This is a genomic window from Natronospira elongata (assembly GCF_034931365.1).
Classification (GTDB): domain Bacteria; phylum Pseudomonadota; class Gammaproteobacteria; order Natronospirales; family Natronospiraceae; genus Natronospira; species Natronospira elongata.
Genome location: NZ_JAYGII010000004.1, coordinates 1 through 114594, shown reverse-complemented (window position 1 = coordinate 114594; position 114594 = coordinate 1). Strand labels below are relative to the sequence as shown.

Here is a 114594-nt window from a genome sequence, read left to right as displayed (position 1 = left end):
AGCCGGGCGCTGAAGCCCACCCGATTCACAGCATAAGCGGGCCGTTACCAGGCGGCCGGGCTCAATCAATTGCAGGGGTTTTCTCTTGGATAGACTGCTAATCAATGGCTGTGGCCCCCTGGAAGGGGAGATACGCATCTCGGGGGCCAAGAACGCGGCCCTGCCCATCCTCTCGGCCACCTTGCTGGCTGATGGGCCCATGACCGTGGGTAATGTCCCGCATCTCCACGATGTGACCACCACCATCGAACTGCTCGGCGGCATGGGGGTTGATGTCACCATTGATGACCGCATGCGGGTTGCGGTGGACCCCCGCCCCACCAGTCGCTTCTACGCGCCTTATGAGATGGTCAAGACCATGCGGGCCTCCATTCTGGTGCTGGGGCCGCTGTTGACCCGTTTTGGTGAGGCCACGGTTTCCCTGCCTGGTGGCTGCGCCATCGGCAGTCGGCCGGTCAACCTGCACATTGAAGGCTTGCGGGCCATGGGTGCCGACATCCGGGTGGAAAACGGCTATATCATTGCCAAGGCTGACCGTTTGCACGGCGCTCGAATCGTACTGGACACGGTGACCGTCACCGGGACCGAGAACCTGATGATGGCAGCCTGTCTGGCCCAGGGTGAAACCGTGATCGAGAATGCCGCCCGGGAACCCGAGGTGGTGGATCTTGCCAACTGCCTGATTCGAATGGGCGCAAAAATCGAGGGAGCCGGCACCGACACCCTGCGGATCACCGGTGTTGATCGCCTTGAGGGCTGTGAGTACAACGTCCTGCCCGACCGCATCGAGACCGGGACCTACCTGGTGGCCGGGGCAATGACGCGAGGGCATGTGCGTCTGCGGGATACCTGCCCGCAGGTGCTGGATGCGGTGCTGGCCAAGTTAGGCGAGGCCGGCGCCCGGATTGATTGTGGCGACGACTGGATCGAGCTGGACATGCAGGGCAAGCGACCCCGCTCGGTGAACATTCACACCGCGCCCTATCCGGCTTTTCCCACCGACATGCAGGCGCAGTTCACCGCCCTGAATTCGGTGGCCGAAGGAACCGGCACCATTACCGAAAACGTATTCGAGAATCGCTTCATGCATGTGCTGGAAATGCAGCGCATGGGCGCGCAAATCCAGCTGGAAGGGCATACCGCCATCATCACGGGCATTGAGCGTCTAACCGGGGCCCCGGTCATGGCAACGGACCTGCGGGCCTCCGCCAGTCTGGTGCTGTCCGGCCTGGTGGCAGATGGCGAGACCATCGTCGAGCGGATCTATCACATTGATCGCGGTTACGAGTGTATTGAGGAAAAGCTCCAGCAGCTGGGTGCCCGGATTCGCCGGGTACCGGATTGAAGGACAGCTACGAGCTACGAGCTACGAGCGGCGAGCTGGCCGCGCCTTGGCCTGGCACCTTGGCCTGGCACCTTGGCCTGGCACCTTGGCCATGATTCAGCCGCTGCAGAGCCGATGGCGGGCTCGTTGTTCGCCGCTCGAAGCTCCTAGCCCTCGCTTACAGCCCCCGAGGCTGATCCATTAACCATTAGCTCTGGCAAGAAGAACTGATCATGAGCAATCAACTCACCATTGCCGTGTCCAAGGGGCGGGTGCTGGAAGACACACTGCCTCTTCTGGAGGCAGCGGGCATTGAGCTGGCCGAGGATCCCAAGGCCAGCCGCCGCTTGATCCTGTCCACGTCCCGGGACGACATTCGCATCCTCCAGGTGCGCACCAGTGATGTGCCGACCTATGTGGAACACGGGGCTGCCCACCTGGGCATCGTCGGCAAGGATGTTCTGCTGGAGCACGATGGTGTGGGGCTCTATGAACCCCTGGATCTGGACCTGGCCCATTGCCGATTGATGGTCGCTCGCCCCGCGGGCAGTGAGCGCCCACGGCGGCGACTGCGCGTGGCAACCAAGTTCATTGCTTCGGCCCGCCGTCATTACGCCCGTCTTGGTCTGCAGGTGGAGTTGATCAAACTTTACGGTTCGGTGGAGCTTGCCCCCCTGGTGGGCTTGGCCGATGAGATCGTGGATTTGGTCGACACCGGCAACACCCTGCGGGCCAATGGCCTGGAAGCCGTGGAAACCGTGGCTGATATCAGTGCCCGGCTGGTGGTCAACAAGGCCGCCATGAAGACCCGCCACTCCCAGATCAGGGGCATCGTGGATGCCATTGCCGCCCGAGTTGCCGAAGGCCGCAAGGGGAGGGTTGGGGCATGAGCCTGATCAATCGACTGGCCAGCGATCAGGCCGATTTCGAGCAGAGACTGTCGGCCTTGCTTGACCGGGGCGATGAACAATCCCGCGACATCGATGCGCGGGTAGCCGAGATTATCGCCCAGGTCCGCGCAAGGGGTGATGCAGCGCTATTGGATTACACCCGAGAGCTGGATCAGATTCGCTGCGGTGAGGTGGCCGAGCTTGAGGTTCCCGCCACCCGCTTGCACGGGGCCCTGGAGGCCCTGGACGGGGAGGCGCGCCAGGCTCTGGAGTTCTCGGCTCAGCGCATTCGTGAGTATGCCGAACGCCAACGGGAAGGAGACTGGCACTACGAGGACGACTACGGCAATCGTCTGGGCCAGCGAGTCACGCCCCTGGATCGGGTGGGTGTCTACGTACCCGGTGGCCGTGCGGCCTATCCCTCCTCGGTGCTGATGAATGTGGTCCCGGCCAGGGTGGCCGGCGTGGGCGAAATCATCATGGTGGTGCCGGCCCCTGGCGGGGTGGTGAGCGATATGGTGCTGGCGGCCGCGGCCCTGGCCGGCGCCGACCGGGTGTTCACCCTTGGCGGCGCCCAGGCGGTCGCGGCCCTGGCTTATGGCACCGATACCGTGCCGCCGGTGGACAAGATTGTGGGTCCAGGTAACGCCTATGTGGCTTCCGCCAAGCGTCAGGTCTTCGGTCAAGTGGGGATCGACAGCATTGCCGGCCCTTCGGAGGTGGCGGTGCTCACTGACGGCAGCCTGGATCCGGAGTGGGCGGCCATGGACCTCTTTGCACAGGCTGAGCACGATGAGATGGCCCAGTCGTTGCTAGTTTGTTCAGACCCGGATTACCTGGATCGGGTTGAGAAGGCCATTGAGGCCCATCTTGATGGCCAGCCGAGAGCCGATATCATCCGTGCTTCGCTGGCGGAGCGGGGTGGCCTGATTCAGTCCCGGGACCTGGCTGATGGTGCCGCCATCATCAACCGTATTGCCCCGGAGCACCTGGAGTTGGCCTTTGCCGATCCCGAGGCGGTGTTGCCCTTGATCCGCCATGCGGGTGCCATCTTCATGGGGCATCACAGCCCCGAGGCCTTTGGCGATTACTGCGCCGGCCCCAACCATGTTCTGCCCACCGCGGGTACCGCACGTTTTTCCTCGCCCCTCGGGGTGCAGGACTTTCAAAAGCGCAGCAGCGTGATTCATTGCTCCGCTCACGGCGGTCGGGCGTTGGTATCGGCCTCCGAAAAGATGGCAGAGATTGAAGGTCTGGCTGCTCATGCCCGTTCTGCCGCCCTGCGTGGCGGAGGGGAGCAGGGGTGAGCGGGCAAGGGGTTCGGGTGCAGGACCTGGTTCGGCCCGAAATCCTCGCGGGCAGTCCCTATCAGGTCGCCGATGCTCGTGGATTGCTCAAGCTCGATGCCATGGAGGCGCCGGCGGGCCTGCCGGCAGGGCTCGAGGCAGACTGGCAGGCGCGGGTCGCCGGGCTGGACTGGCATCGCTATCCCGACAGCCAGGCCAGTGCCCTCAAAGCCGCCCTGCGCGAACAATTCGCCATCGATGACAGGCTTGGCCTGTTGCTGGGCAATGGCTCCGACGAAATCATTCAGATGCTGACCCTGGCGCTGGCCCGGCACGGGGCGAGCCTGATGACACCGGAACCCGGCTTTGCCATCTACAAGGTCGCTGCCCGTAACGCGGGCATGGACTACCATGCTCTGCCGCTGGACGAACAAGATTTCAGTCTGGACCTGGATCGGGCCCTGGCGGAAATGGAGCGGCTTCGCCCTGCCTTGATCTTCATTGCCAACCCCAACAACCCCACCGGCAATGCATTTTCCCCGGATCAGCTCCAGGCGATTGCCGACGCCGCCCCCGGTCTGGTGGTGGTGGATGAGGCCTATTTCCCCCACACCGATATCCACTGTCTCGACCGCGCCGGTCGTCCCGCCAATCTGGCGGTGATGCGGACCCTGTCCAAGGCCGGCATGGCCGGTTTGCGTCTGGGTTGGCTGGTCGCCGATCCGGCCTGGATCGATGCCCTGGAACGGCTGAGGATGCCCTACAATATCAACGTCCTGACCCAGGCAGCCGCCCGGTTTGCCCTGGAGAATGGGGATTGGTGGCGCTCTCAAGCCGAGTTGGTGCGAGAGGAAAGGGCCAGGCTGTATCAGCGCCTGCAAGGCCTGGACGGCGTGCATGTCTGGCCCAGTGAGGCCAACTTCCTGTTGCTGCGGGTAGCCGATGCCCCGACGGTTCATGCTCGCATGAAGGCCGCTGGCGTGCTGGTGAAATGTCTCGACGGCGCTCACCCGGCATTGAGCGGCTGTCTGCGCTTGACCGTGGGTTCGCCTGCCGACAATGAGATCCTATTCGAGGCCCTGGCAGCAGCCATTCGCTAGCATCCGGCCTCAGAGGTTCCTTAGTTCTGCCCCGGTACCTGCCGCTCGGCAATGACGGCGGAAAAATATCGGACTTCCTCGTCGCGGATCACCCGAATCTCGGCGCTGTCACCCGGTTGCAGGCTGGCAACTTTGTTGAGGGCGTCGTAATAGTCCGTCACCTCATTGCCGTTGATGTGGGTGACCACATCCCCGGGGATGATGCCGGCCTCGTGGGCCGGGCTGCCCCGCTGGACATTGGTGACAACCACGCCCACCGGCTCGTCCAGTCCGAAGGATTCGGCCAGCTCCAGGGTCAGGCTCTGGGGGGCGATGCCAAGGTAGCCGCGGATCACGCGACCGTGCTCGATCAGCTGGTTCATCACTCCCTGGGCCAGGCTGACCGGAATGGCGAAACCCACCCCCGAGCCCCCGTTTTCGGAGGAGAGCATGGCGGTGTTGATGCCCACCAGACGGCCCCGGGTGTCCACAAGCGCGCCCCCGGAATTGCCGAAGTTGATGGCCGCGTCGGTCTGGATGAAGTTTTCGAAGGTGGTGATACCCAGCTGACTGCGACCGGTGGCGCTGATGATGCCCTGGGTCACGGCCTGTCCCAGCCCCACCGGATTGCCGATGGCGAGAGCGATGTCACCCACCCGCAGCCGGTCGGAGCGACCAAAGCGGATGACGGGAAGATCCGCTGCCTCGATCCGCAGCAGGGCCAAGTCGGTTTCCGGGTCGGTGCCCACCACCTCGGCGGCCTCAATCCGGCCGTCATGCAGGGCAACGCGGATCTCCTCGGCATCCTCAATAATGTGATTGCTGGTCAGAATATGGCCGTCCGGGGAAACGATCACACCCGAGCCAAGACTGCTCTCCACCCGGTCCCGATGCTCGCCGGGGCGGTCGTCGAAGTAGCGGCGCCAATAATCCGGTATGAACTCGGGGTCGATGTCGTCCAATCGGCGGGCGGTGTGGACGTTCACCACGGAGGGGGCGGATTGCTCCACCGCATCGGCGAAACTGTCCACCTGGCCGTTGCGCTCCAACAGCTCGGGGCGGAAGAAAACGACCACGAAGGCGGCGGCCAGGCCCAGTACTACCGAGCGGACCAGGAAGTCCAACCAGCCTGTGATTCTGCCTGCTGTCTCGCCCATGAGAAGTCGCTTGCTCGGCCTGTGGGGCAAGTAAGGTAGCGTCCCGCCGGGCTGGTGACAAGCGTGGCGTGCCTGGCCGGTGGCGAGGCGTGAGTTGAACTGTGTATAATCCCCGCTTTATGTCGATTCAGCGTGCCCCGCCCGCGTCCGCTCGGTCGCATGGGGTGGCTGGACCGGCCCGACAGCTTGCCGTCAGGGCGTTTCCCCGCGCTCCCGTGAGACGGCGACCGAGACGGGACCGATCCGGCAGTCCGAAATGAGCTCCAGGAGAACCGGAGAATGAGTAACGGCGTTGACAATAACAGGCGTCATTTCCTCACCGTGGCCACCTCGGTGGTCGGGGGGATCGGGGTGGCGGCCATGGCGGCTCCCTTCCTTGCCTCCCTGCGGCCCAGTGCCCGAGCCCGTCTGGCCGGTGCCCCGGTGGAAGTGGACGTGAGCAAGATGGATGAGGGTGAGCGAATCACCCTGAGCTGGCGTGGACGCCCCATCCATGTGGTGCGGCGTGGCGAGGATGCCATTGAGAGGCTGGGGGAGATCCGTGATCGCCTGCGGGATCCGGATTCCGACTCCTCCGATCAGCCCGAGTACGCCAAGAACGAGTATCGCTCCCTGAAGCCGGAGTATCTGGTAATGGTGGCGGTCTGTACCCATCTGGGCTGTTCACCGTCCTTCCACCCGGATCCGGCCGACCCGGCCATGGGCAGTGACTGGCCTGGTGGTTATTTCTGTGCCTGCCACGGTTCCCGATTCGACCTCGCCGGTCGTGTTTATCGGGGCGTGCCGGCACCGACCAATATGGACATCCCGCCCCATCGCTTTGTCGATGACAACACCCTTATCGTTGGTGAAGACGCAGAGGTCGCCTGATGCAGAACAAGAGCAACCAGGGCGGCGGTACCGTCGGTGACTGGATCAACGATCGCCTGCCTTATCGGCAGTTCGTCGAAGATCAGCTTACCGGCTACTACGCGCCGAAGAACTTTAACTTTTGGTATTTCTTCGGGTCACTGGCCCTGCTGGTGCTGGTCATTCAGATCGTCACCGGTATTTTTCTGACCATGAGCTACAAGCCCTCCGCGGATGATGCCTTCGCCTCCGTGGAATACATCATGCGGGATGTGGAATGGGGTTGGCTCATTCGATATATGCACTCCACCGGGGCATCCATGTTCTTCCTGGTGGTCTATCTGCATATGTTCCGGGGACTGATGTACGGCTCCTACAAGAAACCCCGCGAACTGCTGTGGATCTTCGGCATGCTGATCTACGTGGTGCTGATGGCCGAGGCCTTCTTCGGTTATCTGCTGCCCTGGGGGCAGATGTCCTACTGGGGCGCTCAGGTGATTATTTCCCTGTTCAGTGTTCTGCCGGGCATTGGTGAGCCGCTGGCCATCTGGATTCGCGGTGACTACCTGATTTCCGATGTCACCCTGAACCGCTTCTTTGCGCTGCATGTGGTGGCGCTGCCCCTGGTGCTGATCGGCCTGATCTTCTTCCATCTGGTCGCCCTGCGCCAGACCGGGTCCAACAACCCGGACGGTATTGAGATCAAGGAAAACAAGGGTCCTGACGGCAAGCCCGTGGACGGCATTCCCTTCCACCCGTATTACACGGTGAAGGATATCGTCGGCGTGGGTGTGTTCCTGGCGCTTTTCTTCGCCATTGTCTTCTTTGCGCCCACATTCCTGGACCTGTTCCTCAAGCCGGCCAACTTCATTCCGGCCGACCCTCTGCAGACGCCTGAATACGTGCCGCCGGTCTGGTACTTCACCCCGTTCTACGCCATTCTGGCGGCGATCCCGGATCAGGTGGGTGGTGTGATTGCCATGGGTCTGGCCATCCTGGTGCTGTTTGCCATGCCCTGGATCGATCGGCATCCGGTCAAGTCCATTCGTTATCGCAGCTTCCTTTACAAGGCGCTGCTCATGAGCTTTGCCTTTGGCTTCATTGTCCTTGGGTATCTGGGGCTGAAGCCGGCGACTACGCTCTACAATGAGCTGGCGCTGCGCTTTACCGAGTTCTACTTCATGTTTTTCATCATTTCGTGGGTGTACTCGGAGCCACGGAGCCGTAACTACTATTACGGCGCCTTTGCCATCGTGGTGGCGCTGATTGCGGTAATTGACCTGGTCAGGGATATGGCAGGCATCAGCTGGATTGCACTGTTGATCATGATTGCGGTCACTGCCTTCTTCCTGTTGCTGCCCGCTCATACCCGACTGAATGAATCCAAGCCGGTGCCGGAGAGGTTGACCTCATGATGAGAACAATCAGGAAACTGTCACTGAGTGCGCTGGTGCTGGTCATCGCGGCCGGATCCGGTGCCGTGATCGCGGACGAGGATGCCGTGCGGGAATGGCGCCCCTCCGCGGCGAATAATGACGTGACCAACCTGGCTTCCCTGCAGAGGGGAGCCAGGTACTACATGAATTATTGCCTCGGCTGCCATTCCCTGGAGTACAAGCGCTACCAGCGGATTGCCGATGACCTGGAGCTGCCTGAAGATCTTGCTCTCGAGAATCTGGCCTTTACCGGCGATGAGTTGGCGGACATGGTCAAGATCGCCATGCCACCAGAGGACGCCGAAGACTGGTTTGGCATGGCGGCTCCGGATCTGACCCTGGTGTCCCGGAGTCGTGGCCCGGACTGGATCTACAACTTCCTGCACAGTTTTTATATTGATGACAGGACGGTTGCCGGAACCAATAACCGGATGCTGGACAATGCAGCCATGCCGCATGTCCTGTGGTCCCTTCAGGGACTGCAGAAGGCTCATTATGACGAGGAGGGCAGTTTCGTCGGATTCGAGACGGTGCGGGAAGGCCGCATGAGCCATGAGGAATACGATCGAACCGTGCGGGACATCGTCAATTTCCTGGACTATGTTGGTGAGCCTATCCAGACTGATCGCAAGCGCATCGGTTTCTGGGTGTTGGCCTTTATTGGCGTCTTCACCTTCCTGTCCTATCTGCTCTACAAGGATTACTGGCGCGACGTGAAGTAATGCCGGTATCCGTCAGCCTAGCGAGGGAGAACGTCAAATGGCGGTGGTCGCGAATCGTCGGTCAGTAATGACCCTGTTTTCCCATCCCGATTCCATCGAGAGTCATCGGGTACGTTTTGTGCTGGCGGAAAAAGGGATTAGCCATGACACGGTGGACGTTGAGGAAGGTCGAGTTCCGGAGGACCTGATCGACCTCAACCCATACCAGTCAGTGCCCACTCTGGTGGATCGTGAGCTGGTGCTGCATGGTCCCGCCGTGATCATGGAATACCTGGATGAGCGCTTTCCGCACCCGCCCTTGATGCCGGTTGATCCGGTGGGGCGGGCGCGGGTTCGTCTCTTCGTTTACCAGACGGAACAGGACTGGTACCGCCTGGCGGAAGAGATCGAAACGGGCACGCCAAAGAAGGTGGAAAAGGCCCGCAAGGCCCTGGAAGAGAACGTGATTGCGGCCGACCCCATTTTTTCCCGTGCGGCGCTGGTCGAAGATGAGTTCAGTCTGGCCGATTGCACCGTCGCCCCCGTGCTCTGGCGCCTGGAGCGTTACGGCATCAAGCTGCCGCCTCGGGCCCGGAATCTGCGCAATTATACCGACAGGCTGTTTTCCCGAGGTTCCTTCCGCGATAGTCTGACCCCGCGGGAACGTGACGGCGTTTGACAGCCCTCCGAGTTCCGCTTCATTGTAAGTTCATGATTTCGACACTGGGGGTTTGATGGTCCCGAGGCGACCCTATCTGATTCGTGCCATGCACCAGTGGATGGTGGATAGTGGCGAGACACCCCATCTGCTCGTTGATGCCGAGCATGATGGTGTCATGGTCCCGGTGGACTATGTTCAGAACGGCAAGATTATCCTGAATATCAGCCCCAGCGCGGTGCAGAACCTGCTCCTGGATAATCAGGAGATCAGCTTCAATGCCCGCTTTGGTGGTCAGCCCATGGCCATCGCCTTGCCTCCCTCGGCGGTCCTTGCCATTTACTCCCGGGAATCGGGTCAGGGCATGCTCTTCAATGAGGAAGACGACGGGCCCACCCCCCCTGATGGGGATGACGGGAACGACAAGCCCGGCAAGAAACCCAGCAAAGAGGCGGACAAGGCCCGCCGGCCCAATCTTCGGGTCATCAAGTAGTCACCCTCGAATGCGGCCCCGCCGGGGGAGTAGGCGGGGAAAGAGCAGTCCGCTCCGGGCCTTCCACTCGGCGAACTCGGGGTAGCGCGCCAGAGAGCGATCCTTGCGCCGCATATTGGGCAGCCAGACGACGCTGAAGAACAGCAGCAATATCAGCGGCGGGGCCCAGTGCAGTGGCAGGGTGACGAAACTCCCGTAAATCAGCAGTTCCCCCAGGTAGTTTGGGTTGCGGCTGCGCGCCCATAGCCCATCATTGAGTAGCTTCCCCGGCCGATATTTCATGTGCAAATGCTTTTGCATGTCGGCGCTGAAGTGCAGGAAGACCCCCAGGGCGTAGAGGCCGACGCAAAGCGCCAGTAGCCACGCAGCCGGCTCGATCGCCCGACTCATGAGCAGCCAGGGAGCGATCCAGTAGAGACTCAGGCCCGCCCAAATCACCAGGCCGTAGCCCAGTCCACAGGGCGCCTCCCAGCTGCGATCGCCAAACAGGCGGCTCTTCAATATCCAGAACAGGCCGTAGCTGCCGTGCAGGGCGAGATAGAGCCAGGCCGCTGCCTGATCCCAGGCGCCATGCCAGGCCATCATTGCCAGCACCGCCAGTCCGGTTATGCCCTTGTGGCTGTCAATGAAATGCTTCTGTTTCACGAGGCGCCCTCGGCCTATTCGGGGAATAGCTTGCCGGGATTGAGGATGCCGGCAGGGTCAAACTGTTTCTTGATTTGTTTCATCAGCTCAAGTGCGGCCGGTTCGATTTCCAGCACGACAAACTGTTTCTTGTCGTAGCCGATGCCATGCTCGCCGGACAGGGTTCCGCGCAGGGACAGGACCAGCCGGAATACCTGATCCAGGCATTCATCCACCACCGCCATCTGCTTGGGGTCATCGGGATCCACCAATAGATTGACATGGATGTTGCCGTTGCCGGCATGGCCAAAGTTGACGATGAGAATACCGAAGCGTTCCGACAATGCTTCCAGCCCGCCGATCAGATCCGCCATGCGGGAGACCGGCACAACCACATCTTCATTGATCTTCTTCGGGGCAATCTTGCGCTGGGCCGGCGACAGGGCCTTGCGTGCGGCCCACAGGGCCTTGCGTTCTGCTTCATCCCTGGCGCTGCGCAACTCCCGTAGCCCCGGGCCGGCGGCCGCTTTGGAGACGGCCTGTTCGGCGAGATCCAGCTGCTCGGCCGAGCCATCCACTTCGATCATCAGCATGGCCCCAGCACCTTCCGGCAAGTCGGTCTCGGCATAATCCCGGATCATCTGAATGGCCCGGCCATCGATGAACTCCAGAATACAGGGGGTGAGGGGTTGGGCCATGATCCGGGACACCGCCGCCGCCGCATCGGCCATGCCATCGTAAACCGCGCGCAGGCTGCGGCGCGCCTCCGGCAGGGGGGTGATCCGCAATGTGGCCTGGGTTATCACCCCCAGGGTGCCTTCGGACCCGACCAGCAGTCGGGTGAGGTCATAACCCACGACGCCCTTGGTGGTATGAACCCCCGTGCGCAGAATCTGACCGGCACCGCTGACTGCGGTCAGCCCGAGGATGTTGTCTCTCGGCGTGCCGTATTTCACCGCCCTGGGGCCGGCGGCATTGCAGGCCAGGTTGCCACCCACACTGCAGTAATCCGCCGAGGTGGGGTCAGGGGGCCAGAAGAAACCGTGCCTGGCCAGGGCCCGTTGGAGGTCGCCATTGGTCACCCCGGCTTCAACCACCGCCAGACGATCATCCGGGTTGATCTCGATGATTCGGTCCATGCGTTCCATGGACAGCACCAGGCCCCCCTCGACGGGGACCGCGGCCCCGGCGGTTCCGCTGCCACGACCGCGGCCGACCACAGGCAACCTGAGGTCATGGCAGACCCGGACAAGAGCCGCCACTTCCTCGCTGGATTCGGGAAAGGCCACCGCCTGAGGGCAGACCTGACGGCGGCTGTTGTCATAGCCATAGGCCCAGCAATCCGCCGCTTCGGTCAGCAGTCGATCGGCAGGCAATACGGCTTTGAGTCGTGACTCCGCCTCGGCTGACAGTCGGGTAATGGGGGAGGGCTTTTGGGCCATGTCAGAACAGCCGCTTCAGTCTTCCACGCCCAGCAACTTGCGATCCACCAGGTCACACAGGCAGTGGATGCAGAGCAGGTGGACCTCCTGAATGCGGGCAGTGGAAGCCCCGGGCACGCGGATCTCAATGTCCTCACCACTGAGGGCATCGGCCATGCGTCCCCCGTCCCGCCCGGTGAGGGCAATGACCGTGACCTCGCGTTCGTGGGCGGCATCAATGGCCCGGATGAGGTTGTCCGAATTACCGCTGGTGGAAATCGCCAGCAGCAGGTCGCCCGCCTGACCCAATGCTCGCACCTGCTTGGCGAAGATGTCTTCGTAGCAGTAATCATTGGCAATGGAGGTCAGTGTGGAACTGTCGGTGGTCAGTGCAATGGCGGGCAGGCCGGGGCGTTCCATCTCGAAACGATTGAGCATTTCCGAGGAAAAGTGCTGGGCGTCACCCGCCGAGCCACCATTGCCGCAACTCATGATCTTGTGGTTGCTCATGAGAGCATCCAGCATGCGTTGGGCGCCGCGGGCAATGGGGTCGGCAAGGGCCTCCACCGCTTCCTGCTTGCTGCGGATGCTCTGCTCGAAGTTCAGGCGAATGCGGGCCTGCATGTCCATAGCGTGGGTCTCCGGCTAGATATCGTCCAAGTCGAAAGCGTCCGGCAGCCAGTCAATCCGGGGTGATTCCAGACTGCCATCAATGGCGATGAGATCAAAACGGCCATCACGGTCCGGGCCGCGCGTGGCCATGAAGCATTCCGCGGCCCGGGCCATCAATCGGCGCTTGCGGCGGGAGACGGTTTCGATGCCATCGCCGTAATCATCCTGTTGTCGATGCCTGACTTCCACGAAGACCACCGTGTCACCATCCAGCATCACCAGGTCCAGTTCGGCTCCGGCCAGATGCAGGTTGCGCTCCAGGGGTTGCAGCCCTTTCTGGGCCAGCCACTGTTCCGCGAAAGTCTCCGCCGCCTTGCCCCGTTCCCGACTCATGACGGCATACCTCAGGGGGCTTCCAGGTCAAGGGGCGCCGGCTCCGGGATCTGTGGTTGTTCCTCAATGGGCTCCAGAGGGATGGGCTGTCCGCGTGAAAACATGGCCCAGCCCAATTCACGTTGAACCCGATTGTGCTCGTCCAGGCTCAATACACCGGTCATGGCGGCCAGGGGCGGGCGCAGGGGATCTTCGAAGTTGCTCAGTACCGGGACCAGGCGATAGGCATCGAAACCGAGCGCAAACAGGCGCCCGTGCTGATCAAACAATTCCGGCCAGAGTCCGGATATCCGTTCCCGTTCATCACGGGCCTCCCCTTCCTGGGCGATGGACCAGGGCATATCCGCGAAGCGAATACCGTCCAGGTCCGTGTCCGCCGATTGTCCGGGGCGATAGACATGGGAGCTGGCAAATACGGGGATGCCGATGGCGCGATGGAAGCGAAGCTGGGGCTTGATGAGCGAGGCCTGGCCATCCTGGGAGGCGAGGAAAATCCCGTCAATGTCCTGTCGGCGGCGCGGTTCAAATTCCAGCGATTCCTGAACCACGCCGGCCAGCTCCCGGCGGCGGTCATGGCTGCGATTCAGACCCATCAAGCGCGTGATGCGGTCGGAGAAATCCCGCTGCTGGGGCAGGTAGCTTTCAAAGTCCAGCAGCTCGGCATCCATGTCCGCCAGTGCCTCGCGATAGGCATCCAGCATGCGGTAGCCCCACTCGGTCTCAGGGATCAGGGCAATATTGTGCCGATGGCCTTCGCGTACCATGCGCTGGGCGACCTGGCGTGCTTCGGACTCGGGCCGCAGGCCAAACTGCACCAGGCCGTCAACGCCGCCTTCTTCTTCATCCAGGTAGTTCAGGCCCAGCACCGTCACGGGCCGATCCTCGGCACGTCTAAGCTCGGACAGTGCCGGGCGGGTAAGGGGGCCGATGACAATACCGGCGCCGTCCGCTACCGCTTGCTGATAAACCTCCAGAACACCCTCTGTTTCATCGCCGGTATCGTAAACCCGGACCGCGGGCCGGCGGGTGCCGGGCTGATTGAAATGGGCCGCCAGGAATCCATCGCGCACCGCCTCGGCCGGGGCGGCGAATCGTCCACTCAGGGGCAGTAGCAGGGCAACCCGGTCCGGATAGCGGAAGCGTTCCCGGTGGTCGGCCAGCAGTTGGTCCATGAGTTCGCTTGCCGGATGGTCGCGGTGCAGGGCCTCCCACTCGGCCACCGCGCGGTCAAACTGATCGGGGCGTTGCCAGCTTTGCTGGCCGGCACGGGCCAGGTTGAGCCAGCCGCTGATCAAGGGCCGGCCAGCCGCCTGTTCACGGTCGGGCAGTGATGGCAGAGCCATGAGGCGGTCCCAGATGGTCTGCAGGGCTGCAAGTCGGTCGTCCCCGCCCAGGAGGTCCGCTCGGCGCTGCAGGTCAGCGATGCCGGCGACGGCATCCTCAAGGCGGAAGCGGGCCTCGCCCCTGACCGCCAGGAGCTCGGGGGCGACGGCCCGTGGAATGCCTTCCTCGCGCACGTCGATGCGGGCCAGGGCCTCCTGTGGCCGATTATCCATCAGATCAGCACGGGCCAGGGTGACCGCCAGGCGAAACCGTTCCTCACGGGGCAGCTCGGCCGGGACCAGGCTGCCGCCAATGCCCCGGGCCCGATCGGTTTCGCCGGCTTCAATCCAGGCCTCCATGGCCTGGAATAGCCACTTCGGCCGCTCCGCGTCCGGGACGCTGGCCGCGATTTCCTGATAAATGGACGCCGCCGCTTCCGGGTCGCCGGTATCCCGCATCAACTCGGCACTGTCGGCCATGAGTTCGATTTCGGTCTCCGGCAGCGGTTCGCGCTCCACCGGCGTGGGCGCGCAGGACCAGAGCAGCAGCGCTGCCAGCAACAGGCCGGCGGGGCGCAGAATGGCTGCAGTTTGCGGGGGGCTTGGCTTATGCTGTGCGCTTGTCATCATGCTTGCGTGCTCGGCGGCGTCCTGATTGCAAGGGGTGGGAGCTAAGTGCCTTATCTTATCAGGCCGGACCACCGGATACCGCCTGTTTGCGACAGGCTGTCGACTTGCCATTCCCCGGGGAGGTTGTTTCTTGTCTGATAGCGGAAAGCTTTACGTGGTCGCCACGCCCATCGGCAATCTGTCTGATGCCTCGCCCCGCATGCGGGAGGTGCTTGCCAGCGTGGACCGGATTGCCTGTGAGGACACCCGCCATGCCCGGCGCCTGCTCTCCCGCTTTGGTATTCGCGGGCAGCTGATTTCCCTGCATGAGCACAACGAGAATGCGCGGGTGGAAGGCCTGATCGAGGCACTGCGCGGGGGCGAGAGCCTGGCTCTGATCTCCGATGCCGGCACGCCGCTGCTCAGTGATCCGGGTTTTCCGCTGGTTCGCGCGGCGGTGGCTGCCGGCATTGATCTTTGCCCCATCCCCGGCCCAAACGCCGCCATCGCGGCCCTTTCCGTGTCCGGATTGCCGCCGGAGCCGTTCCGCTTTCTGGGTTTTCCGCCTCGCCAGACAACGGCGAGGGCACGCTATTTCCAGTCCCTGTCGGCGGCGACGGAGACATTGATCTTTTATGAATCCGTTCACCGACTGGCGGGATCACTGGAGGCCATGTCGAAGGCCTTCGGGCCGGATCGCCCGGCCTTCCTTGGCCGGGAAATCAGCAAGCTGCATGAGCAGCTCAGGCATGGCACCCTGTCCGAGCTGTTGGCATGGGCCAGGCAATCTTCGCAGGCCCGCAAGGGTGAGCTTGTACTGATCGTGGGCGGGGCAGCCGCGGACTCGGCAGACGCCGAGCAGAGCGAAGTGGATGCCTGGTTGCGGGCACTGTCTGGCCGCTTGCCGCCACGGGAGGCGGCCCGGGTGGCCGCCGAGGTCAGTGGCCTGCCACGCAACCGGCTTTACAAGCGGCTTTTGGCCATCCAGTCAGACAGTGATGGTTCCAGCGGCGAGAAGGGAAACTGAGGTGTCGACATCAATGCAGCTCGATCAGGCGTTGGCAAGGGAGAAGCAGGGTGATCCCCAGGCTGCCTATGAGGCGATTCGTCGACTGACATCGGCCGGCAACAACGATCCACTGGTGCTGCTGCACGGTGGCCGCCTGGCAATGGCCCTTTGTCGCCACACTGAAAGCCTCGATCTGTTGGGGCGAGCAGCCGCCTGTGATCTTGACCCAAGGCAGCGCCTGGATCTCTCCACGCTTTACTTCATGCAGGATTGTTTTGGGCCGGCAATCGCGCAGGCAAGAATTGCGACCGAGCAATCCCCGGGAGACCGACAGGCCTGGGGGCATCTGGCCCGTCTGGCCGTGGAAGGTCGGGATCCCGAAACGGCACGCCAGGCTTGTTTGCATCTGTTGTCGCACAATGCCGGTGATGCCACGGCGGCCGTCCAGTTGGCCTCCCTCGACGCGCAGGCGGGAGACTTTGAGCAGGCCGAGCGCCGTTATCGCGCCGTACTGGAAGCCGAGCCCCATCGAAGTGGGGCCATCGCCGGCCTGGTCAAGTGCCGGCGCTTCGAGCCTGGGGAAGATATCCTGGACTGGATCGAGCGGGCCGATGTCCCGGGGCAGAAGAATCCCGATCGTGCCCGGCTGCATTTTGCCCGTGCCAAGGTTTTCAATGACTGGCGCGATTACGATGCCGCCTGGCAAGCGGCTCGCGAAGCCAACGGCCTCAAGCGTCGCCTGGCCGGCCATGATCGGCGGGCGGTGGAGGCGCAGAAGGACCTGGTCCTGGCATCCGCGCGCCAGGCCCTGGCCGACGGTCGTCGCAGCGATCGATCCGAAGCCCCCCTGCTGATCGTTGGCATGCCGCGCAGTGGCACCACGCTGGTGGAGCAGATGCTGGCGGACAATCCCCGCTTTTATCCCGGCGGTGAGGTCCCCGCCTTTGAACGGACCATGGCCAGGATTCCCCAGGGGCAAACGGTGTTTCAGGCCTTGCAGCGGGGCCAGGATTTTGACCTGGATGCCTTCGCCGAGGCCTATCTGGAATACTTTCGTGGATTCATCAATTTCTCCGGGGAGCGTATCATCAACAAGGTGCCGACCAATTTCTTTTACATCGGCCTGTTTCTGCTCCTCTTTCCCCGGGGGCATGTGGTGAACCTGCGCCGCCACCCTCTGGATGTGGCGGTATCCATCTATTTCGAGAACTTCGCCGAGCGATTCGCCTATACCACGGATCTGGACGATATCTTCCATTTTCGTGCTCTGTATGAAGACCTGATGGCCCAATGGCGGACCCTGTTTCCGGATCGCATCCTGGACCTGGATTACGAGGCCCTGGTGACAGATCCCGAGGGGCAAGGTCGTGAGTTGCGTGATTTCCTGGGGGTGAGCGGGGATTCGGGGCCAGGCCATGAATCCAGTCGCAACCGTGTCGAGACCCCCAGTGTCTGGCAGGTCCGCCAGCCGTTCTACCGCCATGCGGTGGCGCGCTGGCGCCGCTATGAGAAATGGTTGGCCGATTATCAGGATTGGGCTTGAACCGCCGGGGTGATTCGGTGTCCAATGCGCCTGGAGTCGGCCGGGCGGTCGCGGCGAATCGGATCTGATCCGATCCGCGGAGGAAAGTCCGGGCTCCGCAGGGCAGGGTGCCAGGTAACGCCTGGGGGGCGTGAGCCCACGGAAAGTGCCACAGAAAACAGACCGCCGATGGCCCCTCGGGGCACAGGCAAGGGTGAAAAGGTGCGGTAAGAGCGCACCGCGCGGCTGGCAACAGCTCGCGGCACGGTAAACCCCACCCGGAGCAAGGCCAAATAGGGGAGCGAGCGCTTCGGTGCGCAACGTGCGGCCCGCACGGGTTCCCGGGTAGGCTGCTTGAGGCGGACGGTGACGTCCGACCCAGAGGAATGACCGTCCTCGACAGAACCCGGCTTACAGGCCGACTCTTGCTATCCGCCGAGAAAGGCCGCTTCCCAGGGGAGGCGGCCTTTTTTGTGCTCACCCGTCACTGACCATTCCTGTCGACACTCTTCCAATCCCGCCTGAACTAGTCCCCGTAAGTGACTGATTTTTCGCTCCATGATGGACGTGGGTTAAGGGTGGGAAATTGCCGTAACTATTTGACTGGCGGTGGGATTTTTCCTTGACAGTAGGTAGAAACGCTACCTATAGTGTCATGAAGTGGTGAAAAGTGGGGAAAAATGGGGCAAGGGCCCCGACCCGAATTCACCTCTCGCCGGCGCGATCCTGACTCGAATCCAACAGGACCCGATTCAGATAGTCCCGGTCAGACACTCACTCGTAACGCAGGGAGCAAGGCGGCACGGTGTTCAGAGGCGTCAACAATATTGCGCTGGATACCAAGGGACGGATGGCCATTCCGTCCCGGTATCGAGAGCATCTGCGGGCAGAGCACGAGGGGCAACTCGTGGTCACCGTGGATCGTGATGCCTGTTTGCTGATTTATCCCTTGTCGGAGTGGGAGGAGATCGAGCGCAAGCTCAATCGTCTGCCCAGTTTCAATCGCCAGGCTCGCCGCCTTCAACGTCTGCTGGTCGGGCATGCCACCGAGGTGGAAATGGATGGCCATGGTCGCGTGCTTCTGCCCGGGCCGCTGCGGGAATTCGCGGGACTGGAAAAGAAAGTGGTCATGATCGGCCAGGGCAACAAGTTCGAGCTTTGGGATGAGGCGCGCTGGAAGGAGCAGCGCGAGGCCTGGATGCAGGAGGAGCTGGACGACGAGAACCTGGAGCTGCCAGCCGAACTCGAATCCCTGTCCCTGTGACGGTGGGTGCTGGATCGGATGGGCGAAACCGCTCCGCGGGAGCGGTGGAGGCGAGGCATATGCCGCCAAGGCAAGCAGTCAGCCAAGATCACCTGCCGGTGTTGGCGCAAGCCGCTGTCGACGCCCTGGCCCTCCGTCCCGGGGGTATTTACGTGGATGGTACCTACGGCCGGGGTGGGCATGCGGCCTTGTTGCAGACCAGCCTGGGTGAGGGTGGTCGCTTGGTCCTGATTGACCAGGACCCGGAAGCGATCGCCCATGCACGCGAAAATTTTGCGGATGACGACCGGGTCTCCATTCACCATCGATCCTTTGCCGAGATGGGCGAGCTTGTCGCTGAGCTTGGTCTCGATGGGCGGGTGGATGGCGTTTTGCTGGATATCGGCGTGTCATCGCCGCAGTTGGACGATCCGGCGCGGGGCTTCGCCTTTTCCGCCGGCGGTCCCCTGGACATGCGCATGAATCCGGACAGCGGGGAGAGTGCAGCCGATTGGCTGGCGCGGGCCGAGGAAAAGGAAATTGCCAGGGTCCTGCGGGTCTATGGCGAGGAACGTTTCGCGAAACGAATTGCCCGCGCCATTGTTGCCCAGCGGGCCGAGGCACCGATTGAGGATACGGCCAGGCTGGCGGAAATCATTCGCGCCGCCGTGCCCTCGGCCCCGCCCGGACGCCATCCGGCAACCCGCAGTTTCCAGGCCATCCGGATCCAAATCAATCGGGAGCTGGAAGCCCTGGACCAGGTGTTGGCCCAGTTGCCGGATATTGTCGCGCCGGGTGGTCGAATTGCAGTGATCAGTTTTCATTCTCTTGAGGACCGCCGGGTCAAACAGTTCATTCGCGGCGGCAGTGACGGGCCCAAGGTGGTGGCGGGTGTGCCCCTGCCCGAGGCCGCACCGCCGCCCTTCCGTGCCATCGGACGGGCGCAGCGGGCCGAGGCCGACGAGCTGGATCGCAACCCCCGTGCTCGTAGCGCGGTGTTGCGGGTCGCGGAGCGTCGCCCGTGAGCCTGCGAGGTGCCATTGCGGTGGTGGTGATGCTGCTGTTGCTCAGTGCCATCAGTCTGGTCTGGACGAGGCACGAGGGGCGGGTGCTGTTTGTGGAGCTGCAGGCCCTGGAAGCGGAAAGGGATGAACTCAATGTGGACTGGGGGCGCTTGCAGCTGGAACAGAGCGCCTGGGCCACCAAGGGACGAATCGAGCGGCTTGCCCGGGATGAGCTGGAGATGCGGCGGCCAGTGGATGTGGAAGTGGTGTTGGTGGAACCATGAAAAAACGCGAGCAACAAGAAGGGCGATGGCGCCGGGGAGCGGTTCTCACCGCATTCCTCCTGGCAGGCTTCGCCTTGCTCGCTCGAGCGGTGGAGCTGCAGGTGGTGGACCGGGATTTCCTCCAGGATCAGGGCCAGGCCCGTCACATGCGGGTGGTGGAGGTCCCCGCTCACCGCGGCATGATCACCGACCGACACGGTGAGCCCATGGCGGTGAGTACCCCGGTGGACTCCCTCTGGGCTCACCCCGGTGAATTGCTGGCGGCGGGAGAGCGCCTGGACGAACTGGCCCAGGCCCTGGATCTGTCGCCCAATCGTCTGCGCATGCGGCTTGAAGCCCGACTGAATCGTGAATTCTTTTACCTGCGTCGCCACCTCGCCCCGGAAGAGGCCGAGGCAGTGATCAGTCTTGGCATTCCCGGCGTCTATAGCCAGCGCGAGTACCGTCGTTTCTATCCTGCCGGCGAGGTGGCCGCCCATGTGCTGGGCTTCACCAATATTGACGACCAGGGTCAGGAAGGTCTCGAGCTGGCTTTTGATGGCTGGTTGCAAGGCAAGCCGGGTGCCAAGCGCGTGATGCGCGATCGCCTTGGCCGGGTGATTGCGGACGTGGAGAATATTCGCTCGCCACGGCCGGGTGCGGATCTGGTTACCAGTATCGATCTTCGATTGCAGTACGTGGCCTACCGGGAATTGAAGGCTGCGGTGCGGGAGCACGGCGCCGACTCCGGTGCCATTGTCTTGATGGATCCGCGCAGCGGGGAAGTGCTGGCCATGGCCAGCCAGCCCGGTTACAACCCCAATAGCCGCAGCAATGTTTCTCCTGCCCAGATGCGGAACCGAGCGGCTCTGGATCTGATCGAACCCGGGTCGGCGATCAAACCCTTCGTCATGGCCGCCGCCCTGGAATCCGGGGATATTCGCTCCGACGCTCGATTCGACACCAGCCCCGGCCAGATGCGGGTGGCTGGCCATACGGTCCGTGATATTCGCGACTACGGTGAGCTGGATCTCACCGGGATCATGCAGAAGTCCAGCAACATCGGGGCGACCAAGATTGCCCTGAAAACCGAGCCGGAAGCCCTGTGGCGCACTCTGACCCGTTTCGGCATCGGTGAACTGACCACCAGCGCCTTCCCTGGCGAGGCCCCCGGTCGCATCCGGCATTGGCAGGAATGGCGCGACATCGGCCGGGTGACCCTGTCCTATGGTTATGGCCTCTCCACGACCGCACTGCAATTGGCCCAGGCCTATGCCGCCCTGGCCAATGAGGGGCAAATGCCTGAGGCAAGCCTGCTGCATCGGGAGAATACGCCGTCACCCCGGCGGGTAATTTCGGCCGGACTGGCGGCAGAGCTGATGGCCATGATGGAGGCCGTGACCGAGCCCGGTGGCACCGGGCTGCGCGCTCGTGTTGATGGTTATCGGGTCGCTGGCAAGACCGGAACGGTGAAGCGCAGCGGACCCGGCGGCTACGCCGACGACGAGTATCAATCCGTCTTTGTCGGCGCCATTCCCGCGTCCCGGCCCCGCCTGGTGGGCGTGGTCATGATCGACAACCCACGCGGTGAGGAATTCTATGGCGGTGCCGTCGCCGGGCCGGTGTTCAGCCAGGTGATGAGCGACGCCATGCGCTTGCTGGATGTGCCCCGTGATCGAGTGGAAGCCGGCATGGAAAGCGTCATCCTGCGGGCGGGGGGTGACTCATGATGGCCGCCGAGCAGCTACAAGCGGTGACCCTGGCCGAGCTGTTGAGTGGCCTGGCCGACCCCGGCCAGCATGCCCACTGGGTGCCCATGGGCTTGAGTCTGGACAGTCGCCAGCTTGAGCCTGGGGGCCTGTTTCTGGCCTGTGCCGGTGTCTCCGGGCGGCATGGCATTGATCATGTCGAGGAGGCGGTGGCGCGGGGTGCCGGCCTGGTCCTGTTCGAGCCCGCCGGGAATCGTCAGCCACCCAGTTTGTCGGTGCCGCTGATCCCGGTTCCGGGCCTGTCCCGTCACGCCAGTCTGATCGCGGCTCGCTACTTTGGTGATCCCTCCCGCTCACTGGCAGTCATCGGGGTGACCGGAACCAATGGCAAAAGCTCCATGGTTCAGCTGATGGCGGCGACCCTGGAAGCCCTTCAGATGCCTGCGGCCAGTCTTGGCACCCTGGGTGTCGGCCGGCCCGGCGCGCTCGCGGTCGCCAGCCACACCACGGCCGATGCGGTGAGTCTGCAGGCGCACCTGGCCAATCTCCGGGATCAAGGGGTACGCCATGTGGCCATGGAGGTCTCTTCCCATGGCCTGGCCCAGCACCGGGTTGCGGCAGTCAATTTTCGCGGCGCCATTTTCAGCAACCTCAGCCACGATCACCTGGACTACCACGGCAGTGAAAGCGCCTACGCGGAGGCCAAGCAGGGGCTGTTCCGCCATCCCGGTCTGTCCTGGGCGGTGATCAATGGCGATGACTACTGGGCTGACTACATGGTCTCGGCCCTGGCGCCGGGGGTGAGGCGCCTGTTCTTCAGCCAGCAGGTGCTCGCGGCCGAGGCCGGGGATGCCTTGCAGTATGAGGCGCACCCCCACTCGCAGGGCCTGAAGATTGTCATTCGCGGCAGCCTGGGCGAGGCCGAGATTGACTCCTCCTGGCTGGGTCGTTTCAACGCCGCCAACATTGCCGCGGTATTCGCCGCCCTGCGCCTGGAAGGGGTGGCCAGCGCACCGCTGGCCGAGGCGCTGTCCCGTGTCCCGCCGGTACCGGGTCGAATGGAGCGATTTGGCGGTGGTCGCCAGCCGCTGCTGGTGGTGGATTATGCCCACACCCCCGATGCCCTGGCCAAGGCCCTGGAGGCCCTGCGGGAGCATCTGCGCGGCCGCCTGTGGTGCGTGTTCGGCTGCGGCGGTGACCGCGACCGGGCCAAGCGCCCACAGATGGGCCGGATTGCGGCTCAGCTTGCCGACGAGGTGATCGTCACCGACGACAACCCCCGCGGCGAAGCGGGTGAGCAGATCGTGGCCGATATCCTGCGTGGCACTGGCCGCGCCGGGCGAGTCTGTCGGGATCGAGCGGAGGCCATCAAGGAGGCCTGGTCGCGAGCCCGTCCCGGCGACATCGTGCTGGTGGCCGGCAAGGGCCATGAAAGCGTTCAGATCGTGGGTGATCAGGCCCATCCCTTCAGCGACCGTGAGCTGGCCCGAGATCTGGCCGGGGAGGAAAGATCATGAGCCGATGGACCCTGGCAATGCTGGCCGAGCAGACGGGTGGGCGCCTGCATGGCGATGACCTGGCCTTCGATCGGGTCTGCACCGACAGCCGCAGCCTCCAGGCCGGCGACCTCTTTGTCGCCATTGCCGGGCCAAACTTCGACGGACACGATTTCGCTTCCCACGCCCTTCAAGAGGGCGCCTGCGCGGTGCTGGTTTCCCGCCATCTATCGGCGTTGGGTGGGCCGCAAGTGGTGGTGGAGGACACTGTGGCTGCCCTGGGGCGCTTTGCCGCCTGGTGGCGACAAACCTTGCAGGGGCCCCTGGTGGGCGTGACCGGCTCCAATGGCAAGACCACGGTGCGCAGCCTGATCGCCGCGGTTCTGGAAGCCCAGTGGCCGGGCAAGATTCTGGCGACCCAGGGCAACTTCAATAATGAGATTGGTCTGCCCCTGACCCTGCTGCGCCTGCGACCGGAGGATCGTGCCGCGGTGGTCGAGATGGGGGCGAACCATCACGGCGAGATTGCCCGCTTGGCAGCTATTGCACAGCCGGACCTGGGCCTGATTACCAACGCCGGGCCCGCCCATCTGGAAGGCTTCGGCGATCTGGACGGTGTGGCTCGAGCCAAGGGAGAGCTGATTGCCGGCCTGCCGGCTCACGGTACTGCCCTGCTCAATGCCGACGATCCCCGGGTCCCGGTCTGGCGTGAGCTGGCCGGCGACCGTCCGCGACTGGAGTTCGGCCTCCATCGGGGTGATGTCCATATCGAAGGCGAGGCGGCATTGGACGAGCAGGGCATTCGTGCCCAGGTCGCCACGCCGGCCGGCGCCCTCGATCTGAATCTGGCCCTGCCGGGGCGGCACAACCTGCAAAATGCCCTGGCCGCCATCTGCGCGACCGTCGCCATGGACGTGCCGCCGGCCGTCATTGCCCGCGGTCTGGCGGCAGTCCGCCCCGAGCCCGGCCGGCTTCAGCCGCTGTCGGGTGTCAACGGCAGCCTGCTGGTCAATGACTGTTACAACGCCAACCCGGGCTCCCTGGCGGTAGCCCTGGAGTGGCTGCAGCAACGGCCCGTACCCCGCTGGGTGGTGCTCGGCGACATGGGCGAGCTGGGGCTGGGGGCGGCCGAGGCTCATCGTCAGGCCGGTCACCTGATTCGCGAGGCCGGCGTGGAAAGGCTGTTCTGTATCGGTCACCTCGCCGCCGAGGCCGCGGCCGCCTTCGGCGCCGGGGCCGAGCTGTATGCCCGGGTTGATCGTTTGGTGGAGATTCTCCGCCAGGAACTGCGCGAGGACGTGACCCTGTTGGTCAAGGGGTCACGTGCCATGGGATTGGAGCGGCTGATTGACAGCCTCCGGGACCGTCCGGCGCTCATGACCGGGAGGGGAGGCTGAGATGCTGCTTTGGCTGACTGAATATCTGACCCAGTTCCACACTGGATTCTCTGTATTCCAGTATCTGACCATGCGCGCCATTCTCGGGGTGCTGACGGCGCTGGCCTTCTGTTTTGTGGTGGGGCCGGCCATGATTCGACACCTGAGCCGCTACCAGATTGGTCAGCAGGTTCGCGACGACGGGCCCCAGAGCCACCTGGTCAAGGCCGGTACGCCCACCATGGGTGGAGCGCTGATTCTTCTGGCCGTGACGGTCAGCACCCTGTTGTGGGCGGACCTTGAGAACCGCTATACCTGGGTCCTGATCGGGGTCACGCTGGCATTTGGTGCCATCGGCTGGGTGGATGACTGGCGCAAGCTGGCACTTGGAAATTCCAAGGGCCTGTCCGCTCGAAGCAAGATTTTCTGGCAGTCCCTGGCTGCCCTGGCCACGGCTGGTTTTCTTTATTTCACCGCTCCGGCGGGGAATGGCCCCGAGACATCGCTGCTCATTCCCTTCCTCAAGGATGTCCTCATCCCCCTGGGCGGCCTGTATGTCCTGCTGGCCTATTTCGTGATCGTCGGTACCAGCAATGCGGTCAATCTCACCGACGGCCTGGATGGCCTGGCCATCCTGCCGGCCGTGATGGTGGCCGGGGGGTTGGGGATCTTCGGTTATGCCTCCGGTCACCTGGTGTTCGCCGACTACCTGGGGATTCCCTTCATCCCCGGGGCCGGTGAGGTGGTGGTCTTCTGTGCCGCAATGGTGGGCGCCGGTCTGGGCTTTCTGTGGTTCAACACCCATCCGGCCCAGGTATTCATGGGGGATGTCGGGGCGCTGTCCCTGGGCGCTGCCCTGGGCACGCTGGCAGTGATTACCCGTCAGGAAATCATTCTCGTGATCATGGGCGGGGTATTCGTGGTGGAAACCCTGTCGGTGATTGTGCAGGTCACATCTTACAAGTTGACCGGGCGGCGCGTATTCCGGATGGCGCCGCTGCATCACCATTTCGAACTGAAGGGCTGGCCCGAGCCCCGGGTGATCGTGCGCTTCTGGATCATCACCGTGATTCTGGTGTTGATCGGTCTTTCCAGTCTCAAGCTGCGGTAGGAGTGTAGCGCTAGATGGCGGCAATCGCGGACAAACAGCCACGGCAAAATCTGGTGATCGGCCTCGGCCGCACCGGGCTGTCGCTGGTTCGTCATCTGCTCGCCCGGGGCGAGTCGGTGGCGGTGGTGGACAGCCGTGTCCGGCCGCCCATGCTGGAGCGTCTGAACCGCGAGTATCCCGCCGCTGACTGGCAGGGCGCGATTCCCGATCAGCCGCCGACAGGCTGTGAGCGCATCCTGCTTTCCCCCGGCGTAGCCGCCGATCTTCCCCTGTTGCAACAGGCTCGGGCTCAGGGTCTTGAAGTCATTGGCGATGTGGAACTGTTCGCTCGTCATCACCAGGCCCCGTTGGTCGCGGTCACGGGCTCCAATGGCAAGAGCACCGTGGTCAGCCTGATCGCTCATCTGGCCGGTGGTGAGGCGGCCGGCGTATTTGCCGGTGGCAACCTGGGCCAGCCTGCACTGGATCTGCTGGCCAGCGAGCCGAAGCTCTGTGTGCTGGAGCTGTCCAGTTTTCAGCTTGAGAGCACCAGCAGTCTGGATGCCCGGGTCGGCGTGGTGCTGAACGTCAGCGAAGACCATCTGGACCGCCATGGCGACATGGACCAATACACCGCCGCCAAGGCCCGCCTGGTGGGCCAATCCCGTACCCTGGTGCTGAACCGGGATGACCCGCGGGTCGCGGCCATGGCCGGCGATGCGTCCTCGGTGGTCTGGTTCGGCGCCGGCCAACCCAGGGGCGAGACCGAGTATGGCCTGCTTGAGGCGGATGATGGCCTCTGGCTGGTTCGCGGTGAACGCCGCCTGGTGGCCGCAGACCGTCTGCCCCTGGCGGGCCGTCACAATCAGCTCAATCTGCTGGCAGCACTGGCCACCCTGGAACTGCTTGGCTATGCGATGGACGAGGTTCTGGCCAGGCTGGAGACCTTCTCCGGCCTGCCGCACCGAATGCAGACCGTCCCCAGCCGTGACGGCCGGCGCTGGATCAACGATTCCAAGGCCACCAACCTCGGTGCCACCCTGGCCGCCCTGGCCGGCCTGGATGCCCCTGTCGTGCTGATCGCGGGTGGGCAGCCCAAGGGGCAGGATTTTGCGCCCCTGGGCCCGGCCCTGGCCCGTTCGGCACGGGGCTTGGTAGTGATCGGCGAGGCCGCCGACCAGCTCAGCGCCGTGGCTCCCACGGATCTGCCGCTGCGTCGGGCCGCCGACATGCCGGCGGCGGTGAGCGCTGCCGCCGAGATGGCGCATGAGGGTGATGTGATCCTGTTGTCCCCCGCCTGTGCCAGCTTCGATCAGTTCCGTGATTTCGCCGCGCGGGGACAAGCCTTCGAGCAAGCCGTTCAGGCTCGGGAGGTGCGGGCATGAGCGTGGCAGTGACCGATCAGCGCTGGTTGTATCGAATTGGTCACGGCCTGGATGGCCGGCTGCTGGCCGTTGCCGCTGCCCTGGTCATGATCGGCCTGATTGCCGTGGCGTCCGCCAGCATTTCCATTGCCGATCGCAACCTGGGTGATCCCTTCTACTATCTTCGCCGTCAAGGTGCCTTTCTGGGGCTGGCCTTGATCGGCGGTTTCATCATCTATCAGATTCCCCTGCGGCTCTGGGCGCGTTCGGGCCTGGCGCTGATGCTGCTGGCCTTTTTCCTGCTCTTGCTGGTGCTGGTGCCCGGCCTGGGCAAAGAGGTCAACGGCGCCATGCGCTGGATTGCGGTGGGCCCCTTCCACCTGCAGGTCTCCGAGCCGGCCCGCATTCTTCTGCTGCTTTATGTGGCCGGCTACATGGTGCGGCGCCAGCAGGAACTCAGTGAGCGATTCGCCGGTTTCTTCAAGCCGGTACTGGTTGTCGGCCTGGCCTGCTTCCTGCTCCTGCTGCAGCCGGACTTCGGTGCCGCCATTGTCCTGCTGGTCACTGTCCTGACCCTGCTGTTTCTTGGCGGCGTGCGCATTCGGGATTTCAGTTTTCTGGGTGGTGCAGGGGCCATGGTCATGGCCGGGCTGGCCTTTTCCTCACCCTATCGGGTGGAGCGCATGACCACCTTCCTCAATCCCTGGGCCGACCCCTTCAACAGCGGTTTTCAGCTGACCCAGTCCCTGATTGCCATCGGCCGGGGGGAATGGTGGGGCGTGGGCCTTGGCGGCAGCGTGCAGAAGCTGTTCTACCTGCCCGAAGCCCACACCGATTTCATCTTCGCGGTCCTGTTCGAGGAAGTGGGCCTGATCGGCATCCTGGTGCTCATGGGGCTGTTCGCCTATCTGGTCTGGCGCTGCTTTCGCATTGGCTCACTGGCCTGGCAACAGGGGCAGCTCTTCGGTGCCTATGTTGCCTGGGGTATCGCCATCTGGCTGGCGGTACAGACCGGTATCAACATGGGCGTGAACATGGGCCTGCTGCCCACCAAGGGGCTGACCTTGCCTCTGATCAGCTACGGCGGCTCCAGCCTGCTGGTCACCGTGGGTGCCCTGGCTCTGGTGCTGCGCGTTTCGCGGGAGCTGACACCGGTGAGCAACCGGCGTCGGCAAAGCCGCGGGGAGGTGCGGGCATGAGTCGAGGGCATATCGTGATCATGGCCGGCGGCACCGGCGGCCATGTCTTTCCCGGGCTGGCAGTGGCCGATTGTCTCCGTGAGCGTGGCTGGGAGGTCAGTTGGCTGGGCACCCGTGCCGGTCTGGAGGCCAGTGTGGTGCCGGATCGGGAGATTGAACTGGATTGCATCCAGGTCAGTGGCATCCGGGGGCGTGGGCTCCTGGGCTGGCTGTTGCTGCCCTTGCGTCTGAGCCGGGCCGTTTGGCAGGCCCTGCGGGTGCTGCGTCGCCGACGCCCCGACATGGTTTTGGGCATGGGCGGTTTTGCCAGCGGACCGGGTGGACTGGCTGCCCGCCTGCTGCGGGTGCCGCTGGTGATTCACGAGCAGAATGCCATCGCCGGCTTGACCAATCGTGTCCTGGCCCATTTCGCCCAGCGTGTGCTGTGTGGTTTTCCGGGCAGCTTCCCGGACAAGGTGGGCGCTGAAACGGTGGGCAATCCGGTTCGTCGGGCGGTGACTCAAACGACCCCGCCGGAGCGCCGCTTGCCCGGGCGAAGCGGCCCCATCCGCGTCCTGATCGTGGGCGGTTCCCGGGGGGCACGGGCACTCAATCAGCATGTGCCGGCTGCCCTGGCCGCGCACGGTGGCGATGTCGCCCTTGCGGTTCGTCACCAATGTGGTCGGGGCTGGGAAGGGGAGACCCGTGAGCACTGGCAAGCGCTGGGGGGCGAGGCGGAAGTCCTGCCCTTCATTGATGACATGGCGGAAGCCTGGGCCTGGGCAGATCTGGCCATCTGCCGGAGCGGGGCGCTGACTGTTTCCGAGTTGGCCGCTGCGGGCGTGGCTTCGATCCTGATTCCCTTCCCGGCGGCGGTGGATGACCATCAGACCGCCAATGCCGAGTTTCTGGAAGCGTCTCGGGCCGCCCGCCTGCTGCCCCAGGATCGTCTGGAGGCCGGTGAATTGAAGGAATTGCTGGAACCCTTGCTGGGGAATCGTTCACAACTGCTGGAGATGGCCAAGCGGGCGCGTCTGATGGCGCGGCCCGATGCCGACCAGGTGGTGGCCGATGCCTGCGAAGCCGTGGCCGCAGAGCGCCGGGGAGGTGGGGCATGAGTGACCGCATGCATCGTATCCATCACATTCACATGGTGGGCATTGGCGGCACCGGCATGAGCGGGATTGCCGAGGTGCTGAATACCATTGGATATGCGGTCAGCGGCTCCGATCTGCGTGATTCGGCCGTCACCCGGCGACTGGCCGAACTGGGCATTCGGGTCTTCCGTGGTCATGACGCCGCCCATGTCAAAGATGTCGATGTGGTGGTCATTTCTTCGGCGGTGGCCGACGACAACCCGGAAGTTCAGGCCGCCCGTGATGCACGCATCCCGGTGGTGCCGCGGGCGGAGATGCTGGCCGAGTTGATGCGCTTCCGGCGTGCGGTGGCGGTTGCCGGCACCCACGGCAAGACCACCACGACGAGCCTGATTGCCAGTCTGCTGGGCGAGGGTGGCCTGGATCCCACTTTCGTGATTGGCGGCCGGCTCAACAGTGCCGGCGCCAATGCCCGTCTGGGCGGCGGCCGCTGGCTGGTGGCCGAGGCGGACGAGAGTGATGCCAGTTTCCTGCACCTGCAGCCGATCATGGCCGTGGTCACCAATATCGATGCCGATCACCTGGAGACCTATGAGGGTGACTACCGGCGCTTGCGCGAGGCCTTCGTGCAGTTCCTGCACAATCTGCCCTTTTATGGTCTGGCCGTGGTCTGCGTGGATGATCCGGGTGTCCGGGAGATCTTGCCCGAGGTCAACCGTTCCCTGATCAGCTATGGCACCGCCGAGGATGCCGACGTGCGTGGCTTCGATTACCGGCCGGAGGGTGCGGGCAGCCACTTCAAGGTCGCCTTTGCCGATGGCGGCACCCTGTCGGTACGTCTCAACCTGCCGGGCCGACATAACTATCTCAATGCCCTGGCCGCAATCGCGGTTGCCCGCGAGCTGGAGATCTCGGAGGAGGCCATCCGCGATGCCCTTGATCACTTTCAGGGCATCGGGCGTCGCTTCCAGGTTCAGGGCGAGATCGGGGCTGCTGGCGGCACGGCGCTGTTGGTGGACGATTACGGCCATCACCCCAGTGAATTGCGGGCAACCCTGTCAGCGGCTCGTGAGGGCTGGCCGGAGCGCCGCCTGGTGCTGGTCTTTCAGCCCCATCGTTACAGCCGAACCCGGGACCTGTTCGAGGATTTCAGCGAAGTGCTCTCGGAGGCCGACGTCCTGGTCCTGACCGAGGTCTATGCCGCCGGCGAGGTGCCGGTGCCGGGCGCGGATGGTCGCAGCCTGGCTCGCAGCGTGCGGGCGCGAGGCAAGGTCGATCCGGTGTTTGTCTCCGCCAGCGAGGACTTGGCGGCGGAGCTGGCCGATACCCTGGCCGGTGTCCTCCAGGACGGTGATCTGGTCCTCACCATGGGGGCCGGGGACATTGGCGCCATTTCGGCGGCGCTGCCGGGACGACTGCCGGCAGAACAGCAGGGAGGCGCTGATGGAAAATCATGAGCTGATCAAGCGCCTGGGCCGCGTCGCCGTTCTGCTGGGTGGCGATTCAGCGGAGCGGCCGGTGTCGCTCAAGAGCGGCAAGGCCGTGCTGCAGGCCCTGCGCCAGGCGGGTGTGAATGCCGAACCGCTGGATCCGGCGGAGGAGGGCCTGGTGCGCCTGGCCGCCGGCCGTTTCGATCGCGCCTTTATCGTTCTCCATGGGCGTGGCGGCGAGGACGGCACCATGCAAGGGGCGCTGCAGACCCTGGGTATCCCCTATACCGGCAGCGGCGTCCTGGGGTCGGCCCTGGCCATGGACAAGTTGCGCAGCAAGCGCCTGTGGCAGGCCGAGGGCCTGCCCACCGCGCCCTATGCCCTGGCTCGTCATCGTGAGGATCTCGCTGCTGCCGCCGAGCAGGTGGGTTTTCCCATGATCGTCAAACCCTCGCGGGAAGGGTCCAGTATCGGCATGAGCCGGGTCGAGAACCTGAGTGAGCTGGAGCGAGCCTGGAGTGAGGCCAGCCGCCTGGACGAGCAGGTCCTGCTGGAGCGCTGGATCGACGGCCCGGAGTACACCGCTGCCGTCCTTGATGGCCGGGTGCTGCCCCTGATTCGTCTGGAAACACCCAATGTCTTCTACGACTACGAGGCCAAATACGAATCCAACACCACCCGCTATCACTGCCCCTGTGGCCTGGATGAGGCCCGAGAGGCCGAGCTGGCGAGTCTCTGTCGGCAAGCCTTCGAGGCCGTGGACGGTTCCGGATGGGGGCGGGTGGATCTGATGCTTGATGGTGACGGCCAGCCCTGGCTGCTGGAAGTCAACACCGTCCCCGGCATGACTGATCACAGCCTGGTGCCCATGGCGGCGGAGGCTGAAGGTCTGGATTTCCAGGCCCTGGTGCTGCGGATTCTGGCCGCGACCCTGGAGGTGCAGCGATGAGTCAGGCGCGCAGACGCAAAACAACACAGGCGCCTGCTCGGGAACTGCCCAGTTGGCTGCTGCCGGGCAGTGTGGTGGCGCTGATGGCCGGCGTGTTGATTGCCGCAGGTTGGCACTGGTTGCCCCGAGTGGAGGGCCCGGCCTTCGAGACCCTGGTGATCAAGGGTGAACGCCACCAGCTCTCGGCTGAGGTCTTGCGCGACCGGGTTCGGCCGATCCTGGACGACGGCTATTTCGGGGCCGATCTGGCTGAGCTGCGGCGGGAGCTGGAGGCCGAGCCCTGGGTGGCGGCGGTCAGCGTCCGTCGCCAATGGCCCTCGACCCTGGCCTTGACGGTGCATGAGCAGGTGCCGGCGGCGGTGTGGAACCGGGAGGGTTTTCTCAACGAGGACGGTGAGTTCTTCGTGCCCCGGGAAATTCATCAGGAGCCGGGTTTTCTGCCGGAACTGAGCGGGCCCGAGGGCAGCGAGGCGGAGGTCCTGGAGGCCTGGCAGGCAATGCAGGCGGAACTGGCGCCCCATGGCGAATCGGCGGTTGCACTGCGCCTCAGCGAACGCCGGGCCTGGACGCTGGAGCTGGCCTCGGGGCCCGAGTTACGCCTGGGGCGGGCCGACCGGGAGCGCCGCTTCGAGCGCTTTGCCCAGGTCGCCTTGCCGGCCCTGGCTCGGACCGAGCGGGTTGCCATGGCCAGCCTGGATTATATCGATATGCGTTACACCAACGGTTTTTCGGTGGCCCCTTCGGGAGGCGACACGACAGAGGACCAAGGTAATGGCTAGGAAGTCGGAAAAGAACCTGATCGTCGGGCTCGACATTGGCACCTCCAAGGTCGTCGCCATCGTCGGCGAGATCAAGGGTGAGGACCAGGTGGAGGTGATTGGTATCGGTCATCATCCATCCCGCGGCCTCAAGAAAGGGGTGGTGGTCAATATCGAGTCCACGGTCCAGTCCATTCAGCGGGCGGTGGAAGAGGCGGAGTTGATGGCCGGCTGCGAGATCCATTCCGTTTTCGCGGGGATTGCGGGCAGCCACGTCAAGAGTCTCAACTCCCACGGGATTGTCGCCATCCGCGACAAGGAAGTCACACCGGGTGATGTGGAGCGGGTCATCGATGCCGCTCGCGCAGTAGCCATTCCGGCGGATCAGAAGATACTCCATATCCTGCCGCAGGAATTCATCATTGATGATCAGGACGGGATAAGGGAACCGGTCGGGATGTCCGGTGTTCGTCTGGAAGCCAAGGTTCATATGGTTACCGGCGCGGCCAGTGCCGCCCAGAACATCGTCAAGTGTGTTCGTCGCTGTGGCCTGGAAGTGGACGACATCATCCTGGAGCAGCTGGCTTCCAGTTACTCGGTGCTGACCGAGGATGAGAAGGACCTCGGTGTCTGCATCGTGGATATCGGCGGCGGCACGACTGATATGGCGGTGTTTACCGATGGCTCCATTCGCCATACCGCGGTGATCCCCATAGCCGGCGACCAGATCACCAACGATATCGCCGTGGCCTTGCGGACCCCCACTCACCATGCCGAGGAAATCAAGGTCAAGTACGCCTGCGCCCTGCCGCAGCTGGCCAGCCCTGACGAGACCATTGAGGTCCCCAGCGTGGGTGACCGGCCGGCCCGGCGTCTGGCGCGCCAGACCCTGGCTGAAGTGGTTGAGCCCCGTTATGAGGAGCTGTTCAGCCTGGTCCAGGCGGAACTCCGGCGCTCGGGATTCGAGGACATGATCGCCGCCGGCCTGGTGATTACCGGCGGCAGCGCGAAGATGGAAGGGGCCGTGGAACTGGCCGAGGAGGTATTCCACATGCCGGTGCGTTTGGGCACCCCCCAGCATGTTCAGGGGCTGTCCGACGTGGTCCGCAATCCGGTTTACGCCACCGGCGTGGGCCTGCTGCTGTTCGGCAGTCGTGGCCTCAGCGCCGGTCGGCCGCAGGACAGCATGAGCGGTGGCTTCAAGGAGGTGTGGGACAGGATGAAGAGTTGGTTCCAGGGCAATTTCTAATACAGCACACAAGTCGGCCCGTCCCCTGCAAGGGGGCGGATCTTCAAGCAGCAATGAGTGAATTTTTATTGTTCGGCAGTAACGACGGACGAAACCGGGGAGAAGGTTATGTTTGAGCTGATGGATGGATACAGTCAGAACGCCGTGATCAAGGTGATCGGCGTGGGCGGGGGCGGTGGCAATGCCGTGTCCCATATGGTCAACAACGGAATCGAGGGTGTGGAGTTCATCTGTGCCAACACCGATGCCCAGGCCCTGCAGAACACCAACGTCAAGACCCAGTTGCAGATTGGCTGCAATATCACCAAGGGCCTGGGCGCGGGTGCCAACCCGGAGATCGGTCGCCAGGCGGCCATGGAAGACCGGGACCGGCTGATCGAGGTGATCGAGGGTACCGATATGCTCTTCATTACCGCCGGCATGGGGGGCGGTACCGGCACCGGGGCCGCGCCGGTGGTCGCTCAGGTGGCCCGCGAATTGGGCGTCCTGACCGTGGCCGTGGTGACCAAGCCCTTTGTTTTCGAGGGCGGCAAGCGGATGGAATCCGCCAGCAACGGCATCGAGGAGCTGGCCCGTAATGTGGATTCCCTGATCACCATTCCCAACGACAAGCTGCTGTCGGTGCTGGGCAAGCAGACCAGCCTGCTGGATGCCTTCAAGTCGGCCAACAACATCCTGCTGGGGGCCTGCCAGGGCATTGCCGAGCTGATCACCCGGCCGGGCCTGATCAACGTGGACTTTGCCGATGTGCGTACGGTGATGTCGGAAATGGGCATGGCCATGATGGGCTCGGGTGTGGCCACCGGCGAGAATCGTGGTCGGGAAGCGGCCGAGGCGGCCGTCGCCAGCCCGCTGCTGGAGGACATCGATCTCTCCGGTGCCCGCGGCATCCTGGTGAATGTGACCGCCGGCATGGACATGGCCATTGGCGAGTTCGACGAGGTCGGCCAGACAGTCAAGGAGTTCGCCTCCGATGATGCCACCGTGGTGGTGGGGGCGGTGATCGACCCGGAAATGAGCAGCGAGATCCGGGTGACCGTTGTCGCCACTGGCCTGGGTGCGCCGCAGGCCAACCGAGAGAAGCCGGATATGAAGGTGGTCAAGCGGGGCAACGATGGTCAGGTGGATTACGCCGAGCTGGAGCGGCCGGCAGTGATGCGTCGCAAGGCAGCAGGTGGTGAAAACTTCGCCGCCGACAGCGAGAAGGAATCGGAGTATCTCGATATTCCGGCCTTTCTGCGCCGCCAGGCCGACTGAGCCGCTGCTCGGCGGAGCACAACCCGTCCGGGCCGATCCCCGGAGGTCGGGACGGGTTCTGTTTCCCCGACATTGGCGGAACAAATGGCGAATCAGGAACTTGCATTGGTATATGCGCCTGTGATAATGTCCGCCGATCCGCTCGGTGCGGCGGCACTTGCCCCTGCCCGATGCAAAAGACAAGGCCGGGATTATGTCTCATCCGGCCGTGTATGACCGGCAGCGACCGTCCCCCCGGAGTGGCTGCCGAGCCTGAGAGTGAATAGAAGAATGCTGAAGCAGCGTACCCTGAAGAACATGATCCGCGCCACTGGCGTGGGCCTGCACACCGGCGAGAAGGTCTACATGACCCTGCGTCCGGCCCAGCCCAACACCGGCGTGGTTTTTCGCAGGGTGGATCTGGAGGAACCGGTGGAAATCCGGGCCCGCGCCGAGAATGTCGGTGATACGCTGCTTTCCACCACCCTGGTCCAGGGCGATGTCCGCGTGGCCACCATTGAGCACCTGATGTCGGCCTTTGCCGGGCTGGGTATCGACAATGCCTATGTGGACCTGAGCGCACCGGAAGTGCCGATCATGGACGGTAGCGCTGGTCCCTTTGTGTTCCTGCTGCAGTCGGCCGGCATTGAGGAACAGAATGCGCCCAAGCAGTTCATCCGGATCAAGAAGCCCGTACGGGTCGAGGAAGAGGGCAAGTGGGCCGCTTTCGAACCCTTCGACGGCTTCAAGGTGAATTTTGAAATTGATTTCCAGCATCCGGTGTTCAAGAAACACAGCCAGAACGCCTTGATCGACTTCTCCACCACGTCCTTCGTCAAGGAGGTCAGTCGTGCCCGCACCTTCGGTTTCATGCGTGACATCGAAACCCTGCGGGAGCGCAACCTGGCTCTGGGTGGAAGCCTCGACAATGCCATCGTGGTGGATGACTACCGGATCCTGAACGAGGATGGGCTCCGTTACGAGGATGAGTTCGTCAAGCACAAGGTGCTTGACGCCATCGGTGACCTCTATCTGCTGGGCCACAGCCTGATTGGCTCCTTCACTGGTTGCCGCTCGGGCCACAGCACCAACAACAAGTTGCTGCGTGCCCTGGTTGCCGATGAGTCAGCCTGGGAGGCGGTCACCTTCGATGACGTTGAGGACGCCCCGATTTCCTACATGACGCCGGTACAGGCCGTTCAGCTCTGATCCCATGGGCTGAGGTCTGATTCGGCAGGCAGGATGCCCCGCCACGGCGGGGCATTTTTGTGGGCGGTCATCGACGTCTGAGGGGGTATTCGGCATCGTTCATTCGCCTTCCCGCGCTAGACGTTCCAGGGCCTCGCGCAGCTCGGGGTCGTCAAGGTAGCGGGCCACCTCGCGAATATGCTCGCGACTGTTGCCGCTCAGGGATCTTTTGCCCCGCCGCTGCCCTCTGGTGGCGGCCCGGTCGGGGATCGCCGCTTCGCGGCCGACATGGCCGGCGCGCACGCTAATGCGCTGGGGCGGCGGATTGAGCTCACGGGCCAGACGCCGTTTCAGTTCGCCACTCATGTAGCGGGCTCGAGCAGTCCAGGCGGCGCTGTCCATGACCAGTTGCAGCTCGCCCGAGCGGCGTTCGGCGCCGATCAGGTGGCGGTCCAGGGGGCTGGGAAAACAGGCACGGACCTGTTCCAGCAGGCTGAGCTGATGGCCGGCCTGAGACACCAGTCGTCCCAGGGAACCACCCGCTCGCGACAGCCGGACTTGCAGTGATGTGGGAAATCTGTCCACCATGTACCTGATTCGGGCCAATTTTAGGGAATCGACACCCGGGTTTTGACCTGGGCGGCAAGGATGTCGATACTAGCGGGTCGCGAACTTTGACGACCCACATCCATTCTACATCTGGAGACTGGCAGCCGCATGAACATTATCGTCTGGACAAGACGGGGCGGGTCCCGCCAGTTCAATCTGGGATCGCCACTCCATCTCAGCACCTTCCTCTCCGGTCTGGTCCTGTTCCTGGGCCTGATGTTCGGTCTTGCCTTCATGCTGGTCCATGCCTACTACGTGGAAACCCCCGAGGAGCAGGCCCAGCGCTGGAAGTCCGAACTCGCCGCCGAGCGGGCCAAGCTGGAGCATGTCACCCGCGAGTCGGAAATGAAGCTGGCCGCCCTCAATGCACAGCTGGGCGAAATGCAGGCCCAGGTGACCCGTCTCAATGCCCTGGGCGAGCGCCTGACCCGGATGGCGGGGCTGGAAGAAGGTGAGTTCAATTTCGGGGCCATTCCCGCTCAGGGTGGTCCGGAAGAACTGCTCGACGATATTTCCCTTGGCGATGTCGGCGGCATGGGTGTTGAGGACAGCGTCGAGGATCTTTCCAACCAGATTCGTGATCGGGAACGTCAGCTTTCCGTCCTTGAAAGATTGCTCATGAATCGCAATGTTCAGGACAGGGTGCGGCCCCAGGGACGCCCCATCGAAGGTGGCTGGGTCTCTTCCGGGTACGGCTCCCGCACGGACCCCTTCAGTGGCCGGCGAGCCTGGCACGGTGGCATTGATTTTGCCGGCAACAAGGGCACCAATGTCATGGCCGTGGCGGCCGGGGTCGTTACCTGGTCCGGACGCCGTTACGGATATGGCAAAATGGTGGAGATCAATCACGGCAACGGTTATGTCACCCGTTACGCCCACAACCAGAAGAATCTGGTTGCCGTGGGCGACATGGTTCAGAAGGGAGACGTGATTGCCCACCTGGGGCAGACCGGTCGGGCGACCGGGCCCCATGTCCACTTCGAAGTCCATTACAATGGGCGCACGGTCAACCCGGTGGAGTACATCCGGGCCGGCAACTGAGCACGCCTGGGGGCGGAATTGTCCCGCATCGGCCGTGCGGCCGCCCGACACTGATTCCAAGGGGCCGACCTCGACCGGGGTCGGCCTCGATCATTTTCAATGAGGCAGAACGGACAGCATGCTAGGAAAACTCGTCAAGCGGATCGTCGGCAGCCGCAATGAGCGGCTGATCAAGAAGTTGCGCACCAATGTGGAGCGCATCAACGCCCTGGAGCCTGATTACGAGGCGCTGGATGATGATGCCCTGCGGGCCAAGACCGCGGAGTTCCGTGAGCGGCACGAGAAGGGGGAAAGCCTTGACCAGCTGCTTCCGGAAGCGTTCGCTGCCGTGCGAGAGGCCTCAAAGCGCACCCTGGGCTTGCGCCATTACGATGTTCAGATGATCGGGGGCATGGTCCTTCACCAGGGCAAGATTTCCGAAATGAAGACCGGTGAAGGCAAGACCCTGGTGGCCACCCTGCCGGTTTATCTCAATGCCATTTCGGGGAAGGGCGTTCATGTCGTCACGGTCAATGATTACCTGGCCGAGCGTGATGCCAAGTGGATGGAGCCGGTCTATAACGCACTGGACATGAACGTGGGGGTCATCTACAGCGGTGGCCAGCCCGGCCAGGAAAAGCGTGCCGCCTATCAGTGCGAGATCGTTTACGGCACCAACAATGAGTTCGGCTTCGACTATCTGCGCGACAACATGGCCTTCCGGGCCGATGACCGGGCGCAGCGGGATCTGGGCTTCGGCATCATCGACGAAGTGGATTCCATCCTCATTGACGAAGCCCGGACGCCTCTGATCATCTCCGGGCCGGTGGATGACTCCACCGATCTCTATACCAAGATGGACAAGCTGGTCCCCAAGCTGAAGCGGGAAGTGGATGAGACCGATCCCGGTGACTACACCGTGGATGAGAAGGCCCGCCAGGTTCACCTCACCGAGCAAGGCCATGAAACGGTGGAGCAGGAGTTGGTGAAGATGGGGCTGCTGGGCGACGACCAGAACCTCTACGATGCCGCCAACATGAATCTGGTGCACCACCTCAACGCCGCATTGCGCGCCCACGCCCTGTTCGAGAAGGACGTGCATTACGTGGTCAACGACGGCAGCATCGTGATTGTAGACGAGTTCACCGGCCGCACCATGCCGGGGCGGCGCTGGTCCGACGGTCTGCATCAGGCGGTGGAAGCCAAGGAAGGGGTGCGCATCCAGGCCGAGAACCAGACCCTGGCGTCCATCACCTTCCAGAACTATTTCCGCATGTACGAGAAACTGGCCGGCATGACGGGCACGGCCGATACCGAAGCGGTGGAGTTTCATCAGATCTATGGTCTGGAAGTGGTCCAGGTGCCTACCCACAAGCCCATGATTCGGGAAGACATGCCCGACCTGGTCTATCTCTCCAAGGAGGACAAGTACCAGGCCATCATTGAGGACATCAAGGACTGTCACGAACGGGGGCAGCCGGTGCTGGTGGGGACTACCTCCATCGAGGTGTCGGAGTATCTTTCCGGCATCCTCAGGAAGCACAAGATCAAGCACAACGTGCTCAACGCCAAGATGCATGCCAAGGAAGCCGACGTCATCGCTGACGCCGGCATGCCCGGGGCCGTGACCATTGCCACCAACATGGCCGGTCGTGGTACCGATATTGTTCTGGGTGGCAATCCCGACAAGCAGCTTGAAGAAGCCAAGAGCGAGGAAGAGCGCAAGAAGATCCGTGCCCAATGGGAGCAGCGCCACCAGGAGGTGCTGGAAGCCGGTGGCCTGCACATCATCGGTACCGAACGGCACGAATCACGGCGGATCGACAACCAGTTGCGTGGTCGTTCCGGTCGTCAGGGTGACCCTGGTTCCAGCCGCTTCTATCTGTCTCTTGAAGACAGCCTCATGCGGATCTTCGCCAAGGACAAGGTCAAGTCCATTCTCCAGCGCCTGGGCATGAAGGAAGGGGAAGCCATTGAGCATCCCTGGGTGACCCGGACCATCGAGAATGCCCAGCGCAAGGTGGAACAGCATAACTTCGATATTCGAAAGAACCTGCTGGAATATGACAATGTCGCCAACGACCAGCGCAAGGTCATTTACGAGCAGCGCAATGAGTTGATGTCCACGGATGACGTCTCTGAGGCCGTGGAAGGTATTCGGGACGATGTGGTCAACCAGACCATCGATACCTATGTGCCCCCGGAGAGCCTGGAGGAAATGTGGGATATCGCCGGGCTGACCGAGGCACTGGAGCGGGACTTCCATCTCAAGCTGCCCCTTCAGCAGTGGCTGGACGAAGACGACGAGCTGGACGAAGAAGGGCTGCGCAAGCGGATCATCGCTGCCGCCGACGAGGCCTACCAGGAGAAAGAGAAGCTGGTCGGCAGCTCCGTGCTGAGGCACTTCGAGAAGGCGGTCATGCTGCGGGTACTGGATAACCACTGGAAGGAGCATCTGGCCGCCATGGACTTCCTGCGCCAGGGCATCAACCTGCGTGGTTTCGCCCAGAAGAACCCCAAGCATGAATACAAGAAGGAAGCCTTCGCCATGTTCGCCGACATGCTCGAGCGCTACAAGGCAGAGGTGATCAGCATCCTGGCCAAGGTTCAGGTACGGGACCAGCAGGACGTTCAGGCCGTGGAGGAGCAGCGCCGTCAGGATGAAAGCCGGCTGCAGTTTCAGCATGCCGCGGCCGGCAGCGCCACCGCTGCCGCGGCGGCGGGCGGCGGTGCGGCCGCCGCCGGCCAGGCGGGTGGTCGGGCCCAGCCCGGTCAGGAGCGTCCGGAGACGGTCGTCCGTGACCAGCCCAAGGTTGGCCGCAACGAGGCCTGTCCCTGCGGCTCGGGCAAGAAGTACAAGCATTGCTGCGGCAAGCTGAGCTAGGCCGAGCGGTCAGCCCCGGGTGCCTGCCCGGGGCTGCGCCCGAAATCGTTCCAACCCGCTGTTAGGACTCCCCATGGCTCGCGGTGAACGCTTGCGCATTGTTGCCGCCGTCCTGCGAGATCAGGACGGACGCATACTGGTATCCACTCGCCCGGCCGGACGGAGCATGAGCGGGCGCTGGGAATTTCCCGGCGGCAAGCGGGAGCCAGGGGAAGGACGCTGGGCCGCCCTGGTCCGGGAGTTGAGCGAGGAGCTGGATCTCCACCTTGTTGAGGGCCGCCCGCTGATTCGCATCCAGCATGACTATCCCGACGGCCCTGCGGTGGACCTGGATGTCTGGCTGGTCACCGCCTGGGAAGGGGCACCACGAGCCCTCGAGGGCCAGCAATTCGACTGGTTTGCGCCGGAAGCCCTGTCGCGGCTGGATTTTCTCGCCGCCAACACCCCCATTGTCACCGCCGCTCGCCTGCCTGACCGGTATCTGGTGACGCCACCGGATTTCGCCCGCCTCGAGGATTTGGTCGCCGGTGTGGAGGCGGCCGCCCGCCGGGGTATTTCCCTGATCCAGTTGCGAGGAGACTGGTTGCGGCAGTCGGGGGGGCAGGTGGCGGCCAAGGAAGCGGTGGCACGGGCCCGAGCGGCGGGCGCCAGTGTTCTGATCAATGGCGATCCGGGCCTGGCGGAAAAGTGCCAGGCCGATGGTGTCCACCTGCCGGCACGGCTCGCAGCAGGTCTTGAGAGCCGCCCTGTGGTCCGACCCGGCTTGGTGGGCGTGTCCTGCCACGATGAGGCGGAATTGCGCCATGCAGAGGCTCTGGGGGCCGATTTCGTCACACTCGGCCATGTCCGGCCCACCCCCAGCCATCCCGGGGCCGAGCCCTTGGGGATGGATCGCTTCCTGGCCCTGGCCGGCAGTGCAAGCCTGCCGGTCTACGCCATCGGCGGGATGGGGGTGGCGGATCTGCCCGCGCTCCATCAGCAGAGCATCCAGGGCATCGCCGCCATACGCGGTCTGGGCAGGCAGCTGTTCGCTTAGGGAAGCTCTCCGGCGAGCCAGCCTAATCGTGCCCGGATTCGGGCCAGTCCGGGGCATCCTCGGGAATGCGTTTTTCTTCCTCGAACCACTCCCCCAGATCCACCATGCGGCAGCGTTCGCTGCAGAAGGGACGCCAGCGGTTGTCCGGGCTGAAAGTCGATTTGCGGCCGCAATGGGGGCAATTGACCTGTATTGGCGTCTTGCTCATGGGGCTCCATTCAAAGTTGGCAAAGGGCGAGTCCGAAGCTGACATCCTCCGCCACCGGTTCGGCCTGGCCTGCAAGCTCGCCCAATTTAAGAAAGCGGACAGTGAAACGATGCCGGTTGCCGCTGATCTCCGGGTAGAGTCCGGCCTCCCGGACCACCACCCGAACCATCCGACAGTCCTGGCTACCGCTGGGAGACTGCATGTAGAACCCCCGCTTCGCCAACTCCGGCTGTTCCACCGCACTGCCACGGATCAATTGCAGCAGCTCCCGCACCGCGTCCTCCAGCGGGCTGAGCTGGTCCAGCCAACCGGCCAGCTCGGGCTTGCGTTGATCGGCGGCCAGTTCGAGCCAGGCATGCAGGCGGGGCAGGTCAAAGCCGCAGGTGCCGCCCGGGATGCTCAGCCGCTGCTGGATCATGGCCAGGAAATCATTTTCACGCAGTGGCCGATCCGGGGATATCTGGTCCCGGCCCAGGTTCTCCCGAACGGTACGAAGTTCCTCGAGTACCCCCGCCAGACGTGTCTCGTCCACGCCGTCCCGATGACTGTAATCCTGCAGGGCCTGGCTGATGCGATCGGTTTCCTTTAGGAGGGCGCGGCGAACATCGCCGCGGCCCAGCAGGGCCAGGATCTCCAGCACGGTCTCGGCGCCGCTCAGGCTATCCCAGGGTGATTGGCGTGACAGGCCATGACGGGCCCGGCGAAACAGGTGTTCCAGACGCAGAAAGGTCCGGATCTGTTCGCTGAAGGGCTGTTCGAAAACAATGCGTGAATGACTGCTGCCGGCGCTCATGCGCGGGTATTCTCCCGGAGCGGGGGAAGTTTTTAAAGTCTTGATGACAACAGTTCTTGATGGAGTGCCTCGACCCGCTCTTTCAGGGCAGCCAGATCCTGATCATTCTCGATGACCTGGTCGGCGATGGCCCGTCGTGCCGACTCATCCGCCTGGGCGGCAATCAGACGGCGGGCCGCCGACTCATCCACCTGATCGCGCTGCATCAGCCGCTGTATCCGCTCGGCCATGGGGGCTTCCACGGTAATCACGCGATCGAAATGTTCCTGCTGCCCGGATTCCACCAGCAGCGGAATTTCGGCCACGGCATAGGGTCCCTCGGCCTGTGCCAGCTGTCTTGTCAGGCGCTCCATGATCAAGGGGTGAAGAATGCTTTCCAGCCGATGGCGTGTATTGTCATCGGCAAGGATCTGCTCCCGCAGTCGTCGGCGGTCCAGTTCACCATCCGCGGTCAAGAGTTGATCACCAAAGGCGGCCACCACCGCGGCCAGGCCTGCTTCACCCGGCGCCACCACTTCCCGGGCCAGTTGATCGGTGTCGACGACGGTCACACCCAGGGAGCGCAAATGATCCGCCACCGCCGACTTCCCGCTGCCGGCGCCGCCGGTCAGGGCAATCCACAAGGGGGGCTGCTTCTGTCCGTTTGTGGCCATGTCCCGGATTCGAGCCTAGATGCCCGAGAAACGCAGATAGCCGCTGATGATGGCATCGCCCCAGAGCAGGGCGACCAGTCCGGCGCCAGCCAGATAGGGCCCGAAAGGCATGGGCCGGTCACGTACGGTCCGTCCCGCCAGGGCCATGCCAATGGCCGCCAGCACCCCCAGCCCGGATCCCAGCAATACCACCAGGGGAATCACCGTCCAGCCCATCCAGGCGCCGAGCAGGCCCATGAGCTTGAAATCGCCATAGCCCATGCCTTCCTTGCCGGTGAGCAGGCGAAAGAGGTGGTAGACCGACCAAAGGGAGAGATAACCCACTGCGGCGCCGATCACTGCCTGGCCGGGATCCAGTGGCGCACTGGGATGGAGGCTGATCACCAGCCCCAGCCACAGCAGGGGCAGGGTGAGCTGATCAGGCAGTAACTGGTGCTCCAGATCGATGAAGCTCATGGCCACCAGGGCCCAGACCAGGGGCAGCATGGCCAGGCTGTGGAGACTGAGACCGAAGGCCAGAATAACGCCGGTGGTAAGCACCGCCACCAGAATCTCGACCAGGGGGTAACGCAGGGAAATGCGCATGCCGCAGCCCGGGCAGCGGGCCCGCAGCAGGAGGAAACTGATCACCGGGATGTTCTCCCAGGCCTTTATCATGCGGCCACAGCCCGGGCAGGCCGAGCGCGGTTTGACCAGGTCATAGCGGTCGGACTCGGTGGGGGCCTTGTCAGGGCACTGCAGGAGTTCGGCACATTCCCTCTGCCAGCCCTGCATCATCATGATGGGCAGGCGATGGATCACCACATTGATGAAACTGCCGACAATCAAGCCAAAGGCAACCACCCCGAACCAGAATACCCATGTGAATTCGGCTCGAAAGGCAGACAGAAATTCGATCATAAAAGAGTTCCCAGTGAACAGTTCCCAGTGAACAGCCGGCCGTGCCAGCCGAAAAGCCTACAGCTTTCTGCCAGGCAGTTGCCACCTGTGGGCAGCGTCTTGTGCGGCTTCAGCCGGAGTTTCACAGCATTCTAGCGGCCGCGACCCCACTGTTCACTGGGAACTGTTCACTGGGAACTTCCCTTAAACGACGGAGCCCATCTGGAAGATCGGCAGGTACATGGCAATCACCAGACCACCCACGAGGACACCGAGAACCGCCATGATGAGCGGCTCCAAAAGACTGGAGAGGGCGTCAACGGCATTGTCCACCCGCTCCTCGTAGATATCCGCGACCTTGGAGGCCATGGTGTCGATGGAACCGGCCTCCTCACCAATGGAGATCATCTGGGTCACCATGTTGGGGAAGAGGTCGACCTCATTCATGGCCACATTGAGCTGCTGGCCGGTGGCGACCTGATCCCGCATCTTGAGAATGGCTTCCTCATAGACCACATTACCGGTGGCCCCCGCCACTGATTCCAATGCTTCCACCAGCGGCACACCGGCACTGAACATGGTCGCCAGGGTGCGGGAGAAGCGCGCCACGGCCGCATCCTGCATGATGGGGCCGAGCTGGGGGATCTTGAGGACCATGCGGTCAATCAGGCGCTGAAAGGCCGGGCTGCGCTTTTTCAAAGTAATGAGGGCACTGATTACCGCAACAACCCCAATCAGTATCATCCACCCCCGGGTCTGAACGAACTCCGAGAGATCCAGCACCATCCGGGTGAAAGCGGGCAGATCGGCGCCGAAGCCACCAAACAGATCCTCGAACTGGGGCACCACGTAGATCAGCAGAATAATCGTGACGATGATGGCCACGACCATGACCGCGGCCGGGTAGAACAGGGCCTTCTTGATCTTGGCCTTGAGGGCTTCGGTCTTTTCCTTGTAGGTGGCAATCTTGTCCAGCAGCGCCTCGAGGGCACCGGACTGCTCACCGGAACGGACCAGATTGATGTAGAGCTTGTCGAAGTGCTGGGGGTGCTTGGCGAGGGCGTCGGCCAGGTTGGTGCCGGCTTCGATGTCCTCGCGAATGGCTTGCATCAAGTCCCGGAATTTCGGGTTGTCACTGCCTCGTCCGACGATTTCGAAGGACTGCACCAGGGGCACCCCGGAACTCATCATGGTGGCCATCTGGCGAGAGAAGATGGCAATGTCGGCAGCGCTCACCTTCTTGCCCTTGCCAATCCCGGCCAGGGCGCTCTCCCGACGTACCTTGGCGGGGATGATGCCCTTTTGGCGCACCTCCTGCTTGACAGCCGCCTCGGAGCCCGCCGTGGTGGTGCCGGACACCTTGTTGCCCTTCTGGTCCGTGCCCTCCCACTTGAACTTGTACTCCTTCTTGGGCTTGGTCTTGCTCGCTGCCTTGGCCATCACATCTTCCCCGTACAGGCTGAGCCGCCCCGGCTGGGGGACGGTCGTGGGTCTTGCTCACACAGCATAACAGTTTTCCGGGAATGGCTTCCCATGTTCTGACGGTCTGTCTTAATCGGTGGTCACGCGGATGATTTCGTCCAGACTGGTGGTGCCGTCTGCCACCCGGTTCAGCCCGGAACGGCGCAGATCCTGGACACCATCCTCCTCGGCCACCTTGGCAATGTCCATGGAGTTGCCGCCTTCCATGATGATCCGACCGATGTTCTCGGTGACCGGCATCACCTGGTAGATCCCCACCCGGCCCTTGTAGCCTTCATTGCATTGCTCACAGCCCACCGGGCCCAGGGGCTTGAGACCATCATCCACCTCTTTCTCGCTGAACCCTGCCCGCAGCAAGGCCTCCTTGGGGATGTCCACCGGTTTCTTGCAATTGCTGCACAGACGGCGCCCCAGGCGCTGAGCGATGATCAGGGTCACGGAGCTGGCAATGGCATAGGGCTGCACCCCCATGTCCACCAGTCGAGACAGGGTCTTGGGCGCATCATTGGTGTGCAGGGTGGACAGCACCAGGTGGCCTGTCTGGGAGGCCTTGATGGCAATCTCGGCCGTTTCCAGGTCACGAATCTCACCCACCAGAATGATATCCGGATCCTGGCGCAGAAAGGCGCGCAGGGCGGCGGCGAAGGTCAGGCCCACCTTGGGCTGGACGTTGACCTGGTTGACCCCGGGCAACTGAATTTCCGCCGGGTCTTCGGCGGTGGAGATATTGCGGTCCGGGGTATTGAGAATATTCACCCCGGTATAGAGGGACACCGTCTTACCGCTACCGGTGGGGCCGGTGACCAGAATCATGCCGTAGGGTTTTTCCAGTGCTTCCAGATAAAGATTCTTCTGATGTTCTTCATAACCCAGGGCATCGATCCCCAGCATGGCGCTGCTGGGATCGAGGATACGCATCACGATCTTCTCGCCGAACAGGGTCGGGCAGGTGCTGACACGGAAGTCGATGGCCCGGTTCTTGGACAGCTTCATCTTGATGCGCCCGTCCTGGGGGATGCGCCGTTCGGAAATGTCCAGTCGGGACATCACCTTGAGGCGGGCGGCGAGCTTGGTGGAGAGATTGACCGGTGGCTTGGCCACTTCCCGCAGCATCCCGTCCTGGCGGAAGCGGACCCGGTAGAATTTCTCGTAGGGCTCGAAGTGGATATCCGAGGCCCCCTGCTTGATGGCATCCAGCAAGACCTTGTTGACGAAACGCACCACCGGCGCATCGTCGGCATCGCTGGCGGCACTGACCGCGCCACTATCATCCTTCTCTTCGTCGGCGCCAACCTCCAGGTCGAGTTCATCGTCATCGAAGTCGCCCAGGGCGTCGTCCATGCTTTCAAAGGCCCGGTCCAGGGCCTGCATGAGCTTGTCATCCTCCACCACCACCGGCTCCACCATGCAGCCGGTATGAAACTTGATTTCGTCCTGGGCCTGGAGATTGGTGGGGTCGGAGAGGCCCAGGAAGAGGCGCTTGCCCCGCTTGAACAGGGGCAGGGCGTGGTGGCGGCGAAGGAGTTTTTCCTCCACATCCTTGACCGGGGCCTGAGACAGGTCCATCACCGAGAGGTCGAGCAGGGGCGCGCCGAATTCCTCGGAAGCCAGGTGGGCCAGGGTGCGGGCATCCATCTTCTTTTCCGCCACCAGATGGCTGATCAGCGACTGCCCGGCCTTGACCGCGGCCTGATTGGCGGCGCCCGCGGCCTCCTCGCTGAGAAGCCCGTCATTCACCAGCCGTCGGGCCAGGCCGCTCAGGCGTAGTTTGTTCTGGGTTGCCGACATGGTAATTGCCCCGAAATCAGGTAGCTATGCAAACAAGATTACAACAAGCCTGCGCCCCTGCCTACCGGCAGCGGGGAAAGTAAATTCCGGGGTGGCCCGGCTTCCGGGGCCTGACCAAAAAAATGCCCCCGCCGAGGCGGGGGCATTCTGCCTGGGTATCAACCCTGTTCAGGTCTCAACCCGGTGATTAATCAGCCTGGATTAATCGGGCTCACAGAGACCGCGGACATAACGCTCACGCCAGCCGGCGTCGGTCGCGTTGCCGCCGGAAACGCCGTCACCACCGTCACAGTGCCACTCGTAGAGGGGGGCGTCGCCGGCATCGGCAATGTTTGCGTAGGTCCAGGTTACCGTGACGTTGTCCAGTTCCGGGTGATTGGAGGTGGCTTCATTGCGAATGCCGTCGTCACCAATGGCGTAGGTGATGTCTACTTGGTCGCCACTCCACTCGACGTCCGTGATGGCGCCGTGCTGGCCATCGGTCTGCACACCCAGCACTTCAGCAAACTCTTCCCGACTTTGGTAACCGTTTCGGGTGCTGCAGGCATCAAAGCCACGGCGGGCCACACAGTCTTCGATGTCGGGGGCCAGACCGTTCAGGAGCTGGTTGGACTCCTGCAGCTGGGTGCGGGCAACGTAGATGTTGTACTGCGGAATGGCGATGGCCGCCAGGATGCCGATGATCGCGACCACGATCATCAGTTCGATCAGGGTGAAACCCTTTTGCTGTTGCATTTTCATCAGGACCTCCTCAGGACAGGTTCCGTTATCTGGGGTATTCAAGGTGCTTGCCACCTCTGCCTGTATATTAAGCAAAGCCTGTGCCAGAAAGAAACCCCCGGAGGAGCGACAATTTTGCCCCCCTTGTTGTATTTTACTGACCAAATTCGGCAGGGACTGACAAAAATTGTCCACCACGGGGCTGCTAGTGGAATTATGTAAGGAACCTGCCCAGGCAAGCAGTCGCGACTCGTGGCGGTCGGAATCGGTTCATTCCGATTCCAGGCCCAGCTTGCTGATCCGGTAGCGCAGTTGGCGGAAGGTCATGCCCAGGCGCTGGGCGGCCTCGGTCTTGTTGTAGCGACACTGGGACAGGGCGCGGCGGATACATTCCCGTTCCAGGTCTTCCAGGAATTCCGGCAGGCTCTGGCCATTGTCCGGGGGCAGAACCCATTCCGCGAGGCCGGGTCCGGTGCTGCGGGCCGGGGTCTTGATGAAGATATCCTCGGCGCCGATGCGCCCGCCCTCGGACAGGGTAATGGCCCGTTCCAGCACGTTTTCCAGCTCCCGGACATTGCCCGGGAAGTGGTGGGCGGAAAGTTTCTGCCAGGCCTCAGGCGAGACGTCGGGCTTGTTCATTTCCAGGCGCAAGGCCAGGCGGGCGAGGATGGATTCCACCAGCATGGCCAGGTCGGCCATGCGTTCGCGCAGGGGCGGCACCTGCAGTTCGATGACATTCAGGCGATAAAAGATATCCTCGCGGAACTCGCCGGCCTGAACGGCCTTGGCCAGGTTGCGATGGGTGGCGCTGAGAATACGCACATCCACCGGGATTTCCTCGCGACCGCCCACCGGGCGAACGGCGCGTTCCTGGATCACCCGCAGCAGCTTGACCTGCATCGCCAAGGGCAGTTCGCCCACTTCGTCCAGGAACAGGGTGCCGCCCTGGGCGGCCTGAAACAGGCCATCCCGATCCGCCGTGGCCCCGGTGAAGCTGCCCTTGCGGTGGCCGAAGAACTCGCTCTCCATCAATTCGGCGGGGATGGCGCCACAGTTCACCGGCACGAAGGGGGCATCGGCCCGCGGACTTTGTTCGTGCACCAGGCGCGCCACCAGTTCCTTGCCGGTGCCCGATTCCCCGGTGATGAGTACCGGTGCCTGACTGCGGGCGACCCGACGGATAAGCTGGCGCAGGTGCTGCATGCCGCTGCTGTCGCCGATCAGACGGCTGCCGGCATCGACGCCGTCATCATCGGCATCCTGATCCGGCCCGCCGCGCAGCTTGAGCGCCGTCCGCACCAGGGCCCGCAGGTCCTGCAGGTCCACCGGCTTGGAGACGAAGTCAAAGGCTCCCGCCTTGAGTGCCTTCACTGCCGCTTCCACATTGCCGTGAGCGGTAATGACCGCCACCGGGACATCCGGGTGGGCATCTTGCATCAGGCTCAGCAGTTCCATGCCGTCGCCATCCGGCAGGCGCATGTCGGTGAGACAGAGGTCGAAATGATGCCGCTCCAGGGCGGCACGAGCCGAGGCCAGGTCACTGGCAGGCACGGTGTCCACATCCATCTGCTCCAGGGTCAGACCCAGCAGCTCCAGGATGTCGGGCTCGTCATCAACGATGAGGGCGACGGGTTTGGTCATGGGGGGATGGTAATGCAGCGGCAGCCGACAAGCTATACTGCTTCATCAACGCCCCCGTAGGAGCGGATTCATCCGCGATTCCAACGTTCAGTTGCCGAGGCAGCCGATAGGCTGGATCGCGAATAAATTCGCTCCTACGCGGGTTTCGATCAAGCGATTATTTCGCCTGCATGCGAATGCCGCCGTCCAGGCGGATGGTGGTGCCATTGAGGTTGATGTTCTCGCACACCGCCTCGACCATCTGGCCGAACTCTTCGGGCTTGCCCATGCGGGAGGGGAAGGGGATCTGCTTGTTGAGCGATTCCTGCACCTCTTCCGGCAGGCCTTCCATCATCGGGGTGTAGAAGATCCCGGGGGCGATGGACACGGCACGCACACCGATCTTCGAGAATTCGCGGGCCATGGGCAGCATCATGGAGGACACGCCGCCCTTGGAGGCGGAGTAGGCGGCCTGGCCGATCTGGCCCTCGAAGGCAGCCACGGAGGCGGTGCTTACCAGCAGACCGCGCTCGCCATCCTCGCGGGCCTCGTTCTCGGCCATCTTCTCGGCAGCGGCCTTGAACAGGTTGAAGGTGCCCACGAGATTGACGGAAATGACCTTGGCGAAGAAATCACTGGGCATGGGACCCTTGCGGGAGAGCACCTTGCCGGCGCCGATGATGCCGGCACAGGCAACGGCCACATCAATGCGGCCAAACTTCTCTACCGCCTGGGCCACCGCGCCGTTCACGGCCTCTTCCGAGGTGACATCGGTCTGCACGAAGATGGCCTTGTCGCCCAGTTCCTTCACCGCGGCCTGACCCTGTTCCTCGTTCACGTCCAGCAGCGCCACCGAACCGCCGGCTTCCACAAAGCGCTTGGCCGTGGCAAAACCCAGCCCGGAGGCACCGCCGCTGATGACGGCATTCAGGTTTTCGAATTTCATTGTGTTCTCCTTCGATGGATTGCATTCAAAACAGGTGTATCTACCGTAGGAGCGAATTCATTCGCGATAAAAGAAGCCGTGGGAGCGGATTTATCCGCGATTCCACGTTGAGCTTGCCGTGGTACCCGATGGCCTTGATCGCGAATGAATTCGCTCCTACAGGTGCTTTTCGGTTTATTTCCAGCCGAGAGGCGCGATGGCCTTCTCCACCGGGATTCGCCCCAGCTTGCTGGCCGGCTCCCGGCCCAGTTCCTGGCTGATCCAGACGGCGGTGGCGTGGAGCTTTTCCAGGTCCACGCCGGTGTTGATGCCCATGCCTTCCAGCATGAAGACCACGTCTTCAGTGGCCACGTTGCCGGAGGCACCGTCGGCATAGGGACAGCCACCCAGACCGGCCACCGAGGCATCCACCGTGGCCACCCCCAGTTCCAGGCAGGCCTGGATGTTGGCAAGCGCCTGGCCGCGGGTATCGTGGAAATGAATGGCCAGCCTGTCCATGGCAACGCGTTGGGCCACGGCGGCCAGCATGGTCTGTGCCTTGAGCGGTGTGCCGGAGCCGATGGTGTCGCCCAGGGACACCTCATAGCAGCCCATTTCCATCAGCTTTTCGCTGACCTCCGCCACGGCCTGTGGCTTGATATGCCCTTCATAGGGGCAGCCCAGCACACAGGAGACATAGCCCCGCACCCGAATACCCTTTTCCTGCGCCAGCGCCATGACCGGCTCGAAGCGTTCCAGGGATTCGGCAATGGAGGCATTGATGTTCTTCTTGTTGAAGCTTTCCGAGGCTGCGGTGAATACGGCAACTTCCTCCACCCCGGCTTCCACCGCCCGCTCCATGCCCTTCATGTTGGGTACCAGCACGGGGTAGTGAACACCCGCCTTGCGCTCAATGGACGGGAACAGCTCGGCGGCATCGCCCAGCTGCGGAATCCACTTTGGGCTGACAAAACTGGTCGCTTCCACCACCGGCAGGCCGGCACCGGCCAGGCGATGGATCAGCTCACGCTTGGTCGCCGTGGGTATCGGCTCGGCCTCGTTCTGCAGGCCATCGCGGGGGCCCACCTCGACGAGTTTCACGGATTGGGGGTAGTTTGCCATTTGGGTACTCGCGTTGTGTTCATCTGCCTTATGGGAAGCGTTCTGAGTGAACAGTTCCCAGTTCCCAGTGAACAGTGAGCATGTGGCCGTTCTTTTGCGGGAGCGGCATTCCTGCCGCGATCTGGGCTTCGATAAGCCTCCTGTCGCGGCAGGAATGCCGCTCCCACGGTTATCCGGCTAGTACCGCTGGCAGCATGGCGACTGTCTGCCAGGAAACAGTAGGCCTCTCGGCTGGCGCGGCCAGCTGTTCACTGGGAACTGTTCACTGTTCACTCCTTTGGTTGATATTCAGGCGTCAGCCTGAATATCAACCAAAGGCACTTCGGCTTCGACCATGTCGCCTTCGCCGTATTTCAGCTTTTCAACCGTGCCGGCCACGCCGGCCTTGACGGTGAATTCCATCTTCATGCCTTCCAGCACCAGGATGGGGTCGCCGGTTTCCACCCGGTCGCCTTCCTTCACATGCACGGCAACGATGCGGCCGGGCATGGGGCTGCCGGGATGGGCTTCGTCGGCGGCGGCACCACCGGCGGCGGCATAGGGGTCGATTCGTTTCAGGACATGGCTCACGCCGGCCTCGGTGATTTGCAGGTCTTGCGCATCGGCCAGCACATCAAAGCGCCGCACATGGCCGTCGATGGCCAGCACCAGGGCCTCCGGCTCCACTTCCACCAGCTCCACGGCCAGGGAGTCCTCGCCGATGCTCAGGGCCCACTGCTCGGGGCCCACACTCTGCAGCCAGACATCCTGTTCCTCGCCCGCCGCCGCCAGGCGCACCCGCAGGCCGCCGTCGCCCGAGACGCGCCAGCCATCCGGCTGGGTCCAGGGGGAGGTGGGGTCTTCCTCGTCCTCGTTGTCCAGCTGCAGTTCCATCTGCCGGTACACGGCGGCCGCGGCCAGCACGCCGGTGGAGGGCGCCGGGATCGTGGTCCAGTCGGCCAGGCGCTCATCCACCATGCCGGTGTCCATGTCGCCGGCGGCGAAGCGGTCATCGGCGGCGATGGCACGCAGCAGGGACAGATTGGTCTCCACACCGAACACGGCGGTGCGGGCCAGGGTCTCCCGCAGGCGGCGCAGGGAGAGCTCGCGATCCTCGTCAAAGACGATCAGCTTGGCCACCATGGGGTCGTAGTGGATGCTGATTTCATCACCGGGCTCGACGCCGGTGTCCAGACGCACGCCTTCCTCGTCATCGGGACAGTCGAAACCCCGGACCGTACCGGTGGAGGGCAGAAAGCCTTCCGCCACCTTCTCGGCGTAGAGACGCACCTCGAAGGCATGGCCGAACTGCTCGATCTCGTCCTGGTCCAGGGGCAGCGGCTCGCCGGCGGCCACCCGCAGCTGCCATTCCACCAGATCCAGGCCGGTGGTCATCTCGGTCACCGGATGTTCCACCTGCAGACGGGTGTTCATCTCCATGAAGTAGAAGCCGCCATCGGCCCCCATGATGAACTCCACCGTGCCGGCATTGACATAGCTCACCGCTTTCGCGGCATTGACCGCCGCTTCGCCCATCTTGGCCCGCAGGCTGTCATCAAGGGCGGGGGAGGGGGTCTCTTCCACGATCTTCTGGTAGCGGCGCTGCAGGGAGCATTCCCGCTCGAACAGGTGAATGGTGTTGCCCTGGCTGTCGGCAAAGACCTGGAACTCGATATGCCGTGGCTGCTGGATGAATTTCTCCAGCAGCACCCGGTCATCCCCGAAGCTGGATTTGCCCTCGCGGCGGGCGCCGTCCAGCGCGGCCTTGAATTCGCCAGCCTCATGCACCACCCGCATGCCCTTGCCGCCGCCACCGGAGACGGCCTTGATCATCAAGGGGTAGCCGATTTTCTCGGCTTCAGCTGTCAGGGTCTCGTCGCTCTGGTCCTCGCCGTGATACCCCGGCACCACCGGCACACCCGCTTTCTCCATGATGTGCTTGGAGGCAGACTTGGAACCCATCTGGTCGATGCTGTCCGGCCTGGGACCAATGAAGACGATGCCGGCCTTGTCGCAGGCTCGGGCAAAGTCGGTGTTCTCGGACAGGAAGCCATAACCGGGGTGCACGGCCTCGGCGCCCGTCTCCTTCGCCACCTCAAGAATGCGCTCGGCATTGAGATAGGATTCGGCCGCGGCCGCCGGGCCGATGTGCACGGCCTCGTCCGCCAGACGCACATGACGGGCACCGGCATCGGCATCGGAATAAACCGCCACCGTTTTCACGCCGAGATCCCGGCAGGTATCCATGACGCGGCAGGCGATTTCACCGCGGTTGGCTATGAGGACTTTCCGGAACATGGTTTTCCTTCCTCAGGTCATTGGGCCGGTATTCGCTGCCCCGGCTTTGTAAAGATAAGGGAACAGTTCCCAGTTCCCAGTGAACAGTGGGCGGGGCGCTGTTCTTCTGTGGGAGCGGCATTTCTGCCGCGATCAGGGCTTCTATATGCCTCCTGTCGCGGCAGGAATGCTGCTCCCACTGTTATTTGCTTAAGATTGCGAGCAGCATGGCAGCTGCCTATCAGGAAACAGTAGGCCTTTCGGCAGGCACGGCCGACTGTTCACTGGGAACTGTTCACTTCCCAACCCAGTTGGGAGCCCGCTTCTCCAGAAACGCCGACAGACCCTCCTGGCCCTCCTCCGACACCCTGAGCTGGGCAATCAGTCGGGAGGTTTTCATCTTTGCCGCTTCCCGGGCGGAGATACCCTGGCCGTGGATGCTGTCGATCAACTCCTTGCTGGCGCGCAGGGCGTTGGGGCCACCCTTGAGCAGGCGCTTGACGTGCACCGTCACCGCTTCATCCAGCTGATCGGCGGCCACCACTTCGTGGACCAGGTTCACTTTCTCCGCCAGCTCGGCGTCCATGGCTTCGCCGGTCATGAAGAAGCGGCGTGCCTGGCGGGTGCCGATGGCGCGGATCACGAAGGGGGAGATGACGGCGGGCACCAGGCCCAGGCGAACCTCGGTCAGGGCAAATTTCGCCTCGGCCACGGACACCGCGATGTCACAGCACGCCACCAGGCCCACGCCACCGCCGAAGACCGAGCCATTGATGCGCGCCACGGTGGGCTTCTGCAGGCCGTCCAGGGTCCACATCAGTTCGGCCAGGCGCAGGGAGTCTTCCAGGTTCTCGTCTTCGCTGTACTCCGCCATGGAGCGCATCCAGTTGAGATCCGCCCCGGCGGAAAAGGACTTGCCCTCGCCGGTCAGCACCACCACGCGCACCGAATCATCGTTGTTCAGCTTCGAGAAGGTGGCGGTCAGTTCCTGGATCACATCCTGATTGAAGGCGTTGTGCTTTTCGGGACGGTTGAGCGTCACGGTGGCGACGCCTTGTGCGTCGATATTGACCTTGACCTGTTCTGTCATAACAAATCCCCCTGGCTATCCATATGCCCCGTGGGAGCGATTTCATTCGCGATTGAAGCGTTGATTCATTTGCGAGCTACGGGGTAGCCAATGTTTCGAATCGCGAATGAATTCGCTCCTACGGGAATTCAATTACATCCGGAAGACACCGTATCCATCCGGCTCGTCAATCGGTGCATTCAGGGCCGCCGAGATCGCCATGCCGAGAACGCGTCGGGTATCCATGGGATCAATGATGCCGTCATCCCACAGGCGCGCGGTGGCGTAGTAGGGGTGGCCTTGATCCTCGTATTGGTCACGGATGGCGTTCTTGAATTGCTCTTCCTCGGCTTCGGGCCATTCCTTGCCGCGAGCCTCGAGACCGTCGCGGCGGACGGTGGCCAGCACCGAGGCGGCCTGTTCGCCACCCATGACCGAAATCCGCGAGTTGGGCCACATCCACATCATGCGGGCACCATAGGCGCGGCCGCACATGGCGTAGTTGCCGGCCCCGAAGGAGCCGCCGATGACCACGGTGAACTTGGGCACACTGGCGGTGGCCACGGCGTTGACCATCTTGGCCCCGTCCTTGGCAATACCGGCGTTCTCGTACTTCTTGCCCACCATGAAGCCGGTGATGTTCTGAAGGAACACCAGTGGAATGCCACGCTGCTCACAGAGCTGAATGAAGTGCGCGCCCTTCTGGGCCGATTCAGAAAACAGGATGCCGTTGTTGGCAATGATGCCCACCGGATAGCCGTGGATGCGGGCAAAGCCGGTCACCAGGGTCTTGCCGAACAGGGGCTTGAACTCGTGCATCTCGGAGCCATCGACGATGCGGGCGATGATCTCGCGCACATCCACCGGGTGGCGGGTCTCCTTCGGCGTGATGCCGTAGAGGTCTTCGGCGGGGTAGATCGGTTCCACCGGCTCGGCCAGGTCCAGGTCCACATACTTGCGACCATTGAGGCTGGCGACGATGTCACGGCAGATGGACAGGGCGTGGGCGTCGTCTTCGGCCAGGTGATCGGCTACCCCGGAAATGCGGGTATGCACCTCGCCGCCGCCAAGGGACTCGGCGTCCACTTCCTCGCCGGTGGCAGCCTTTACCAGGGGCGGGCCACCGAGGAAGATGGTGCCCTGTTCCCGGACAATCACGGCTTCATCCGACATGGCCGGCACATAGGCGCCGCCCGCGGTGCAGGAGCCCATCACCACGGCGATCTGGGGAATGCCCTCGGCGGACATCTGCGCCTGGTTGTAGAAGATGCGCCCGAAGTGTTCCTTGTCGGGGAAGACCTCGTCCTGCAGGGGCAGGAAGGCGCCGCCGGAATCCACCAGGTAGATGCAGGGCAGACGGTTCTCGCGGGCGATTTCCTGGGCCCGCAGATGCTTTTTCACCGTCATGGGGTAGTAGGTGCCGCCCTTGACCGTGGCGTCATTGGCCACGATCACCACTTCGCGCCCTTTGACCCGGCCAATGCCGGTGATCATTCCGGCGGCCGGCGCGGCATCGTCGTACATGCCGTGGGCGGCCAGGGGCGAGAACTCCATGAAGGCGCTGCCACTGTCCAGCAGGGCCTCGATGCGTTCCCGTGGCAGCAGCTTGCCCCGGTCCGTATGCTTCTTGCGCGCACGCTCACCGCCGCCCTGGGCGGCGCGGCTCAGCTGATCCTTGAGATTCGCCACCAGCCCTTCCATGTGTTCGGCGTTGGCCTGGAAGGTTGCGTCAGAGCGGTCCACTGTCGTTTTCAGGATAGGCATCCCTAATTCCCTATTCATTGTCGATCAGGCTATTGTAGGCACCGTAGGAGCGGATTTATCCGCGATGCCTTCTTGTGTGTCCAGAGGCCGCAACAGGTTCTAAAGACTCAATATCCGAACTTTCTAAAAACCCGGCATCGGATAGCACCTGTTACGGCTTGCCGGGTCACAAGAAGGCATCGCGGATAAATTCGCTCCTACGGTGCCCCTTACTGAATTTAGAGCCGTTCAACAGCGATCGCCGTCGCTTCACCCCCGCCGATGCACAGGGAGGCGATGCCGCGCTTGCCGCCGTTGCGCTTGAGACTGTGCAGCAGGGTAGTGATGATGCGGGCACCAGTGGCGCCAATGGGGTGACCCAGGGCGCAGGCACCGCCATTGATGTTCAGCTTCTCCCGCGGGATGCCCACATCATGCATGGCGGCCATGGCTACCACGGCAAAGGCTTCGTTGACTTCATACAGGTCAACGTCGTCCACGGACCAGCCCAGCTTATCCTGCAGATTCTTGATGGCACCCACCGGCGCGGTGGTGAACCATTCCGGCTCCTGGGCATGGCCGGCATGACCGACAATGCGGCCCAGCGGCTCAAGGCCGCGCTTCTCGGCTTCCGAGGCGCGCATCAGGATCAGCGCCGAGGCGCCATCGGAAATGGAGGAGGAGGTGGCGGCGGTGACCGTGCCGTCTTTCTTGAAAGCGGCGCGCATGGTGGGGATCTTTTCCACATTGCACTTGCCGGGTTCCTCGTCGGTGTCCACCACGGTCTCGCCCTTGCGGCCCTTGATGGTGACCGGGGTGATTTCATCCTTGAAGTAACCCTTTTCGACCGCAGTCTGGGCCAGCTTCACCGATTCGATGGCGAACTCGTCCTGGGCTTCGCGAGTGAAGTTGTACTTGTCGGCGCAGGTCTCGCCAAAGCCGCCCATCATCTGGCCGTCATAGGGGTTCTGCAGGCCGTCGAAGAACATGTGGTCGATGACTTCCTGGTGACCCATGCGCATGCCGCCACGGGCCTTGGGCAGCAGATAGGGGGCGTTGGTCATGGACTCCATGCCACCAGCCACGATCACTTCGGCGGAGCCGGCGGCGATCAGGTCATGGCCCATCATCACGGCCTTCATGCCGGAGCCGCAGACCTTGTTGATGGTGGTGCAGCCGGTGCCCTTGTCGATGCCGGCACCCAGGGAAGCCTGACGGGCCGGTGCCTGACCGAGACCGGCCGGGAGCACGCAGCCAAAGATGACTTCGCTCACATCGCTGCTACCCAATTTGGCGTCTTCCATGGCCGCCGCAATGGCCGCGGTGCCCAGCTGCGGGGCCTTGGCGCCGGCGAGGCTGCCCTGGAAGGAACCGATGGGGGTGCGGCGCGCGGATACGATGACGATGGGATCATTTGTGGACATGACAAAACTCCTAAAGAAACCACCGTGGGAGCGAATTCATTCGCGATGCCTTCTTGTACGTGCAGAAGCCGCAACAGGGCCTATAGGCTTCATGACCTAATTGCCAGCTTCAGCAAGCGATCCTGAAACACCCGTTTCTGCTTGCCGGGTCACAAGAATTCTTCGCGGATAAATCCGCTCCTACTGTGCAAAAATGTAAATGCCTTTACGGCGTCATTGCATTGAACAATTCCCGACCAATCAACATCCGCCGAATCTCATTGGTGCCGGCGCCAATGTCGTACAACTTCGCATCACGCAGGATGCGGCCGGTGGGGTATTCATTGATGTAGCCGTTGCCGCCCAGGGACTGGATGCTCTCAAGGGCTACCTTGACGGCGGATTCGGAGCAGTACATCAGGCAGGCGGCGGCATCCCAGCGAACCTGCTCGCCCCGGTCGAAGGCCTCGGCCACGCGATAGGCGAAGGCACGGGAAGACTGCAGGGCGGTATACATATCCGCCACCTTGGCCTGCATGATGCCGAAGGCACCGATGGACTTGCCGAACTGCTTGCGCTCATGGAGATAGGGCAGGACCTGATCCATGCCGGCCTGCATCAGGCCAATGGGTCCGCCGGAGAGCACCAGGCGCTCGGAGTCCAGCCCGCGCATGAGGATATAGACGCCCTCGTTGACCTCACCGAGAATGTTTTCCTCGGGAATTTCGCAGTCCTCGAAGACCAGTTCGCAGGTGTTGGAGCCGCGCATGCCGAGCTTGTCCAGCTTCTGGGCCGTGCGGAAGCCCTTCATGCCTTTCTCGACCAGAAAGGCGGTGATGGTCTTGGAACCCAGATCCTTGTTGGCGGTGCGCATGTAGACGATCAGCACATCGGCCTCGGGGCCGTTGGTGATCCACATCTTGTTGCCGTTGGCGACCCAGACATCACCCTTCTTCTCGGCACGGCAGCTCATGGAGCCCACCACGTCGGAACCGGCTCCCGGCTCGGACATGGCCAGTGCACCGACCCACTCGCCGGAGCAGAGTTTGGGCAGGTATTTCTGTTTCTGCTCTTCGGTGCCGTTGAGAAAGATATTGTTGATGCAGAGATTGGAGTGGGCGCCGTAGGACAGGCCGATGGAGCCGGACGCCCGGGAGATTTCCTCCATGGACACCAGATGGGCCAGGTAGCCCATGTCGGAGCCACCGTACTGCTCGGAAACGGTCATGCCCAGCAGGCCCATTTCCCCCAGCTTCTGCCACATTTCCTGGGGAAACTCGTTTGTCTCGTCCACCTGCGCGGCGATGGGTGCGATTTCGCTCTGGGCAAAACGCTCCACGGACTCGCGGAGCATGTCCAGTTCTTCGTTGATGTGGGTGTTGATGACGGTCATTCCGCAGGCCCCTCGAAGGAATTATCGGGAAATGGCTGATTCGAATAAGCCGTAGGAGCGAATTCATTCGCGATGCCCGTGTTGTCGGTTGCCGAGGCAGCCGATGGCTTGGATCGCGGATGAATCCGCTCCTACGGTGGCTCCGGTCAGGCCTTTGGCCGCCGCCCGGAAGCGCGCTTGGAGCGGCGTTCCACATGGGGCAGCTTGACCGAGCTCATGGCAGCGATGCGTTCCTCGGCGAGGCGATCCGCAGCCTGCCAGCTCGGGATGCCATCCCGGTCAGCGATGGCGAAGATCTGTTCGATGATGTCGTAGATGCCCTTGACCTGGCGGAAGGCCCGGTCCTTGTTATAGCCCTGCAGCTCGATGGCCACGTTCATCAGGCCGCCGGCGTTGATGGCGTAGTCGGGGGCATAGATCATGCCGCGCTTTTCCAGCTCGGTGCCGTGGCGTTCCTCGGCCAGCTGGTTGTTGGCGGAGCCTGCCACGATGTCGCACTTGAGGCGCGGGATGGTCTCGTCGTTGACCGTGGCACCCAGGGCGCAGGGCACGTAGACATCGCAGTCCACGTCATAAATGGCATCAAGGTCCACAATCTCGCAGCCCATTTCCTTGCACTCTTCAAGGCGCTGTTCATTCATGTCACAGACAGTGACCTTGGCGCCGGCCTCGCGCAGGGTGCGGATGATGTGGATGCCCACATTGCCGGCGCCCTGAACGGCGTAGCTGGCCTTGGACAGGTCGGTGTGACCGTACTTGCGGTTCAGGCAGGCCTGGATACCCCGGATGGTGCCGTAGGCCGTGAGCGGGGAGGGGTCACCGCCGCCGCCATGCACTTCGGGTACGCCCACCACATTATCCGTCTCGGCGAAGATGTACTCCATGTCGTTGACGGTGGTGTTCACGTCTTCGGCGGTGATGTAGCGTCCACCCAGGGAGTCGATGAACTTGCCCAGGGCGCGGAAGAAGGCTTCACTCTTGTCCTTCTTGGGGTCGCCGATGATGACGGACTTGCCGCCGCCCAGGTTGAGGCCGGAGACGGCCGCCTTGTAGGTCATGCCGCGGGACAGGCGCAGAACGTCGGTCAGCGCCTCGTCCTCGCTGTCATAGGGCCACATCCGCAGTCCGCCCAAAGCCGGGCCGAGCACGGTGTTGTGGATCGCCACGATGGCTTTGAGGCCGCTTTCCTTGTGATGGAAGAACACGACCTGCTCATGACCCATCTGTTCTGCGGTGGCGAAAAGCTCCATATTGTCCTCCTGAGACGGAAATAAAGCGGTATGGCCCTTGCCCGTCCAGCGCATCCGCGCCCGGCAGCCGGAGCGGCGGGGCGGCGGAATCAGGGCGGCAGAAAGGATGCCGCGCAACCCTGTTGTCGGGCAGCGGAGGGCCAGTTGAACGCGACTCGATATCGCGTATTCAGCGTGTGACCAGCGTGCCAAATTTGCCGGCCGTCGGTTTTCGGGAGCGCGAATTATAGCAGGCTCGTCGTTTTTGGGGGTCAGCGTTTGAAATTCCGGTTTTGGCGGTATTCGCACCCGAGGCCCAACCCCCGGTATAATTGGCGCCCCTGTTAACACCGAATTCCCACGAAAAGCCCGATTTATCAGTGGCTTGGAGTTCCAACGGAGGTTCCCGATGGGTACTGCAGCATCCCGCATTCAGGGCAGAAGTACTGCGGAAGAGTCCATTCCGCTGCGTTTTGTTACTGCCGCTTCCCTGTTTGATGGCCACGACGCGGCCATCAACATGATTCGCCGCATTTTGCAGTCCAACGGAGCCGAGGTCATACATCTGGGCCACAACCGGGCGGTGGCGGATATTGTCCGGGCCGCGATCCAGGAAGATGCCGATGGCATTGCCGTGTCCTCCTATCAGGGCGGGCACATGGAATACTTCAAGTACATGGTGGACATGCTGCGCGAGAAGGGCTGTGAGCATATCCGCGTGGTGGTGGGCGGTGGCGGCACCATCGTGCCTCATGAGATCGCCGAGCTCGAGGAATACGGCGTCGAGAAGGTCTATACCCCCCATGACGGCATGTCCATGGGCCTGAAGGGCATGATCGAGGATGTCTTCGAGCGCGTCCGGGCCTGGCAGCGGCCGGAGTTCGAGCCGGGGCGGGGTGACAAGTCTGATCACATCAGTGTCGGCCGTACCCTGTCACTGATCGAGCAGGCCTCGGACGACGAAGATGTGCTCAAGGCGATGGCCAAGGATTGGCATGCCACCACCAATCGGCCGCCGGTGGTGGGGATTACCGGTACCGGCGGGGCGGGCAAGAGCTCGCTGACCGACGAGTTGCTCAATCGCTTCCGGCGCTTCTTCCCGGATGCGGACATTGCCGTGCTGGCGGTGGATCCCACTCGCCGGCGCACCGGCGGGGCCCTGCTGGGTGACCGGATTCGCATGAATTCGCTCATGGACGAACGGGTCTTCATGCGCTCCATGGCGACTCGCCGGGCCCATTTGGCCACCAGTGCCGCCATCCAGGAGTCCCTGCAGTTCCTCCGTTCCTGTGGTTTTGAGCTGATCATTCTGGAGACCGCCGGCATTGGTCAGAGCGATTCCGAAGTGGTTGATCTGGTGGATTATTCCCTCTATGTGATGACCAGCGAATTCGGTGCCGCCAGCCAGCTCGAGAAGATCGAGATGCTGGACTACGCGGACATGATCGCCATCAACAAGTTCGAGAAGCGCGGGTCCAAGGATGCCTTGCGGGATGTGCGAAAGCAGTGGAAGCGCAACCACCTGGCCTTCGATAAACCGGACGAGGACGTTCCGGTCTATCCCACCATCGCCAGCCAATTCAATGACCCGGGCATGAACCGTCTGTTCAAGGCCATGGTCAACGGCTTTACCGAGAAGCTGGAGTTGCCGGCCGAGCGTTGGCGGGTGGAGGCCGAGTTTCCGGAAGTGGACGTGGAGCGCCAGGCCCTGATCCCACCCTCCCGGGAGCGTTACCTGGCGGAAATCGCTAACACCGGGCGGAAAGCCCACCGCCGCTCGGAAACGGCTGCCGAGGCGGCTTCCAGGGCCCATGCCTGCTATGAGGCACTCAAGACCCTGGAAGATGAGCGCTTGCCCGAGCCCTTGGAGGCCTATCCCGGCGACGCCCTGACCGAGGGCGACGACAATAGCCTGCGGACCCTGCGCCAGCGCTACAACGCGGCGCTGGAGGATATTGGCGAGGAGGGGCGCAAGCTGCTCAAGGCTTGGCCGGAGCGCCGCGAGGCAGCGCGCTCCGAACAGTTCAACTACAAGGTCCGCGGCAAGGAGATCACCGGTGATAACTACACCGAGTCCCTGGCCGGTGTGCAGATTCCCAAGATTGGCGTGCCTCGTTACCGGGACTGGGGTGACATTCTGCACTGGCGGATGAACGAGAATCTGCCGGGTGAGTACCCCTTCACCGCCGGCGTGTTTCCCTATCGCCGCGAGGGCGAGGATCCCACGCGCATGTTCGCCGGCGAGGGCACCCCCGAGCGGACCAATCGTCGTTTCCATTACCTGGCCGGGGGGCAGCCGTTTACCCGCCTGTCCACTGCCTTCGATTCGGTGACCCTATACGGCGAGGACCCGGATGAGCGCCCCGATATCTACGGACGAATTGGCAACTCCGGGGTGTCCATCGCCACCGTGGACGACATGAAAAAGCTCTACTCGGGCTTTGATCTGCTGGCACCGACCACATCGGTCTCCATGACCATCAATGGCCCGGCGCCCATCATCCTGGCCATGTTCATGAATGCGGCCATTGACCAGCGGGTGGAGACCTACCTCAAGGAAGAAGGTCGCTGGGAGGAAGCGGAGAAGAAGATCAAGGCGTTGTTCCGCGATGGTGAGCGTCCCGGCTACGGCGGGGCGCTGCCCGACGGCCATGACAGCCATGGTCTGAACACCCTGGGGGTGCCCGGGGACCAGTTGGTTGAGCCGGAGGTCTACGAAAAGCTCAAGGCCGAGGCCATCCAGAGTGTGCGCGGTACCGTGCAGGCCGATATTCTCAAGGAAGACCAGGCACAGAACACCTGCATCTTCTCCACGGAATTTGCCCTCAAGATGATGGGCGACGTGCAGCAGTACTTCTCCAATAATAATGTGAGGAACTTCTACAGCGTCTCCATCAGCGGCTATCACATCGCCGAGGCCGGCGCGAACCCCATCACCCAGCTGGCCCTGACCCTGTCCAACGGCTTCACCATCGTGGAGTATTACCTGGCCCGGGGCATGGATATTGATGATTTCGCGCCCAATCTGAGCTTCTTCTTCTCCAATGGCATGGACCCGGAGTATGCCGTGATCGGCCGTGTGGCCCGTCGCATCTGGGCCCGGGCCATGCGGGATATCTACCAGGGCAGTGAACGCTCGCAGAAGCTGAAGTACCACATCCAGACCTCCGGGCGTTCCCTGCATGCCCAGGAGATTCAGTTCAATGATATCCGCACGACCCTGCAGGCGCTCTACGCGCTGTATGACAACTGCAACAGTCTGCACACCAACGCCTACGATGAGGCCATCACCACGCCCACAGAGGAATCAGTGCGTCGGGCCATGGCCATCCAGATGATCATTAACAAGGAGTTGGGGCTGAACAAGAATCAGAACCCCATCCAGGGCTCCTTTATCATCGAAGAGCTCACCGACCTGGTCGAGGAGGCGGTGTACCTGGAATTCGAGCGCATTGCCGAACGCGGCGGCGTGCTGGGTGCCATGGAGACCATGTACCAGCGAGGCAAGATTCAGGACGAGAGTCATTACTATGAGCAGAAAAAGCATGATGGCTCGCTGCCCATCGTCGGCGTCAATACCTTCCAGCCCCGGGAAGGTGCCGAGGAGGAGGACGAAATCGAGTTGATCCGCTCCACCGAGGAAGAGAAGCAGAGCCAATTGCGCAACATTCAATCCTTCTGGCGACACAATGAGCAGGAAGGGCAGGCGCGCCTCGCCCGTCTCAAGCAGGTGGCCTCCGAGAACGGCAATCTCTTTGCCGAGCTGATGGAGACGGTCAAGTATTGTTCTTTGGGGCAGATAACCCACGCGCTCTATGAGGTTGGCGGGCAGTATCGGCGGAGTATGTAGTCTCTGCCGCAAACGGCCTGCAGCTCTCGCCCCCGCCGGCGTTGTCCGGCGGGGGTTTTCTTTTGGTACCACAGTGGCCACTGCGCGTCGGCCACGCTACAACATATGTGCGTCGAGACTACGATTAAGCTCGTATGTTGGTTTTCAGCGACAGATTTGCCCGTCTCAGGGATTGAAACGCGAAAAAACCCGTAGTTATGGGGTTTGGGCGGCTCAAATCCGTTGAAAAAAATGCAACAAAGGCCTTTTATTCCCCGCTTGGTTTGCTATTATCCCATTCCTGAAGGAGCTTAGTTGTCTGTTTGCGACAGTCCGGCAGGGAGCCAGGGCAGAACAGGCAGCACAGGAGTGTGACTCGCACGGGCGACAAGCCCGGTTCAATTGGCAAGAAAACCTCGTTCGCTTAGGAGGGTTTTTCAATGCAAACCGAATCCATCAAGAATGCCGTGCGTCTGGCCCTCGGGGCCGGCATGGCAACCGCCATGGCCGCACCCGCCGCGGTCGCTCAAGGCGGTGACGAACAGGCCCGGGAGCTGGACCGCGTCCAGGTGACCGGTTCTCGTATTTCCCGCGCCGACATCGAAGGCGCCCAGCCGGTGCTGGAGATCTCCCGTGAAGACATCGACCGCAGTGGTCTGACTTCCATCGGTGATATCCTGCAGAACCTGCCGGTTGCCGGTTCCGCCCTGAACACCACTTTCAACAACGGCGGTAACGGTTCCACCTTCATCGACCTGCGTAACCTGGGCTCCAACCGGAACCTGGTGCTGGTCAATGGCCGCCGCTGGGCCACCACCCTGGGTGGTTCCGTGGACCTGAACCAGATTCCCTCCACCGTGATCGAGCGGGTGGAAATTCTGCGTGACGGCGCCTCCGCCGTTTACGGTTCCGACGCCATCTCCGGGGTGATCAACATCATCACCCGTTCGGACTTTGAGGGCGCCGAATACAGCCTCTACTACGGTCAGTGGGACGAGGGCGACGGCGAGACCCTGCAGGCTGACCTGAGCATTGGTACCACCAGTGATCGCGGCAGCGTGTACATGAACATCAGCTACACCGATCAGCAGGAGATCTGGGCTGGTGATCGCGAGATTGCCGCCGTGCCGCTGTTCGGCACCGGTATTACCCGTGGTTCCTCCGGTACGCCGCAGGGTCGCTTCATGTTCTACGATGCCAATGACGGTTTTGCTTTCAATGACCTTCATTTGGTGGAAGGCTCCGATGTGGTGCCGGACTTCCCGAATGATTTCGTGCCCTACACCGGTGCAGATCATGCCTACAACTTCGCGCCCGAGAACTACCTGCTGACGCCCAATGAGCGCCGGTCCATCTATGTCCAGGGTGACTACGAGCTGAGCGATAGCGTCCGCGTGACCTCCGAGGTGCTCTACAACAATCGGAAGTCCTCGCAGCTGCTGGCTCATATGCCGATCTTCTTCGGCGCCTTCGGCTTTGCCCAGTTTGCGGACACCGTGATTTCCGAAGACAACATCTACAACCCCTTCGGTCAGGACCTGGATCCCAACTCCAACCTGCTGTTCCTGGGTCGCCGCATGATTGAGTCCGGCAACCGGGTGTTCAGCCAGAACGTGGATACCCTCCGCGTGGGTATCGGCCTGGAAGGTGACTTCAATGTCGGTAACCGTTTCTGGCAGTGGGACGCCAACTTCGTCTATGCCGACGTGCGCAATGACGAAATCACCGAAGGTCTGCTGAACGTCAACAACATCATCGAGGGCCTCGGTCCGTCCTTCATCGACGGTGACAATCCGCAGTGTGGTACCCCCGCCAATCCTGGTCCGGCCGACTGTGTGCCCCTGAACTTCTTCGGTGGTCAGGGTCCGGACGGCGCCGGCTCCATGACCCAGGAGATGGTGGACTTCATGTCCTTCACCGCCCAGGACGCCAGCCGCAATACCCTGCGCAACTTCACCGCCAACCTGGTGGGTGATATCGGTGATTTGCCGGCCGGTCCGGTTGGCTTCGCCGCCGGTGTGGAGTATCAGGAGCATGCCGGTTTCGACCTGCCTGATGCCTTTATCGCCGCCGGTCTGTCCACCGGCAACATCCGTCAGCCCACCGCGGGTGAATTCGATGTGACGGAAGGGTATGTGGAATTTGCCCTGCCGCTGCTGGCTGATGTGACCGGCGTCCGCTCCCTGGATGTGGACGTGGCCATGCGTCACTCCGACTACAGCGGCGACATTGGCGATGCCACCACCGGCAAGCTGGGTATCCGCTACCGCCCGGTGGACGATGTGGTGATTCGGGCGACCTACTCCGAAGGTTTCCGTGCGCCATCCATCAGTGAGCTGTTCCTGGGCGCCAGCGACTCCTTCTCTGACCTCTCCGACCCCTGTAACGGTGTCGAGGATGGCGTGAGTGATCCGGATCTGGTGGCACGTTGTGCCGCTGACGGTGTGCCCACCGACGGTAGCTTCCAGCAGCCCAACACCCAGATCCGCCAGACCATTGGTGGTGCTGTTCCGGCAGGCGGTGAGCTCGATCCGGAAGAGGCCGAGTCCTGGACGCTGGGTGTGGTCTATAGCCCGAGCCAGATCGAGAACCTGGATATTACCCTGGACTGGTACCAGATCGAGTTGACCGACTCCATCACTACCATTGGTGCCCAGAACATCCTCGATGGCTGTTATGACGGTGGTCTGGGCGATCTCTGTGATCTGGTTGACCGCTCTGGCGGTGCCGTCAGTGATATCCGTAACTCCTTCACCAACATCAACGGCCTGGAAGTCGAAGGTGTGGACCTGAGCGTCAACTACCGCTTCCCCGAGTACAGCTGGGGCCAGGTTGGCCTGATGTGGGATGCCGCCTATGTGCGTCGTCGTGACAGCCTCATCGTGGACGCCGAAAGCGGTGAGGAGCTGCGGATCGAGAATGCACGCCGCAACCTGGGCGATCTGGCCATTCCGCGCTGGAAGTCCAACCTCACTGGCATGTGGAGCAGTGGTCCCTGGAATGCTTCCGTGACCCTGCGTTACGTGGGTGACTGGGGTGAGAACTGCAGCGATGGTCTCCCGCCCTCGCTGGCGGTGATGGGTGTCTGTTCGGATCCGGTGCTGCTGGACGATGGCAGTATTGACCCGGACGGTAACCACCAGCATCGCGTGGGTGGTCACACCTTCACCGACGTTCAGGGCAGCTATCGCTTCCGTGAGATCGACGGTCAGTTGACCTTCGGTGTGCGGAACGCCCTGGACAAGGAGCCGACCGTGTCCGCGGCCAGTTTCGCGAACAGCTTCGACAGCACTGTTCACGACATTCCTGGCCGGTTCTTCTATGCCCGCTGGCAGCAGAGCTTCTAAAGCCGCCAGACGGCATGGTTGAATGCCGATCCGCCGCGGGCCCTTTCGAGGGCCCGCGGTTTTTTGTATCCATGAGAGACTTTCGAGAGTCCCTTTAAGCTCTTGAAATCAATCAGGCAGACAGGTGATTATTGCTCCATGAGCCAGCAAGACCCTTTCAAGCCGGAGATTCGGGCCGCCTTCGCCTCCCCATTGGTGCGTTATCGCGGTCTCATGAGCGACCAGGAGCGGGAGACCCTCCGGGAGATGTTTATTCGCGAGGCCAGTGACCCTGCTCGAGGGAATGCCGTGCTACCGGGAACGGTGACCCGCGAGGTCTTTGAAAGCGAATGGGATCTGTTCGAGCGTGATGAGCCGCTCTTGCAGCGACTGCGGGAGTACTGCCTTGGCGGCACGCTCCGTGCCATTCGGGATATCAATCGCTACAGCCAGGAACAGATGGCCCAGGTTCGGCTCAGGGCGCAGGCCTGGTTTCATGTGACCCGCGGTGCCGGATTCGCGGCCCCGCACAATCACCCCATGGCATCCTGGTCCGGGGTGTTCTGTGTCGATCCGGGAGATAGGGATTCGGAGTTTCAGCACAACGGTGTGCTGCGTTTCTTTGATCCCCGCACGGGTTCCAATATGTATATGGATGCGGGCAATGCACAGCCTCAGGGGGTATTCGCGGTGGGCAGTCAGAATTTTGTCCTCGAAAGCGGGGATCTGATTCTGTTTCCTTCCTACCTGCTCCATGAAGCAGCCCCGTATTTTGGTGAGCGAGAGCGGATTACCGTGGCCTTCAATGTTCAGACCCAGGGGCTGGTGGATTTCCACCTATGACGCCCCGGGCACTTGAACTGTTGCTGGACATCCTCGCCAAACGCAGTGAGGGTGCACCGCTTTCCAATCCTCGGATCGAGGCCTTCGCCGAGAGTGAAGCGGATTTCGCAGAATTGTGGCTGTGTCATGCCATTGGCAGCGATGCGACGCCGGATGAAATAGCCCGGATTCTTGCCATCCTGGTGGATGCGCACCAAGGCGGGCCCCGCTATCAGCAGATACTGGGGTGCCTGAGCGAGCTTTGGACGGTGGTTCTGACCGGCTCCTCAGCTGATCAGGATTCCCATGCAACGCCCAGACAGGCTGCCGAGCACGTAGTGGCCGGGATTCGAGCCCTGGGCTCACCCGAGCCCCTCGATTTCAATCAGCCAGTGCGTCAATCCGACTTGAATCTGCCCCAATCGCTGCTTGCGGGGCTGATCGACTATGCCCGTCCGGGGTTGAAGCCCGCGACGGTTAACCGCCAGGCGCTCCACAAGCTCGTCAGGGACAGCAGCGACGCCTTTTTACCTGTTCCCACAAGAGACCCCTTGGTGGCCTCGTTGGAGCGCCTTATGGCTCATCAGGCGGGCGTTTCCCTTGCCCAGGCGGAGCCCATGGTGGTGTTGCGCTATCAGCCAGGGCAGCAATACCGCTGGCATCGGGATTATCGCCCACCCGATCCGCCCGGCAAGCCAGGCGAGATTGCCCGTTTCGGACAGCGGGTTCATACGGCAATCCTTTATCTGAATGACGACTACACCGGGGGCGAAACCGAGTTTCGGGACTGGCAGGTCAGCATCAATCCCCGGTCGGGGCAGGTGCTTTCATTTCCCAGTGTCGATGCTGGCGGTGAAATTGACCCGGCCAGCATTCATCGGGGAGCGCCTGTGTCCGAAGGTGAAAAATGGATTGCAACCCTATGGTTTCGGGGGCGTGATTTGTGGCATCGTAAAGGTCTGCTGATCAGCAATGGTTGACTGCTCGGCTCGGACATATTGACCCGATTCCCTTGGTGGATTGCGGGCGAAATGGCCCAAAAAAAATCCTGTGTTGTTGTTTTGCTACATCAAAAATGTTTAAAACGGCTTTTAAAACAAGATGTTAAGCATGGGTGAATTATGGGTTTCATGATCCAGTGCACTTTGGTACTTTAGTTTGGTTTCCATATACGCCAGATTCGTTGATTCGATCTGGCGTTGGTTCAATCTCGTTCGCCTTCTAATCGCAAGGTAGTAGATATGCCTAAAACACATCGTTTACTGGTAGCAGCGGTCAGTGCCGGCACGCTTCTTCTCGGCGCTTCCGGGGTTGCCACTTCGCAACCCGAGGCACTGCAGACCTCTCTGCAGGTGGAACGCCAGATCAGTCAGGCCGCACGGGCCTCCCAGGAGCGGGTCGACAACCTCGCTCAGGAAACCCGTGAAATGCTGTCCGAGTATCTGGACGTTCGGCAGCAGACCGACCGGCTTTCCATCTATAACGACCAGGTGGAGCGCCTGATCCGGTCTCAGGAAGAAGAAAAGCGCTCTCTCGAAGAGCAGCTGGAAGAAGTGGAAGTGGTCGAGCAGGAGATCTATCCGCTGATGATTCGGATGATCGAGAGCCTCGAGCGCTTCGTGGAGCTGGATGTGCCCTTCCTGCCGGAAGAGCGCGCGGAACGCATCGAGCGTCTCTGGTCTACCCTGGACCGCTCTGATGTGACCATCTCCGAGAAGTATCGGAATGTGATGGAGGCCTACCAGACCGAGGCCGAGTATGGTCGGAACATGGAGGCCTATCGCGGCAATCTGGAAATGAATGGCCAGGAACGGAATGTGGATTTCCTGCGGGTTGGTCGTCTCATGCTGGCCTACCAGACGCTGGATCGGGAAGAGACCGGTTTCTGGAACCCGGTTACCCGCGATTGGGAGCGACTGCCTGACCGTTATCGGAGTCCGATCAATGAGGGCATCCGCATCGCCCGTCAGCAGGCCGCTGTCGATATCCTGCAACTTCCTGTCCCGGCTCCGGAGCGTGTGCAATGAATTTCATCAAGCGAACTCTGATTCTATTCGGCCTGGTGGCGTTTGCAGCCCCCGCAATGGCCCAGGACCAGCAGGCGACCACGCTGGATGAGCTCCTGCAGCAGGTCCGGGAAGCCCGGACAGAGGCTGCCGAGCGGCACCAGGAGCGTGAGCGTCGTTTCATCGAGGCCCGCGACGAGCAGCAACAGATGCTGGACGATGCACGCCGTGCCCACGAGCGCGAGGAGCAACGTCGTGATCGCCTTTCCAGGTCCTTCGAAGAAAATGAAGAAGCCCTGACCGAGCTGAACGATCGCCTGCAGGTGCGCATGGGTGCATTGGGTGAGTTGTTCGGTGTGGTTCGTCAGGTATCGGGTGATGCCCAGGGCATCGTGCGTAACTCCATCGTTTCCGCCCAGATGCCGGGTCGTGGCGATATGGTTGCCCGTCTTGCCGAAACCCGCGCACTGCCCTCCATCGATCAGCTGGAGAATCTCTGGTTCCTGTTCCAGGAAGAGATGACCGAGTCCGGCAAGGTCGTGCGTTACCCCACTACCATTGTCCGTGCTGACGGTACGCGTGAAGACGTGGACGTGGTTCGAGTCGGTGTGTTCAACACCATTTACCAGGACAAGTTCCTTCGCTACCTGCCCGAAACCGGGCAGCTGGTTGAACTGGGTCGCCAGCCTGCCGGTCGCTATCAGAGCATGGCGGGCAGCCTGTACAGTGCCGAGCAAGGCTCCATCACCGGCATGGCAGTGGACCCCTCCCGGGGCAGTCTGCTGGCTCTGTTGATTCAGACGCCGTCCCTGGGTGAGCGCATCCAGCAGGGTGGTCCTCCGGGCTATGTCATTATTGCCTTGGGTATCATCGGCCTGTTGCTGGTTCTCGAGCGGCTCATCTTCCTGACCATGGCCGGCCAGCGGATCAAGGCCCAGGTCGGTTCCGGCAAGCCCAACCCCAACAACGCCTTGGGTCGCGTCATGGGTGCTTACGCCGAGAACAAGGACGATGACGTCGAGACTCTGGAGCTGAAGATCGACGAGGCCATCCTCAAGGAGACCCCGGCACTTGAAGCCAGACTCGGCGCGATCAAGATCATTTCCGCCGTGGCGCCACTGCTGGGTCTGCTGGGTACCGTGGTCGGTATGATCCGCACCTTCCAGATGATTACCCTGTTCGGTGCCGGTGACCCGCAGCTCATGGCTGACGGTATCTCCCAGGCCCTGATGACCACCGCCATGGGTCTGACCGTTGCCATTCCGCTGGTGCTCCTGCACGCCGTCGTGGCTGCACAGAGCAAGAAGCTCATCCAGATTCTGGAAGAGCAGAGCACCGGGATCATTGCTAGCCATGCGGAAAAACAGAAATGATCTGGATTGCTGAATCATACGCGGCACTCCGCGACTTTTTTGAGGCGGGCGGGGATGTGCTCTGGGCCATCCTGGCAGTCACCATCCTGCTCTGGACATTCATCCTGGAGCGGCTCTGGTACTTCCGGATGGTCCAGCCCGCCAAGACTCAGAAGGCGCTGGAGACCTGGAACAACATGTCGGACCACGACAGTTGGCAGGCGCGACAGATTCGCGAAAGACTTCTGTCGGAAATCCGCGTGGATGCCGGTCAGTTCATCTTTTACATCAAGACCATGGTTGCCGTGCTGCCCCTTTTGGGGCTGCTCGGCACCGTGACCGGTATGATCCAGGTCTTCGATGTCATGACGGTCCTGGGAACCGGGAACCCGCGCGCCATGGCGGGTGGTGTCTCCGCGGCAACCATTCCCACAATGTCCGGCATGGTGGCAGCACTGTCCGGCCTCTACTTCGGCGCCAGTCTCGACAAGCGTGCCAAGGTAGAGGTTGAGCGGGCTGCGGACCTGCTCCGGTATCACTGAGGGGTAAACAACCATGCGGCGAAAGCATCGTAGACAGGAGGAAAGCGCCGAGGTCAACGTGACCCCACTCCTGGATATTGTCTTCATCATGCTGATCTTCTTCATCGTGACCGCTTCATTCGCGAGAGAGTTTGGTATTGATGTGGACCGCCCGTCCGACGAGCCCGCCGAGGTTCAGCAGGAAGTGGATGTGGTCTTTATCGAGATCACGCAAGCGGGCCAGATTCAGGTGGATAACCGGACCGTGGACATCCGGGCGGTTGAGGCCAACGTGCAAAACCTGCTGTCGGCCAACCCGGACGCACCAGTGGTCGTGTCCGCACACCCGGATGCCGAGTCCGGGCTCCTGGTTCGCGTTATTGACCAGGCCCGGCGCGCTGGTGCCGACAATGTTTCCATCGCCACTAACTGACGGGGCTGATGCCCCGTCAGGGCGACTCTGACAGACGGTAGAGACATGGCCAGAAGACAGGTACAAGCTCAGGCTGAGGAAGACGACGAGATCAACATGACGCCGATGCTGGACATCGTGTTCATCATGCTGATCTTTTTCATCGTGACCAGCTCCTTTATCCGGGAGACGGGGATTGATCCCCTGCGCCCCGAAGCTCAGACGGCAACCGAGCAGGCACGAGGCAATATCCTGATCGGCGTCTCCCCCACAGGTGAGATCTGGATGAACCAGGAGAATATCGAACTGGGCCAGGTCCGACCGATGGTGGAAGACATGCTCTCACAGAACCCGGAGAGCACTGTTGTTGTCGTATCTGATGAGACGGCTACAACCGGCCGTGTGATTGAGGTGATGGATGAAGTCCGCCGTGCCGGTGTGACGGATATTGCCATCGCCACCGAGGGCCGGGGAGGACAGTTGTAATGCGGTATTTGATGGCACTGGTAGGTGGTGTGGTCGTGGCGGTGCTCTTGTTCGTATTCATGCAGCGCATGATCATGACCGACGAGGACGGCGCCCCGAGTCTGGATGACGGCGAACGGATTGATTTCATCCGCGTCGAGCGGGACGAGCAGGTTCGAGAGCGTCAGAGACAGCGGCCGGAAGAACCTGATGAGCCGGAGCCGCCGCCGCCGCCGCCGGAAATGGAGATTCAGCAGGATCAGCCACCGGATGCTCCCCAGATGGACTTCGATATGCCCCAGCTCGATATCCCCACGGGGATGGAAGGCGGTGCCTTCGTTGGTGGGCGCAGCGGTGGTGAGGGTTCAGGTGATGGGGATGTGGTCCCGATCGTCAGAATCGAGCCCCAATGGCCCCGAGAGGCCCTGATGCAGGGCATTGAGGGTTGGGTCCGGGTTGAGTTCACCATTCGCGAGGACGGCTCCGTCGCCAATCCGCGTGTGCTTGAATCGGAACCCCGCCGACTGTTCGATCGGGCAGCCCTGCGGGCCATTACCCGCTGGCGCTTCCGGCCACGTATCGTCGATGGTCGTCCTGTGGAGCGTCAGGCTACCCAGACCATTGAGTTCAACCTGGAGGATGCCCAGTGATGATACGGTCTGCGCAATTTCTGATCTGGGGCGTGTCCCTGGCTCTCGCCCTCACACTCTGGAGTCTTCCTGCGGTGTCTCAGGATGGTCCCGGATTGATGTCCCAGACGACCCATAACCGTCTGGAGCGGATCTGGGAGGCCATTGAGGAAGAGGAATATGACGAGGCCCGGGAACAGATCACCCGTTTGATGGATCGGGTCCGCAATGATCACGAGAGGGCCCACACCCTGCGTGCCTCCGGTTTCCTCCACTCGACTCTGGAGGAATTTGATCAGGCGCTGGAGGATTTCGAGCGTGTGATTGAGCTGGATGCCCTGGGTTCGGAGGCAACGGTGGATCTGTTGCTGAATGTCGCCCAGCTCCACGCCATGGAAGAGAACTTCGAACGGTCGATCGAGTACATCGATCGCTACCTTGCCTATGGCGAAGAGAATATCGAGGATTTCAGGCCCCGCCCTCGGGTGTACCAACTGGCGGCCCAGTCCCATCTCCAGCTCAATCAGTTTCGTGAGGCCTTGCCGTATATTGATACGGCCATCGAGCTCTCTGAACAGCCGAATGAATCCTTCTATCGGGTGAAGTTTACGATTCACGCTGAATTGGAGGAATTCCAGGAAGCGGCTGATACGCTTCAGGACATGCTTGAGCATTGGCCGGACAACATGCGTTACTGGTATCAGCTGTTCGGCATGTTCATGGAGCTGGGCAATGAGGAAGGTGCGCTTGGTGCGCTCGCCGTCCCTTATCGTAAGGGCCTGTTCGACGATACCGACCACTACGTCAATCTCTATCGGCTCTACATGTTCGAGAATGCGCCCTTCGAAGGCGCACAGGTCCTGGCTGCGGGAATGGACGCTGGCGAGGTGCCTCGAAACGAGCGCTATCTCGGCCAGTTGGCAAACGCCTACGTTCGTGCTGAAGAGACCGACAGGGCCATATCCGTGTTGGAAGAGCTGGCCGAAGTGGAGGGCAGCGGTGAGCCCTGGTTCCGTATCGCTCAGCTTGAGCAGCAGCGAGGAAGGTGGGAGCAGCTGGAATCTGCCGCCACAAGAGCTTATGAGCTCGGCGGGCTGGACCGTCCCGGCATGGCCCTCGTGTTGATGGGCCGAGCCGCTGCCGAGCAGCAGCAATGGGATCGCGCCCACACGGCCTTCAGCCGCGCCATGGAGTATGAAGACGCCGAACGCCAGGCTCGACAATGGATTTCCTTTGTGGAGGAAGAGCGGCAGCTCCGCGAGCAGTAAGTCGCTCTGCTGGTTTGCAGGTGGTCAAGCCCCGGTGAGGCATCGCCGGGGCTTTTTTGTGGCTGCTGATTACCTCTGCTGGTGACTGTTGAACTCACCGCGACCGAGGAAGGACGGGCCGCAAGCCAGGCTCAAGAAGCCCTGGTCTGGGATCTTGTTGACGCCCTCAGGATTGATCCCGCTCCCGACACGGCTCAGGAAGTTCCGAAAGGATTCGACGACGAGCTTCCTGCTGGAGCCGCAGCCTTTCCGTTCGGCTTTTTCCCCGCGGGGGCACATCTGGATGAATGATGACCTCGATCCGGCCGGGCGCAGGTAGCCATATCCGTGCCGGTAGTGCCTGACGGCTGCCGCGAATGGTCACCGGCACAACGGTCATCCCGGTCCGGACAGCGGTGACGAAGGCACCCGCACGAAAGGGCAGCAAGCCGGGTTCTTGCGTGAAGGTCCCTTCCGGAAACATGCCAATGGCATCCCCCCGGGCTGCACGCTGCAATATGGTGCGGCTGTCACCGCGTCCACGCAGGCTGCCGGAGCGGTCGACGAACAGGGAACCCAGTCGACGCAGCAGCAACCCCACGAGCGGTACCGAGGCCATTTCCCGCTTGATTACGAAACTGAAGCGGGGCGGGAGCAGGGCGGTGAGGATAATCCCGTCCAGATAGGAGGCGTGGTTCGCGACCACGATGCAACTGTCCTCGGGCATCCGGTCCAGTCCCTCCAGCTCCAGTCTGAGCCCCATTATCCGCAGCAATACGCGACTGGCGAAGCTCGCCAATTGGCGCCGTCTTTGCCTGCCGGGTGCGAGGACGATGACCGGCGTGCTCAGCAGTGCCCAGCCCATGCCGAGAGGAAGACTGATGATGGCCAACAGGCGCCAGGGACTGCGTGGAGACGACTTTCGGTACGGTGGGCGAGCAGTAGGGTTTGATTTTGACATAATATCCAGTTAGTTTATCCCCCAACACCCACGATCAAGGCGAAAGGCATGGATCAAGAGACAGGCCCGACCAAGTCTGCCACCGATGCGCCTATCGAGCGTTTCCTGGATGCCATGTGGATGGAGCGCGGCTTGTCGGAGAACACTCTTTCGGCGTACCGGGCCGACCTCCAGAACTTGCGCCAGTGGGTTGAGGCTCAGCAACTCGACCTCGTGGCTCTGGAGCGAGAGGATATTCTGGAGTTTTTGGCCTGGCGAGTCCAGAAGGGCGCCCGGCCGCGATCCACGGCCAGGCAGCTCTCCAGCATTCGCCGTTTTTTCCGTTTTCTTGTCAGAGAGGGGCAGCGCAGTGACGACCCCTCGGCGGAAATTGACATGCCACGTCTGGGGCGCCCGCTGCCCCGTTCCCTCGGAGAAGAAGAAGTCGAGGCCCTGCTGGCCGCGCCGGAAACGGACAAGCCCCTGGGCCTTCGAGATCGGGCCATGCTAGAACTGCTCTACGCGACTGGTTTGCGGGTCTCCGAGCTGGTGGGGCTGCGCCTGGACCAGGTCAACCTCCAGCAGGGCGTCATTCGAATCAGGGGCAAGGGCGACCGGGAACGCCTGGTTCCCATTGGTGAGGAGGCCCAGGGGTGGTTGCACCGCTATGTCAGTGAAGCACGTCAACAGATCCTGGGGGGGCGCGAGAGCCCCTGCCTGTTTCCGACCCGCCGCAGCCAGAGCATGACGCGTCAGGCATTCTGGCACATCATCAAGCGCTACTCGCAGCGGGCCGGCATATCCAGCGGCCTCTCACCTCATACCCTGCGCCATGCCTTTGCAACCCATCTACTGAACCACGGGGCAGATTTGCGAGTAGTGCAGATGCTGCTGGGGCACAGTGATGTCTCCACGACGCAAATCTATACCCATGTGGCTCGAGAGCGGCTCAAGAGCCTGCACCAGTCCCATCACCCCAGGGGATAGGCGGTAAGGGACTGGCTCAGCGATCCCCTTCGTGGGATCTGATCTCGTCCAGCATCCTCGCCACCGGCAGGTAGCCGCGGATCATATGACCGGAATCGGTGATGATTGCCGGGGTGCCCGTGACCTGCATCTGGCGGCCTAGCTGGAAATGATTCGCCGTGGGCGTCTGATCGCAGACATCGCTGTCCGGTGTACCTCCGCTCTTGGCATAGTCCATGGCCGCATTCCGGTCATCAGCACACCAGACACGATCCGATTTTTCCCAGGCCGGGCTCTGTTCGCCGCCGCGGGGATAGAACAGGTAATGGACGGTAACCCCGGCCTCATTCAGGTCATCCATGTCCCGGTGCAATTGCCGACAATAACCACAGTCAATATCCGTGAATACGGTCACGCTGTATTGCTCGTTCTCCGCCGGGTAACTGATGCGGCTGTCTGGGTCTACCTGCGCCAGAACGTCTCGGCGTGCGTCGGCACGGGCCCGCTCAGTCAGGTTGTCCCGGCTGGGCAGGTGGATCAGATCCCCCTGGAAAAGATGCTCACCGGAGTCGTCCACGTAGACAATGTCCGGTCCGACGCGCAGCACCCACCAGCCGTCTACATCGGCCCGGGAGAGCTGGCTTTCCTCGATGGGCAGATTGGGCAGATGCTCCTGCAGGGCCTCGATGATTTTCTCTCGGTCCCCGGCCGCGGCGGGAAGACTCAGGGAAAGCCCGAGCAGGAAAATGGCGGCAATGGTCATTGAAAGACTGGTTCTTCTGAACATGGTTACTCCGCTTGGCTGCTAATCGGCGCGCTGGGCGCGACGGTCTGGCCCAATATTGCCAATGGTCCATCATAGCAAGTCGCGGGCAGGATTGTTTTGTTACAGGCCGGCGAGTCGACGCACGCGGGCTAGATAGTGTTTCTCGTCGGGGGGCAGGCCCTGACGCTGGGCTTGCCAGAGCACATCGCCCAGGATTTCCATGATCTCATGCTCTGCCCGCATGACGCTGCCCAGCCGTTGACACAGGGCCGTATGGGCTTCCCGAATACCCGGCGGTCGGTCGGTACTGAGTTGTTCCCGAATGGTGATGTGCATGCCCATGTGCAGGAAGGGGTTTTCCTCACCCGTGTCGGGGGTCCACTCCTGAGCGACACCCCGCTCACCGGATTCCAGCAAGCGGTGATACTCGGGGTGTTCCTGAATCACGTCAGCGATGATTCTTTCCAGGTCCTGGAGGGGTTCCCCGGCCTGTGCCTTGGCCCAGGTCTGGATGAACATCTGCCGGATCTGATCTCGGTTAGCGTCGAACATAGGGGCAAGTGACAAGCTCTCTCATACGGGTTTCTCCGGCCATTCGCACAGGTCGGCGATGGGACAGTTGTAGCAATCGGGCTTGCGGGCCTTGCAGACATAGCGGCCATGCAGGATCAGCCAGTGGTGAGCATCTTTCTTGAATTCCGCCGGGGTGGTCCTGAGAAGGCGGTCTTCCACCGCGCGAGGGGTCTTGCCGGGGGCCAGGCGGGTGCGGTTGGCGACCCGGAAAATATGAGTATCCACTGCGATGGTCGGTTCCCCGAAAGCCGTATTGAGGATGACGTTGGCCGTCTTGCGACCAACCCCCGGCAGGGCTTCCAGTGCCTTTCGATCTCTGGGGACCTCGCCACCGTGCCTTTCCAGCAGAATCCTGCAGGTTTTGATCAGATTGGCGGCCTTGCTGTTGTACAGACCAATGGTCTTGATGTGCTCCTTGAGTCCTTCCTCACCCAGGGACAGAATGCTCTCCGGCGTATTGGCCACGGGGAACAGGCGTGCTGTGGCCTTGTTGACCCCCACATCAGTCGCCTGGGCTGACAACAGCACCGCAACCAGCAGCTCAAAGGGCCCGCTGTAGTTGAGCTCGGTCGTGGGCTCGGGATTGGCGGCCCGCAGCCGTTGAAAGATTTCCGTCCGCTTTTCCCGGTTCATGCTCTGGCTTCCTTGGCCGAGCTGGCGGATGCTCGCTGTTGTCGGGCATCGATCCAGTTCTTTGCCGCGACCAGCAATCCCAGCCCAATAAAGGCACCGGGCGGCAGGACCGCCAGCAGCAGGCCGTCATAGGCGGGAATGGGTTGAAGCGTGAGGTCGACGGCTGCGCCAAACATCATCTCCGCGCCGGCCAGCAAGGTCCCCTGCCCAAGCAGTTCCCGCATGGCCCCCAGGACCACCAGAACCGCCGTGAAGCCCAGGCCCATGGCCAGGCCATCGACAAAGGCACGTGGCACGGGATTGCGGGAAGCGAACGCTTCCGCCCGACCAATGATGGTGCAATTGGTGACGATCAGCGGAATGAATATCCCCAGAACCCGGTACAGGTCATGGAAGAAGGCGTTCATGGCCAGTTCCACGGCCGTGACCAGGGAGGCGATGATCATGACGAAGACCGGAATCCGTATCTCCGGATGGACCGCGTGGCGAATGAAGGATACCGCCAGGTTGGAGCCGATCAGGACAATGGTCGTGGCGATCCCTAGCCCAAGACCGTTGATGGTCGTGCCGGTCACCGCCAGCAAAGGGCACAGGCCCAGTAGCTGCACCAGGCCAGGGTTGTTGGTCCACAGGCCCTCGCGGGCGATGTCGCGGTAAGTGCTCATAAGAGAGTGGACGGTTCACCGGGAACTTGAGGTTTCTTCGGCAGTCTCGGGGAAAATCAGTTGTCTGTTCGCCTCGAAGTATACCAAACCTCGGCGTACAGCCCGGACCACGGCGCGGGGGGTGATGGTGGCGCCGGTAAACTGGTCGAACTCGCCGCCATCGGCTTGCACCTGCCATTTCTTCTCCGGCTCCTCGCCCAGGGATCGACCCTCGAAGTCGTGGATCCAATCCGAGCGGCGAACCTCAATGGGGTCTCCAAGGCCCGGCGTTTCCGAGTGCCGGGTGACCCGCACACCCGCCAGCCGGCCATCCACGCGCACACCCATCAGCATGTGAATGGGGCCGCCATAGCCATCCGGTGCCACCACCGGAAAGATGGCCGCCACCGGCTCACCGTCCTCGAAGGCCCGGTGAACCATAACCGGAGTGTCCAGACTCAGGCCCGTCCCATCCGCCAGCTCCACGGTATCGCTGACCAGATCGTTGTCGTAATGATCGGCAGGCAGGATTTCCTGCAGGCTGGCCAATCGGGCCCGGCGCTCATTCTCCGCAATCCGATCTCGGGTCATCTGCTCGGTCAGGGCTACCAGACCACCCCCGACCAAGGCAAAGGCGGCCAGCAATACGGCAGCGATGGCCATGGAACGGATCAGGCGGGATTGTTGTGCGCTCATGCCGGAATCCCGGAACCCAAAGCTTGAAGCCTGAAGAGCCTATTTCTCATGCCCATAAACCCTCGGTTTGGTATAGCGATCAATCAACGGTACCGCCATATTCATCATCAAGACGGCGAAGGCAACCGCATCGGGATATCCGCCCCAGGTCCGGATCACATAGATCAGCACCCCGATACCCGCCCCGTAGATCAGCCGACCCAGCCGAGTGGTGGCTGCCGACACCGGATCCGTGGCGATAAAGAAGGCACAGAGCAGGGTGGCGCCGCTGAACAGATGGAAGGCCGGTGAAGCGTGGCTGTCCGGGTCAATCAGATAGAACAGGGTTGCCGGTAGCAGGACGCCAGCGAGCACCGCCACCGGAATCTGCCAGCGAATGACCTTCGTGTAGATGAGCCACAGACCGCCAATGATGATGCCATTGCCGATCCACTCCCAGCCGTAGCCACCCATATCGCCGAAGCGGGGGTCGGCGGTGATTTCGGCGATGGTACGGGCCATGCCCAGCTCGGTTTTCATCACGTCCAGGGGCGTGGCTCGGCTGATGGCATCCAGGGTGGTGGCTCCCGGCAGCTCACCGGTGAGAATGGCGACCAGTTGCGCCCAGGCATTGGGAAAGTTCCCATCGTCGACCAATTGACGCGGTGGCAACCACTGCGTCATCTCCACCGGGAATGAAATGAGCAGAACCACATAGCCGGCCATTGCCGGGTTGAAGGGGTTGTGTCCCAGCCCCCCATAGAGGTGCTTGGCGAAGATGATGGCAAAGGCTACACCGGTCACCGTGATCCACCAGGGGGTGGTCGGTGGCAGGCAGAAGGCCAGCAAAACGGCTGTGACAATTGCGCTCAGGTCGAGGAGGTGGCGCTGGATGGGCTTGCCGCGAAGATAAAGCATCAACGCTTCGGCGGCCACGGCAACAGTCGAGGCAATGATGATGTTGAATATAATGCCCCAGCCGAAGAACCAGACCCAGGCCAGCAGTGCCGGAACAAGCGCCAGCAACACCCGCAGCATCATGGTGGTGACTGAATTCTGGGGCGCCAGATGGGGCGCTGGTCCGGTCGTGAATCGCATCAGTCGCCCTTCTCGCCGCTGTCCTGTTGCCTGCGCGCCTTGACGCGAGACAGGATGGCGTCGATCTCGGATTTCACTTCCTTGTCCCCCTTCTTGCGGGCCGCCAGGCTGGCTTTCTTTTCCTCCAGGCGGCGCTTCTTCTCTTCGGCCTCTCGTGCCAGGCGGGCCTGACGCTCTTCGTAGCGGCGGCGTGCAAGCTCGGATTTCTGTCTTTCCTGCTGCCTTGCCCAGATCTCGGTCTTGGCCGCCCGGAAGTACTGTACCAGGGGGATATGGCTGGGGCAGACCACGTCGCAGCAGCCGCATTCGATGCAGTCAAACAAATGGTAGGCCTCGGCCTCTTCAAGGTCCCGGTCCCGGGCGTGCCAGTAGAGTTGTTGCGGCAGCAGGCTGGCAGGGCAGACTTCCGCGCACTCGCCGCAGCGAATGCAAGGCATGGCATGCTTCTCCGTCACTACTTCCGTGTCACTGGCAGCCAGAACGCAGGTGCTGCCCTTGACGACCGGGATCTGGTCATTACTGAGGGCGAAGCCCATCATGGGGCCACCCATGATCAGCCGCTCCGCGCTACCCGTATAGCCGCCGCAGAAGGACAGCAGATCAGCCACCGGTGTTCCCAGTCGGGCGATGACATTGCGGGGCTGGTGCACCCCCTCGCCGGTCACGGTGACCACACGCTCGGTCAGGGCTTCACCGTAATGGATCGCTCGCCAGGCAGCCAGTGCGGTACCCACATTGTGACAAATGGCACCCACATCGATGGGCAAGCCACCACTGGGCACCTCTCGACCCAGCAGGGTCTGGATCAGCTGCCGTTCTCCGCCTTCGGGATAGACGGTGGGCACCATGACCCGCTCAATGCGCTCATCCTTCGAGGCTTCAATGGCTGCATCCACTGCCGCCATGGCTTCAGGGGTGTCGGCCTCTATGGCGACCAGCGCCCTGGGACAATCCAGGGCGACAAGCATGGTTTGCACACCGGCAATGACTTCATCGGCCCGCTCCCGAAGCAGCATGTCATCACAGCTGATATAGGGCTCGCATTGGGCGCCGTTTATGATCAGCACTTCTGCTTGGCGCTCACCAGTTGGATTCAGTTTGACATGGGTGGGGAAGGCCGCACCGCCAAGCCCGGCAACGCCACACTCACGAAGGCGATTGCGCAGCCGGGAGGGATGGACCGCTGCCGGGTTTTCAATGGCCGGGCGGCTCTGCTCTTCCTCGTCCAGCCCATCGGCCTCAATCACGATGCAGTCGGCAAGCAAGCCGGAAGGATGGGGAATGGGGCGGGGCTCGACGGCAGTGACGGTGCCTGAAGTGGGTGCATGGATGGGCAGGCTGAAATAGCCCTCGGCACGAGCGATTACCTGGCCCCGCAGGACCCGCTCCCCAACCGCCACCACCGGCTCGGCGGGGTCCCCCTCATGCTGCAGCAGAGGCAGGACGTACTCAAAACCCAGCGGCAAGCGCAGCAATGGCTGCTCGGTGGACATCGCCTTACGCGGATCCAGCGCAAGGCCGCCAGGAAATCCGTGTAGTGATTGGGGGTTTTCCATTCGCGTGCCGCTTGCCTGCTTGGGTGGAAGGTCTAGTCTGCCGTGCCAGTTTCGGGAAGTGAACTTTTCACTGCTTATTCTGCCATTGCGGGATTTCATCCGGGAATGGCGGCTGCCAGTCACCGATGTCCTGGCGGCGTGGCACCATGTCAATGCAGTCCACCGGGCAAGGTTCAATGCAGAGGTCACAGCCGGTGCATTCCGACTCGATGACCGTATGCATCTGCTTTGCGGCCCCCAGAATGGCATCCACCGGGCAGGCCTGAATGCATTTGGTGCAGCCGATGCAGACATCTTCATCGATGACGGCCACTGTCGGCGCGGCTTCCTCGCCATTTTCCGGGTTCAGTGGTTTGCTTTCCCGGTCCAGGAGATCGGCCAGGGCGGTAATGGTGGCTTCGCCACCGGGGGGGCATTGGTTGATGTCCGCCTCACCGTTGGCAATGGCCTCGGCATAGGGCCGGCAGCCGGGAAAGCCGCATTGCCCGCATTGGGTCTGGGGCAGCAGGGCGTCCACCTGATCGGCCACGGGATTGCCCTCGGTGCGAAAACGCACCGCCGCAAATCCCAGCACCAGCCCGAAGGCGGCGGCAAGGCCAGAGAGTGTGAGCACTGCTTCGATCATTGTCTGATTGCTCAACAAGATAAAAGGCGATCTCGCGCAGAGACGCAAAGACGCAGAGGGAAAAACTATTGTGGGGGAGGAGTAACCGTTGTGGGAGAGGTCTTAGCTTCCACCATGCCATCAAATGGCGGGGCTGAGGTCAAAACCTCTCCCATCGCAGGTCGGCACAAGCCTCCCTTCATTCTTGCTTTCTCTGCGTCTTTGCGCGAGGCCAGCTTTTCCAGCATTTTCGATGGCTCCAGTATCGTCATCCAGCGACCAAGCCCGAAAAACCCATGAACGCCAAAGACATCATCCCCGCCGTGATCAGGCCGATGGCGGCACCCCGAAAGGGGATGGGTACATCGGCGGCAGCGAGGCGCTCGCGCAGCCCGGCAAAGAGGATCAGCACCAGGCAGAAGCCGATCGCCGCGCCGAAGCCGAAAACCACGGATTCGAAAAATCCGTGAGCCTCCTGCACATTCAACAGGGCCACCCCCAGTACCGCACAGTTGGAGGTGATCAGTGGCAGAAAGATGCCAAGCACCTGATACAGCAATGGACTGGTCTTCTTCACCACCAGTTCCGTGAACTGCACTACCCCGGCAATGACCAGGATAAAGGCAATGGTCCGCAGGTATTCAAGACCCAGGGGCGCCAGCAGCAAGGCGTTCACCAGGTAGCCGGCCACCGAGGCGATGGTGAGCACGAAAGCGGTGGCCAGGGCCATGCCGGCGGCCGTTTCCAGCTTGCGCGACACCCCCATGAAGGGGCACAGGCCCAGGAACTGGACCAGAACGAAGTTGTTCACCAGCACGGTGGCCAGGAGGATCAACGCCAGGTCGGTCATTGTGCCCTCGCCGTGTCGGAACTGATGATCATTGGGGCCTCGTCTAGGCGCATACCTGCTAATTGCCCCCTGCCGATCAGCCGGGCGGGCCACGAGCTACGAGCAACGAGCTGCGAGCCGGCGCCGGGTAGCTCGTTGCTCGTAGCTCGCAGCTCGCAGCTCATTTCACCCGCATCCCCGGCGTTGCCCCCGAATCCGGTTCGAGGATATGCAGGCTCTTGCCGTCACCGGCAGCCAGGACCATGCCCTCGGACAGGCCGAAGCGCATCTTCCGGGGCTTGAGGTTGGCGACCATGACGGTCAGCTTGCCTTCCAGGTCTTCAGGGGCATAGGCAGACTTGATACCGGCAAAGACCTGGCGGGTCTCGCCGCCAATGTCCAATTGCAGGCAGAGTAGCTTGTCGGCGCCTTCCACATGCTCGGCCTTGACGATTTTGGCCACACGCAGGTCAACCTTCATGAAATCATCGATGGTGCATTCCGGAGCCAGATCATCCACGGCGTTCTTCTCCTGGGGTGCTTGTTTCTTCTTGCCGGCATCGACAGCGGTCTGGGCCTCCAGATTTTCCCTGGAGGCCTCCAGCAGCTTGTCGATCTGCTCGGATTCCACGCGGGTGAGCAGGGGCTTGAACTTGCGGATCTCGTGATCGAGCAGCGGCTCGGCCAGATCCTGCCAGCGCGGGGCCTCGATATTCAGGAAATGCTCGGCCCGCTCGGCCAGGGCCGGGACGACCGGGCGAAGGTAGCCGGTGAGCACCCGGAAAAGATTCAGTGCGGCGGTGCAGATGGCCTGCACTTCAGCCAGCCTGGATTCATCCTTGGCCAGGGTCCAGGGGGCCTTTTCGCTGACATATTGATTCACCCGGTCAGCCAGGGCCATGATCTTGCGCATGGCCTGGGAGAAGGCGCGGCGCTCGTAGTCGGCGGCAATCTCTTCCGAGGCCGCGACCACTTCCTCGTAAAGGGCCTTGCCCTCGGCCTCCATGGTGTCGCCCAGGCGGTTATCGAATTTCTTGCGAATGAAGCCAGCCGTGCGGCTGGCGATGTTCACCAGCTTGCCCACCAGGTCCGAGTTCACCCGGCTGGTGAAATCAGCCAGGCTGAGATCGATGTCCTCCACCCGGTCGGAGAGCTTGGCGGCGAAGTAATAGCGCAGGTATTCCCCGTCCAGATGATCCAGCCAGGTGCGGGCCTGGATGAAGGTACCCCGGGACTTGGACATCTTCTGGCCGTCCACGGTGAGAAAACCGTGGGCCCAGACGGCGGTGGGCCGGCGAAAGCCCGCGCCATGCAGAATGGCCGGCCAGAACAGGGCATGGAAGTAGATGATGTCCTTGCCGATGAAGTGATAGACCTCGGTCTTTTCTTCCTGGCCGGCGGCCCAGAAGTCATCGAAGTTCAGGTCGTCGCGACGATCACAGAGCTGGCGGAAGCTGGCCATGTAGCCCATGGGGGCATCCAGCCAGACATAGAAATACTTGCCGGGGGCATCGGGGATCTCGAAGCCGAAGTAGGGGGCATCCCGGGAGATGTCCCAGTCCTGCAGGCCGGCATCAAACCATTCCCGAAGCTTGGCGGAGACCGCTTCCTGCAGATTGTTCTGAACCCGGCCATCAGCCCCGGTCCATTCCTTCAGCATGGCCTCGAAATCCGCCAGGCGGAAGAAATAGTGCTCCGATTCCCGCTCCACCGGCGTGGTGCCGGAAATCACCGAAACCGGGTTCTTCAGCTCTGCCGGGGAATAGGTGGCCCCGCAGACTTCACAGGAATCGCCGTACTGGTCCTCGGCGCCACACTTGGGGCATTCCCCCCGAATGAAGCGATCAGGCAGGAACATCCCTTCCTGCTCGTCATAGGCCTGGCGAATGCTGCGGGATTCGATATGCCCGGCATCCCGCAGGCGCTTGTAGATGGTCTCCGCCAGTGCCCGGTTTTCGTCCGAATGGGTGGTGTGATAGTTGTCGAAGTCCACCCGAAAGGCATCGAAATCCGCCTTGTGGCTGTCAGCAAATCGCTGAATCAGGGCCTCGGGGCTGATGCCCTCCTGGCGCGCCTTGAGCATGATGGGGGTGCCGTGGGCATCCTCTGCACAGACGTAATGACATTCATGCCCGCGCATCTTCTGGAAGCGCACCCAGATATCGGTCTGGATGTACTCCAGCAGATGCCCCAGGTGAAGGGGACCGTTGGCGTAGGGCAGGGCACTGGTGACGAGTATCCGGCGTCGCTGGTCGCTCATGAGCGGACGGGCTCCGGTTGCAATGAAAAAAGCGGGAAAATTAAGCGGTTTATTATGCCATAGCTGGCCTTGGGGCAGCAGTCCGGCGAATTCCCGCCCCGGTATTTGCTAGAATGCCGCCACCTCCCAATCACACCCCGGAAGGACCATGAGCAGCGAGATTCTCGATCGCCTAGAGCCCCTGCTGGCCGAATTCGACGACCCCATCCTGGGCCGGGCCCTGGCCGGGGCAAGAGTGACCGTGGAGGCGGAGTCTCCACTGACCCTGCGCCTGACCCTCGGCTACCCGGCCGCCGGCCTCCGTGAGGCTCTGGCTGAAGCCGCCGCCGAGTGGCTGGGGGATCGGCTGGGCGAGGCGGTCAGCATTGAGATCGACTGGGAGATCGCCAGTCATGCGGTGCAGGGCAGTTTGCGGCCCATGGCCGGGGTGAAGAATATTATCGCCGTGGCCTCGGGCAAGGGCGGGGTGGGTAAATCCACCACCGCAGCCAACCTGGCCCTGGCGCTGGCCGCCGAGGGTGCCTCGGTGGGGGTGCTGGATGCGGATATCTATGGTCCCAGCCAGCCCCAGATGCTGGGCGCCTCGGGCCGTCCCACCACCCAGGATGGCAAGAAGATGCAGCCCCTTGAGGCCCATGGCCTCAAGGTCATGTCGGTGGGTTTTCTGATGGATCCGGAGCAGCCCATGGTCTGGCGCGGGCCCATGGTCACCCAGGCCCTGAACCAGCTCATTTCCGACACCGACTGGGGTGATGTGGATTATCTGGTGGTGGACATGCCCCCGGGCACGGGCGACATTCAGTTGACCCTGGCTCAGCGTGTCCCGGTGAGTGGCGCGGTGATCGTGACCACGCCTCAGGAGATTTCCCTGCTGGATGCCCGCAAGGGCCTGAAAATGTTCCAGAAGGTGGATGTCCGGGTGCTGGGGATTGTGGAAAACATGGGCGTGCATATCTGCAGCAATTGCGGCCATGAGGAGTCCATCTTCGGCGAGGGCGGCGGCCAGCGCCTGGCGGCCCAGTTCGAAACGCCCCTGCTGGGTAGCCTGCCCTTGGACCCGCGCATCAGAGAGGAAGTCGACGGCGGCCGCCCCACGGTGGTCGTGGACCCGGAGGGCCCCGTCGCCCAACGCTATCGCGACATGGCCCGCCGCATGGCCCGCGAGCTGGCGACCCAGGGCGGGGAAGCGGAGGCAGCATTTCCCAACATTTCAGTCGTGGATGACTGAAATGTTGGGAGTGAACAGTTCCCAGTGAACAGCTGGCAGTGCCCGTGAAGATGCCGTGCCGCTTCGGCGGAGCACGGGCAAGCTTATGGTTCGCTGTGGCAACGATTCATCAGGAAACGGCAGGTATCCCACGTTGGCATGGCTTGCTGTTCACTGGGAACTGTTCACTGTTCACTCAAGCTACTTGACCGGTATGATTCCGTCGATCGGTTCTGTGCCGGATCGAAGCCAACAAACCCGAGGGAGAAAATCGTTGTGAGCATCAAATCCGATCGCTGGATCAAGCGGATGGCGGAACAGGAGGGGATGATCGAGCCCTTCGAACCGGGTCAGATCAAGACCGGGGCTGACGGAGAGCGCCTGATTTCCTACGGCACCTCCAGTTACGGCTACGATGTTCGCTGCTCCCGGCATTTCAAGGTTTTCACCAATATCAACTCGGCCATCGTTGACCCCAAGGGTTTCGACGACAAGAGCTTTGTGGATGTGGAATCGGATGTCTGCATCATTCCGCCCAACTCCTTTGCCCTGGCCAGCACGGTGGAATATTTTCGGATTCCCCGCTCGGTACTCACCATCTGCCTGGGCAAGTCCACTTATGCCCGCTGCGGCATCATCGTCAATGTCACGCCTTTGGAACCGGAGTGGGAAGGGCATGTGACCCTGGAGTTTTCCAACACCACCCCCCTGCCGGCCAAGATCTACGCCAATGAGGGTGTGGCCCAGATGCTTTTCCTGGAATCGGATGAAGTCTGTGAAGTGTCCTACAAGGACCGGGGTGGCAAGTACCAGGGGCAGCGGGGTGTTACCTTGCCCAGGGCTTGAGGGGGCAGCGATCAGCGATCGCTGCTTTCCAGCTCCATGCGCACGGTGCGTTCGCCCGGCTCGCTTTGTTCCAGCTTGACGGGAAGGTAGTCCAGCTCGGGTGCCATCCAGAGGCTGAGAACACGTTCGGAGTCTGCGTCCTTGAGGTCCACCCGGACCGTGTCGAAGCGTCCGGCGCGGGTGCGGATGCGTTCCTCGCCGGCATAGTCCAGTGCCTGCTCGAATTGCCGGTCGCGGTCCACGATATGGAAGCCTTCGGGCCGCTCATCATTGGCCAGGGACCGCATCAGCACGTACTGTGCCAGGAAGCGATCCAGGCTGTGGGCGGGCACCTCCAGTTCACCCCGGTCACCATCGTCGTTGAAACGGACGATGCCATCATTCAGGTCGAAGGCCAGATGCCGCTGCCGGCGAGTGTCGCCCCCTTCACGGTGGTGATAGCGGTAATCCAGCGCTTGAATGCCGTTTTCGACAACCCGGAAGCGGGAGCGCTCGGTAATGATGTCATCACGAAACATGGAGACGACGCCGGCCGGTTCGCTGCGTGATTGCCACAGCCATTCATCATCGTTCCAGCGTTCCAGGGTGAAGACCGTGCTGGCACCGCGCATGGAGCCGTAATAGGCCCGGTACTCGGCAGTGAAACCACGCTCCTTGCCATCGAGGGGGGGCACCGCCAACACCAGGGCGGCCAGCAAGATGACGCCGACAATCCTTTTCATTCCAACTCCTCTCCATTCCAGGGCAGGCGCAGTGGTCGCTCCAGTACCTTGCCATCAAACGTAGGCTGACTGCCATCGAGTCCGATCCGCCCATCGGCCACCAGCTCCAGGACCATGGGATACAGTCTACGTTCTCTGGCCCGTGTACGCTGCTCAAGTTCCGCCGCGGTGTCCCGGCGCTGGATGGGCACCTCGGCCTGGGCAATCACCGGCCCCCCGTCCAGGTCTTCGGTGACAAAGTGCACGCTGCAGCCATGCATTGTGTCATTGGCATCCAGTGCCCGCTGGTAGGTGTTGAGTCCCCGGTGGGCGGGGAGCAGGGAAGGATGGGTGTTGAGCATTCGCCCCGCGAAGGCGCGGACGAAGTCGCCGCCGAGTATTCGCATATAGCCGGCCAGAACGACCCAATGAGCCTGGCTGGCATCAATGGCCTCGGCCAGCGCCCCTTCGTGGGCGGCCTGGTCCTGGAAGTCTCGCCGTGGCAGTGCCCGGGCCGGGATGCCGGCCGCTTGGGCCACTTTCAGGCCACGGGCCTTCTGGCGGTCACTGAGTACCAGGGTCGGCCTGGCCCTGCAGAGGCCGTCGGCGTTAGCCTTGAGGATCGCCTCCAGGGTGGTGCCGGCCCCGGACAGCATGACCGCCACGGGGAAGTCTTTGCCTGCCTGGACACTCACCGGTATTGGACGCCCTCAATGCCCCGGCCGACGCGGCCGATACTGAAGACCGTTTCACCCGCTGCTTCGAGACAGGCTGTGGCTTTCTCGGCTTCTGCCTCGGGGACGATCACCACCATGCCGATGCCGCAATTGAAGGTGCGCCGCATTTCGGCCGTCTCCACGGCGCCTTTTTCCTGCAGCCACTGGAACAGCGGCGGGAGAGACCAGCTTTGCGGGTCGATTTCTACCCCCAGCCCTTCCGGCAGTATCCGCGGGATGTTTTCCGTCAGGCCACCGCCGGTGATGTGGGCGACTCCGCCGACGGTGCACTGCTCGAACAGGTCGAGCAGGGACTTGACGTAGATGCGGGTCGGCGCCAGCAAGGCCTCGCTCAGGCTCTGCTCCCCGATCTTGACCTGGTCGGGATCACTCTCCCGCGCCAGAATCTTGCGCACCAGGGAATAGCCGTTGGAGTGCACCCCGGAGGAGGCCAGGCCCAGGACCCGGTCACCGTCGCCAATGCGGCTGCCGTCGATGATCTGGTCCTTCTCCACCACGCCGACCGTGAAGCCGGCCAGGTCGTAGTCGCCGTCTCCGTACATGCCGGGCATTTCAGCGGTCTCACCGCCAATCAGGCCCGCCCCGGCCAGCTCACAGCCACGGGCTATGCCGCGGACCACATCCGCGGCCACGTCCACATCCAGGCGGCCGGTGGCGTAATAATCCAGAAAGAACAGCGGCTCGGCCCCAAGCACCACGATATCGTTGACACACATGGCAACCAGGTCGATGCCAACCGTGTCATGGCGGTTGAGGTCCAATGCCAGTCGCAATTTGGTGCCCACGCCGTCAGTACCCGATACCAGTACCGGCTGACGGTAGCCACTGGGAAGCTCGAACAGACCACCGAAGCCGCCCAGGCCGGTGATCATGCCAGGCCGGCGGGTGGCCGCCACCGCCGGACCGATTCGACGGACGAGTTCATTGCCGGCATCGATATCGACGCCCGCGTCACGATAGGTGAGGGAGTCCTTGCTGCTCATGACAGATTCCGAAGCAGGTTGCGGGATTCCGGCTTGGGAGCCGGAGACGTTTCCAGTGCCGCGCCAGTCCGGTGTCGGAGCCTCGCGACGGCTGTGGTATTGTACACGAGCACGAAAGCATGGACCGGATGCGGATTACTCGTTCCTGGGGCGAGCTCATGGTGTTGTGGACGCTCGGCATGGGCCGGGCATCGGGGATAACGAACTCAGCGGGATGGCTGGCAGCTTGATGAATTGCTCGATTTTTGCCCGGCGTGGCGCCCTGTTCCTGATCATTCTCCTGTGGATACCCTTCTTGGCCAGCCTCGCGGCCGAACCGGGGGTCAGCGGCGATGCCCTCTATGAGGCACGGGTGGAGGTGCCTGACCGCAGCGACGCCAGTCGCCAGGCCGGGATTCGAGAGGCCGGCCTGCGTGTCCTGTCCCGCGTGACTGGATTTCGAGATCCCAAGGATCATCCGCCGCTGGAACCCGTCGTGGACGAGCTTGAGCAGCTGGTGGAGCGTTTTCGTATCGAAAGTGGCGATAACGGTGAGTTCAGCCTCTGGGCCCGCTTTGATCCGGACAGTATCGACCGCCGGGTTCGCGAGCAGGGCGTGCCGCTGTGGGGGCGGGAGCGACCTCGGGTACTGGTCTGGCTTGCCCGCCGGGACGGGGGTGACCGCGATCTGCTGACCGAGGGCGATGTTGGCCGCGAGGCCCCGGCCCTTGTACAGGCAGCCAATGACCGGGGCTTGCCCCTGCTGTTTCCCATCATGGACCTGGAAGACCGCCGAACCGTGGATTTTGCCGATGTCTGGGGCGGTTTCGATGATCGCATCCTCGAGGCGTCCGGGCGGTACAGTCCCAATGCCATTCTGATTGGTCGTGTCGAGAATGTGGGTGGTGATCTCTGGCGCTCCCGCTGGGCCCTGTACCAGCCGGATGGCGTGACCCGATGGCAGGGCGGGGTCTCGCTCGGAGATGAGGCACTCGAGGATGGTGTCCATGAGCTGGCCGATCGCCTCGCCAGGCGCTTTGCCGTGGATGGCGATATTGGCAGTGACGATGAAATTCGCCTACGTATTCGGGGGTTGGCCGAGCTGGAAGATTACGTCAGGGTTGAGCGTCATCTGCAAGGGCTGACCCCCGTGGAGCGGGTCCGTCTGGAATCCCTGGAAGAGGACACGGCCGTATTTCGTATTCACGCTCGTGGTGGTCGTCAGTCCCTGGAACAGGCGATTGAACTGGGTGATCGCCTGGTCCGCATTGACCCCACCGGGGTGGATGGGCGCGGGGACGCCATGGTGGAGCTGCGTCCCGGTGATGCCCTGCCGACCTATCGGGTGCGCCCATGAAATGGCACTGGCTGCCCAATGCCCTCAGCAGCTTCCGGCTGGTGCTGATTGTCCCCACCGTGCTGTTTCTGCTGGACGAGGCCTATTTCCTCACCCTTTGTCTGTTTGCCGTTGCTGGCGTGTCCGATGGGGTGGACGGCTGGCTGGCCAAGCGTTTTGGCTGGACATCCCGGCTCGGTGCCGTGCTCGACGCCGCTGCGGACAAGTTGCTGATGGCGGCCATTTTCATCACCCTCGGTTACAAGGGGCTGGTGCCCTTGTGGCTGGTGGCGCTGGTGTTCGTCCGCGATCTCTGGATCGTGCTGGGTGCCTGGTATAACCGCCACCGCCTGGCGGAATTCGAGGTTCGGCCCTTCTTGACCAGCAAGATCAATACGGCGGTGCAGATCTGCTTCGTGCTGCTGGTCATCGCCGACGCTCAGTGGCAGCTACTGGCCCCCTCGCTGATGGCGGGCGCCGTTGCCGTTGCAACGCTGTCCGTGGTTGCCAGCGGCCTGGATTACCTCCAGGACTGGATCCGACAGCTCCGACAGGCGAGTCGGAGCCGAAGCTGATGGTGGATGGTTTGGCCTTGGGTGGTGGCCAGCTCCCGCTGGGGATCGAGTTGTCCCTGGAAACCCGTCTCGACGATTTTCTTCCCGGGCCCAATGCCGAAGCCCTGGCCACTGCCAATGCCCTGGCGGAAGGGCGCTGGCAGAGCAATCTCTACCTGGCCGGGGCCTCGGCCACAGGCAAGACCCATCTGCTTCAAGGGGTGTCCCACGCCGCCAGCGCCATGGGTCGCCAGGTTGCCTATCTGCCCCTGTCCCGCCCCGAGATGCGGGATCCGGAGTTGCTGGCCGGTTGGGCCGGCTTTGATGTGGTTTGCCTGGACGACCTTCAGTCGGTGGCGGGCGAGATGGCCTGGGAAAGGGCCCTGTTTCGGCTCTACGAGGACATGCGCGAGGCCGGGGGGCAACTGGTTTTCGCGGCGGACGAGCCCCCGGCCAGTCTCGATCTGTGTTTGCCGGACCTTGCCTCCCGCCTGGCCGCCGGGCCGGTCTATCGCCTTGAGCCTTTGGATGACGATGATCTCGGCGAGGCACTCAGGTTGCGGTTGGCTCGCCGCGGTCTGAGTCTTCCAGACGACAGCGCTCGCTGGCTCATGCGGCGTGTCCGCCGGGACATGCATTCCCTGACCCGGCTGGCGGATCGCCTCGATCACCTGTCCCTCACCGCCCAGCGTGGCCTGACCATCCCATTCCTGCGCCAGGTCCTGGACGATACCTAAAGACGTAAGAAGCCAGGGGACCTCAGTACAGAGGGGGCCTATTCCCTCGGCTGGCGGCTTTGAACCCGCAGGCTGTGTCCGGCAGTGAGGAAAAGGGCGAGCGAGAAAAGCGACAATGCCGTGGCCAGTCCCCGGACTTCCGGATTGGCCATCAATTCGGTAAAGCCATGGGCCATGTAGAACAGGGCGAAGAAGCCCAGCAAGGCAGTGGGCAGGACCTTCCCCTGTAACACGCCGACGGCAAACAGAAGCGGCGGCAGACTGCCGGCAATGGCCAGCCAGGGCCCCAGTTCTTCCGAGGGATGGAACAGGCTGTATCCCAGGCCCCAGGTCAGGGAGACGAGCAGGGCGCTGATGGCGCAGCTCATGCGCGCACGGCGAAGACTGATCATGATCGTTTCTCTCCCTTGAGCTTGATGGCCAGTTGCGCCAGTCGGGCTCCCTGAGCCTGTGCCAGCTCACTCTCTTCCGCGGACTGGCTCTGCTGTCCATCGGCACCCGCGAAATGGCTGGCCCCGTACGGGGTGCCACCACTGCGTGTCTCATTCAGTGCTGACTCAGTGTAGGGGATACCGGCGATGACCATGCCGTGATGCAGCAGAGGCAGCATCATGCTGGTGAGGGTGGTTTCCTGCCCACCGTGGAGACTGCCGGTGGATGTAAAGACGCAGGCAGGCTTGTCCACCAGGGCACCCTTCAGCCAAAGCCCGGCGCTGCCGTCAAGGAAGTATTTTAGCGGGGCGGCCATGGCGCCGAATCGGGTGGGCGAGCCCAGGGCCAGGCCGTCACATTGAGCAAGCTCATCCAGGCTGGCGTAGGGTGGCCCCTGGGGCGGAACGGCCGGTTCGCTGGCTTCGGTATTGGGTGACACCGGCGGAACCGTGCGGACCACGGCTTCTGCACCAGAGACCGATTCCACCCCCCGCGCAATCTGCCTGGCCAGGTTTGCCACCGCACCGTGGCGGCTGTAATAGAGCACGAGGATTCGGACGGGAAGGCTCACTTCAGCAGCTCCATCACGTCTTCAGGTGGCCGCCCAAGCTTTGCCCGGGAACCGCGGACGACAATCGGTCGCTGAATCAATCGCGGTTCGCGGCTCATGGCCTCAAGCAGTGCTTGCTCATCAGCAGAGGCCAGATTCATCTCCTTGAAGACGGATTCGTTGCGGCGGATCAATTGCCCTGGCTCCATTTTCAGAAGTTTCAGCAGCTCCCGCAGCGTTTCCACCGCAGGCGGCGTCTTCATGTATTCGATGATCTCAGGGTCGAATCCCGCTTCCTTGATCAGCGTCAGCGTCGCCCTGGACTTGGAACAGCGCGGGTTATGGTAAATCGTTACCGACATCTCTCTGACTCCCAAAAAAATAGTATGAAACAATGTCTTGACCGTTCATAATGCCACTGCTAGGTTTCTGATTTAGGGCATAATATTGCCCCGGAGATTTGGGCTCAAGCAGCTGCCAGGATTGGGCTGAACAAAGCGTGCTTCGGGGTGCCTAAGGCATCGCTCTTCTTGACTTGAAAAAATGCACAGTGCTAGCTTTTCACCATACAATTCATTAACAGGTTGTTCCGACAGAATAACAATCGCACTCAGGAGTTGCCCGACATGACCAAGCTGTCCCGTAAACATGCCATTGTCCTGGCGCTCGCCGCTGGTCTGGCGGTGGGTTGTCAGACTGCCCCGGACGAGCCGGAGATCGACGAGGAAGCTCGTGACATGGCTCGCCAGGCTATCGACAACGCCCGCTCGGTTATGGCCGCTGCCGAAGAGCCCTGCACGGACACCGGTAATGCCGGTGACTATCTCAGCCGTGCTGAAGCAGCCGAAGCTGACGGGGAATTTGAGGAGGCCCAGCGCCTGGCTGAGCGTGCTGCCGAAGTCGCCCAGTCCACCATCGACGATTGCTACGCCGAGAAGAGTGGCGGGTATCTGGACAAGGCCGGTACCTTCACCAACCTGACCGCTGATCAGCGCAGCCGTCTGCGTGATGCCCGGAACGCTCAGGATGCCGGTAACTATCGCGATGCCTATGAACACGCCCGTGCCCTGGTGTCCGAGCTCGAAGCGGCCACGATGAGCTATCGTGTCCGTCGCGGTGATAGCCTGTGGCGCATCTCCGGCAAGGACGACGTCTATGGCGACCCCTACCAGTGGCCGCTGATCTATCGCGCCAACAGCGACAAGATCGACGACGCTGATCTGATCTTCCCGGATCAGGAATTCACGATCTACAAGCACCCGACCGAGAGTGCCCGTGACCACGCCATTGAGCATGCCCGGACTCGCGGCGCGTGGGAAATTGGCCGGGTCGAGGACTCCGACCGTCGCTATCTGCGCGAGTCCGGTGATCGTTGATCGGAACCTGACAACGCGTCAGACGGAGAGGGCCCCGAACGGGGCCCTTTCTTTTGGGGGAACTGTTGTCCTGGCCCTGGGCCAGAACCGGGTCGGCCTTGTATCCTCCAAAGGTTGAGCGGGGAGGTTTTCTTCACGGAGGTCGATGATGAGCGAGACTGTCAAGCGCCGTTTTCTGGTGTCCGGCAAGGTCCAGGGCGTGTTCTTCCGGGCCAGTACCCGCGCCGAGGCCGATAGCCTGGGCGTATCCGGCTGGGCCAGAAACCTGCCCGACGGCCGGGTCGAAGTGGTGGCCCATGGTGATGCTGATGCGCTGGAGAAGCTGGAATCCTGGCTCTGGAAGGGCCCGCCGGCCGCCGAGGTCAACGCGGTCGATACCGATGATTATGTCGGCGACATCGCCGACGGCTTCAAGATCACATCTTAGTTGACAATTACAAGCCAACATTCACGCTGCATTCGTAGCTCGTAGCTCGTAGCTCGTAGCTCAATCCCGATACCAGTGCTCGGCCAGGGCCGTGTAGACAAGGCTGGGGTAGCGCATACTGCCGAGGCTGCCGTTATAGCGGGCAAGGGCTCGGCTCAGATTGCCGTTTTCCTTGTCCAGGTAGTAGCGCAGGATGGTAACGCCATAGCGAAGGTTGGTTTGCAGGTCGAACAAATTGTCCTCTGGCCGGCCGATTTCCTCCAGCCAGAAGGGCATGATCTGCATCATGCCGCGTGCTCCGACCCGCGAGATGGCAAAGCGATCAAAGCGGCTCTCCACGTGAATCACCGCCAGTACCAGCTCCGGCTCCAGATCGGCCATGCGGGCCTCGGCATGGACCTTTCGGAGTATGCGCAGGCGCTTGTCCCGGTCCGGCACCCAGCGCTCCAGGCGACTGGACATATCCATTAGCCAGACTTCGGCTTCAAAGCGATCATTGAAGCTGTTGCTCTGTTCTACCGCCTCCTTGAGGGCATCCCGAAGGTCCGGGTCGACCGAATCCTCTGCTTCATCGGCCAGGGCAGTCTGGCCAGCGAGGCAGATCAATGCGGGCAGCAGAAACTTGGCGACAGGATTCATCAACCGACGATGTCCAGCAGTGAGTCCACAACCCCATCATAGTCCAATTCCTCGGACTTCTCGGCCCCCCGCGCCCGGTATTCCAGTTTGCCCTTGTCCAGTCCTCGATCACCGATGACCACCCGGTGGGGGATGCCAATCAGTTCGGCATCGGCAAACTTCACCCCGGGGCGGGCATCGCGGTCATCCAGCAGGATCTCCACACCCGCCGCTTCAAGCTGATCATGCAGGGACTCGGCCGCCTGGCGGACGCGCTCGGAGCGATCCATGCCGATCCCGATGATGACCAGTTGGAAGGGAGCGATGGGGGCGGGCCAGATAATGCCCTGTTCATCGTGGTTCTGTTCTATGGCGGCGGCCACGATTCGACTTACGCCGATGCCGTAGCAGCCCATGTACATCGGCTGATCACGTCCCGACTCATCCAGCACCGTGGCGTTCATGGCCTCGCTGTATTTGCGCCCCAGCTGGAAGATGTGACCTACCTCGATACCCCGACTGGAGCAGAGCTTGCCCTGACCCTCCGGAGCGGGTTCACCCGCCCGTGCCAGGCGCAGGTCCGCCACTTCCGGCAGGGCCACGTCCCGGTCCCAGTTGAGATTGATCCAGTGGCGGTCCTTCTCATTGGCACCGGAGGAAAAGTTGGTGGCCGTGGCTGCCCGCTCGTCCACCAGTACCCTGAGCTCTTCGGGCAGTCCCATGGGACCGATGAAGCCCTTGGGTACACCGGTGGCGGATTCGGCTTCCCCGGTGGTGGCCAGGCGGATGTCCTCGGCGCCCAGGGCGCGGGCCGCCTTGACCAGGTTCAACTCATCATCACCGGCCACGAACAGGACAGCGGGTGTATCGTCGGCCATGACGACGACACTCTTGACGATCCTGTCCAGCGGCAATGCCAGCAGGCGCGCCTGCGCCTCCACCGTGTCCGTATCCGGGGTGTCGCGCTTCTCTGCTGCCTGCGGAGACTGTTTCTCAATGGTGGGGCCGGGGCTGCTGGCCAGTTCGGTATTGGCCGCGTAGTCGCCCTGATCGGCAGAGAGAATTTCGTCTTCGCCGGAATCGGCCAGGACGTGAAACTCCCGGGAGACGCTGCCGCCGATACTGCCACTGTCGGCCTCCACGGAGCGAAAGCGGAGCCCCAGGCGCTGGAATATCCGGGTATAGGCCTCGAACATCGCCTGGTAGCCCTCGGCGAGGGAGCTTTCGCTGGTATGGAAGGAGTAGGCGTCCTTCATCAGGAATTCCCGCGCCCGCATGACGCCGAAGCGAGGCCGGATCTCATCGCGGAACTTGGTCTGGATCTGGTAGAAGTTGACCGGTAGCTGGCGGTAGCTCTTGAGTTCCCGGCGGGCGATGTCGGTGATCACCTCTTCGTGAGTGGGGCCAAAGCAGAATTCCCGCTCATGGCGGTCCTTCAGGCGCAGCAACTCCGGACCATAGTGCTTCCATCGGCCGGATTCCTGCCACAGTTCGGCCGGCTGGACCGCCGGCATGATCAGTTCCAGCGCCCCGGCACGATTCATTTCCTCGCGCACGACGGTTTCCACCTTGCGCAGCACCCTCAGACCGAATGGCATCCAGGTGTAAAGACCGGAAGCCAGTTTGCGGATCATGCCGGCCCGCAGCATCAGCTGGTGGGAAACAATCTCGGCATCGGCAGGTACTTCCTTGTGCGTGAACAGTGGGAACTGGGAAACGCGCATCGGGGCCCCTTCAGTATTGTGGAGTTGTAAAACCGTCATTTTAACGGGTTTGTCGACCCGCAGGACAGGCCGGGCTTGAATCCCTGCCCGCCGCACAGTAGCTTACGCCGCCATCTGCCACTATTCCTCTCCGGAGCCAAGAGCATGCGAAGCTGGTATGACGCCGATCTTGATCGCGGTCCCCTGGCATCCAGTGCCATCGCCGTTTTTGGCTATGGTGCCCAGGGTCGGGCCCAGGCCCGCAATCTTCGTGATGCCGGGATGAATGTCCGAGTGGCCTTGCGAGCCGGATCCAGCCGCCGCCGGCAGGCGGAGGCTGACGGGCTTGCGGTGCTGGATCTTGAGGCGGCCGCGGATTGGGCGGATGTGGCCGTCATGCTGGTCCCGGACACCGCACAGCCGGAGCTCTACGAGGACGTGCTGGCTTCCCGTCTGCGCCCCGGTGCCGCTTTGCTCTTTGCCCATGGCTATAGCATTCATCACGGCCACCTGCGGCCGCGTGAGGACCTGGATGTGATCATGGTTGCGCCGCTGGGGATCGGTGAGCAGGTTCGGGCCACGTTTGAACGTGGCGCCGGTGTGCCGGCCCTGGTGGCTGTAGCCCAGGATGGCAGTGGCCAGGCCTGGCCGCGGGCCCTGGCCTATGCGGGCGCCGGTGGTCACGGACGGGCCGGCGTGATGGAGACCAGCTTCGCCGAAGAGACCGAGACCGATCTGTTTGCCGAGCAGGCCGTGCTGGTGGGTGGCCTGACCGAACTCATTCGGGCCGCCTTCGAGACGCTTGTCGACGCGGGCTATCAGCCGGAGGTGGCTTATTTTTGCTGCCTCCATGAGGTCAAGCTCATCGCTGATTTGATTCATTCCCGGGGTATTGCCGACATGCGCGCCTCCATCTCGGAAGTCGCTGATTTCGGGGCCATGCGCCAGGGACCACGCATCATCGGGGATGCCTCCCGAGAGGCCATGCGTCAGGCTCTGGAGGAAATCCGCTCCGGGGAATTTGATCGTCTGTTGCAGACTGAGCTGGCAGCGGGGTTTCCCACGCTTGAGTCCGGGCGCAAGCAGGCCGGCGAGCAACTGATCGAATCCGTGGGTGAGCGCATGCGAGCGCGGATGCCCTGGCTGCGGGGAAACAGTGATGGCGCGTGAATCGGGTCTCTTGGCCGGTGAAGGCTGGTGGTTGGTCATTGCCCTGCTCGCCGTCAGCGCCCTGGCAGCTGCCTTCTCTCTGCCCTGGCTGGCATTACCGGCCCTGGTCCTGCTGCTTGTCGTGCTGGCGCTGTTCCGGGATCCACCGCGGCAGATTCCCTCTTCGCCCCTGGCGGTGGTCAGCCCGGTGGATGGCCGGGTTCTGTCTGTGGAGGTTGATGCGCGCAGTGGCGGCCAACCCGGCACGGTGATCGAGATTGAGGTGGCGGCCTTTGGCGCCTGGTCCATTCGGGCTCCGGTGGAAGGCAAGGTCATGGGACTGCGTGGGCTCACTGAGGGCCCGGAACGGGGTCTCTGGCTGCAGACCGATGAACAGGATGATGTGGTTACTGAATTGATCGGCCGTTCAAGCCCTTACTGGGCCCGGCCGGTGGCCTTCGTCAAGACCGGTGAACGACTGGGACAGGGCCAGCGCTTTGGATACCGTCGTTGGGCACGGCTGGCCCGGGTCCATTGTCACGGCAAGATCAGCGTTCAGGTCCGTGTCGGGGACCGGGTCCACGCCGGGAGCGATATGCTCGCCACACTCGTTCATGACTGAGTCGGGCCCGGTCAGCGGGCGCTGTTTTCGGGGGCTGAGTTTCCTCCCACCCACTGCTCGTGGCACCATTTGAAGTTCAGAGACCTGAGGGAGTGCGCGGTGGCCAAGCGCGGCAAGAAGCGATCAGCCCGAAGTGGTGCCATTCGGCGGCGGGGCATCTACCTGCTGCCCAATCTGTTTACCACGGCGGCCATGTTCGCCGGGTTCTTTGCCATGATCTCGGCCATGAACGGCGACTTCCGGTCGGCCGGCGTTGCCGTGCTGGTGGCCATGTTGCTCGATGGGGTGGACGGGCGAGTCGCCCGCCTGACCGGGACCGAAAGTGAGTTCGGCCGGGAGTATGACAGTCTCTCGGATCTTGTCTCATTCGGGCTGGCCCCGGCAATGATCGTCTACAACTGGGGCATGGGTGTCCTGGGCGAGGAACCCTGGTGGTGGTGGAGCCAGTTGAGCTGGCTGGTGGCCTTCTTCTTTGCCGTGGCAGCGGCGCTTCGCCTGGCCCGTTTCAATACCCGGATGGCGGGGGCCGACCACCGTTATTTCCAGGGCCTGCCCAGCCCCTCGGCCGCCGCCTGCGTGGCCTTTTGCACCTGGCTGCTGGCTGGGCTGGACCTCCATAACGCCTACACCCTGCCTTTTGTCTACGGCCTGGCCGTTGTCTCCGGGGCGCTGATGGTGAGTAATTTCAGCTACTACAGCTTCAAGGACCTGGATATCACTGGCGGGCGCGTGCCATTCACCTACGTCATCCTGATTCCGGCCTTTTTCATTCTCGTTGCCTTGGCGCCCTCCCAGGTACTGTTTGCCGGTTTCTTTGCCTATGCCTTCTCCGGCCCTGTGCTCGCGCTGTGGCGCCGTCGGCGTCGCTTGCGGCGTCGGGAGGGTGATGGTGGTCAGTGACGCTCGCCGTCAAGCCTATCTCGCTGCCATGGGGCTGACTGCCTGGCGCCGTCGGGATGGCGAGACTACGGAGCAGGCGGAAGCAGTCAGTGCCCCGGAGGCGGACGCAGCACCGGTATCGAATGAGCCGCTTGGCGCCGACTGGGAGACCTTGATTCAGCAGGTCGAGAGCTGCAGGCGTTGTCCGCTGCACGAGAGCAGAACCCAGGGCGTATTTGGTGTCGGCAATCGCGAAGCGGAGCTGCTGGTGATTGGAGAGGCCCCGGGGGCCGAGGAAGACCGTCGAGGCGAACCCTTTGTGGGGCGGGCCGGGCAGCTGCTGGATGCCATGCTGGCGGCCATCGGACATTCCCGAAAGACGGTCTACATCGCCAATATCATCAAATCCCGGCCACCGGGGAATCGTGATCCCGTCGCTGAGGAGATCGAGGCCTGTCTGCCTTATCTGCGGCGCCAGATTGAACTGATTCGTCCGCGCCTGATTTTGCTGGTGGGACGGGTGTCCGCCCAGACACTGCTGGGTAGCAATGCCCCAGTGGGGCGTTTGCGCTCCCAGCTCCATCGTTTGCCGGGATTCGCCATACCCGCGGTGGTCACCTACCATCCGGCCTATCTGCTGAGATCGCCCCTGGAGAAACGCAAGGCCTGGGCCGACCTGCGCCTGGCGCGGCGTACCCTGGAGGCGGGGCAATGAGTTCGGTCCGGCGCCCCGAGGCCTCGCGGCAGGTTCGGCCCATGCGGACGACGGACCTTGAGCGTGTCCACGAGGTCGAGAGTCGGGCTTATTCCTTTCCCTGGCCTGTGGGTGTGTTCCGCGATTGCCTGCGGGCCGGTTACCAATGTTGGGTAATGGAGGCCGGTGGGGTCATTGCCGGCCATGCCATCGTTTCGGTGGCTGCCGGGGAGTCTCATGTACTCAATATCTGCATTGATCCTGCCTGGCAGAAGCTGGGTCTGGGGCGAAGAATGATGCAACATGTCATGGGTCATGCCCGGGGAGCCGGTGCCAGCCGCATGATTCTCGAGGTCAGGCCCTCGAACAGCGCGGCCCGTCAGCTATACGATTCCCTGGGGTTTGAGGAAATTGGCCTCCGTCGCGGCTATTATCCGGACCATTCGGGGGTGCGCGAGGACGCCCTGGTACTGGCCAGGACGCTGGACTGATTCCTCCTCGCGGTTGGTTCAAAACTGATAAAATGCCCGGTTTACCCTGAAGAAACCCGGACCCCCGTCTCATGAGTCAGCAATACCAGCGCCGGCGCACCTTTGCCATCATTTCCCACCCCGATGCGGGTAAGACCACCCTCACCGAGAAGCTGTTGCTGTTCGGCGGCGCGATCCAGCTCGCCGGCACGGTCAAGGGCCGCAAATCCGCGCGCCACGCCACCTCCGACTGGATGGCCATGGAAAAGGAGCGCGGCATCTCCGTGACCTCCTCGGTGATGCAGTTTCCCTTTGACGATCATATCGTCAATCTGCTTGATACCCCGGGCCACGCCGACTTTTCGGAAGACACCTATCGCACCCTGACCGCAGTGGACTCGGCGATGATGGTGATTGACTGCGCCAAGGGTGTGGAGGAGCGCACCATCAAGCTGATGGAAGTCTGTCGTCTGCGGGATACGCCGATTTACACCTTCATCAACAAGCTCGACCGGGAAGGTCGGGATCCCATGGAACTGATGGATGAAGTGGAGCGGGTTCTGGGGATTCAGTGCACCCCGGTCACCTGGCCGATCGGCATGGGCAAGCGCCTGAAGGGCATCTACCATCTGCTGGAAGACCGCATCTATATCTACGAGGAGGCCAAGGGGGGTGCCCGCGGTGTTCACCGCAGCATCGACGGCCTGGCTTCCCCTGAGGCGCGCGAGTTCCTGGGTGACGATGCCGACGACTATGCGGATGAAGTGGAGCTGGTTCGAGAGGCCAGTCCCGCGTTCGATCTGGACGCCTATCTGTCCGGACGTCTCACCCCGGTGTTCTTCGGTTCCGCCATTGCCAACTTTGGGGTGCAGGAATTACTGGAAAGCTTTGTTCGAACCGCACCGGCTCCCCGACCGGCTAATACCACGGTTCGCGAAGTCGATCCGGGCGAGGAGAAGCTGACCGGATTCGTGTTCAAGGTCCAGGCCAATATGGACCCGGCCCATCGTGATCGTGTTGCCTTCATGCGTATCTGCTCAGGCCAGTTTCGACCGGGCATGAAACTTCGTCATGTGCGCATTGGCAAGGATGTGAAAATCAGCAAGGCCCTGACCTTCATGGCATCCGAACGGGAGCAAGCCGAGGAAGCCTGGGCCGGTGACATCATTGGCCTCCACAACCATGGCACGATCAGAATCGGTGATACCTTTACCGAAGGCGAGGAACTTCAGTTCACCGGCATCCCCAACTTTGCTCCGGAACTGTTCCGCCGTGCCGTGCTGGCCGACCCCTTGCGCATGAAGCAGCTGCAGAAGGGGCTGGATCAGTTGTGTGAGGAAGGGGCCACACAGTTATTCCGCCCCTTGCGCAACAACGATCTGATTCTGGGTGCGGTGGGGCAGCTTCAATTCGACGTGGTCGCTGAACGTCTGCGCACGGAGTACGGCGTGGACTGCAAATTCGAAGCGATCAATGTAGCCACTGCCCGCTGGACTTACAGCGAAGACGAACGTGAGCTGGAACGTTTCCGTCGTCGCGCCGAGGACAATCTCGCCATCGACCATTCCGGCGCCCTGGTCTATATCGCCCCGACGCGGGTCAATCTTGATCTGGCCATGGAACGCAATCCCGAGATCGAATTCCGCGCCACCCGTGACCACCTGGCTGCCTGATACCCGTCGAGATCCGGTCTGCTAGCACGTCTGGCTGAAACTGGCGCGATCTCAGGCGCGATTTCAGGCGCGACCCAGGCGGCGCAGGCGGCGGGTGGGGAATCGTCGCAGTTTTGCCTGGATGCGGTGCAACTGGGCGGTGGCGCCGGCATAGCGCGCCCGGCGGAAGGCCTGAAGCAGGGGGCGCAATTCCCGGGCCAGGGCCGGCTGCTCCTGTTCCAGACGGGCGAGCCAGGTCGCCGGTCCTTCACCAGCCCGCCGGGAGTAGCCGGCCCGGGCCATGCGGCCCTGGAAGCGCAGCCAGGCCCGTTCCAGGGGGTCACTGGGTCGTGGGGGGCGCTGGCGCAGGGAGAGGGCGATCCACAGGATGAGCAGGGCGCCGGCGACGGCGAGCACCATGATCACCGCCAGTTTCACGGCATCCCGACCAGGCAGACCGAGTCGCTCCAGGAAGTTTTGTTGTCTTTCCGGGCCGTAGGCGAGAAACCAGCCTTCCCAGCGGACCTGGATGGTGTCCCAGAGGAGCTCCATCTGGAAGGCGAACTGGCTCCAGGACAGGCCTCTGTCGAATTCCTCTTCCTCCAGCCCGGCAAGCCCGCCCACGGTCGTTTCCACCCGTGAGGGGTCAATGGCATTGGTGGGATCCACCCGGCGCCAGCCTTCGCCTTCGATCCAGACCTCGCTCCAGGCATGGGCGTTTGATTGCAGCACCCGATAGTGACCGGCCAGGTGATTGAAATCGGCGCCCACATAGCCGGTGACCACTCTTGCCGGAATGCCGGCCGCCCGCATCATGATGGTGAAGGCGGCGGCATAATGCTCACAAAAGCCGCGCCGGCTTTCAAAGAGAAACTCGTCCATGGCGTGCCGGCCCAACAGCGGGGGCTCCAGGGTATAAAAGAAATCCTCCTGGCCGAAATGATCCAGCGCCCTTTGGATCATGGTTGCCTCGTCAGCGTCACTCTCCGCCCACCATTGCTCTGCCAGTTCTCGGGTCCGGGGATTGCTGTTATCCGGCAGGCGGGTGAGGTAGTCCTGCCATTGCTCCGGCAGTTCCGGATCGAGACTGTAATCCGGCCATGAGTGGACGCGGTAACGGAGGCGGTCACTGATTCGCTCATCCGCCACCAACTGCATGTCAGCGCGGCGCTGACTGTCCTCGGGAAGCTCGCCATCCACCATCTCCAGGGCGATGAGCCAGTCCTGGCCGTGGGCCTCCAGGGTGATTTCCTGTTCGATGGGCTCGCCCAGGGGCAGCAGGGTGGGTTCACGGTCGGGCAGTCGGCCCTGGCGCCATTCCTGACCATCAAATTCATGGAAGACGGGGCCGCGCCAATAGAGTTGGCCGCGGGCCGGTTCCTGCTCACCGGGAAAGCTGACCCGGAAGGCCAGGGCATTGGACTGGGCGAGTTCACTGACAGAGCCGGGGCTCATGCGGTCGGATAATCCGGTGACCGCCCGAGGTTCCGGTGTCGGCGTCCCCCATAGAGGGCCCGGAACGCGGGGGAAGAGGACAAACAGGAGTATTGCCACGGGCAGTGCCTGAGCCAGCAAGACCCCCGCCGTGCGGAGGCTGGGTTTCAGCGGGCCCGGGTCTTTCAGGCGGGTAAGGCGCAGAAAGACCGTGGTCTGGAAGCCGGCCACCGGCAGCAGCCACAGCACGGCGGGCAGTTCCTGATTGTTGAGAAAGACGGCGAGCAGGAGAACGTAGGCCAGCAGAACCAGAATGAAGCCATCCCGGGGTTTCCAGGTTTCCAGCAGCTTGAGGCCCAGCATCAGAGACAATAGAGCGGTACCCGGTTCCACGCCGTTGAAGCTGCCAAATTGCAGATAGATGCCGGCAAAGCAGCCCAGCCCCAGCGGCAGGCGCAGCCAGCCCAGCGGTACGTGCCTGAGGCCGCGCCAGCCGGCGGCCAGGCGCCAGAGGCCGAACAACACCGCCAGTACCAGCGTCCAGAGAGGGAGTGTTCCCACCACCGGCAGCAGTGTGGCGAGCAGGCCCAGAGCCAGCAGACGCAGATCGGCTTCTCTCAGGCTTTTCTCAGGCATGGCGCTCACCCTCAAGCCCGAAGCGAGCCAGGGCGTTCAAGGCCCGACGGCTTTGCTCGCTGCCCTGGCCCGGCTCGATGGTTTGATCAGGCAGGCGCAGACCCCAGGGCCGATTGTTCAGTTCGGCCTGGAGAATCCAGTGACAGAGACGGCCCAGTCGGGTCTCGGTATCGCCCGGTCCGGCCTGGTCCCAGTCAAACCAGATCGTGCTTTCCCCGCTGGGGCTGGCGAACTCCTTGATGACCAGTTCACCGCGATTGAGATAGTGGCGCCAGGCCATGCGGCGGATCGGGTCGCCACTGACATAGCCGCGCAGGCGGCTGAAGTCTTCGCTGCCTTTCTCCTCCTGTTGCTTTCCCTCACCGTCGGGGTGGCGGGCGTGCTGCAGGGGATGATCCAGAGGCCGGGGCCAGGCCAGGCCTTCCAGCGGCAGATCCAGCCAGCACCAGGCCTGGAACAGGCCGAAGGGATACTGGCAGGCGAGACCAAAGCGGCGGACCCGGATGGGGCCGCGTTGCTCGGGTGTGATCGGGTATCCAAGGGTTGCGCTGGACATGGCTGGCAGGTCGGTGACATCCAGCCAGTTGCCGTCGCTATCGGTGAGCAGCAGATCATGGCGGTGAATGCGGTCGCGACTCTCCAAATCGACCGTGAGCCGCTGGGCTTCGTCGACGAATCCCTCGCCCGGCTGCCCGACTTTCACCACAAGGCCATTGAGACCGCGATGAGCGTGATACATGGAGACCAGTGCCAGCCCTGCCAGACTGAAGCCGAGAAAGAAGCCCATGCTGTTGGCGTAATTCATCGCTGCCAGAATGATGGCCGCGATTACCACGAGCAGGCCCATGCCCAGGCGGGTGGGCAGGATATAGATGCGACGACGATGGAGCAGCAGGGGCGAAGTGTCCGGGCCCTGGCGACGGTAGGCCCACTGGCGGGCCAGGCGGCGTAGCAATTGGACAGGACGAGGCAGGGCCAGGCGCACGGGTCAGCGGATGACTGTTTCAGTCAACAGCCTGTCTATGACCTGATCAACCCGGTCTCGGTACTCCGGTCGCGGCACCATTCTGTGGCCGGCAACCGCCGGGAATACCACCTGCAGATCCTCTGGTTCCACGCCCCGGCGTCGATGCAGCAAGGCCCAGGCCTGAGCCGCCTGGCGAAGGGCCAGGGCGCCCCGTGGAGACAGGCCGTCAATGAGTTCCGGTGCCTGGCGGCTGGCTTTCACCAGATCCTGGAGGTAATCCAGCAGGGGTTCAGAGACGTGCACATTGTCCACATGAACCCGCAAGGCGCTGAGATCATCGGCTCTCAGCACGGGTTCCAGTTCTGCCAGCAACTCTCGCCGTTCCCGCCCCATCAGCAAGGCGCGTTCCGCGCGAGGATCCGGATAGCCCAGATGAATCCGCATCAGGAAACGATCCAATTGGGATTCCGGTAACGGGAAAGTGCCCACCTGTTGCAGCGGGTTTTGGGTCGCGATGACGAAGAAAGGACGGGGTAGTGGGCGGGTTTCGGTTTCAGTCGTGACCTGATGTTCTTCCATGGCCTCCAGCAGGGCACTCTGGGTCTTGGGTGTTGCCCGATTGACCTCGTCGGCAAGAATCATCTGTGCAAAGATGGGCCCCGGCCTGAATACCATGTCACCGCGTTCCCGGTCGAAGACGGAGGCACCCAGAATATCGGCCGGCAGCAGGTCGCTGGTAAACTGAATCCGTTGGTAGCTCAGACCCAGACAACGGGCCATGGCGTGGGCAAGGGTGGTTTTGCCAACACCGGGAATATCCTCGATCAGTAAATGGCCGCCCGCGAGCAGGCAGCTCAGGGCGAGACGGATCGCCTGGTCTTTGCCGAGGATGATCTCGTTGAGGCGCTCCAGGGCCCGCTCGGCACCGGCGACGGCATCTTCGACTTCGGATATGGAGGCAAGCTTGGTCATGGCGATCAGATTAAGAGAAGCAAACCCGACTGTCCATGCCATCGTGGGGCTATTGCTCTGCTTCTCCCTCCTGTTGTCGGCCTGTGAGAATGACGATGACCTGGACGAAGCGCAGCCGTCACCCTCCGAGGCGCAACAGCCGGAGCCGGAGCCAGCCGATGAGCGGGGCTTTCTTCTACCCTCGGCGGTGAAGCCCGGCAAGGCACCGGAGCGGCCGGACAGGCCGCGTTTCAGGGATGACAGCGATGCCCTGCATGCCATCTTCATGCATGGTGCCAGGGCCCGCAGCAGCGAGATGGGGCATGAGGCCTATCGCCCCGAGTTGGATCAGGATTTCATGGATGAACAAGCCCGCTTGTGGCTGCGGCTCTTCCGCGACGTGCAGATGCGCTACGCTGACGGTCTGGCCGCCCGCCCGGAGGCCGTCTGGGAGGAGGGGGACTGGCGCGCCCACGGTGATGTGGTCTTGAGGGACCAGGTTTGGGGCAGCTATCTCTATCATATGCACCACCGGGAGAGCTGGTTTGAGGATGGCGATGTTCGCGACGCCATCACACGCATGGCCTTGCCCTTGCTCACCGGTATCACCCGCCATGTCATGGATGAACACTACCGCGATGGCGTCTTTCACCTGGGTGATCCGGAGGAAACCGTCAGTGCCGACAGCATGATGGACGGCCTCGCCGTTTTCACCACCCTTTCTTATGCCTGGGTTCGCTGGCAGAAGCCCGGCGGCGCGGATGATATGGGCGGCCTGTCTGAAGAAAGATTGCGTGGTTGGCTCGGCCGTGGCCCGGAAGAATTGCTGGATATTGCCAGTGCCGCGGCCGAGCAGTTGGATGCACGCTGGGACGAGGATCGGGGCTTCTATGATTTCGGTGACCAGACCTGGTCATTGGCAACCGTGGGCAGTCTGATGCGAGGGCATAAGGGGCTCTACGAGGTTCTTTATCTGTTTGGCGGCGATGAGGAGCGGGAACAAGCCGAGCTATTGTTCAGACGTGCTGTCAGGGTGCTGGAACAGGTCTTGCCATTGGCCCGTGACTGGGGTTTACCGGCTCAGGTGACATTCACCGAATCCGGCGCGGAGGCGGCCAGCGGCGAAGTCGATGTTGCCGCCCATTGGGATTTGATCGCCCACCTGGTCGCCGGATTTTCCTTTGATCGCGAGCGTGAGGGGACGGCTCGCATGATGCGTCGCCTGAAGCCCGATCTGGCGGATGAGCTGGCGGTCTTTGTCGATCAGCAGATACTTGAGGCCCTGGAATGGCAGATGCCGGAGGGAATCGTCGTGGCCCGTCTGGATTATGAGGATGGGACAGTGCTCGATCAGCGGCACTACATTCGGGCGATCAGTCGCTTCATGGTGGGCGCCGGGGAAGGCTATGGTGGCAGTGAGCTGTTTGCTTCACCCGCCGACTGGGACGGTGACCAGGAGGACAATACGCGCCGCCTCTACGACAGCCTTTATCGGCATGGCGAGTTCCTGCGCAGCGAATTTCTCGAACTCGCCGATTAGTCGGGCTTGCCCGGGACTACCTGACTGATCAAGTTGGCACCGGGCGTCCATGTCGTGCTGGGGTGCGGCCATCGCCGTCTGGCTAGACAATCAATAGTGAGACTATCAGCAGCAAAAAAGCGATGTAATGGCCCGGGATGGGCCATTACATGCTCATTCATTGCTGGCGCTCAAAGCGGACCTTTCTCTGGTAGCCGCTGGGATAAAGCCCTACCTGCAGCACCGCCGGACGGAGGGTGAAATTCACCTTCAGGGTGTCGGGGTCTCCATCCTCGTCCAGGGTGAAATGGACAAATTTCTCCCGTCGGGCGGGATTGCGCCAATGAGCCCTGAAGGTATCGTGATGCCAGTGCTCCAGGTCCGCGATGTGTTCGTCGCTGTCCCAGAAACGCAGGGCCAGACGTCCATCGCCCGGGGAGAAGACCTCCACGGTCTGGTACAGGGGGTCAAAATACTTCCCCTCGAAGTCGCTTAGGTCTACCGATGGCCGGGTACTTTCCTGGCGTGCCGAGTGGATGCGTTCCCGTTCCTTCCTGGCTTCCTCGAAGCGGGCCAGGTAACGGTCACGGTAGTATTCGTGCCAGTCCTTGGACTCAAGGCCGGCAATCCGGTCAACGACTTCCTTGGCCAGGGCCAGACGGAAGTTGTTGAACAGGTTGCTGACCACCACCACCCCAAGATCCAGCTTGGGCACCAGCAATAGCTGGGTGTTCATGCCATCAGTGGCGCCGCCATGCTGGGCAATGCTGTAACCGCGATGCTCTCCCAGGCTCCAACCCAGGCCATAGGCCCGTATGGGCGAGGCATGGTCATCACGACCCGTGGCGATCTGTGGCTGATGAGTCTCGCGCATCTGGGTTTCGCTGATCAGTCGCTCACCTTCGAATACGCCCGGCTCACCCAGTTGCAGGCGCATCCATTGAGCCATGTCGTGGACGCTGCTGTTCACCGAGGCGGAGGGGCCCACGTTGTCGAAATTCCGGCGGGGGATTTCCACCACGTCACCGCGGATTTCCTGGTGCGGCCAGGCATTATTGTTTCCGTCCAACTGGGTGATACTGGTATTGCTGCGATCCATGCCCAGGGGCGCAAACAGGCGTTCAGCGATGAATTGATCCCAGCTCTTTCCGGTAATGGCGGGAATCAGTTCACCGGCAACGGAGTACATGACATTGGAGTAGACATAGTTTGAGCGGAAGGGCTGCTCGAACTCGTGGTAGCGCATCTGGTGGATTATCTTTTCCCGGGGCGCCTCGTTCATGAACTGCAGGCGGTTGCCGGTCATTCTTCCTACCCCGACCCGGTGAGTGAGAAGATCCCTCACCCGCACCTCCTGCGTGACCCAGGGATCGGAAAGGCGAAACTCGGGCATGTGATCAATCACCCGGTCATCCCAGTCTAGCTTGCCCTCATCCACCAGCATGGCCAATGCGGCAGCGGTCATGGCTTTAGTGGTGGAGGCGACCCCGAACAGGGTGTGCTCATCGACCGGGATGTTCTCGCCAAGGCGCAGGGTGCCGAAGCCACGGCTGAAGATCACCTCGTCCTCATGGACAATGGCAATGGCAAGCCCGGGAATTTCCCAGTCCGCCATGCCGTCCTGGATGTACTCCTCCAGTCCCGTCAGAGAGTCTGTTGCTTTGGCATGGGCCAACGGGTCCGAGGCAACGGTGGCAACAAAGGCGAGCGTGAATAGCTGCGTGAACTTGCGCATCATGATCATGTCCTTTCCCAAGAAACCTCGGCAGAGGCCGGCTCACTGGTTTTTCCTTGCGGATGGCCGACGTCGGCGATAGCGTAGGCGGCAGGTCATACAGCATACAAGAGGATCGCGCCCCATGTCCGTCAGCCCCGCTCGTTGGTCCAATTTTCCGCCGGTGGTGACCGGCTTGTTGGCAGCTTGCATCATCGTATTCATGCTGCAGCTCAGCGATTTTCGGTGGATGTTGGATAACTTTGCGCTATGGGGCGCCAACACACCCAACTTTCAGCCCTGGCAGCTGGTCTCATCGGCCTTTCTGCACGGGGGGTATTTCCACCTCTTCGTCAATATGCTGGCTTTGTGGATGTTCGGGGTTCAGATCGAGAATGTCTGGGGCTCCGGCCGCTTCCTGTTCTACTATTTCTTCTGTGTGATTGGTGCCTCACTGGTTCAGCTGCTGGTGGCGACCGCTGCGGCAGCGGAAGGCACTGTCTACCCGACGGTTGGTGCATCGGGGGGCGTCTTCGGCATTCTCCTGGCCTTTGGTCTGCTGTTCCCCAACCAGCGCATCGTGCTGCTGATTCCCCCCATTCCCATGAAGGCCAAGTGGTTCGTGGTCGTGTTTGGTGTCTTCTCCCTGTTGGCGGGGCTGACCGGTACCATGGCCAATATCGCCCACTTTGCCCACCTGGGGGGGATGGTGTTCGGCTTGATCCTGATGGTCTGGTGGGGCTGGCGCCCCGGGCGTCACTGGTAGCTTCCGTCATCCGTCGGAGTCGGCGGTAGGTCGAGGGAATCCAGTGGCTGGGGGCGGTGCAGGGCAAAACCCTGCGCGAGGTCGATGCCGATGTCACGCAGGACCAGCAGGGTCTGATGGTCTTCCACGAACTCGGCAACTGTATCCAGTCGCATGGCCTTGCCCACCTGGTGCATGGCCTGAACCATACTGCGTGCCACCGGGTCTTCAGCCACATGCCGCACGAAGCTGCCATCGATCTTCATGGCATCCAGTTGGATCTGGCGAAGATAGGCGAAGGACGAGAGGCCGCTGCCGAAATCATCCAGACCCACTCGAGCCCCCAGCTTTCTCAAGCGCTGGCACAGCCCCTGGGCTTCCTCGAAATTGCTGATGGCCGCGGTCTCGGTGATCTCGAAACAAAACCAGGCGGGGTCCACACCGTGGGCCTGAAAACGGGATTCAATAAAGCCCGCCAGAGTGCCGTCGCCCAGGGATGTGCCGGAGAGATTGATCGACCAGCGACGCGGACGAAGGTGGCTGGGCATGCGACTGGCCCGTAGCAAGACCTGATCAATGACATGTCGATCGATGCGACTCATGAGATTGTAGCGTTCCGCCGCCGGAATGAATTGAGCGGGTGACACCAGGTCGCCGTTCTCATCCCGGAGTCTGAGCAGGATTTCCAGGCTGGGAAGGCGGCTGCTGTCAGCCTGAACCGGCACGATCCATTGGCCGAACAATTCGAAGCGGTCTTCCGCCAGGGCCCGGTCCAGTCGCGGGACCCAGCCCATCTCCCCGTGTCGGGCCTGGATATGCGCATTATCGCTTTGATAGACCTGGATCCGGTTTCGGCCAAGGTCCTTGGCCGCGTAGCAAGCCAGGTCCGCCTGTGCCAGCAGACTGTCATGTTCCAGGTTCGACTCACGCGTATGGGCAATGCCGATACTGGCGCCCACGGAAAAGGCTCGCCCTTCCCAGCTGAACTGGAAGGCCCGCACGGTTTCCAACAGGCCTTCGGCAATCTCCATGCTGCGCTCCACCGGGCAATTCGCCAGCAGCAGGCCGAACTCATCCCCCCCCAGGCGAGCAAGAAGGTCGGTCTTGCGCAGGCGTCGGTTCATGGCACGGGAGAGCTGACGCAGAAGCTCATCCCCGGCCATATGGCCACAGGTGTCGTTAACAACCTTGAATTGGTCCAGGTCCATGTAGATCAGGGCATGGGTTCGCCCTGGCTCCGGTGCCTGAGTGGTGACGATCCTTAGCTGATCGTCAAAGGCGCGTCGATTCAGCAGCCCGGTGAGGGCGTCGTGACTGGCTTCCCAGCTCAAGTCGGCATGGGCCTGGTTTCGGTCCAACTCCAGGGTAATCCGGGAAGCGAAGACATCCAGGACAGGCTCGGCCCGAGATGCCCGGGTCTGGGATATCGGCTTGCGGTCAAGGCAGATCAGCCACCCCCAGCGGCTTCCGCTACTGTGGCGGATGGTGGTTGCCAATACACTCGTGGCTCCCAATGCCTTAACCAGGGGATCCTGGCTGAGATCGTCGGCTGCGTTTTCCCGCAGAATCAGCCTTGCCTCGGCGCTCAGGCGGGCGATTATCTGTTCCGGTATGGCCGGTGCACGGAGTTCGCCAAGCTCATCATGGAAAGCGCACACGCTGGGCGAATCTCCCTCACCCTCTTCGCGAATCAGTACGGCCAGGTGAAGCCCCAGAGCCTTGGAGAGGTTTCTGACAGTAAGCTGGAAGAATGTCTCTTCGGTTTCCTTGCCACTCAGCAATGCCAGGGCGCGTAGCGCTTCCTCCAGCCGCTTGCGCTCGGTGATATCGCGGTCAATTCCCCGGTAGCCACGGAAATGACCTTCCTCGTCAAAAACCGGGGTGCCGCTGGTTTCCAGTACCACTTCGTGCCCATCTCGGTGGACATTGCGATTTTCCAGCAGATGAAAGGGTTCGCGGGACTCGATGATGCTGTG

104 protein-coding genes, 1 other RNA gene and 1 pseudogene (1 of these 106 only partly in view) are annotated in these 114594 nt (G+C 62.3%); 59 read left to right on the top strand and 47 right to left on the bottom strand.

All coding sequences use genetic code 11. The features are described from left to right. From VCB98_RS03435 to hisC, 5 genes are all read left to right on the top strand, one after another. Positions 1–13, top strand: the end of a protein-coding gene (locus tag VCB98_RS03435) for a BolA family protein (protein ID WP_346050498.1). Its footprint begins 221 nt before the window's first position; only the last 13 of its 234 coding nucleotides appear in the window; the start codon falls outside the window, past its left edge; its stop codon occupies positions 11–13. A gap of 72 nt (positions 14–85) precedes the next feature. Then, complete coding sequence (gene murA, locus VCB98_RS03430; RefSeq protein WP_346050497.1) at positions 86–1345, top strand: UDP-N-acetylglucosamine 1-carboxyvinyltransferase; 1260 nt, start codon at positions 86–88, stop codon at positions 1343–1345. A gap of 212 nt (positions 1346–1557) precedes the next feature. Beyond that, positions 1558–2214, top strand: coding sequence for an ATP phosphoribosyltransferase (gene hisG, locus VCB98_RS03425; RefSeq protein WP_346050496.1), 657 nt, complete (start codon positions 1558–1560; stop codon positions 2212–2214). Next, complete coding sequence (hisD, locus tag VCB98_RS03420; protein ID WP_346050495.1) at positions 2211–3521, top strand: histidinol dehydrogenase; 1311 nt, start codon at positions 2211–2213, stop codon at positions 3519–3521. The genes hisG and hisD overlap by 4 nt, the downstream gene beginning before the upstream one ends. Next, positions 3518–4600, top strand: coding sequence for a histidinol-phosphate transaminase (gene hisC, locus VCB98_RS03415; RefSeq protein ID WP_346050494.1), 1083 nt, complete (start codon positions 3518–3520; stop codon positions 4598–4600). Before hisD ends, hisC begins: the two co-directional genes overlap by 4 nt. Before the next feature lie 20 nt (positions 4601–4620). Here hisC and VCB98_RS03410 read toward each other — a convergent pair whose 3' ends face one another. Next, positions 4621–5736 (bottom strand): trypsin-like peptidase domain-containing protein, encoded by a 1116-nt coding sequence (locus tag VCB98_RS03410; protein WP_346050493.1) that lies wholly within the window; start codon positions 5734–5736, stop codon positions 4621–4623. A 279-nt stretch (positions 5737–6015) separates the two neighbouring features. Between VCB98_RS03410 and petA the strand changes: the two genes are divergently transcribed. From petA to VCB98_RS03385, 5 genes are read left to right on the top strand one after another with little or no spacing between them, the layout of a single operon-like run. After that, the gene (gene petA / locus VCB98_RS03405) at positions 6016–6606 is read left to right on the top strand and encodes a ubiquinol-cytochrome c reductase iron-sulfur subunit (protein WP_346050492.1); all 591 of its coding nucleotides are present in this window, start codon (positions 6016–6018) and stop codon (positions 6604–6606) included. Beyond that, positions 6606–8000, top strand: a complete 1395-nt coding sequence (locus VCB98_RS03400) for a cytochrome b (protein ID WP_346050491.1) — start codon at positions 6606–6608, stop codon at positions 7998–8000. The genes petA and VCB98_RS03400 overlap by 1 nt, the downstream gene beginning before the upstream one ends. Continuing rightward, positions 8000–8743 carry a cytochrome c1 gene (locus tag VCB98_RS03395; protein ID WP_406672163.1) on the top strand — a complete coding sequence of 248 codons (744 nt, stop codon included), beginning with the start codon at positions 8000–8002 and terminating at the stop codon, positions 8741–8743. The genes VCB98_RS03400 and VCB98_RS03395 overlap by 1 nt, the downstream gene beginning before the upstream one ends. Positions 8744–8780: 37 nt before the next feature. Then, positions 8781–9401 (top strand): glutathione S-transferase N-terminal domain-containing protein, encoded by a 621-nt coding sequence (locus tag VCB98_RS03390; protein ID WP_346050489.1) that lies wholly within the window; start codon positions 8781–8783, stop codon positions 9399–9401. A 55-nt stretch (positions 9402–9456) separates the two neighbouring features. Further along, positions 9457–9873, top strand: a complete 417-nt coding sequence (locus tag VCB98_RS03385; protein ID WP_346050488.1) for a ClpXP protease specificity-enhancing factor — start codon at positions 9457–9459, stop codon at positions 9871–9873. Here VCB98_RS03385 and VCB98_RS03380 read toward each other — a convergent pair whose 3' ends face one another. From VCB98_RS03380 to VCB98_RS03360, 5 genes are read right to left on the bottom strand one after another with little or no spacing between them, the layout of a single operon-like run. Continuing rightward, positions 9874–10518: a DUF1295 domain-containing protein gene (locus VCB98_RS03380; protein WP_346050487.1), complete on the bottom strand. Its 645-nt coding sequence runs from the start codon at positions 10516–10518 to the stop codon at positions 9874–9876. A gap of 14 nt (positions 10519–10532) precedes the next feature. Next, on the bottom strand, positions 10533–11939 hold the full coding sequence (locus VCB98_RS03375) for an FAD-binding oxidoreductase (protein WP_346050486.1): 1407 nt from the start codon (positions 11937–11939) through the stop codon (positions 10533–10535). A gap of 15 nt (positions 11940–11954) precedes the next feature. After that, on the bottom strand, positions 11955–12548 hold the full coding sequence (locus tag VCB98_RS03370; protein WP_346050485.1) for a phosphoheptose isomerase: 594 nt from the start codon (positions 12546–12548) through the stop codon (positions 11955–11957). Between the two features lie 15 nt (positions 12549–12563). Further along, positions 12564–12923: a YraN family protein gene (locus VCB98_RS03365; RefSeq protein WP_346050483.1), complete on the bottom strand. Its 360-nt coding sequence runs from the start codon at positions 12921–12923 to the stop codon at positions 12564–12566. An 11-nt stretch (positions 12924–12934) separates the two neighbouring features. Next, complete coding sequence (locus VCB98_RS03360) at positions 12935–14875, bottom strand: penicillin-binding protein activator (protein WP_346050481.1); 1941 nt, start codon at positions 14873–14875, stop codon at positions 12935–12937. Between the two features lie 130 nt (positions 14876–15005). On the opposite strand from VCB98_RS03360, the gene rsmI reads away from it, so the two are divergent. From rsmI to lpxC, 19 genes are all read left to right on the top strand, one after another. Next, positions 15006–15881, top strand: coding sequence for a 16S rRNA (cytidine(1402)-2'-O)-methyltransferase (gene rsmI, locus VCB98_RS03355; RefSeq protein ID WP_346050479.1), 876 nt, complete (start codon positions 15006–15008; stop codon positions 15879–15881). A 1-nt stretch (position 15882) separates the two neighbouring features. Further along, positions 15883–17406 carry a tetratricopeptide repeat-containing sulfotransferase family protein gene (locus VCB98_RS03350; protein ID WP_346050477.1) on the top strand — a complete coding sequence of 508 codons (1524 nt, stop codon included), beginning with the start codon at positions 15883–15885 and terminating at the stop codon, positions 17404–17406. A 32-nt stretch (positions 17407–17438) separates the two neighbouring features. Continuing rightward, positions 17439–17815, top strand: an RNA gene (gene rnpB, locus VCB98_RS03345) — RNase P RNA component class A. A gap of 375 nt (positions 17816–18190) precedes the next feature. After that, positions 18191–18649 (top strand): division/cell wall cluster transcriptional repressor MraZ, encoded by a 459-nt coding sequence (gene mraZ / locus VCB98_RS03340; RefSeq protein ID WP_346050475.1) that lies wholly within the window; start codon positions 18191–18193, stop codon positions 18647–18649. A gap of 59 nt (positions 18650–18708) precedes the next feature. After that, positions 18709–19653: a 16S rRNA (cytosine(1402)-N(4))-methyltransferase RsmH gene (gene rsmH / locus VCB98_RS03335; protein WP_346050473.1), complete on the top strand. Its 945-nt coding sequence runs from the start codon at positions 18709–18711 to the stop codon at positions 19651–19653. Beyond that, a complete protein-coding gene (gene ftsL, locus VCB98_RS03330; protein ID WP_346050471.1) occupies positions 19650–19916 on the top strand; it encodes a cell division protein FtsL in 267 nt (88 codons plus the stop codon). The genes rsmH and ftsL overlap by 4 nt, the downstream gene beginning before the upstream one ends. Beyond that, complete coding sequence (locus VCB98_RS03325; RefSeq protein WP_346050469.1) at positions 19913–21625, top strand: peptidoglycan D,D-transpeptidase FtsI family protein; 1713 nt, start codon at positions 19913–19915, stop codon at positions 21623–21625. Before ftsL ends, VCB98_RS03325 begins: the two co-directional genes overlap by 4 nt. Further along, on the top strand, positions 21622–23121 hold the full coding sequence (locus VCB98_RS03320) for a UDP-N-acetylmuramoyl-L-alanyl-D-glutamate--2,6-diaminopimelate ligase (RefSeq protein ID WP_346050467.1): 1500 nt from the start codon (positions 21622–21624) through the stop codon (positions 23119–23121). The genes VCB98_RS03325 and VCB98_RS03320 overlap by 4 nt, the downstream gene beginning before the upstream one ends. After that, complete coding sequence (locus VCB98_RS03315) at positions 23118–24497, top strand: UDP-N-acetylmuramoyl-tripeptide--D-alanyl-D-alanine ligase (RefSeq protein WP_346050465.1); 1380 nt, start codon at positions 23118–23120, stop codon at positions 24495–24497. The genes VCB98_RS03320 and VCB98_RS03315 overlap by 4 nt, the downstream gene beginning before the upstream one ends. 1 nt (position 24498) lies before the next feature. Continuing rightward, positions 24499–25587, top strand: coding sequence for a phospho-N-acetylmuramoyl-pentapeptide-transferase (mraY, locus tag VCB98_RS03310; protein ID WP_346050463.1), 1089 nt, complete (start codon positions 24499–24501; stop codon positions 25585–25587). A gap of 14 nt (positions 25588–25601) precedes the next feature. Next, the gene (gene murD / locus VCB98_RS03305) at positions 25602–26951 is read left to right on the top strand and encodes a UDP-N-acetylmuramoyl-L-alanine--D-glutamate ligase (RefSeq protein WP_346050461.1); all 1350 of its coding nucleotides are present in this window, start codon (positions 25602–25604) and stop codon (positions 26949–26951) included. Further along, positions 26948–28129: a putative lipid II flippase FtsW gene (gene ftsW, locus VCB98_RS03300; protein ID WP_346050459.1), complete on the top strand. Its 1182-nt coding sequence runs from the start codon at positions 26948–26950 to the stop codon at positions 28127–28129. The genes murD and ftsW overlap by 4 nt, the downstream gene beginning before the upstream one ends. Then, positions 28126–29226: an undecaprenyldiphospho-muramoylpentapeptide beta-N-acetylglucosaminyltransferase gene (gene murG / locus VCB98_RS03295; protein WP_346050457.1), complete on the top strand. Its 1101-nt coding sequence runs from the start codon at positions 28126–28128 to the stop codon at positions 29224–29226. Before ftsW ends, murG begins: the two co-directional genes overlap by 4 nt. Beyond that, positions 29223–30662 (top strand): UDP-N-acetylmuramate--L-alanine ligase, encoded by a 1440-nt coding sequence (gene murC, locus VCB98_RS03290; protein WP_346050455.1) that lies wholly within the window; start codon positions 29223–29225, stop codon positions 30660–30662. The genes murG and murC overlap by 4 nt, the downstream gene beginning before the upstream one ends. After that, positions 30649–31584: a D-alanine--D-alanine ligase gene (locus tag VCB98_RS03285; protein ID WP_346050453.1), complete on the top strand. Its 936-nt coding sequence runs from the start codon at positions 30649–30651 to the stop codon at positions 31582–31584. Before murC ends, VCB98_RS03285 begins: the two co-directional genes overlap by 14 nt. Next, a complete protein-coding gene (locus VCB98_RS03280) occupies positions 31581–32363 on the top strand; it encodes a cell division protein FtsQ/DivIB (RefSeq protein ID WP_346050451.1) in 783 nt (260 codons plus the stop codon). The genes VCB98_RS03285 and VCB98_RS03280 overlap by 4 nt, the downstream gene beginning before the upstream one ends. Then, a complete protein-coding gene (ftsA, locus tag VCB98_RS03275) occupies positions 32356–33591 on the top strand; it encodes a cell division protein FtsA (RefSeq protein ID WP_346050449.1) in 1236 nt (411 codons plus the stop codon). The genes VCB98_RS03280 and ftsA overlap by 8 nt, the downstream gene beginning before the upstream one ends. Positions 33592–33699: 108 nt before the next feature. Beyond that, entirely contained in the window at positions 33700–34848 is a 1149-nt protein-coding gene (gene ftsZ / locus VCB98_RS03270) for a cell division protein FtsZ (protein WP_346050447.1), read from the top strand. Positions 34849–35118: 270 nt separating this feature from the next. Continuing rightward, positions 35119–36036: a UDP-3-O-acyl-N-acetylglucosamine deacetylase gene (gene lpxC, locus VCB98_RS03265; RefSeq protein WP_346050445.1), complete on the top strand. Its 918-nt coding sequence runs from the start codon at positions 35119–35121 to the stop codon at positions 36034–36036. Between the two features lie 99 nt (positions 36037–36135). On the opposite strand, the gene VCB98_RS03260 is transcribed toward lpxC, so the two are convergent. Beyond that, a complete protein-coding gene (locus tag VCB98_RS03260) occupies positions 36136–36603 on the bottom strand; it encodes a DciA family protein (protein WP_346050443.1) in 468 nt (155 codons plus the stop codon). 129 nt (positions 36604–36732) lie between these two features. Between VCB98_RS03260 and VCB98_RS03255 the strand changes: the two genes are divergently transcribed. The 3 genes from VCB98_RS03255 (at position 36733) to VCB98_RS03245 (ending at position 41564) form a co-directional block, all read left to right on the top strand. Continuing rightward, positions 36733–37665, top strand: a complete 933-nt coding sequence (locus VCB98_RS03255) for a peptidoglycan DD-metalloendopeptidase family protein (protein WP_346050441.1) — start codon at positions 36733–36735, stop codon at positions 37663–37665. A gap of 118 nt (positions 37666–37783) precedes the next feature. Next, the gene (gene secA, locus VCB98_RS03250; protein ID WP_346050439.1) at positions 37784–40528 is read left to right on the top strand and encodes a preprotein translocase subunit SecA; all 2745 of its coding nucleotides are present in this window, start codon (positions 37784–37786) and stop codon (positions 40526–40528) included. 73 nt (positions 40529–40601) lie between these two features. Then, positions 40602–41564, top strand: a complete 963-nt coding sequence (locus VCB98_RS03245) for a Nudix family hydrolase (RefSeq protein ID WP_346050437.1) — start codon at positions 40602–40604, stop codon at positions 41562–41564. Positions 41565–41586: 22 nt separating this feature from the next. Here VCB98_RS03245 and VCB98_RS03240 read toward each other — a convergent pair whose 3' ends face one another. The 16 genes and pseudogenes from VCB98_RS03240 to VCB98_RS03165 form a co-directional block, all read right to left on the bottom strand. After that, the gene (locus VCB98_RS03240) at positions 41587–41772 is read right to left on the bottom strand and encodes a DNA gyrase inhibitor YacG (protein WP_346050435.1); all 186 of its coding nucleotides are present in this window, start codon (positions 41770–41772) and stop codon (positions 41587–41589) included. Positions 41773–41782: 10 nt separating this feature from the next. Further along, on the bottom strand, positions 41783–42565 hold the full coding sequence (gene zapD / locus VCB98_RS03235; RefSeq protein WP_346050433.1) for a cell division protein ZapD: 783 nt from the start codon (positions 42563–42565) through the stop codon (positions 41783–41785). A 32-nt stretch (positions 42566–42597) separates the two neighbouring features. Then, positions 42598–43218, bottom strand: coding sequence for a dephospho-CoA kinase (gene coaE, locus VCB98_RS03230; protein WP_346050431.1), 621 nt, complete (start codon positions 43216–43218; stop codon positions 42598–42600). 15 nt (positions 43219–43233) lie between these two features. Next, positions 43234–44118 (bottom strand): prepilin peptidase, encoded by an 885-nt coding sequence (locus VCB98_RS03225; RefSeq protein WP_346050429.1) that lies wholly within the window; start codon positions 44116–44118, stop codon positions 43234–43236. A gap of 183 nt (positions 44119–44301) precedes the next feature. After that, positions 44302–45537, bottom strand: coding sequence for a type II secretion system F family protein (locus VCB98_RS03220; protein WP_346050427.1), 1236 nt, complete (start codon positions 45535–45537; stop codon positions 44302–44304). 111 nt (positions 45538–45648) lie between these two features. Continuing rightward, positions 45649–47367 (bottom strand): type IV-A pilus assembly ATPase PilB, encoded by a 1719-nt coding sequence (pilB, locus tag VCB98_RS03215; RefSeq protein ID WP_346050425.1) that lies wholly within the window; start codon positions 47365–47367, stop codon positions 45649–45651. Between the two features lie 623 nt (positions 47368–47990). Continuing rightward, a pseudogene (locus tag VCB98_RS14000) lies at positions 47991–48102 on the bottom strand (prepilin-type N-terminal cleavage/methylation domain-containing protein); the annotation flags it as partial. 255 nt (positions 48103–48357) lie between these two features. Continuing rightward, on the bottom strand, positions 48358–49728 hold the full coding sequence (locus VCB98_RS03205) for a sigma-54-dependent transcriptional regulator (protein WP_346050421.1): 1371 nt from the start codon (positions 49726–49728) through the stop codon (positions 48358–48360). Positions 49729–49885: 157 nt separating this feature from the next. Further along, entirely contained in the window at positions 49886–50653 is a 768-nt protein-coding gene (locus VCB98_RS03200; protein ID WP_346050419.1) for an SDR family NAD(P)-dependent oxidoreductase, read from the bottom strand. A gap of 174 nt (positions 50654–50827) precedes the next feature. Continuing rightward, positions 50828–51754 (bottom strand): hydroxymethylglutaryl-CoA lyase, encoded by a 927-nt coding sequence (locus VCB98_RS03195; protein WP_346050417.1) that lies wholly within the window; start codon positions 51752–51754, stop codon positions 50828–50830. A gap of 288 nt (positions 51755–52042) precedes the next feature. Next, positions 52043–54031 (bottom strand): acetyl/propionyl/methylcrotonyl-CoA carboxylase subunit alpha, encoded by a 1989-nt coding sequence (locus VCB98_RS03190; protein ID WP_346050415.1) that lies wholly within the window; start codon positions 54029–54031, stop codon positions 52043–52045. A gap of 274 nt (positions 54032–54305) precedes the next feature. Continuing rightward, entirely contained in the window at positions 54306–55100 is a 795-nt protein-coding gene (locus VCB98_RS03185; protein WP_346050413.1) for an enoyl-CoA hydratase/isomerase family protein, read from the bottom strand. Positions 55101–55232: 132 nt separating this feature from the next. Continuing rightward, a complete protein-coding gene (locus tag VCB98_RS03180; protein WP_346050411.1) occupies positions 55233–56843 on the bottom strand; it encodes a carboxyl transferase domain-containing protein in 1611 nt (536 codons plus the stop codon). 218 nt (positions 56844–57061) lie between these two features. Next, the gene (locus VCB98_RS03175; RefSeq protein ID WP_346050409.1) at positions 57062–58246 is read right to left on the bottom strand and encodes an acetyl-CoA C-acyltransferase; all 1185 of its coding nucleotides are present in this window, start codon (positions 58244–58246) and stop codon (positions 57062–57064) included. 205 nt (positions 58247–58451) lie between these two features. Beyond that, positions 58452–59618 carry an isovaleryl-CoA dehydrogenase gene (locus VCB98_RS03170; RefSeq protein ID WP_346050407.1) on the bottom strand — a complete coding sequence of 389 codons (1167 nt, stop codon included), beginning with the start codon at positions 59616–59618 and terminating at the stop codon, positions 58452–58454. Between the two features lie 146 nt (positions 59619–59764). Further along, positions 59765–60868, bottom strand: coding sequence for a Glu/Leu/Phe/Val dehydrogenase dimerization domain-containing protein (locus tag VCB98_RS03165; protein WP_346050405.1), 1104 nt, complete (start codon positions 60866–60868; stop codon positions 59765–59767). 388 nt (positions 60869–61256) lie between these two features. Here VCB98_RS03165 and VCB98_RS03160 point away from each other — a divergent pair, with 388 nt between their 5' ends. The 11 genes from VCB98_RS03160 (at position 61257) to VCB98_RS03110 (ending at position 75477) form a co-directional block, all read left to right on the top strand. Beyond that, positions 61257–64697 carry a methylmalonyl-CoA mutase family protein gene (locus VCB98_RS03160; protein WP_346050403.1) on the top strand — a complete coding sequence of 1147 codons (3441 nt, stop codon included), beginning with the start codon at positions 61257–61259 and terminating at the stop codon, positions 64695–64697. Between the two features lie 419 nt (positions 64698–65116). Beyond that, positions 65117–68023 carry a TonB-dependent receptor plug domain-containing protein gene (locus VCB98_RS03155; RefSeq protein ID WP_346050401.1) on the top strand — a complete coding sequence of 969 codons (2907 nt, stop codon included), beginning with the start codon at positions 65117–65119 and terminating at the stop codon, positions 68021–68023. A gap of 138 nt (positions 68024–68161) precedes the next feature. After that, positions 68162–68845, top strand: coding sequence for a putative 2OG-Fe(II) oxygenase (locus tag VCB98_RS03150; protein WP_346050399.1), 684 nt, complete (start codon positions 68162–68164; stop codon positions 68843–68845). Then, positions 68842–69804 carry a prolyl hydroxylase family protein gene (locus VCB98_RS03145; protein ID WP_346050398.1) on the top strand — a complete coding sequence of 321 codons (963 nt, stop codon included), beginning with the start codon at positions 68842–68844 and terminating at the stop codon, positions 69802–69804. The genes VCB98_RS03150 and VCB98_RS03145 overlap by 4 nt, the downstream gene beginning before the upstream one ends. Positions 69805–70065: 261 nt before the next feature. Further along, positions 70066–70851, top strand: a complete 786-nt coding sequence (locus VCB98_RS03140; protein ID WP_346050397.1) for a DUF3450 domain-containing protein — start codon at positions 70066–70068, stop codon at positions 70849–70851. After that, positions 70848–72203: a MotA/TolQ/ExbB proton channel family protein gene (locus tag VCB98_RS03135; RefSeq protein WP_346050395.1), complete on the top strand. Its 1356-nt coding sequence runs from the start codon at positions 70848–70850 to the stop codon at positions 72201–72203. The genes VCB98_RS03140 and VCB98_RS03135 overlap by 4 nt, the downstream gene beginning before the upstream one ends. Further along, positions 72200–72724, top strand: coding sequence for a MotA/TolQ/ExbB proton channel family protein (locus VCB98_RS03130; RefSeq protein WP_346050393.1), 525 nt, complete (start codon positions 72200–72202; stop codon positions 72722–72724). Before VCB98_RS03135 ends, VCB98_RS03130 begins: the two co-directional genes overlap by 4 nt. 13 nt (positions 72725–72737) lie before the next feature. After that, a complete protein-coding gene (locus tag VCB98_RS03125) occupies positions 72738–73136 on the top strand; it encodes an ExbD/TolR family protein (protein WP_346050391.1) in 399 nt (132 codons plus the stop codon). Between the two features lie 45 nt (positions 73137–73181). After that, positions 73182–73601: an ExbD/TolR family protein gene (locus tag VCB98_RS03120; protein WP_346050389.1), complete on the top strand. Its 420-nt coding sequence runs from the start codon at positions 73182–73184 to the stop codon at positions 73599–73601. After that, positions 73601–74230, top strand: a complete 630-nt coding sequence (locus VCB98_RS03115; RefSeq protein ID WP_346050387.1) for an energy transducer TonB — start codon at positions 73601–73603, stop codon at positions 74228–74230. Before VCB98_RS03120 ends, VCB98_RS03115 begins: the two co-directional genes overlap by 1 nt. Then, complete coding sequence (locus tag VCB98_RS03110) at positions 74230–75477, top strand: tetratricopeptide repeat protein (protein ID WP_346050545.1); 1248 nt, start codon at positions 74230–74232, stop codon at positions 75475–75477. The genes VCB98_RS03115 and VCB98_RS03110 overlap by 1 nt, the downstream gene beginning before the upstream one ends. 166 nt (positions 75478–75643) lie before the next feature. Here the strand turns inward: VCB98_RS03110 and VCB98_RS03105 are convergent, their stop codons facing one another. After that, positions 75644–76348 carry a lysophospholipid acyltransferase family protein gene (locus VCB98_RS03105; protein ID WP_346050385.1) on the bottom strand — a complete coding sequence of 235 codons (705 nt, stop codon included), beginning with the start codon at positions 76346–76348 and terminating at the stop codon, positions 75644–75646. Positions 76349–76465: 117 nt separating this feature from the next. Here VCB98_RS03105 and xerD point away from each other — a divergent pair, with 117 nt between their 5' ends. Continuing rightward, complete coding sequence (gene xerD, locus VCB98_RS03100; protein ID WP_346050383.1) at positions 76466–77383, top strand: site-specific tyrosine recombinase XerD; 918 nt, start codon at positions 76466–76468, stop codon at positions 77381–77383. A 16-nt stretch (positions 77384–77399) separates the two neighbouring features. Here the strand turns inward: xerD and VCB98_RS03095 are convergent, their stop codons facing one another. The 10 genes from VCB98_RS03095 to metG all read right to left on the bottom strand — a co-directional run bounded on the left by VCB98_RS03095 (position 77400) and on the right by metG (position 87000). Then, complete coding sequence (locus VCB98_RS03095) at positions 77400–78149, bottom strand: DsbC family protein (RefSeq protein ID WP_346050381.1); 750 nt, start codon at positions 78147–78149, stop codon at positions 77400–77402. 99 nt (positions 78150–78248) lie between these two features. After that, on the bottom strand, positions 78249–78680 hold the full coding sequence (locus tag VCB98_RS03090; protein WP_346050544.1) for a DUF1841 family protein: 432 nt from the start codon (positions 78678–78680) through the stop codon (positions 78249–78251). A 21-nt stretch (positions 78681–78701) separates the two neighbouring features. Beyond that, a complete protein-coding gene (nth, locus tag VCB98_RS03085; protein WP_346050379.1) occupies positions 78702–79334 on the bottom strand; it encodes an endonuclease III in 633 nt (210 codons plus the stop codon). Further along, a complete protein-coding gene (locus tag VCB98_RS03080; RefSeq protein ID WP_346050377.1) occupies positions 79331–79999 on the bottom strand; it encodes an electron transport complex subunit E in 669 nt (222 codons plus the stop codon). The genes nth and VCB98_RS03080 overlap by 4 nt, the downstream gene beginning before the upstream one ends. A gap of 15 nt (positions 80000–80014) precedes the next feature. Further along, positions 80015–80674: an electron transport complex subunit RsxG gene (gene rsxG / locus VCB98_RS03075; RefSeq protein ID WP_346050375.1), complete on the bottom strand. Its 660-nt coding sequence runs from the start codon at positions 80672–80674 to the stop codon at positions 80015–80017. A gap of 39 nt (positions 80675–80713) precedes the next feature. After that, positions 80714–81751 (bottom strand): electron transport complex subunit RsxD, encoded by a 1038-nt coding sequence (gene rsxD, locus VCB98_RS03070; RefSeq protein ID WP_346050373.1) that lies wholly within the window; start codon positions 81749–81751, stop codon positions 80714–80716. After that, the gene (rsxC, locus tag VCB98_RS03065; protein WP_374729185.1) at positions 81751–83244 is read right to left on the bottom strand and encodes an electron transport complex subunit RsxC; all 1494 of its coding nucleotides are present in this window, start codon (positions 83242–83244) and stop codon (positions 81751–81753) included. The genes rsxD and rsxC overlap by 1 nt, the downstream gene beginning before the upstream one ends. Positions 83245–83374: 130 nt before the next feature. Further along, entirely contained in the window at positions 83375–83932 is a 558-nt protein-coding gene (gene rsxB, locus VCB98_RS03060; RefSeq protein ID WP_346050369.1) for an electron transport complex subunit RsxB, read from the bottom strand. A gap of 247 nt (positions 83933–84179) precedes the next feature. Beyond that, on the bottom strand, positions 84180–84761 hold the full coding sequence (gene rsxA, locus VCB98_RS03055) for an electron transport complex subunit RsxA (protein WP_346050367.1): 582 nt from the start codon (positions 84759–84761) through the stop codon (positions 84180–84182). Positions 84762–84921: 160 nt separating this feature from the next. Then, on the bottom strand, positions 84922–87000 hold the full coding sequence (metG, locus tag VCB98_RS03050) for a methionine--tRNA ligase (protein ID WP_346050365.1): 2079 nt from the start codon (positions 86998–87000) through the stop codon (positions 84922–84924). Positions 87001–87148: 148 nt separating this feature from the next. Here metG and apbC point away from each other — a divergent pair, with 148 nt between their 5' ends. Further along, positions 87149–88228 (top strand): iron-sulfur cluster carrier protein ApbC, encoded by a 1080-nt coding sequence (gene apbC, locus VCB98_RS03045; protein WP_346050363.1) that lies wholly within the window; start codon positions 87149–87151, stop codon positions 88226–88228. A 255-nt stretch (positions 88229–88483) separates the two neighbouring features. Next, positions 88484–89053: a dCTP deaminase gene (dcd, locus tag VCB98_RS03040; protein ID WP_346050361.1), complete on the top strand. Its 570-nt coding sequence runs from the start codon at positions 88484–88486 to the stop codon at positions 89051–89053. An 11-nt stretch (positions 89054–89064) separates the two neighbouring features. On the opposite strand, the gene VCB98_RS03035 is transcribed toward dcd, so the two are convergent. From VCB98_RS03035 to purM, 3 genes are read right to left on the bottom strand one after another with little or no spacing between them, the layout of a single operon-like run. Beyond that, positions 89065–89775, bottom strand: coding sequence for a DUF3108 domain-containing protein (locus VCB98_RS03035; RefSeq protein ID WP_346050359.1), 711 nt, complete (start codon positions 89773–89775; stop codon positions 89065–89067). Continuing rightward, complete coding sequence (gene purN, locus VCB98_RS03030) at positions 89772–90449, bottom strand: phosphoribosylglycinamide formyltransferase (protein ID WP_346050357.1); 678 nt, start codon at positions 90447–90449, stop codon at positions 89772–89774. Before purN ends, VCB98_RS03035 begins: the two co-directional genes overlap by 4 nt. After that, positions 90446–91474 carry a phosphoribosylformylglycinamidine cyclo-ligase gene (gene purM / locus VCB98_RS03025; protein WP_346050355.1) on the bottom strand — a complete coding sequence of 343 codons (1029 nt, stop codon included), beginning with the start codon at positions 91472–91474 and terminating at the stop codon, positions 90446–90448. The genes purN and purM overlap by 4 nt, the downstream gene beginning before the upstream one ends. Positions 91475–91703: 229 nt before the next feature. Between purM and VCB98_RS03020 the strand changes: the two genes are divergently transcribed. From VCB98_RS03020 to hda, 3 genes are read left to right on the top strand one after another with little or no spacing between them, the layout of a single operon-like run. Next, the gene (locus VCB98_RS03020) at positions 91704–92810 is read left to right on the top strand and encodes a DUF2066 domain-containing protein (protein ID WP_346050353.1); all 1107 of its coding nucleotides are present in this window, start codon (positions 91704–91706) and stop codon (positions 92808–92810) included. After that, positions 92807–93364: a CDP-alcohol phosphatidyltransferase family protein gene (locus tag VCB98_RS03015; protein ID WP_346050351.1), complete on the top strand. Its 558-nt coding sequence runs from the start codon at positions 92807–92809 to the stop codon at positions 93362–93364. Before VCB98_RS03020 ends, VCB98_RS03015 begins: the two co-directional genes overlap by 4 nt. Continuing rightward, positions 93364–94080: a DnaA regulatory inactivator Hda gene (gene hda / locus VCB98_RS03010; RefSeq protein WP_346050349.1), complete on the top strand. Its 717-nt coding sequence runs from the start codon at positions 93364–93366 to the stop codon at positions 94078–94080. The genes VCB98_RS03015 and hda overlap by 1 nt, the downstream gene beginning before the upstream one ends. A 38-nt stretch (positions 94081–94118) precedes the next feature. Here hda and VCB98_RS03005 read toward each other — a convergent pair whose 3' ends face one another. From VCB98_RS03005 to arsC, 3 genes are read right to left on the bottom strand one after another with little or no spacing between them, the layout of a single operon-like run. Next, positions 94119–94472, bottom strand: coding sequence for a DUF2069 domain-containing protein (locus tag VCB98_RS03005; protein ID WP_346050347.1), 354 nt, complete (start codon positions 94470–94472; stop codon positions 94119–94121). Continuing rightward, on the bottom strand, positions 94469–95083 hold the full coding sequence (gene wrbA, locus VCB98_RS03000; RefSeq protein ID WP_346050345.1) for an NAD(P)H:quinone oxidoreductase: 615 nt from the start codon (positions 95081–95083) through the stop codon (positions 94469–94471). The genes VCB98_RS03005 and wrbA overlap by 4 nt, the downstream gene beginning before the upstream one ends. Continuing rightward, complete coding sequence (gene arsC, locus VCB98_RS02995; protein ID WP_346050343.1) at positions 95080–95424, bottom strand: arsenate reductase (glutaredoxin); 345 nt, start codon at positions 95422–95424, stop codon at positions 95080–95082. Before arsC ends, wrbA begins: the two co-directional genes overlap by 4 nt. Before the next feature lie 264 nt (positions 95425–95688). Here arsC and VCB98_RS02990 point away from each other — a divergent pair, with 264 nt between their 5' ends. Both VCB98_RS02990 and VCB98_RS02985 read left to right on the top strand, forming a co-directional pair. Continuing rightward, a complete protein-coding gene (locus tag VCB98_RS02990; protein ID WP_346050341.1) occupies positions 95689–96438 on the top strand; it encodes a LysM peptidoglycan-binding domain-containing protein in 750 nt (249 codons plus the stop codon). Between the two features lie 148 nt (positions 96439–96586). Beyond that, positions 96587–96865 (top strand): acylphosphatase, encoded by a 279-nt coding sequence (locus VCB98_RS02985; RefSeq protein ID WP_346050339.1) that lies wholly within the window; start codon positions 96587–96589, stop codon positions 96863–96865. A gap of 60 nt (positions 96866–96925) precedes the next feature. Here the strand turns inward: VCB98_RS02985 and VCB98_RS02980 are convergent, their stop codons facing one another. Together VCB98_RS02980 and VCB98_RS02975 are read right to left on the bottom strand one after the other, a co-directional pair. Then, positions 96926–97504, bottom strand: a complete 579-nt coding sequence (locus tag VCB98_RS02980) for a lytic transglycosylase domain-containing protein (RefSeq protein ID WP_346050337.1) — start codon at positions 97502–97504, stop codon at positions 96926–96928. Further along, the gene (locus VCB98_RS02975) at positions 97504–99207 is read right to left on the bottom strand and encodes a proline--tRNA ligase (protein ID WP_346050335.1); all 1704 of its coding nucleotides are present in this window, start codon (positions 99205–99207) and stop codon (positions 97504–97506) included. Before VCB98_RS02975 ends, VCB98_RS02980 begins: the two co-directional genes overlap by 1 nt. Before the next feature lie 144 nt (positions 99208–99351). Between VCB98_RS02975 and ilvC the strand changes: the two genes are divergently transcribed. The 6 genes from ilvC (at position 99352) to VCB98_RS02945 (ending at position 104673) form a co-directional block, all read left to right on the top strand. Next, positions 99352–100356, top strand: a complete 1005-nt coding sequence (gene ilvC / locus VCB98_RS02970) for a ketol-acid reductoisomerase (protein WP_346050333.1) — start codon at positions 99352–99354, stop codon at positions 100354–100356. Next, on the top strand, positions 100346–100957 hold the full coding sequence (locus VCB98_RS02965; RefSeq protein WP_346050331.1) for a phosphatidylserine decarboxylase: 612 nt from the start codon (positions 100346–100348) through the stop codon (positions 100955–100957). Before ilvC ends, VCB98_RS02965 begins: the two co-directional genes overlap by 11 nt. Before the next feature lie 99 nt (positions 100958–101056). After that, a complete protein-coding gene (pssA, locus tag VCB98_RS02960; RefSeq protein WP_346050329.1) occupies positions 101057–101857 on the top strand; it encodes a CDP-diacylglycerol--serine O-phosphatidyltransferase in 801 nt (266 codons plus the stop codon). Continuing rightward, the gene (locus VCB98_RS02955) at positions 101844–102551 is read left to right on the top strand and encodes a uracil-DNA glycosylase (RefSeq protein ID WP_346050327.1); all 708 of its coding nucleotides are present in this window, start codon (positions 101844–101846) and stop codon (positions 102549–102551) included. The genes pssA and VCB98_RS02955 overlap by 14 nt, the downstream gene beginning before the upstream one ends. Continuing rightward, positions 102548–103021, top strand: coding sequence for a ribosomal protein S18-alanine N-acetyltransferase (gene rimI / locus VCB98_RS02950; RefSeq protein ID WP_346050325.1), 474 nt, complete (start codon positions 102548–102550; stop codon positions 103019–103021). The genes VCB98_RS02955 and rimI overlap by 4 nt, the downstream gene beginning before the upstream one ends. A gap of 71 nt (positions 103022–103092) precedes the next feature. Beyond that, positions 103093–104673: a peptide chain release factor 3 gene (locus VCB98_RS02945; protein ID WP_346050323.1), complete on the top strand. Its 1581-nt coding sequence runs from the start codon at positions 103093–103095 to the stop codon at positions 104671–104673. A 63-nt stretch (positions 104674–104736) separates the two neighbouring features. On the opposite strand, the gene VCB98_RS02940 is transcribed toward VCB98_RS02945, so the two are convergent. The 3 genes from VCB98_RS02940 to VCB98_RS02930 are packed head-to-tail and all read right to left on the bottom strand — an operon-like array spanning position 104737 to position 108661. Continuing rightward, the gene (locus VCB98_RS02940) at positions 104737–106722 is read right to left on the bottom strand and encodes a transglutaminase TgpA family protein (protein WP_346050321.1); all 1986 of its coding nucleotides are present in this window, start codon (positions 106720–106722) and stop codon (positions 104737–104739) included. After that, a complete protein-coding gene (locus VCB98_RS02935) occupies positions 106715–107707 on the bottom strand; it encodes a DUF58 domain-containing protein (RefSeq protein ID WP_346050319.1) in 993 nt (330 codons plus the stop codon). Before VCB98_RS02935 ends, VCB98_RS02940 begins: the two co-directional genes overlap by 8 nt. A 3-nt stretch (positions 107708–107710) precedes the next feature. Beyond that, positions 107711–108661, bottom strand: coding sequence for an AAA family ATPase (locus VCB98_RS02930; protein ID WP_346050317.1), 951 nt, complete (start codon positions 108659–108661; stop codon positions 107711–107713). Here VCB98_RS02930 and VCB98_RS02925 point away from each other — a divergent pair. Beyond that, positions 108660–110180 (top strand): hypothetical protein, encoded by a 1521-nt coding sequence (locus tag VCB98_RS02925; protein WP_346050315.1) that lies wholly within the window; start codon positions 108660–108662, stop codon positions 110178–110180. The genes VCB98_RS02930 and VCB98_RS02925 overlap by 2 nt on opposite strands. A gap of 157 nt (positions 110181–110337) precedes the next feature. On the opposite strand, the gene VCB98_RS02920 is transcribed toward VCB98_RS02925, so the two are convergent. After that, a complete protein-coding gene (locus VCB98_RS02920; protein WP_346050313.1) occupies positions 110338–111897 on the bottom strand; it encodes a serine hydrolase in 1560 nt (519 codons plus the stop codon). 121 nt (positions 111898–112018) lie between these two features. On the opposite strand from VCB98_RS02920, the gene VCB98_RS02915 reads away from it, so the two are divergent. Continuing rightward, positions 112019–112639, top strand: a complete 621-nt coding sequence (locus VCB98_RS02915; protein WP_346050311.1) for a rhomboid family intramembrane serine protease — start codon at positions 112019–112021, stop codon at positions 112637–112639. On the opposite strand, the gene VCB98_RS02910 is transcribed toward VCB98_RS02915, so the two are convergent. After that, a partial coding sequence (locus tag VCB98_RS02910; RefSeq protein ID WP_346050309.1) for a putative bifunctional diguanylate cyclase/phosphodiesterase occupies positions 112630–114594 on the bottom strand: 1965 nt, incomplete at its 5' end. The genes VCB98_RS02915 and VCB98_RS02910 overlap by 10 nt on opposite strands.

Bases quoted from the DNA above. Each gene is read 5' to 3' on its own strand.
- VCB98_RS03155 (WP_346050401.1), top strand. From the start codon at position 65,117: ATGCAAACCGAATCCATCAAGAATGCCGTGCGTCTGGCCCTCGGGGCC.
- VCB98_RS03245 (WP_346050437.1), top strand. From the start codon at position 40,602: ATGGCTCGCGGTGAACGCTTGCGCATTGTTGCCGCCGTCCTGCGAGAT.
- VCB98_RS02940 (WP_346050321.1), bottom strand. From the start codon at position 106,722: ATGCCTGAGAAAAGCCTGAGAGAAGCCGATCTGCGTCTGCTGGCTCTG.
- VCB98_RS03150 (WP_346050399.1), top strand. From the start codon at position 68,162: ATGAGCCAGCAAGACCCTTTCAAGCCGGAGATTCGGGCCGCCTTCGCC.
- VCB98_RS03185 (WP_346050413.1), bottom strand. From the start codon at position 55,100: ATGACAGAACAGGTCAAGGTCAATATCGACGCACAAGGCGTCGCCACC.
- VCB98_RS03090 (WP_346050544.1), bottom strand. From the start codon at position 78,680: ATGTTCGACGCTAACCGAGATCAGATCCGGCAGATGTTCATCCAGACC.
- VCB98_RS03110 (WP_346050545.1), top strand. From the start codon at position 74,230: ATGATACGGTCTGCGCAATTTCTGATCTGGGGCGTGTCCCTGGCTCTC.
- rsxA (WP_346050367.1), bottom strand. From the start codon at position 84,761: ATGACCGACCTGGCGTTGATCCTCCTGGCCACCGTGCTGGTGAACAAC.
- ftsZ (WP_346050447.1), top strand. From the start codon at position 33,700: ATGTTTGAGCTGATGGATGGATACAGTCAGAACGCCGTGATCAAGGTG.
- purM (WP_346050355.1), bottom strand. From the start codon at position 91,474: ATGAGCAGCAAGGACTCCCTCACCTATCGTGACGCGGGCGTCGATATC.
- lpxC (WP_346050445.1), top strand. From the start codon at position 35,119: ATGCTGAAGCAGCGTACCCTGAAGAACATGATCCGCGCCACTGGCGTG.
- VCB98_RS03260 (WP_346050443.1), bottom strand. From the start codon at position 36,603: ATGGTGGACAGATTTCCCACATCACTGCAAGTCCGGCTGTCGCGAGCG.
- VCB98_RS03255 (WP_346050441.1), top strand. From the start codon at position 36,733: ATGAACATTATCGTCTGGACAAGACGGGGCGGGTCCCGCCAGTTCAAT.
- VCB98_RS03120 (WP_346050389.1), top strand. From the start codon at position 73,182: ATGGCCAGAAGACAGGTACAAGCTCAGGCTGAGGAAGACGACGAGATC.
- mraY (WP_346050463.1), top strand. From the start codon at position 24,499: ATGCTGCTTTGGCTGACTGAATATCTGACCCAGTTCCACACTGGATTC.
- arsC (WP_346050343.1), bottom strand. From the start codon at position 95,424: ATGTCGGTAACGATTTACCATAACCCGCGCTGTTCCAAGTCCAGGGCG.
- VCB98_RS03145 (WP_346050398.1), top strand. From the start codon at position 68,842: ATGACGCCCCGGGCACTTGAACTGTTGCTGGACATCCTCGCCAAACGC.
- hisG (WP_346050496.1), top strand. From the start codon at position 1,558: ATGAGCAATCAACTCACCATTGCCGTGTCCAAGGGGCGGGTGCTGGAA.
- VCB98_RS03180 (WP_346050411.1), bottom strand. From the start codon at position 56,843: ATGCCTATCCTGAAAACGACAGTGGACCGCTCTGACGCAACCTTCCAG.
- VCB98_RS03375 (WP_346050486.1), bottom strand. From the start codon at position 11,939: ATGGCCCAAAAGCCCTCCCCCATTACCCGACTGTCAGCCGAGGCGGAG.
- VCB98_RS03410 (WP_346050493.1), bottom strand. From the start codon at position 5,736: ATGGGCGAGACAGCAGGCAGAATCACAGGCTGGTTGGACTTCCTGGTC.
- VCB98_RS02975 (WP_346050335.1), bottom strand. From the start codon at position 99,207: ATGCGCGTTTCCCAGTTCCCACTGTTCACGCACAAGGAAGTACCTGCC.
- secA (WP_346050439.1), top strand. From the start codon at position 37,784: ATGCTAGGAAAACTCGTCAAGCGGATCGTCGGCAGCCGCAATGAGCGG.
- murD (WP_346050461.1), top strand. From the start codon at position 25,602: ATGGCGGCAATCGCGGACAAACAGCCACGGCAAAATCTGGTGATCGGC.
- VCB98_RS03165 (WP_346050405.1), bottom strand. From the start codon at position 60,868: ATGGAGCTTTTCGCCACCGCAGAACAGATGGGTCATGAGCAGGTCGTG.
- hda (WP_346050349.1), top strand. From the start codon at position 93,364: ATGGTGGATGGTTTGGCCTTGGGTGGTGGCCAGCTCCCGCTGGGGATC.
- VCB98_RS03385 (WP_346050488.1), top strand. From the start codon at position 9,457: ATGGTCCCGAGGCGACCCTATCTGATTCGTGCCATGCACCAGTGGATG.
- petA (WP_346050492.1), top strand. From the start codon at position 6,016: ATGAGTAACGGCGTTGACAATAACAGGCGTCATTTCCTCACCGTGGCC.
- VCB98_RS03190 (WP_346050415.1), bottom strand. From the start codon at position 54,031: ATGTTCCGGAAAGTCCTCATAGCCAACCGCGGTGAAATCGCCTGCCGC.
- VCB98_RS03285 (WP_346050453.1), top strand. From the start codon at position 30,649: ATGGAAAATCATGAGCTGATCAAGCGCCTGGGCCGCGTCGCCGTTCTG.
- VCB98_RS03160 (WP_346050403.1), top strand. From the start codon at position 61,257: ATGGGTACTGCAGCATCCCGCATTCAGGGCAGAAGTACTGCGGAAGAG.
- rsxG (WP_346050375.1), bottom strand. From the start codon at position 80,674: ATGAGCGCACAACAATCCCGCCTGATCCGTTCCATGGCCATCGCTGCC.
- VCB98_RS02945 (WP_346050323.1), top strand. From the start codon at position 103,093: ATGAGTCAGCAATACCAGCGCCGGCGCACCTTTGCCATCATTTCCCAC.
- VCB98_RS03125 (WP_346050391.1), top strand. From the start codon at position 72,738: ATGCGGCGAAAGCATCGTAGACAGGAGGAAAGCGCCGAGGTCAACGTG.
- rsxB (WP_346050369.1), bottom strand. From the start codon at position 83,932: ATGATCGAAGCAGTGCTCACACTCTCTGGCCTTGCCGCCGCCTTCGGG.
- VCB98_RS03365 (WP_346050483.1), bottom strand. From the start codon at position 12,923: ATGAGTCGGGAACGGGGCAAGGCGGCGGAGACTTTCGCGGAACAGTGG.
- zapD (WP_346050433.1), bottom strand. From the start codon at position 42,565: ATGAGCGCCGGCAGCAGTCATTCACGCATTGTTTTCGAACAGCCCTTC.
- VCB98_RS02915 (WP_346050311.1), top strand. From the start codon at position 112,019: ATGTCCGTCAGCCCCGCTCGTTGGTCCAATTTTCCGCCGGTGGTGACC.
- apbC (WP_346050363.1), top strand. From the start codon at position 87,149: ATGAGCAGCGAGATTCTCGATCGCCTAGAGCCCCTGCTGGCCGAATTC.
- VCB98_RS02925 (WP_346050315.1), top strand. From the start codon at position 108,660: ATGGCGATCAGATTAAGAGAAGCAAACCCGACTGTCCATGCCATCGTG.
- VCB98_RS03020 (WP_346050353.1), top strand. From the start codon at position 91,704: ATGAATTGCTCGATTTTTGCCCGGCGTGGCGCCCTGTTCCTGATCATT.
- VCB98_RS03205 (WP_346050421.1), bottom strand. From the start codon at position 49,728: ATGACCAAACCCGTCGCCCTCATCGTTGATGACGAGCCCGACATCCTG.
- VCB98_RS03115 (WP_346050387.1), top strand. From the start codon at position 73,601: ATGCGGTATTTGATGGCACTGGTAGGTGGTGTGGTCGTGGCGGTGCTC.
- VCB98_RS02965 (WP_346050331.1), top strand. From the start codon at position 100,346: ATGGCGCGTGAATCGGGTCTCTTGGCCGGTGAAGGCTGGTGGTTGGTC.
- VCB98_RS03130 (WP_346050393.1), top strand. From the start codon at position 72,200: ATGATCTGGATTGCTGAATCATACGCGGCACTCCGCGACTTTTTTGAG.
- VCB98_RS02985 (WP_346050339.1), top strand. From the start codon at position 96,587: ATGAGCGAGACTGTCAAGCGCCGTTTTCTGGTGTCCGGCAAGGTCCAG.
- xerD (WP_346050383.1), top strand. From the start codon at position 76,466: ATGGATCAAGAGACAGGCCCGACCAAGTCTGCCACCGATGCGCCTATC.
- VCB98_RS03135 (WP_346050395.1), top strand. From the start codon at position 70,848: ATGAATTTCATCAAGCGAACTCTGATTCTATTCGGCCTGGTGGCGTTT.
- VCB98_RS03225 (WP_346050429.1), bottom strand. From the start codon at position 44,118: ATGATCGAATTTCTGTCTGCCTTTCGAGCCGAATTCACATGGGTATTC.
- VCB98_RS02980 (WP_346050337.1), bottom strand. From the start codon at position 97,504: ATGAATCCTGTCGCCAAGTTTCTGCTGCCCGCATTGATCTGCCTCGCT.
- hisD (WP_346050495.1), top strand. From the start codon at position 2,211: ATGAGCCTGATCAATCGACTGGCCAGCGATCAGGCCGATTTCGAGCAG.
- murG (WP_346050457.1), top strand. From the start codon at position 28,126: ATGAGTCGAGGGCATATCGTGATCATGGCCGGCGGCACCGGCGGCCAT.
- VCB98_RS03390 (WP_346050489.1), top strand. From the start codon at position 8,781: ATGGCGGTGGTCGCGAATCGTCGGTCAGTAATGACCCTGTTTTCCCAT.
- ftsW (WP_346050459.1), top strand. From the start codon at position 26,948: ATGAGCGTGGCAGTGACCGATCAGCGCTGGTTGTATCGAATTGGTCAC.
- metG (WP_346050365.1), bottom strand. From the start codon at position 87,000: ATGAGCGACCAGCGACGCCGGATACTCGTCACCAGTGCCCTGCCCTAC.
- ilvC (WP_346050333.1), top strand. From the start codon at position 99,352: ATGCGAAGCTGGTATGACGCCGATCTTGATCGCGGTCCCCTGGCATCC.
- VCB98_RS03360 (WP_346050481.1), bottom strand. From the start codon at position 14,875: ATGATGACAAGCGCACAGCATAAGCCAAGCCCCCCGCAAACTGCAGCC.
- rimI (WP_346050325.1), top strand. From the start codon at position 102,548: ATGAGTTCGGTCCGGCGCCCCGAGGCCTCGCGGCAGGTTCGGCCCATG.
- VCB98_RS03280 (WP_346050451.1), top strand. From the start codon at position 31,581: ATGAGTCAGGCGCGCAGACGCAAAACAACACAGGCGCCTGCTCGGGAA.
- VCB98_RS02990 (WP_346050341.1), top strand. From the start codon at position 95,689: ATGACCAAGCTGTCCCGTAAACATGCCATTGTCCTGGCGCTCGCCGCT.
- VCB98_RS03240 (WP_346050435.1), bottom strand. From the start codon at position 41,772: ATGAGCAAGACGCCAATACAGGTCAATTGCCCCCATTGCGGCCGCAAA.
- pilB (WP_346050425.1), bottom strand. From the start codon at position 47,367: ATGTCGGCAACCCAGAACAAACTACGCCTGAGCGGCCTGGCCCGACGG.
- VCB98_RS03015 (WP_346050351.1), top strand. From the start codon at position 92,807: ATGAAATGGCACTGGCTGCCCAATGCCCTCAGCAGCTTCCGGCTGGTG.
- VCB98_RS03220 (WP_346050427.1), bottom strand. From the start codon at position 45,537: ATGGCCAAGGCAGCGAGCAAGACCAAGCCCAAGAAGGAGTACAAGTTC.
- ftsA (WP_346050449.1), top strand. From the start codon at position 32,356: ATGGCTAGGAAGTCGGAAAAGAACCTGATCGTCGGGCTCGACATTGGC.
- rsmH (WP_346050473.1), top strand. From the start codon at position 18,709: ATGCCGCCAAGGCAAGCAGTCAGCCAAGATCACCTGCCGGTGTTGGCG.
- murC (WP_346050455.1), top strand. From the start codon at position 29,223: ATGAGTGACCGCATGCATCGTATCCATCACATTCACATGGTGGGCATT.
- VCB98_RS02930 (WP_346050317.1), bottom strand. From the start codon at position 108,661: ATGACCAAGCTTGCCTCCATATCCGAAGTCGAAGATGCCGTCGCCGGT.
- VCB98_RS02920 (WP_346050313.1), bottom strand. From the start codon at position 111,897: ATGATGCGCAAGTTCACGCAGCTATTCACGCTCGCCTTTGTTGCCACC.
- nth (WP_346050379.1), bottom strand. From the start codon at position 79,334: ATGAACCGGGAAAAGCGGACGGAAATCTTTCAACGGCTGCGGGCCGCC.
- VCB98_RS03400 (WP_346050491.1), top strand. From the start codon at position 6,606: ATGCAGAACAAGAGCAACCAGGGCGGCGGTACCGTCGGTGACTGGATC.
- rsxC (WP_374729185.1), bottom strand. From the start codon at position 83,244: ATGTCCACCGAGCAGCCATTGCTGCGCTTGCCGCTGGGTTTTGAGTAC.
- rsxD (WP_346050373.1), bottom strand. From the start codon at position 81,751: ATGCGATTCACGACCGGACCAGCGCCCCATCTGGCGCCCCAGAATTCA.
- VCB98_RS03035 (WP_346050359.1), bottom strand. From the start codon at position 89,775: ATGAAAAGGATTGTCGGCGTCATCTTGCTGGCCGCCCTGGTGTTGGCG.
- VCB98_RS03170 (WP_346050407.1), bottom strand. From the start codon at position 59,618: ATGACCGTCATCAACACCCACATCAACGAAGAACTGGACATGCTCCGC.
- VCB98_RS02955 (WP_346050327.1), top strand. From the start codon at position 101,844: ATGGTGGTCAGTGACGCTCGCCGTCAAGCCTATCTCGCTGCCATGGGG.
- VCB98_RS03370 (WP_346050485.1), bottom strand. From the start codon at position 12,548: ATGGACATGCAGGCCCGCATTCGCCTGAACTTCGAGCAGAGCATCCGC.
- VCB98_RS03200 (WP_346050419.1), bottom strand. From the start codon at position 50,653: ATGAAATTCGAAAACCTGAATGCCGTCATCAGCGGCGGTGCCTCCGGG.
- VCB98_RS03315 (WP_346050465.1), top strand. From the start codon at position 23,118: ATGAGCCGATGGACCCTGGCAATGCTGGCCGAGCAGACGGGTGGGCGC.
- VCB98_RS03080 (WP_346050377.1), bottom strand. From the start codon at position 79,999: ATGAGCACTTACCGCGACATCGCCCGCGAGGGCCTGTGGACCAACAAC.
- VCB98_RS03140 (WP_346050397.1), top strand. From the start codon at position 70,066: ATGCCTAAAACACATCGTTTACTGGTAGCAGCGGTCAGTGCCGGCACG.
- VCB98_RS03320 (WP_346050467.1), top strand. From the start codon at position 21,622: ATGATGGCCGCCGAGCAGCTACAAGCGGTGACCCTGGCCGAGCTGTTG.
- VCB98_RS03395 (WP_406672163.1), top strand. From the start codon at position 8,000: ATGAGAACAATCAGGAAACTGTCACTGAGTGCGCTGGTGCTGGTCATC.
- coaE (WP_346050431.1), bottom strand. From the start codon at position 43,218: ATGGCCACAAACGGACAGAAGCAGCCCCCCTTGTGGATTGCCCTGACC.
- VCB98_RS03325 (WP_346050469.1), top strand. From the start codon at position 19,913: ATGAAAAAACGCGAGCAACAAGAAGGGCGATGGCGCCGGGGAGCGGTT.
- VCB98_RS03095 (WP_346050381.1), bottom strand. From the start codon at position 78,149: ATGTTCAGAAGAACCAGTCTTTCAATGACCATTGCCGCCATTTTCCTG.
- VCB98_RS03005 (WP_346050347.1), bottom strand. From the start codon at position 94,472: ATGATCAGTCTTCGCCGTGCGCGCATGAGCTGCGCCATCAGCGCCCTG.
- VCB98_RS03195 (WP_346050417.1), bottom strand. From the start codon at position 51,754: ATGGCAAACTACCCCCAATCCGTGAAACTCGTCGAGGTGGGCCCCCGC.
- VCB98_RS03175 (WP_346050409.1), bottom strand. From the start codon at position 58,246: ATGTCCACAAATGATCCCATCGTCATCGTATCCGCGCGCCGCACCCCC.